Genomic DNA, 115343 nt, shown 5'->3' with positions numbered 1-115343 from the left:
CTACTCGGAGGAAGAGCTCTTCCAACGCTGGAGTGCCGCTCGCGCGGCGCGCTGAGCTTCCTCGGAGTCATCCTCGTCGTACGCGGTCTCCGACTGCGCCCCGGAAATGCCATGCCTGTCCCCGGCATCGGTGCTGCGGCTGCCGGCGAAGATGCTCCGAGCCTCGGAGAGGTCCTCGGTCTCGAGATCGAGCATCCCGGCGCGGTGGGAGCTGTCGTCCCGCTCCTGTCCCTGGCCGTCGGCACCGCTGCGAAGAGGTTCGACGACATCGGTGGAAGTCGCGTCGGTCGCGCCCTCCTCCGATTCGGCCGGAACGTCGATCCACAGCTCCTCGGGGTTGTAGGCGTCGGTCTGCATCGACGTGTCGACCTCGGTCACGGCGTCTCGGGGCACGCGGTCGAGTGCGTCCATGGCAGAGTCGACTCCGGCGCTGCGGGCATCGATCACGCTCAGGTCATCGGTACGCAGACCCTCGGCGAGAGCCTCGAGCAGCGCGGCCGCGTCGTCGACGATATCCGGTCGATGCATGGCGTCGCCGTGCACGAGCCACCGTGCGAACTCGAGCTCGGCGAGCAGACGAGCACGCACTTCGAGGCCGGCGTCCGGTGCGCGGTCGAGTGCGCCGGAGTACGCGGCGTGGACATCGTCGGACGCCTCGGGTGCCGCGGAGAGCCACGACAGATCGACCGCAGGATCACCGATCGACAGTCCATGCCAGCCCAGGAGCCCGATGACTTCGGGGCCGCGTTCGGGGTCGTCCTCGAACAGGAAGGACGTCGACTGCAAGCCGCCGAGCACGACGGTGGACTCGAAGCGCCACAGGTCGTCGTCGGCGACGGCGTCGCGCCATCGCACGGTGAGACGCGCGGGAACCCTCCCCGTCGATGCGGCCGTGTCGATCAGGCGATCCAGCTCGGCGCGGCTTTCCTCGGCCGTGCGTGTGGCCAGTCCCGCCCCGCGGACCACCGAGGTGGGCATGCTGTGCACCGCGGCGATCGCTGACCCCATCGACGAGGCAGCGCCGCGCCCCGCCGGCACGTGGGCCGCGTCGATCTGGAACCCGGGCAGCAGCTCGGTGACGAGCGCGCGTCCCTCGCCGAGTCGGGTCTCCCCGATGTAGGCCGGCACCCGGAACGGCAGCATCGCTCGAGCGCCGTCGGTGAGAGCACGAAGCGCGATCGCCTCGGCGGCGAGTTCGCGCGCCGTCTCGTCGTCGTCTGCGACGCGGATCGCGAGCTCACGGCCATCGGCCAGGGTGGCGATGGCCGAGTCGAACCGGCCCTCGCCGTCCGCGCTCAGACCACGGGCACCCGTGACCTCCGCCCCGGGCAGTGCGGCGGTCACTGCCGCGGCTAGAGTGAAAGGAGAGCGTCCCATGCCCCCAGGTTAGGTCGGCTCAGGGGCGGTCCCGCCTCCGCCACGCCCGTGAAAGAGGGAGTCGATGACCATTCAGCGCCCGTCCCTCGACCGTGCGGCCGAACTCCGCGAAGAACCGGATGTGCTCGCCCGTCTCCGCGACGACCCGGCGACGCGCGTCATCGTGGTCCGTGAAGGTCGTGTCAGAGTCGTCGACTCCGCACTCGTGCGCGTCGCACCCGATGCCGTCGTGGAGGCGAGCTGGGCGCTTCTGGGGCGCGATCTCGACGGCACCCTGCTGCTCCTCGCGGCCGCCCCGCCGGAGAACGATGCTCTCGACACGGCGCCGGACGAGATCTGGCTGGGACTGCGCGATCTGGGTGGTCGCATCGACGGCCAGGAATCCGAGCTGCTCATCAGCGCGATCGCGCTTGCCGGCTGGCTTCAGGACGCGGCGTTCTGCCCCACGTGCGGAGGGGAGACCGAGCTCCGACAGGCGGGCTGGTCCCGGCGCTGTCTCGTCTGCGGACGGCAGCACTTCCCCCGCACCGACCCCGCCGTGATCGTCGCCGTCGAGAGCAGGGACGGCCAGCGCCTGCTGCTGGGCGCCAACGCGAACTGGGGCGGGCGGATGTTCTCCTGTTTCGCGGGGTTCACGGAAGCGGGGGAGTCCCTCGAATCCACCGCCTACCGTGAGATCGAGGAGGAGTCGGGTGTGCGTCTGTCCGCCCTCCGATACGTCTCCTCGCAGCCCTGGCCGTTCCCGCGGTCGCTCATGGTCGGCTTCCGCGCCGTCGTCGACGACGAGACGACCGCGCGCGCCGACGGCGAGGAGATCATCGAGGTCCGCTGGTTCACACGTGCGGAGATCGGATCCGCGCTCGTCGGAGACGGACCGGTCGGGCTTCCAGGACCTGCATCGATCGCTCGGGCGCTGATCGTCGACTGGTACGAGGACAAGGCGTGAGCGCACTCGATGCCCTCGATGAGCGGCAGCGGGCGGCGGCATCCGTGCTGCGAGGTCCCGTCGTCGTGCTCGCGGGAGCCGGAACAGGCAAGACCAGGGTGATCACCCACCGCATCGCCCACGGTGTCGACACGGGGGCCTACTCGCCGTCGCGTGTGATGGCCGTGACCTTCACGGCGAAGGCTGCGGGGGAGCTCCGCGGACGGCTGCGCGCGCTCGGCGTCGAGGGCGTCGCCGCTCGCACCTTCCACGCGACGGCACTCGCGCAGCTGAACTTCTTCTGGCCCACTCTGGCCGGCTCGCCCGCGCCGTCGATCATCGACAACAAGGTGCGGATGCTCGGGCAGGCTGCCGATGCGATCCGCCTCCGGCCCAGCACCGCGACGCTGCGGGACATCGCCTCGGAGATCGAGTGGCGCAAGGTCTCGATGCTCTCGATCGACCAGTACGCCGCGCTGGGTCGGCCGGTCTCCGGGGTCGACGCGACGCAGCTGGTCGAGCTGATGCGCGGGTACGAGGCGCTCAAGGACGACCGCCGTCAGCTCGACTTCGAAGACGTGCTCCTGGCCTGTGCCGGCATGCTCGAGGCCGAGCCGCGCGTGGCCGCGTCCGTCCATGAGCAGTACCGTCACTTCACGGTCGACGAGTTCCAGGACGTGTCTCCGTTGCAGAACCGTCTGCTCGAGCTGTGGCTCGGGGACCGGCACGACATCTGCGTCGTGGGTGACGCCAGCCAGACGATCTACTCGTTCGCCGGGGCCGAGCAGCGGTTCCTCCTCGAGTTCGAGCGCCGTCACCCCGACGCCACGGTGGTGCGACTGGAGACCAACTACCGCTCGCAGCCGCCGATCCTCACCGCGGCGAATGCGCTGATGCGGGGTCGTCCCGGCGCGCTCGAACTCGTACCGGCGCGCGAGCAGTTCACTGCGGACGCGCCCACGATCACCGCGTACGACACCGAGGGCGAGGAGGCTGCGGGGATCGCCGCCGGCATCTCCGCCCGTATCGAAGCCGGCACCTCTCCCGACGAGATCGCAGTGCTCTATCGCGCTCATGCCCAGTCCGCCGTGCTGCAGCAGGCGCTCGCCGCCGAGGGCATCGCGACCACGGTCCTCGGGGGGACGAGGTTCTTCTCGATGCCGGAGGTCCGCCAGGCGATCCTCGCCCTTCGCGCTGCGGCCGTCGCCCCGACCGAGCAGGGTTTCCTCGCCGGAGTGGAGCGCGTGCTCCGCGAGCTCGGACTCACGGAACAGCCGCCCGCTGCCGGAGGAGCGCAACGGGACGGGTGGGAGGCCCGGCGAGCGATTCTGCGGCTCGCGGAAGAAGCCGGGCCCGACTCGGACCTGCGCAGTTTCAGCGACGCCCTGATGGCGCGGGCGAAGGATCAGCACGAGCCGACGATGCGCACGGTCACCCTGTCGACTCTGCACGCGGCCAAGGGCCTGGAGTGGCCGCACGTCTACCTGGCCGGGTGGGCGGAGGGGTCGCTGCCCATCTCCTACGCGACGACGTTCGAGGCGGTCGACGAGGAGCGCCGCCTGGCGTACGTCGGTGTCACGCGCGCCGCGCGGACGCTGGCGCTGTCATGGTCGAGATCGGCGGGTCGGGGAGAGCGCGCACCGTCTCGGTTCCTCGCCGAGATGGGAACCACGGGCCGCGGCACCGGCATTCTTCGTGAAACGTCACCGAACGCCACGCGAGCGAGCCGTCAGCGCTGACCCGCACCGTGCGTCCGATGGCCGTGGCGTCGTCGGCGAGAAGCACAGCCGCGAGTCGCCCGGCCTCGGCGACCTGCGCAGCCCTGATCGGACCGGAGTCTCGGCCGATCATCTGTGCGTGCAGCAGCGGCCAGGCCGGCTCGAGGTCTCGGGCATGGGCGTCGCGACATGCGAGGCACGCCGATGCGCCGGGAACCACGAGCGGCCCGACGGTGACCCTGCCCGGCTCGAACGACACGGGCAGGTGCGCGGTGTCCTCGCGCAGAAAGCGGGCGAACTGCAGCGCGGCGGTCGCTCCGTTCACGAGCACGACACCGACACCGGGTCGCCGACCGATCTCGACCAGGGTGATTCCTTCGTCCGTCAGCGCTTCCCGCATGCGATACTCGCCGCGGCCGTCCGAGAGGCCGATGCTCTCCACCCAGGCCGATCGGGCGGGCGCGGGGTCGTCGACCAGGAGCGCGTCGAGTCGAGCGAGAAGCATCCGTGCCGCCTCCCGCGGTGCGCCGGCCGCATGGGCGATCACGTCGAAGGAGCCGCGGCGGAACCCGGAGCGCAGCCGGCTGAGCAACCGCTCCACCCAGGGCTCCGCGGCGTCGAAGCGGGGACCGTCATCGTCGCCGAGCTGGAGCGTGCGCTCATCTCGCCAGAGCAGCGGAGAGCCCGGGTCCAGGCGGGTGAGGAGCGGAGGAGTCAACGGCATCTCTCCGATTGTGGAGAGGAACCGGGCGGTGCGGGGCCGTCTGCGGGCATCGGTGGAGAACTCCTCCGTATCCGCCAGACGGGGGAGGACGGGTGCGGTCGAGGGAGCTCCCTCGGCCGCACCCGTCGTGCTCAGACCGGTCGGTCGCCCTCCGGCGCTGCGTCGTCGTCTCCGTCCGAATCCGCGGAGTTCTGGTCCGCGGGCCTGTCCTGCGAGAAGTCGTCGCCGTCGAGCAGGCGGGCCAGTGCTTCATCGAACTCGTCGGCGACGGGCTGCTCGCCGCGCTCTGCGGCCTGGAGGCGAGCCACGAGCCCGCTCGGGTCGTCGATGTCTTCGGCGGTCGGCATGAGGTCCGGGTAGTCCCACAGCGAGTCGCGGCCGCTGATGCCGACAGCATCCGTCACCGCCTGCCACATCTCGGATGCCTCGCGCATCCGACGGGGGCGGAGCTTGAGCCCGACCAGCGCGCCGAGCGCGTCCTCGGCCGGTCCGCCCACGGCACGACGGCGTCGAGCGGCCTCCGCGATACGGGCGCCGTCCGGCAGACGGGAGGTCGCCTCGGCGGTCACCACGTCCACCCAGCCGTCGATCGTCGCGATGAGGTTCTCGAGACGGGTCAGGGCTTCGCGCTGCGCCTCGCTCTGCACGGGGAGGAGCGCGCCGCCCTCGATGGCCGCGCGAAGCTCTTCGGGATCGGAGGGGTCGAGGCGACTGGCCACGTCTTCCAGAGCGTCGACGTCCACGGTGACTCCCCGTGCGAAGTCGGTGATCTGCGCCATCACGTGCAGGTGCAGCCACTTCGCGTGCCGGTAGAGCCGCGCGTAGGCGAGTTCGCGGGTGGCGAGGTACAGCGCGATCTGGTCTTCCGGGATCTCGAGCCCCTCCCCGAACGCCGTGAGGTTCTGCGGGATGATGGCCGCGGTCCCCGCAGGGAGCACGGGGATTCCCACGTCGCCACCGGAGACGACCTCGAGCGAGAGGTTTCCCAGAACCTGCCCGAACTGCGCGGCGAACACCGAGCCGCCCAGGCCCCGCATGAGCTTCCCCGCTCCCTGCACGACGCCGCGCATGTCCTCGGGCACCTGCGTGTCCAACGCCGAGGTCAGGGCGTCGGCGATGCTCGTCGACACCGGGTCGGCGATCTCCTTCCACACCGGGAGCGTCTTCTCGACCCACTCGCCCCTGGTCATCGCCGTCGGAGCCTCGGAGAGCTCGGAGATCGTCGTCGCCTCGCCGAGCCACAGGTTCGCGAGCGCGAAGGAATCGGCGAGCGAGGTGCGGGAACCGTCGGTCACTCCCTGCCCGTCGCGATTGGCGATGAACAGGGCCTGGCGCAGGGCGTTCTCCCACGGATCACCGCCGAAGGCGCCCTGGAGCTGCGACATGATGGTCTGCATCATCGCCGGGTCGAGGGTGAATCCGTCCATCCCCTCGAACGCGCCCCTGAGCGCTTCGGGGTCGATGTCCCCGCCGCCCTGGTTCGAGAGCATCTTCCGCAGGAACTCCTGGAAGTCCTCGGGTGTCGGGTCGTTGTCTGCCATGTCACTCGCCCTCTCAGCAGTTCTGTTGCCGTGGCATCTACGCTAGTCACAGGTTTCTGCGCGCGAACCCGATGCGGGCAGATCGGTGTACGCCGCTCGCGAACGACGGAGGAATGCAGTGGATCGAACGCGGTCTGGGAAGCTCGGACTCGGAGTCTGGGCGCTGATCGTCGCGCTCCTCGCGCTGGTCCTGCTCACCTTCCTTCCGTCGCCCTATGTGATCCAGCGGCCGGGGCCGGTGTACGACACGCTCGGCACCGCGAAGGGCGCGGACGGCGAGCAGGTGCCGCTCATCAGCGTCGAAGGCGCGGAGACGTTCGAGACCGCCGGCACCCTCGATCTGACCACGGTGCAGGTCGTCGGCAACCGTGAGCGGACTCCGAGCTGGTTCGAGCTCGCTCTGGCCTGGATGGACTCGTCGAAGGCGGTCGTCCCGCTCGATTCCGTGTTCCCCCAGGGCGTGACCACCGAACAGCGCGATGAGCGCAACGCCACACTGATGGTCGACTCCCAGCACGAGGCGACGGCGGCAGCGCTGAACGAGCTCGGCTATGACACCGGCGCGCAGGTCGTGGTGGTCGATGCCGTCGCGGACTCGCCGGCCGACGGCGTCCTGGAAGCCGACGACGTGATCACCGCGATCGACGGCACGGCCCTCACCTCGGCCACCCAGCTGAGAGAGGCGATCCAGGCGGCGGGAGGAGCCCCGGTGCAGCTCACCGTGGTGCGCGACGGCGCCGAGCAGACCGTCGAGGTCACCCCGGAGGAGCACACCGAGGGGGACAAGACCGCCTGGCTCATCGGCATCACCCTCCGCACCGACTACGACTTCGAGATCGACGTGACGATCCAGCTCGACAACGTCGGCGGGCCGAGCGCCGGGATGATGTTCGCACTCGGCATCATCGACACGCTCACCGAGGGCGAGCTCAACGGCGGCAAGGACATCGCCGGTACCGGAACGATCGACGCGGCCGGCACCGTCGGCCCGATCGGCGGCATCCGGCAGAAGCTCTACGGCGCCAGAGATGCCGGAGCGGAGTACTTCCTCGCGCCGGCCGACAACTGCGACGAGGTCGTGGGTCATGTGCCCGACGGGCTTCAGGTGATCCGCACGGCGACCCTCGACGAGTCGCTGGCCGCCCTGCAGGTGATCGCCGACGACGGAGACGTCGCTGCGCTCCCGACGTGCGACGTCGCCGGCCGGTGAGCGCGGAAGCTGCTGCGACCACGCCGTGACCGCCCCGTGACCGGGATGACAGCCTGCGCACAGTGAGCGATGCCTAGGATGGAGGGGTGACCTCCTCGCCCTCAGCTCCGAATCCGGCCACGCCTCGAACGTCCCGACGTATCCTCGGCATCTCACTGGTGATCATCGCCGCACTGATCGCGGTGTTCTTCGTGTTCGCCTCCCTCTACACGGAATTCCTCTGGTTCGACCAGGTGGGCTTCACCGGCGTCCTCACGACGCAGTGGATCGCCACGGCGGTGATGTTCGTGGTCGGCTTCCTCGGGATGGCCGTGCCGCTGTTCGTCGTCATCCAGCTCGCCTACCGGCTCCGTCCCGTGTACGTCCGGCTCAGTTCGCAGCTGGACCGCTACCAGGAGGTCATCGAACCGCTCCGTCGCCTGGCGATGTGGGGCATGCCGATCTTCTTCGGTCTCTTCGCCGGTTTCGCTGCCGCCGGGCAGTGGAAGACGGTCTGGCTCTGGGCCAACGGTGTGGCGACGTCCGACGTCGACCCCCAGTTCGGCATCGACACCGGCTTCTACATGTTCGCGATGCCGTTCTACTCGATCCTGCTCGCGTTCGTCTCCGCGGTGCTCCTGCTCTCGCTGCTGGTGACCGCGCTGGTGTCGTACCTGTACGGCTCTGTGCGCATCGGCCAGGGCGAGCTGCGCATCTCGAAGCCCGCCCGCATCCAGCTCGCGGTGATCGCCGGCCTCTACCTGCTCGTGCAGGCCGCCAGCCTCTGGCTCGACCAGTACAAGACCCTCGTCGAGCCCGACGACCGCATCACCGGTGCGGCCTACACGGGCGTCAACGCGACGATCCCCGGTCTCGCGATCCTCGCCATCATCGCCGCCGTCGTGGCGATACTCTTCTTCGTCACCGCCGTCATCGGGCGCTGGCGCTTCCCGCTGGCGGCGACCGCCCTGCTGATCGTGGCATCGCTCGTCGTGGGCATCGGTTACCCCTGGGTCGTCACCACGTTCCAGGTGAAGCCGAACCAGAACGCCTACCAGGCCGAGTACTACCAGCGGAACATCGACGGCACCAAGGAGGCGTACGGGGTGGCAGACCTCGAGACCACGCCGTTCGCCGCCAAGACGGACGCCGAGGCCGGCCAGCTGCGCGCAGACGCCGAGACCACCGCTTCGACGCGCATCATGGACCCGAAGGTGATCCCGCCGACGGTGCGTCAGCTCGAGCAGTACCGCGGCTATTACCAGTTCCAGACCACGATGGACGTGGACCGCTACGAGATCGACGGCAAGATGCAGGACACCGTGGTGTCTGTGCGCGACCTCGACATGTCGGGCCTCGGCGACGGCGACAACTGGAACAACCGTGTCGCGGTGTACACGCACGGCTACGGTCTCGTGGCCGCCGCGGGCAACCAGCGCACCACCGACGGCGAGCCCGTGTTCCTCGAGCGCGGCATCCCGACCTCGGGCTTCCTGTCCGACCGCGAGAACTTCGAACCGCGTGTGTACTTCGGCGAGAACTCGCCCGAGTACTCGATCGTCGGCGCCCCCAAGGACTCCGAGCCCGCGGAGATCGACTACCCGCGCGGCAAGGACGGCTCGAGTGAGACGAAGACCACGTTCGAGGGCGACGGCGGTCCGAAGATCGGCGACACGTTCACGAAGCTGCTCTACGCGCTGAAGTTCCAGTCAGAGCAGATCCTGTTCTCGAACCTCGTCAACGAGGACTCGCAGATCCTCTACGACCGCGACCCCAAGACGCGCGTCCAGAAGGTCGCGCCGTACCTCGAGCTCGACAGCGACCCGTACCCGAGCGTGGTGGACGGCCGTATCGTCTGGATCGTCGACGGCTACACGACCAGCCAGACCTACCCGTACTCGACGAGCGTGAGCCTGTCGGACGCGATCGCCGACTCCAACATCCCGTCGCCGACGCTCGCCATCGACGACATCAACTACATCCGCAACTCGGTCAAGGCGACCGTGGACGCGTATGACGGTTCGGTGACGCTGTACGCGTGGGACGACGAGGACCCGGTGCTGAAGACCTGGCAGAAGGTCTACCCGTCGACGCTGAAGCCGATCAGCGAGATGTCCGGTGAGCTCATGAGTCACGTGCGCTACCCGACCGACCTGTTCAAGGTGCAGCGCGACATCCTCGGCGTCTACCACGTCGACAAGGCCGGATCGTTCGCTCAGCAGGACAACCGCTGGCAGACGCCGAACGATCCGCGCAGCGAGTCGATGTTGCAGCCGCCGTACTACCTGACCATGCAGATGCCGGGTCAGGACGCCCCGAGATTCTCGATGTTCTCCACGTTCATCCCGAACTCGCAGGGCGCGGGAGGAAGCCGTGACGTGCTCATGGGCTACCTCGCGGTGGATTCCGATGCGGGGTCGGAGAAGGGCGTGAAGGCGGACGGCTACGGCCAGCTGCGCATGCTCGAGATCGACACCGACACCACGGTCCCCGGTCCCGGCCAGGTGCAGAACACGTACAACTCCGACACGTCGGTGGTCCCCCAGCTCAACCTGCTCCAGCAGGGGGAGTCCGAGGTCATCTACGGAAACCTGTTGACGCTGCCCGTCGGTGGCGGTCTGCTCTACGTGCAGCCCGTCTACGTACAGTCGTCCGAGGGAACCCAGCTGCCGCGACTGCAGAAGGTGCTCGTGGCGTTCGGTGATCGCGTCGCGTTCGAGAACACGCTCACGGAAGCGCTCGACACGCTGTTCGGCGGTGATTCCGGTGCGACCGGCGGTGACGACACGGTGGAGCCGGATCCGAACGCCGAGGTCCCGGACACCGGAGAGGTCCCCACGGAGCCCTCGCAGCCCACGGACGCCCAAGCGGACGCACTGGCGGCCGCTCAGGCGGCCCTGGTCGACCGCGAGACCGCGCTCAAGGCGGGTGACCTCGCGAAGTTCGCCGAGGCCGACGAGCGCCTCACTGCCGCGGTCCAGAAGCTGATCGAGCTGGACTCCGCGGGCAACTGACCTGCGGCAACGATTCGAATGGGCGTCCCTCGGGGCGCCCATTCGTGTCTCGACCCCCGCCGGGTCCATACCGGCCGATCAGATCAATCCGATCGCGGTGGACGCCATGGCCGAGCTCGGTATCGACATCGCGGCGGAGGCGCCGAAGGTGCTCACCACCGAAGCCGTCCAGGCGTCGGACGTCGTGATCACGATGGGATGCGGAGATGCCTGCCCCCTCTTCCCAGGGAAGCGCTACGAGGACTGGAAGCTCGATGACCCCGCAGGGCAGGGCATCGAAGCGGTCCGTCCCATCCGCGACGACATCCGCACCCGGATCGAGCGCCTGGTGGCCGAACTCCTCTGACTCGCTGCCCGCTGCCCGCTGCCCGCTGCGGCTGATGCGGTTCAGGATGAACAGAGAAAGCGAAAGGCTCTCTGAACTGGATTTCTCCGAGTCGGAGGGGCTGTCGTTTGTTGCGGGGCCAGGATTTGAACCTGCGACCTCCGGGAGCCAGGCGCCCCTACTACAAAGCTTGTGCTGGTTTGCGCGATCTTTGGCTGACCGGGTCTTTCCGTGGGGTCATCCAATCAGCGCAAATCACCGCGAATCAGGCATTGCGTCCGATTTCTGTCGAGCGAATGTGTCGAGCTTTCGCCCTCGCGCGTCAGCGGCGTCCCCTGGGCCCTCTGCCGGCACTCGCGCCTCGATCACGGAGAACTGCGGGCTATCGAGCAGCCGCCACCCATCAGACACCTCGCCCCAGACATGGCGCTCAGCGTTGGTGATGTCGACAGGTTCCGCATCCGTCGATCTTCTCAGACGCGCGGAACGCGCTTGGCTAGGACCTAACTCATACTGGCGCACGATTCGACTGGAGCTGAACATATCTTCAGTTGTCCGGTGTTCCGGGGATGGCTGGAGCGCACGCACGGCCTGATATCGATACTTCGCCATTCAAAACCTCCCCGGGAGCGCGAGGCCGCTGTTGTCGATGGCGTCGATGATGTGGTCTACGCGCCGATGGCAGTCCGCGTCTGGATGAGCGGGCAGGTGAAGACGTCGCGTTCTCCTAGTCCGACACGGTTGATGTAGCGGACCACGATTCTGTAGGACGTGAGCAGTCCGACCTGAGCGTACGGCACCCCGTTGTCGTGACAGTACGCGGCGACGAGGGGGGCCGCGCGACGCAGATGCGGGCGCGGCATCGAGGGAAAGAGGTGGTGTTCGATCTGATAGTTCAGGCCCCCCATGAGCACGTCTAGGGCACGGCTTCCGTGAACGTTGCGGCTCATCATCACTTGGCGGCGGAGGAAGTCCAGTTTCATGTCGCGCGGCACGATGGGCATCCCCTTGTGGTTCGGCGCGAACGAGATGCCCATGTAGAACCCGAACAACCCCAGCTGGACAGCAAGGAACACGAACGCTATCCCTGGGGAGAGCACCACGAACACCAGCAGCAAGTACCCTCCGATCCGGACTGTCAGGAAGAGGATCTCCGCCCACCGCCGCGGAAGCTTGCCAGCCGAGAGAACGCGCCGAACGCCCGACGCATGCAACGACAGCCCCTCAAACAGCAGGATCGGAAAGAAGAGCAGGCCTTGATGCCCGCGCAACCATCGCAACAGGGGACTGCGGTGCCTCGCCGTAGTCTCCGGCGTGACGGCGATCACGGGCAGTTCGATATCCGGATCAGCATCGAGCTTGTTCGGGTTGGCGTGGTGGCGAGTGTGTTTGTGCTGCCACCACCCGTAGCTCATGCCCACGAGCAGGTCCCCGAGGACGATGCTCACCCAATCGTTCCACTTCCCTGAAGAGAAGATCTGCCGGTGCGCGGCATCATGCCCCAAGAACGCGATCTGAGTGAACACGACCGCCAGTGCCGCCGCGGTGACCAGCTGCCACCACGACTCACCGATCCACACAAACGCTGCGAGGCACGCCGCGACGACCACCGGAGCTGCGATCAGCTTCGTCCAGTAGTACCCATAGCGGCGTCGTAGGAGACCTCGGTCCCGGACTTGCTGTGCGAGATCTGTAAACGGGCTCGCGACCCGTTGTCCCGCGTCCGAACGGTCGCGGGGATATGTGCTGCGGACGGTAGTCATGATGACCTCCAGGCGGATGTGTCCGCTAGCTGCGGGCGGCGCCGCCCTCGCTGATCCAATCATCTGCACGCGCTGAGGTATCGACATCCGCGTTCGGGGTGCTGGAGGAGAAAGTGACCGACTCCGCCAACGCCGCAACGGCGGCAGCGCGTGCCTGCTCCCGCTCGGATGCATCGTTGAGCCTCGCGGACGCGACCTCGCGCTCGGCGCGAATCGTTGCAGTCATCTCCGACAGGTGTTCGGCGATGACCTGTGCGAGGCCGTCACGGAGCTCTTCCAGGTTCGTGTTGTAAATCTCGAGGCGTCGATCCGAGACGTGCAACTCGACGGTGGGATACCCCTTCGTCGACAAGTAATCGCGGGTGGTGCCGTCATGGATCGCGGTGACTTCGTCGCGATCTGCCTGGCGGGTGAACACCGCTTCCACGGTGTAACGGTCGGGCGCTTCGTCGGTCATCAGCTTCGCCGGCAGAGATCCGACGAGCACCGTCCCCAGCCCGAGTGGGGAATCGTTCTTCAGTTGTGTACTCATTTGCCGACGGTACGCTCTCAAGCTGTACGCGCTCACAGGTACGTTTCTCCGGCCACCCCGAGGTGCCACCTCGAAGGGTCTCGCACCGCAGGCACACGCTACGGTGCCACCCAAGTCCCCTGCAGTAGTTGGAAGGCGTTGATCACGGGGGGTGTAGCGGGGGTATCGCGGGTGTACGGTTCGGACTAGAGCGCGGCCCGAACTTCTGGGGAGTTTGGAGGCGTCGTTCTGGTCGGCGGGGCTCTTACTAGCAGTGCGATGGAGCTCTCCTCGTGAGGGCCCTTCCGCTGTTCGCAAACCCTGTTCTCGCAAGGTGCGTCCGCCGCTCAGGGGACCCCAGACCCGCGACGGGCGCACCGCCTGAGGTCGGCCAGCAGCTATACAACGTTCCGTCGAGTCGCCGTGTCGCGCGTTCACGGAAGCATGTGACTATCCCAGCCAGAATCGTTTGAAGATGACTCTCGCCCTGCACGATGCGTTGGATCGGGAACATCACGGAGTGGAGGAGCCTGCTGATCTCGCTGTGCTGCACTTCGCTGCTGTCCACCCGGACCGTGAGCCGATGGCTGCATATTCTCGACCGAATCTGTCGAGTCGTGCGCGATTAAAAAGGTGAAGGCCCCGAGATCGTAGTGATCTCGGGGCCTATCTTGTTGCGGGGACAGGATTTGAACCTGCGACCTCCGGGTTATGAGCCCGGCGAGCTACCGAACTGCTCCACCCCGCGGCACAAGAAGAAACTTATCACGGATTCCGAGGTCGGTCTAATCGAGGGGCCCTCCGGACGGGGCCCCGGGCGTGTCGATGCGCGAGGATGGAGACATGTCCGAGACCGCAGCCGTCCCCGTCGCCGTGTGCCAGTTCGCGCCGACCGCATCCCGAGCCGACAATCGTGAACGGATAGCCGAGCTGACATCAGCTGCGGCTGCGCGCGGCGCGAAGCTGATCGTGTTCCCGGAGTACTCCAGCTACTTCGTGGACCCGATGGACGAGAGCCTGGTGGCGAACGCGGAAGAACTCGACGGGGAGTTCGTCTCGACGCTGACGGCGCTGGCGGGGGAGTACGCGGTCGTGATCGTCGCCGGCCTCGCCGAACGGGCATCCGACGAGCGGCGGGTCCGGAACACGGTCGTGGCGGTGCGAGGCGACGGCGTGCTCGCGGTGTACCGCAAGCAGCACCTCTACGACGCGTTCGGGCAGACCGAGTCCGATTGGGTCGAGCCCGGCGAGGTGGGAGTCGCGGCCACCTTCGACCTGGGCGGTCTGCGGTTCGGGCTCATGACCTGCTACGACCTCCGATTCCCGGAGGTCGCCCGCTCTCTCGTCGACGCGGAGGCCGACGTCCTGGTCGTGCCGGCGGAGTGGGTGAGAGGTCCGCTCAAGGAGCACCACTGGACGACACTGCTCGCCGCGCGCGCGATCGAGAACACCGTGTACGTGCTCGCGGCCGACCATCCGACGCCTATCGGTGTCGGGCACTCGCAGATCGTCGACCCCCAGGGCGTCGTGCTCGCCGGAGTGGGCACCGGCCCGGGGATCGCGGTCGCCGCCGTGGAGCGGGACATGATCGAGCGCGTCCGCGTGACCAACCCCTCGCTGCGGGCACGACGGTATGTCGTCGAGCCCGTGCGGGCCTAGCGGCCGGACAGAGCGGCGAGGCGGGTCGCCGCCTCCTCGAGCACCTCGACGCGCTTGCAGGCGGCGAATCGCACCAGACCCGAGTACTCGCTCCTGTGTGCAGCGGAGACGAACGCCGTGAGCGGGATCGCCACGACACCGGCGCGCTCCGGCAGGGCCCGGCAGAATGCAGCGGCGTCTCCTCCACCCAGGCCGGTCGCGTCGGCGACGGTGAAGTAGCCGCCCTGCGGGGCGTGCACGGTGAAGCCCGCCGCGCGCAGACCATCGCCGAGGATCCCGTGTTTGCGTGCAAGCAACGCTGCGGAGTCGGCGAAGTACGCGTCGTCCATCCGCAACCCCACCGCGACGGCGGGCTGGAAGGGCGAGCCGTTCACATACGTCAGATACTGCTTCACGGTCAGGACTGCGGTGATCAGGGCGGAAGGCCCATGCACCCACCCGATCTTCCATCCCGTCGCGGAGAAGGTCTTCCCGGCGGACGAGATCGTGAGCGTGCGGTCGGCGGCTCCGGGAAGGGTGGCGATCGGCGTGTGCGGGGCATGGAACGCCAGATGCTCGTACACCTCGTCTGTGACGATGATCGCATCGTGCTTCTCCGCCAGGCGCACCACCTCCTCGAGCACATCGCGCCCGAAGACCGCGCCCGTCGGGTTGTGCGGGTCGTTGACGAGGATGATCCTGGTGCGGTCGTTCACGGTCGCGGCGAGGCGCTCGAGGTCGGGCTGGAAGTCCGGAGCCCGCAACGGCACCGTGCGAAGGGCTGCCCCTGCGAGGGCCACGGCGGCCGCGTACGAGTCGTAGTAGGGCTCGAACACGACCACCTCGTCCTCGGGGCCGTCGATGAGCGCCAGGAGGGTCGCGGTGAGAGCCTCGGTCGCCCCTGCGGTCACGATCACCTCGGTGGCCGGATCGACCGAGAGCCCGTAGAAGCGCTGCTGATGCGCGCTGATGGCTTCGAGGAGATCGGGGATGCCGCGACCGGGCGGATACTGATTCGCTCCGCTCGCGATGGCCGCTCGTGCGGCCTCCAGAACCTCGGCGGGACCGTCCTCGTCGGGGAAGCCCTGCCCGAGGTTGATGGCACCGGTTCTGGCCGCTGCCGCCGACATCTCTGCGAAGATGGTGGGCGCGACGGTTCCGTCCGCAGCGAGCAGACCTGCACCCGCTGCCGTGCGCCGCCATGCGCCGGGAATGACACTCATGAAGAACAGGCTAAGGCCATAGCTGAAACTCATCCTCGACATAAGGAACGCACAGATACAGGCGTCATTCTGAAATGGTCGTCGAAGGAGCACACACCATGAACGAAGACAACCCCCAGGACCAGTCGGTACCCGCGTCGAACGACGCCGTGCCGTCCACCGAGGCCGCAGAGGTCGCCGCACAGCCGGCGACGAACGCCGCCGCTGACTCGACCGCGCCCTCCGTCGCGACGTCATCCGTGCCGTCGGCGCCTGTCGCTCCGGCCGCTGCCGCGCCGACACAGGGCCACGAGATGCCGTCGTCCTTCACTTCGCAGGCCCCGGCCGCGCCCGTGATCGCCCCGGTTCCGCACGGCTACGCGGCACCGGCCGCCGGCGCACCGGGAACGGCCACTGCGCAGGGAGCCGCGTTCGGCATCCCCACCGCGACCGCGCACACGCAGCCCACCCAGCCTCTCGGCGACGGCGCTCCGTACGGCGCCCACGGCGACGGGACGAAGACCAAGGAGCAGAAGCCTCGTGGCGGCGCGAAGTTCGCCGCCTTCATCGTGGCCGCAGCCCTGGTCGGCGGAGTCGCCGGATTCGGCGGAGGGGCGCTGCTCAACGGCATCCAGGACCGCCCGTCGTCGGGCACAGCCACAGGGCCGCAGACCGTGACGGTGAACAACCCCGGATCCGTCAACGAGACGACCGCCGTCGCCACGGCAGCCCTTCCCTCCGTCGTGACCATCGAGGTCGCCGGCTCCGACCAGGCGGGCAGCGGGTCCGGCGTCATCATCAGCGACGACGGATACGTGCTCACCAACACGCACGTCGTGACGCTGGGCGGCGCGGTCGCCGATCCGACGATCCGCGTGACGACGTCGGACGGGCGCATCTTCGAGGCGACCGTGGTCGGCACCGACCCGATCTACGACCTCGCCGTGATCAAGCTGAAGGATGCCAAGGGGCTCACCCCGATGGAGTTCGCCGACTCCTCGAAGCTCAACGTCGGAGACACGGCCGTCGCGCTGGGCGCGCCGCTGGGACTGGCGAACTCCGTCACGACCGGCATCGTGAGCGCCCTGAACCGGAGCATCCAGATCGCCTCCTCCGCGCTGCCCGACTCCTCGTCGCAGGATGCGCCGGATCAGCAGCAGACGCCCGATCAGGGGCAGGGACAGGGACCGTTCCAGTTCGACATCCCGGGCAGCGGCACGCCGCAGACCTCCGACTCCATCTCGATCGCGGTGATCCAGACGGACGCGGCGATCAACCACGGCAACTCCGGTGGTGCTCTGGTGAACAGCAAGGGCGAGCTGATCGGCATCAACGTGGCGATCGCGAGTTCGGGAAGCTCCGAGGAGTCGGGCTCGATCGGCATCGGCTTCGCCATCCCGTCGAACATCGCCAAGCGCGTCTCGGACGAGATCATCGCCGACGGGGTCGCGACGCACGGTCTGCTGGGCGCCTCCGTGCAGGACGCCTCGAGCGTGCAGGGAGCGACCGTCTCCGGGGCCTACATCGCCAAGGCGAACGAGGGCGGCGCAGCGGCGGCCGCCGGCATCAAGGAGGGTGACGTGGTCACCGAGTTCAACGGTGTCCCCATCACCAGTGCGAGCGATCTCACCGCCCAGGTCCGTGCGGCTGCGGCCGGCAGCGATGCCAAGGTCACGTACGTGCGCGGAGGCAAGGACTACGACGTCGACGTGACGCTCGGCGAACTCGCCGGCTGAGTACGCCTCACACACAGAGAAGGACGCCACCCCGCGATAGGCTCGCGGAGTGGCGTCCTTCTCTTTCGGCACCGGCAATGCGGCCAAGCTGCTCCGGATCCCGCTGTATGCCGTCGGACGCATCGGCACGCTCGTGCTGCCGCGTGGACGGCGCTGGGTCTTCGGCTGTGGAGCCGGGGTCGGTGACGGCGCTCTCGCGCTGCAGCGCCACGCAGCGCGGCTCGGCCACGACACGGTATGGCTCACGTCGTCGGAGCGCGAGGACCACGACGCTGCCGCACTCGGCATCCGCTTCGTCCGCAAGAGCGGGTTGCGAGGCTGGTGGGCGACAGCGCGGGCGGGCGTGCTCGTCGTGACCCACGGACTGGGCGACGTGAACCGCTACGCGAACGGGGGCGGGTTCGTCGTCCAGCTCTGGCACGGGATCCCGTTGAAGCGGATCGGGCTGGACTCCCGGGCGACGACGGAGGTCCCCGCCGTCCCCGGAGCGGCGCTGCTGAGTCGCGCGGTCGGTGTCCTGTACCGTGCGGCCGCCCAGCGCATCCGCGTGCTCCCTGCGGCCTCGCATCGCGCGAGAGGGCGCCTGGAGTCGGCGTTCGGCCTCGGCGACGAGCGCGTCGTCGTCACGGGGGAGCCTCGCGTCGACGTGCTCTCCTCCGGACCGGCGGATGAGGTGAGATCGCGCGCGTCCGCCCTGCTCCGTCGAGTCGCGGGCGACGTCTCCGAGACCTCGCGCACCATCCTGTACGCGCCGACCTGGCGCGACGGCGCCGCCGACCCCGCGGTCCCCACCGGCGAGGAGTGGATCCGCATCCTGCGTGTGCTCGAGCAACACGACGCCGTGTTGTTCGTGCGCTCCCATCCGCTGGGCGAGGGCGGGTATGCGCCGCCGCTTCCGAGCAGGCGGGTGCGCGCGCTCGGCTCCTCTCTGCTGGCGGACGTGACCCCCGTGCTTCCCGCGGTCGACGTGCTCATCACCGACTACTCCTCGCTCGCGTACGACGTCGGTCTGCTGCGGATGCCCGTGCTCTTCCTGGCTCCTGATGCGGAGGAGTACGGCCGCACCCGCGGGTTCTACGGCCGGTTCGAGGACGTCGCGGGGCCCGATGCGGCCTCCGACTGGACGCAGTTGCTGATGCAGCTCGACGCGCTCCTCGGCGATGATGCCGTGCGTGACGCGGCGTCCGAGCGTTCCGCTACGCTCAGCGCGGAGATGCATGCATATCGGGACGGACGGAACACCGAGCGTGTGTACCAGGTCATCCGCGCGCGGGGGATACCCGCGCCGAAGGGAGCAGTATGACAACGGCCCGCATCGATGACGCGGCGGAGGCCCTGATCATCGAAGGGACCGGTCAGCGACCGGAAGCGGCAGAGCTGGTGGGTCCGCGAGCGCAGGTCGATGCCCGCCTCACCGGCGGAGGGAGAACCTGGAAGGCGACCTTCCCTCTGCAGGCGTCGCGGTGGGGTGGCCCGTCCCTCCCGCTGCCGACCGGAGCATACGAGCTGCGCATCCCCGGCGTCGATCTGGATGAGCTGCAGCTGCCGTCCACGGTGCTCACCGGGGTCCGCGTCGCCGTGAACGCAGGCACCGTCCGCATCGCCGCTCCGATCGACCCGGTCTACGAGACCGCGGAAGGCCGCTCGACCCTGGAGGAGCGTTACGTCGCGCAGGCGGGCGGAACCGAGAACGCGGTGTTCTTCGAGAGCTTCTACGGCCGCAGCGTCGGCTGCAACCCGCGGGCCATCGATCGCGAACTCGCGGCGCGTGCTCCCGAGGTGCGGCGATACTGGAGCGTCGTCGACCTCTCCGTCGAGGTCCCGGAAGGAGCGATCGCCGTCGTCGAGGGCAGTCCGCAGTGGTGGCACGCTCGCGGGGCGGCCCGGCTGCTCGTGGTGAACGACTGGCTGCGCCGACGTTTCGCACGCAAGCCGGGACAGAAGGTGCTCCAGACATGGCACGGCACGCCGCTCAAGCGACTGGCCCTGCACCGCCCCGGCTTCGACCCGCGGCGCATGGCCGCCGTCGTGAAGGAGTCACGGCGTTGGGACGTCCTGCTGGCGCAGAACACCTATTCCGAACGCATCCTCCGCAAGGCCTACGCCTTCTTCGGACGCCCGATCTGGGTGGAGGGCTACCCGCGGAACGACGCGCTCACCACGGGGGATCCCGTCGCGGTCCGCGCATCGTTGGGTATCGAGGCGGATGAGCGCGTGCTCCTCTACGCGCCGACGTGGCGGGACGACCGCGCGGAGATGGTGGACTTCATCGACGCTGAGCTGCTGGCACGCGAGGCCGACGCCGTTGTCCTCGTCCGCGGGCACTCGCGCACCCTGGAGCAGGGGCGGGACCGCGCAGGTGCGCGTGTCATCGACGTGACCGGGTACCCGGAGACCGCGCGGCTGCTCCTCGCCGCCGACGCACTGATCACCGACTACTCCTCTGTCATGTTCGACTTCAGCGTGACCGGCAAGCCCATGTACTTCCTGGTTCCCGATATCGATCACTACCGCGGACAGCTGCGGGGCTTCTACTTCGATCTCGCCGAGAGGGCACCAGGGCCGCTCGTGCGCACGCAGGAGGAGCTCACCGCCGCTCTCGCCGATTCAGGGCACGAGGCCGTCTACGCGGCGCGGTACGCCGCCTGGCGGAGGCAGTTCAACTCGCGCGACGACGGTCACGCCGCCGAGCGCGTGGTCGACCGGATCCTCGATCTGGGGTTCGTCACGCGCTGATAGCGCCGGTGGTGTGGGCTGGTGTCTGCCGCCGGCTCAGGGAAGAGGCGTGTTGCGGGTGCCGAGACGCGAGGCATCCACGGTGTCGCGGGCGCCGCGCAGGACCCCGCCGAGGAAGCCCAGTCCCCACGAGACGTGCATGGTCGGGAGCACCAGGATCGTCCAGAGTCGTTGGCGGAAGCCGCCGCCGCCTGGTGCGAGAGCGACCCCGAGGACGAGAAGAAGGTACAGCGCGAGCGGTCCGTAGACGAGGATCGACGCGACGAGGGAGGCTGCTCCGGCGAGCACCCCCGTCACCTGCAGCACAGCGAGGACGACCGCGAGAGCGATGACCACGACCAGCGCCGGGGGAGCGAAGTAGCGGATTCCGTTGCTCCTGCCGAATCGGCGTACGAGCTCACCCCTCCAGGCGCCTGTCGCCCGGAACTGTCGAGCCAGGCGCAGCCAGCTCTCCCGCGGCCAGTAGGTCACAGAGAGGGCGGGGTCGAACCACACGCGGTGTCCGGCCTGACGGATCCTCAGGTTGAGTTCCCAGTCCTCGCCTCGTCGGATCGAGTCGTCGAACAGGCCGACCTCGTCGAGCACCTCGCGTCGCATCACACCGAGGTAGGCCGACTGCGCCTCACCTTCGTGCGCGCTCCCGTGGTAGGCGCCGCCGCCGAGTCCGACCGGGGAGTTGTAGAGCCGCGCGACCGCCTTCTGGAACGGGGTGCGCCCTTCGGCGTGCATCACCCCGCCGACATTCGCCGACCCGGTCCGCTCCAGGGTCTCCATCGCGCGGGCGGCGTAGCCGGGGGAGAGCTCGGAGTGCGCGTCGACGCGCACGATCGTGTCATAGCGACTCGCGCGGATGGCGGCGTTCAGGCCCACCGGGATGTGCGCGGCGGGGTTTTCGACCAACCGGATCCGGTCATCTGCTTCGGCGAGTCGGCGTGCGAGCTCGGTGGTGCCGTCCGTCGACGGTCCCAGCGCGAGCACCAGCTCCGTCGGCGCATCGACGTCCTGCGCGAGCACCGAGGCGATCGCATGCTCGAGGTAGGCGCGCTCGTTGAGCACCGGCATCACGAAGGACACCCCGGAAGGGGGAGCGGGGAATTCGGATGCGGACACATGACGATCATGGCACGGCGCCGACGGACGTTCCCTGAGGGGCGCGGGAACGGCGTTCCTCGGTCAGCCGGACGCGGCGACCTACGCCGGTGGGCACGATCAGGACGAACTATCCTGGAGGGATGGGTGCACTGTCTGACGCGAAGAAGGCATACCGTCTGCTGAAGCGGGCGCTCGCGTCACGCTCGGCGGTGCAGCGCGTGCGGCGGCACCTCGCGGAGCAGGAACCGCTTCCCGCCGGTCACTTCAAGGTCGCGGTCTACTTCGCCGACGGCGCCGTGAACATGTACCAGATGCGCCAGTGGTACCGCCCGCTCATCGAGCTCTCGAAGCGCTGGCCCGTCGTGGTGCTCTCCCGGCAGGCGACCGGGGCCGAGAAGCTGCTCGAGGAGGTCTCGCCACCGGTGGCGTTCGTGCCGACGGTGCGTGATCTGGAGCGCTTCATCGCGACGCAGGACATCCGTGTCGTGCTCTACGTGAACCAGAACACCCGCAACTTCCAGATGTTCCGCTACGGACGGCGCTGGCACGTCTTCATCAATCACGGCGAGTCCGACAAGATGTACATGACGACGAACCAGTACAAGGCGTACGACTATGCCTTCGTCGCCGGTCAGGCTGCGCGGGATCGGCTCTCACGCACACTGTGGGATTACGACGTCGACCGCCGCACGATCGAGATCGGCCGTCCGCAGGCGGATCACTACTCCGGGACCCTTCCCTACACGCCGGACGAGCGCACCGTCGTGCTGTACGCCCCCACGTGGGAGGGCGATCGTCCCAGTGCCCACTACGGCTCCATCGCCTCGCACGGCGAGAGCCTCGTGAACCGACTGCTGGCGACCGGCGCGCACCGCGTGATCTACCGTCCCCACCCGCGCAGCGGGGTGGTCGACGAGGAGTACGGTGCGGCGCATCGGCGCATCGTGGCGGCCATCGAGGCTGCGAACGCCGCCGACGCTACCGCTCATCACGTCTATGACGCCGCCCCCGAACTCGGCTGGCAGCTCACGGCCGCCGATGTCGCGATCGTCGACATCTCCGCCATGGTCTACGACAGGCTCGCGGCGGGGAAGCCCCTCATGATCACCCGGCCGGCCGACGAGCAGGCGTCGATCGACACGCAGGGCTACCTGTCGGACTGCGAGTGGCTCACCGTCGAGGGTGCCGACGATATCGTGGCGGAGGTCGAGAGGGTCCGGGCCGACGAGGCGGCGATCGCCCGACTCCGGATGTGGGTGCAGCACTACTTCGGCGACACCACGCAGGGGGTGGCGACGGCGAAGTTCCATGCCGCTGTCGAACGCCTGATGCAGGAGTGGGAGCACTGGCATTCCCGCGAGGTCGGGAGCGTCCGTGACGACGAGGACGATGACGACGAAGAAGCCGAAGACGAGGACGCCTGAGCATGCGGTTCCCGCAGTCGAGCGCGATCGTGCCCCGCTTCGTGCAGGTGGATCACACCGGTTCCACGAACGCCGACCTGCGGGCGCACGCTGCTGAGGTCGAGGGGTGGCCGCACCTGGCGACTCTGGTGACCCGCGATCAGCGTGCCGGACGTGGCCGTCTCGACCGCACCTGGGTCGCTCCAGCCGGCTCGGCGCTCGCCGTCTCGGTGCTGTTGCGGACACTGCCGGCGGAGCCCACGGCACGCGGGTGGATTCCACTCGCCGCCGGCGCCGCGATGGTGAAGGCGATCGGCGCGCAGCTTCCCGGTCACGACGTCTCCATGAAGTGGCCGAACGATGTGCTCGTCGACGCGCACAAGATCTGCGGCATCCTCGCGGAGGCGACCGCGGACGCGGTGGTGGTGGGTGCCGGGGTCAACACGGAGATGACACGCGAGCAGCTTCCTCTGCCCACCGCGACGTCGTTCGCCGCGCTGGGCGCTGCCGTGGACGAGGACCTGCTGCTGTCGGTATACCTGGAGACGCTCGACCGCCATCTGGCCGCGCTCACCGCTTCGGAGGACGCGGTCGCGAGCGGTCTGCACGGTGTCGTCTCGGCGCTGTGCGCGACCATCGGACAGGCGGTGCGGGTGTCGATGCCTGCCGGAGCGGTACTGGAGGGCGTGGCGTCGTCGATCGACGCGGAAGGCCGTCTTCTCGTCGTGTCGGACGGCCGGGAACATGCTGTCTCGGCCGGTGACGTCGTGCACGTGCGGCCTGCCGGAAGCTGACACGCCGTCGCACAGACGGCTTTGTCGCAGATCACAGGCACAATGGTGGGGTGACCCAGCCTGTGACGCTCGGTGGACGGCCTCTGATGCCGCCGCCCGGAACGCCTTCGGAGGAGTTGCTGATCGCGCGCTTCCGGAGCCACGCGCGGCGTCTGTTCTGGTCTGCCGTCGTGCTCATCGCGGCGTTCGGGGCCACGGGCTACTTCTTCGGCAACCTGCCGGAGGGGTTCGAGGACTGGATGCTCCTCGCCGCCGCCGGGGCGTTGGTGCTCTTCGCCGTCGTGCTGCCGTTCATCATCTGGTACTCCCGGACCACCACGGTCACCACCAGACGGGTCATCGCTCGTCAGGGGCTCGGAGCCCGGAGTCGTCATGAGATGTCCCATGCGCGCGGCTACACCATCGCCGTGCGTCGCGGTCCGCTGCAGCGCCTGTGGGGCTCGGGAACCATCATCCTCTCGAACGGTGTCGATGCTCCCCTCCGACTGCCCAACGTCCCCAACGTGACCCTCGTGCACGAGACGCTCGCAGACCAGATCGAGGTCGGGCAGATCCTCGCCCATCGCGACGCACAGGCCGTCGGCGACTGAACCGCGAGTCGACCGCGGCGGGTGCACGGTACAGGTGCACGGTAGAGCTGCACCATCGCGCCGCCATATCCGCAACCTGTCGTGCGCGCCATGATCGGTGAGCGAGAATGGGAAGGACGAATGGAGGCGGCACATGGCGCTGCGTGTGGGCGTGATCGGCGGAGGACAGCTGGCACGGATGATGATCGCTCCGGCGGTCGAGCTCGGACTCGATCTGCGAGTGCTCGCCGAGGATGAGGGGATGTCCGCCGGGCTCGCGGCCACGGCCGTCGGCGACTATCGCGATCTGGAGACCGTGCGCGCATTCGCGGCCGATGTCGACGTCGTCACCTTCGACCACGAGCACGTTCCGCAGGATGTCCTTCGTCAGCTGGTCGACGGCGGTGTGGTCGTCCACCCCGGACCGGACGCGCTGCAGTACGCCCAGGACAAGATCGTGATGCGCAGGCGCCTCGCGGAACTCGGAGTGCCTCAGCCCGAATGGGCTGTGGTGCGCACGGAGCCCGAACTCCAAGCCTTCCTGGACGAGCACGGAGGCGCCGGTGTGGTGAAGACGCCACGCGGCGGGTACGACGGCAAGGGTGTGCGCGTCGTGCGTGCGGCCGCGGAGGCGCAGGACTGGCTGGTGGCGCTCGCCGAAGGTGACGCGCTCCTCGTCGAGGAACTCGTCCCGTTCGTGCGTGAGCTCGCGCAGCAGGTCGCGCGTCGCGCCGGTGGCGAGATGGTCGCGTATCCGGTGGTCGAGACGGTGCAGCGTGATGGCGTGTGCGCCGAGGTCATCGCTCCCGCTCCCGCTGCGACGGAACGACTCGCGGAGGTCGCCGAGGGGATCGGCCGCGCCATCGCCGAGGGGCTGGGGGTGACCGGGATGCTCGCGGTCGAACTGTTCGAGACCGACGACGAGCGAATCCTCGTGAACGAGCTCGCGATGCGTCCGCACAACAGCGGGCACTGGAGCCAGGACGGTGCCGTCACCGGCCAGTTCGAACAGCACCTGCGCGCAGTCGCCGACCTTCCGCTCGGCAGCACTGCACTGCGGGCGCCCTGGTCCGTCATGGTGAACATCCTCGGGGGACCGGCTGAGGGCACCATCGAGGAGCGGTTCGGTGCGGCGATGGCTGAGCACCCGCAGGCGAAGATCCACACGTACGGGAAGGCTCCGAGGCCCGGCCGCAAGGTCGGTCACGTGAACGTCGCTGATGCGGACCTCGACGATGCGGTCTACGTCGCGCGAGCCGTCGCCGCCCACTTCGACTGATCAGCGACCGGCAGGGCCGACTCCCGGAAACATGCGGGATCAGAGGTGTGCCGTTCGGGGAATCTCACAGCACCAGACCGTACCCTGATCTGGTGACTGAGCCACTGCACTCCTCCGCCGCACCTCTCGTCGGCGTCGTGATGGGATCCGACTCCGACTGGCGCGTGATGAGCGACGCATCTCAGGCCCTCACGGACTTCGGAGTCCCGCACGAGGTAGAGGTGGTGTCGGCGCACCGGACCCCCGACAAGCTCATGTCGTACGCGCGCGACGCACGCTCCCGCGGCATCCGCGTCATCATCGCCGGTGCCGGGGGAGCTGCTCACCTTCCCGGGATGCTCGCTTCGATGACGCCGCTGCCCGTGGTGGGAGTGCCGGTGCCGCTCGCCTTCCTCGACGGCATGGACTCGCTCCTGTCCATCGTGCAGATGCCCGCAGGCATCCCGGTGGCGACGGTCTCCATCGGCGGAGCCCGCAACGCCGGTCTGCTCGCCGCACGCATCCTCGGGACCTCGGATGTCGCGCTCGCGGATCGCGTCGAGCAGTATGCCCGCGACCTCGAGGCGCAGGTCGAGGAGAAGAACGAACGGTTGAAGGGCTCGCTGTGACCCTTGCGCCTCCGCGCGCATCACAGCGCCCGCTCATCGAGACCCGGCCGCTACGGCACCCGGACTCCGCCGACCCCGGCGTGATGACCAAGCGCGGCTGGTGGCTGCTCGTGATGAACCTCCTGGTGCCGGGCTCGGCGCAGGTCGTCGCGGGCAATCGGCGACTCGGTCGATTCGGGCTCGGCGCCACCCTGCTCGCCTGGTTCCTCGCGATCGTCACGGTGGCGCTCGCCGTGTTCGCCCGTCCCGTCCTGCTGTGGCTCACGATCGGTGGGGGATTCTTCTCCACCGTGGTCCTGACACTCGTGCAGGCGCTGCTCGTCGGCTACGTCGTGCTCTGGGCGGTGCTGACGTTCGACACGTTGCGCATGGTGAGGCTCGTCAAGCTGCCCACCCTGTCCCGGCTCGCCATCCCGGTCGTCGCGCTGGTCCTCCTGGGACTCGTGGGCGGCGGGGCAGCTTATGCGGCCACGGCCGTGGGGTCCGTCCGCAACACCATCGGATCGATCTTCGGTCAGAGCGGCCCCAGCGTCGCGCCCAGCGACGGCTATTACAACATCCTCCTCCTCGGAGCGGACAGCGGCGACGGCCGTGACTCGATGCGCTTCGACAGCATCTCTGTGGTCTCGGTGAATGCCGACACCGGTGCCGTGACGATCACCGGCATCCCGCGAGAACTCCCGAACGCACCGTTCAGCGACGGCAGCCCGATGCAGGAGCTGTATCCCGACGGTTTCGAGGGGCATGGCTCCTCGACCTGCGGTTGGAACGGGTGGATGAACCACGTACGCAACGCCGCTGAGGTCTGCCGGGAGGACGGCGGCAAGGGGCTCTACCCCGACGCCGTCGCCAAAGGCTCGGAACCGGGCATCGAGGCCACCAAGGACGCCGCAGAGGGAGTCCTCGGGATCGAGATCCCGTACTACGTGTTCGTCGACATGCACGGGTTCGCTGAGCTCGTCGACGCGCTGGGTGGGGTCGAGATCAACGTCACGGAGCGCCTGCCCAAGGGCGGTCCGCCCGAGGGGTGGACGGGCAGCGATGTGAACGAGTGGGCCATCGGGTGGATCGAGCCCGGCAAGCAGCGCATGGATGGCGACACGGCGCAGTGGTACGCCCGCTCGCGGTACACCACCAGCGACTGGGATCGGATGAAGCGTCAGCGGGAACTGCAGGCGGCCATTCTCGCGCAGTTCACCCCGCAGACGGTGCTCACACGTTTCAACGAAGTGGCAGCGGCGGGTACGGCGTTGATCAGCACCGACCTTCCCTCCGACAAGCTGCCCGAGTTCTTCGACCTGATGCTGAAGGCGAAGGAGCAGCCGGTCACCACGATCGAGCTCACGCCCGATTCGGGCGTCGACGAGCACCAGCCGGACTACGCGTTCATCCGCGACATGATCCAGCAGAAGCTGCACCCCCCGACGGCGACGCCGACGCCCGAGCCCTGATCGAGAGTCCCGGGCGAGGCGTGCTGGACTTCCCACGACGGCCAGGGCGAAGCCGTGTACCCGGGCACCGTCGGCACCGGCGCTCCTGAGCGCACGCGCGACAAAGCCCACGACCGCCTCCCGGAGGAGGACAGCCGTGGGCTTCCGGCGATTTTCCGCCGGATGCACCAGACGACGGTGATCGGAGGGGGAGGGATCACCGTCGTCCAGTCGACCACCGCACGAGGCGGCAGCCGGACCTAGGCGCGCTTGCGGCGCGAGGCTCCCACTGCGACGAGGGCTCCGCCGGCCACCAGAGCTGCTGCTCCGCCGCCGAGGATCCACGGCGACACGTCTCCACCGGTCAGGGCCAGCTCGATGCCGCCCCCGGTGAGGGGAAGCTCGGAGCCCGCAGCCGCGACGCCGGGATCGTGGTCGCAGCTGGCCGCGGCATCGTGTCCGTGCGACACGGTGATGGTCGCGGTGTACGAGCGCGAGCCGTTGAAGGCGACCGCGTAGGAGCCTTCGCCGTCGGACGGCGGGCGGAACGTGAGCGTCATGCTCCCGTCAGCGGCAGCGGTGTTGCCCGAGATCGCCGCCTTCGCGGCGTTGTAGCCGGACACCGCCACGTTGACGTTCTCGGACGGAACGAAGTAGCCGGGACCGAACACGATCGTCGACGCTTCGCAGATGTCGATGATGGGGTCGCCGACCTTGGCGCCGGGAGGCGTCGGATAGGAATCGGACGACGCGACAGGTGCAGTCGGCGCAGCGGTGGCCACGGTTGGCGCGACGAAAACGAGCGCGCCGGCGGCAAGGCTGATGGCAGCCAGTTTCTTCAGCATGATTTCTCCCCAGAATTTCACGCGGAATCGCCTTTGGACACACCCCTGCATCCAACTGCGTGGCGTCTTCCTGCCCCCACGGCAGGATGACAGACGCCAGATATTCCCCAGTGAGTCGACGATACCCTATCGGGTGGCGAAAGTCACGAAGCGCATCGCAGCGGTTCCCGTGTCGTCTCGGGGGTGTCGATGAGGGGGGTGTGCAGCACCTCGGTGAGTCTCTGCCCTGCACCCGTGCCCTGGAACTCGACGGTGATCGTCGTCGACTCGCCAGGCGCGAGCGACACCTCGTGCTGAACCGCCGAGCGGTCGCCGATCATCGCGGTCTGAACGCCCTCTTCCGCCCCGTCGCGATCGATGTGCGAAGGCGTCGCCCCTTCCGGGCCGTACACGGCGATCAGGGTCCGCACGGTGCCGGCGGGCACCCCGTAGAAGCCGTCGGCCGTGACGTAGGTGGGCAGCGAGGTGGCGGCGTCGGCGGGCGCGGTGTTGGTCCACGTCACGCGCACCTGGGTCGTCGGCTGGCCCTGGCAGGTGCCGACCGACGTCGAGAGGGACGCCCTGGTGTAGTAGTCCATCTTCCCGCCGGTGGTGTCGTTCATCAGCACGCCGACGTAGGTCGCATCGCCGGTGTCCGCGGGGATCGTGCCGCCGAGGTCGGAGTCGGCGAGCACGGCCTCCTCATCTTCGTGAGCACTCCAGATGCGGATGCGTCCTTCCGCCGCGGAGTCCGCGAGTGCTCCCAGCAGAGCTCGTGGCTCTGCGCCGGAGAGCGCAGCGCCGAACAACGCCCCTGCGGCCTGCGCGAAGATCTCGTCCTGCACCGCGGGGTCGGGGACTGCGGCGTAGATCTGCGAGAGAAGGATGTCGGTGACGTTGTCGGAGCTCGCCGTGAAAGGTCCGAACGTGAGGTCGCCGGTGGCAGCGAGCAGGTGCTTCGCCACGACCGCGTCGACGGCGACGACACCGTCGACGGTTCCGCCGAATCGGCCCTGCCACCGTGTGGCGATCGCGGCACCTGCTTCGCGGAAGTCCGGGATGCTCGTGATGTTCTGCAGATAGCGACCTGGACGGTCCTCGAACAGGGCGGTCGTCGAGTCGCTGAGCGGCAGGGCCGTGTCGAGCGGGGGGAAGTCGCGAGTCGATGCCTGAGTCTGGAGGGTGATCCTTCCGTTCTCGGCGTGCAGCAGCGCGATCGCCCCGATGATTCCCCCCGAGGAGCGCAGTTCCGCATTGTTCTGCATCGCGAGCACGTAGGTACGGGGGCCTTCGCCGCCGAGCATGGTCGGCAGCAGCACGGCAGCACCGTGCAGCGAGCCGACCAACGTCGCGGCTTCGGTGACGGAGGAACGCATCGTGCGGATGGCATCGGCGAGCGGGGGGAGCGTCGCATCGGCGTCTATGCGACGTGCCTGCTGCTGCGCGGCCGTGAGCGCGGTCTCGGCGGTTCCCAGAGGGCCTGCGATCTCTGCGAACGGTGCGAGGTCGATGGAGCCACCGGTGAAGCCGAGGCTCGCCAGATCGAAGTCCGCCGCCACGTCGAGGAGCGGCGTCAGCGCGTCGGATGACACGTCGTCGGCGATCTCGGCGATGTCGCTGACGGCACTGAAGTTGGGGCCGACCCATGGCAGTGCTCCGAACGCGTGCCAGACCGGGTCGGAGGTGAGGTCGTGCGCGGAGTCCGCATTGTGCGCGATGCTCCTGGCGAGGGGCTTGGCTGCGTCGAGGTCACCGGCCGCGATCGCCGCCTTCAGCTGCGCGCTGCCTTTGGCCACCTGCTGAAGATCGCTCACCGCGCCGAACCCTCGGATGGCGACCCAGCCGATCGCGACGACCAGAAGGGACAGAAGAACGCCGACGGTCCACCCGATCCATCGGCGTCGGACGGGAAGTCGACCATCGCTCACTCGAGCATTCAAGCACGAACCTCTGCTGCCGTGGTGGGCGGAAACTGTGCGAACGCTGACATTCGCGCGTCTCCGGCGGTGTGCTCCGCGGGGGAGAGGTATGGCGAGGATAGCCTGGGGCCATGGGTGCTCGGCTACGCGTTGTTCTGGATCAGCTCGCGAGCGTCGTCGATCCCGACCACGCCGAGGCAGCGGTCGGGCTGGTCGGCGGTCTGGTCGCCACGGCGCCGTCGGGATGCGCGGTCGATGCGATCGTCCCCGCAGGTGCTTCCGTGCCGGTGGCGGGGATCGCCGACGTGCGCACGCTCGCCATGGGCCGGCGTGAGCTCGCCGCGGCCTGGCAGCTCGGCATCGCCCCCGGTGTCGGCGGAGGGCTCATCCACTCGCCGACCCTGATGGCACCGCTCGTCCGACACGACCGGCTTCATGACAACGATCAGACGACCGTCACGGTGTGGGATCTGCGTGCCTGGGACGCTCCGGAGCAGTTGTCCAAGGGGACCGTCGCGTGGCAGCGCGGCATGCTCAGACGTGCCGTGAGACACTCCGACGCCGTGGTGGTGCCCTCTCATGCCGTCGCCGAGAGACTCGCCGAGCTCGCGAAGCTCGGCGACCGCATCCGCGTGATCGCAGGTGCACCGCCGCAGGGTTTCGGCGGTGCCGGCGAGGGAGCCGCTCCCCGCGGTGCACTGTCGCCTACCGGCGGGTACCTGGTGCTCACAGGGTCTGTCGCCGAAGCGGCGGAAGGCTTCCGCGGAGCGGTGGCGGCCGGTCTCGATGCCATCGTCATCGATGCACCGGAGGGATCCGAGCCCCGCTACGTGGAGGCGGCCTCCGCGTCGGGACTCCCGGAGCGCCGCGTGCATGTGCGAGGCGCCCTCTCGGCCGAAGACCGTGCTGGTGTCCTCGAGGGTGCCTCTGCGTATGTGGCCGCCGACGCCACGGCAGGGTGGCCCTGGCGTGCCGTGGAGGCGATGACGCTGGGACTGCCGGTCGTCGCCGTCGACAGCGGTTCGCATCGTGATGTCATCTCTGACGGCGGGCGGATCGTCCCCGTCGATGCGATCGCGGAGGCGGTCGAGGATGCGGCAGGCGGATCCGCCGAACGCCTCAAGGTGCTCGCGTCCGATCGGTCGCGAGCCTTCTCCTGGGCGAGTTCAGCCGAACGCCTCTGGGGACTGCACGCGGACCTCTGAATCAGGCTCGCATCAGTTCGACGGCGTCCTTGCTCGGACCGTCGAAGTGCACCTTCCCGCCCTTGAGCAGGATGCCGCGCTCGCAGAGATTCGACACCATGTTGAGGTCGTGGCTCACGACGACGAGGGTCTTCCCCTGCGCGTGCAGCTCTCGGACGCGGGCGAGGCACTTCTTCTGGAAAGGCTCGTCGCCCACCGAGAGGATCTCGTCGATGAGGAGCACATCCATCTCGGTGTGGATCGCCACGGAGAAGGCCAGGCGCAGGAACATCCCGGAGGAGTAGTGCTTGACCTCGGTGTCGATGAACTTCTCGATCTCGCTGAAGGCGACGATCTCGTCGTAGCGAGCCTCGGTCTCCTTCTTGCTCATGCCGAGAATTGCGGCATTCAGGAAGATGTTCTCCCTGCCGGATAGATCGGGGTGGAAGCCGGCGCCGACCTCGATGAGTCCGGCTACTCGACCACGCGTGAGGGCGGTGCCGGTGTCGGGCTCGAGCACTCCGGAGATCAGCTTGAGCATGGTGGATTTGCCGGAGCCGTTGAATCCGAGGAGCGCGACCGACTCGCCCTCGCCGATCTCGAACGACACTCCGTCGAGGGCGTGAAAGTTCGTCGTGAGCGGCTTACGGCGGATGGCAGCGAGGGCTGTCTCCTTGATCGAATGCGTGTGACGAAGCTTGAAGGTCTTGTGCACGTCGTCGATCACGACGCGGGGCAGTGTCTGCGTCAGGGGCTCAGAGATCTTGGGCAAAACGGCCCTCCAGTCGGCGGAAGACGAGCTGGCCGATGACCAGCGCGGCGAGAGACGTCACGAGGGCGATCAGCCCGTACATCCAGAGGTCGGGGAGAGGGGAGGCGTTGTCGGGGCCGAGGGGGAACCAGATGCCGTAGTGGAACAGCTCGACGGCCGCCGTGATCGGGTTCAGTCGGTAGAGAACGAAGAGCCACTCCGGTGCGACACGGGCCACCTGCGTCCACTCGTACATGACGGGCGACGCCCAGATCGCGACCATGACGATGATCTCGACGAAGCTCTGCGCGTCGCGGAACGTGACGTTGATCGCGCCGAAGAACAGCCCGAGACCACTCGCCAGCACGGCGATGATCACCAGCGAGAGCACGATCGCGGCCACCGACGCCAGGGAAGGCGCCCACCCGAAGAAGAGGGAGATCCCCACGACGACGATGATCTGCGGAACCGTGTTGACGGCGGCGATCATCATGCTCGCGATGGGGAACATCTCACGGGGCAGATAGATCTTCTTGATGAGCGCCGCATTGTCGACGAGGGAGCGCGTGCCGTTCGAGAAGGCCTCGTTGAAGAAGGTGACGACCGTGATCCCCGACAGCAGATAGATCGGGAAGAACTCGACTCGATCGTTCAGACCGAGGAAGACGCCGATGGCGACGAAGAAGACGACGAACTGGACGAGCGGCTTCACGTACGACCAGAGCCAGCCGAAGATGGAGCCCCGGTACCTGATCTGCACTTCCTTCCGCACGATGAGCGAGAGGAGATAGCGCTGTCGGAAGACTTCGAGAAGTCCTCGATTCGCGCCGGGGGTCGTCAACCTCTGCGCCTCGAGCGTGCGAGCCTGTTGCACCGCGGATCCACCTTCCGTATGCGCCGACCGTCTCGCGCGCACCGGAGACAATCATACGAGTGACTCTGGGCGCTACCTGGCAACCAGGAGGGACCGGATGCCCGCCGTGGTGGCACAGCCGAGACCCAGGGTGACGCCTGGTGTCGCTGATAGGCTCGCCGAGGTCTGTGCGTCCGTCGATCCGAAAGCAACAGGTACTCGTGACACTTCTCCAAGCTCTCGATCAACCCGCCCTCTTTCGCTTCTCGGACGAGCGGACGGGAACGGAATTCTCCTTGCGGGAGCGTCGTCTGCTGGTGGGGGCGCTGAACTTCCACGCCCTGATGGCGCCGGAGCGGGAACTCCGCGTGCATCTCTACGACGGCACGCGTGAGACGCCGCCGCGGCTCACGGATGACAGCACCTTCGACGGCATGTCGCGGTTCAACAGGCATCGTCTGACGACTTTCGATGTCGTCAGCACGGTCGCACCGGAGAACCGCACGATTCTCCCTTCCGAGGCCGTGTCCGCCGCACTCACGGCTTCGCACACACGGCACCTGCACGTCTCGGCCGACGTGGTGCTGGAGTCCGATCCCTATCAGATGCCGCGCCAGGACCTTATCGGCCGTGTCGCACGGCAGGTGAAGGCCCGGGCGCCCCTCTTCTACGACGACCTCCGCGATCTGTCGCTTCTCCGGTTCCGTCGCCAGCTGCACACGCCGGTGCAGCGCCGTCAGTACGCATCGGAGTTCCGTCCGGGCGAACTCCATGAGGACGACGTCATCGTCCCTGCCGCGCAGACGCCCGCCGGCGCGCAGAAGGCCGTGATCATCGGTCTGCACTGGTTCCAGCTCGGAGGGGCAGAGCTCTGGGCCTTCGAAACCGTCCGACTCGTGCGCGAGGCCGGCTTCCTGCCCATCGTCCTGACGAACCGTGACTCCCATCAGCCGTGGATCACGAGGCCGGAACTCGACGGCGCGCTGCTCATCCCGTTCTCCGAGCCCACGGTCGAATCGCAGACTCCCGGTATCGAGCCGCTGCTGCGAGCTCTGCTGCGCACGTTCGACGTGCGCGGCGTCGTGATCCACCACAACCAGTGGCTGTATGACCGCATCGCGTGGATCGCCGCCTCCCGGCCGGGCATCCCGATCATCGACAGCACTCACATCGTCGAGTACCGAGGGGGCGGATATCCGCTCAGCAGCGCGATCGCGGCCGAGTCCCTGACGAAGCACCATGTCATATCTCCCAGCCTCGCGCGCTGGATGACCGAGGTGCAGGGCATCCCCTCCGAGAAGGTCGTGATGGCTCCGCTGGGCGGACTCACGGTCAAGCCGAAGGATGCCGTCTTCCGGTCCAGGGATGAGGGGGAGACCTTCACCATCGCTTTCGTCGGCCGGCTGGCAAGACAGAAGGCACCGGAGGTCTTCGTCGCGATGGCCGCTCGCCTCAAGCGCCAGGGCTATTCGGTGCGGTACATCCTTCACGGCGACGGCGAGCTCGCCGGGTGGGTGGACGACATCATCGCCGCAGCGGACATGACCGATGACATCGTCCGTCGCACCTCTCTGACGCCGGTCTCCGAGACGCTCGACGAAGCGCACGTCCTCGTGGTCTCGTCCCACAACGAGGGGCTCACGCTGACGACGCTGGAGGCGATCGCGCACGGTGTGCCCGTCGTCTCGACAGATGTCGGCGCTCAGCGCGACATCATCCCCGCTCCCGCTCTCGTGCCACGTTTCGCACACCGTGCGGCACGGCGACTCGCAGATGCCGTCGCGCCGCTCATCGGCGACGAGAAGGCCAGGGAGTCGCTCTGGCGCAAGGAGCGCAAGGCGGAGAAGAAGCTGCTGTCGCAGCCGTCCGCGAGTTCATGGTTCAAGGAAGAGGTGAGCTCGTGGTGAGCGTCGCAGCGGTGGTCGTCACATTCAATCGGCTGGAGAAGCTCAAGACGGTCCTCGCCTCCATCGCCGCGCAGACGCACCCGGTGGAGACGCTGTTCGTGATCGACAACGCCTCGACCGACGGTACCGCTGAGTACCTGGCGGGCCTCGAGCTCCCGGTGCCCGTCGAGGTCGTCACCATGGCGACCAACTCGGGAGGAGCCGGTGGATTCACCGAGGGTATGCGCCGGGGGTACGCTTCCGGTGCCGATCACGTCTGGATCATGGACGACGACTGCTACCCGAAGCCGGATGCGCTCGCCGCATTGATCGCAGGATTCGATGGTGCCGTGTCGGAGCTCGGCCCCGACGTGCCGTTCGCCTGCTCGGTCGTGGAGTTCACGGACGGCAGCATCTGCGAGATGAACAATCCCGTTCCGACGTGGGACTGGGGACGGCTCCTGGTCAAGGGCCAGCAGAACGTGATGGTCACCGCGTGCTCGTTCGTCTCCGTGCTGATCCCGCGGTGGGCGATCGCCGAATACGGCTTCCCTTACGCGGAGTACTTCATCTGGTTCGACGACCGTGAGTACACGTTGCGTCTGACCGCCCGCTGCCCCGGAGTGCAGGTGCTCGACAGCTCGGTGATCCATGACATGGGCGACAACCGCGGCGTGAACTTCGCGATGGTCGACCGGAAGAGCCTGTGGAAGTTCGCCTACGGCGTGCGCAACGAAGCGTCGTGGCAGCTGCACCACCGCGGACTCCTGCATTTCCTCGAGTTCGGCGCCCGGCTGTTCGTCAGCCTGCACCGCGGAAAGGTCTCCCTCGACCTTCGCGCTCGCCTCCTCGGCAAGTGGCTGCAGGGGATCACCTTCAACCCCAAGGTGCGGTATCCCGAGGCGGAAGACGCGTGAGCTGGCTGGGGGCGGCGCCTGTCATCCTCATCTCGGTAGCCCTTCTCTTCCTCCCCGGATACCTCGTCGCCAGGGCTCTCTCGCTGCGAGGGCTCTGGGCGTGGGGCGTCGCCGCTCCGGCGTCGGTGAGCGTCATCGTGCTCGCGTCGCTGGGGTCAGGCCTGCTCGGTATCCCGTGGTCGGTGCTCCCGGTGCTCGTCACCGCACTCGGCCTGGCGATCGTCGCGTACCTCGTCGCCCGATTCACCCGCGCCCGTGGGTCGGTGGGCAAGGTCTCGCGCCGCACGGCCATGATCGCGGCGTCGTTCGTGGTCGCGGCGATCCTGTTCGGACTTCAGATCGCGCTCGTGGTGGGCGCACCGGAGAACATCTCCCAGACGTTCGACAACGTCTTCCACCTGAATGCCGTCCGGTACATCCTCGACACTGAGAACGCCTCTCCGATGAGCGTGGGCGGCATGACGAGTGCACCAGGAGCGTCGGCGTTCTATCCGGCAGCCTGGCACTCGATCGTCGCGCTCGTCGTCCAGCTCACCGGCACGACCATCATGGTCGCCACGAACGCGGTGACGATCGCGACCGCCGCCGTGGTGTGGCCCGCCACGGTCGCGCTCCTCACGGTGGTGCTCTTCGGGAGGCGACTGACGATCGTCGTCGGCGCAGTCCTGCTGAGCGGGCTCCTCCCGGCGTTCCCGCTGCTGATGCTCGATTACGGTGTGCTCTATCCCTACCTGCTCGGCGTGAGTCTCGTGCCGGCGGCGCTCGCTGCCGTCATCCAGCTCGTGCGGCTCCACGGCGATGATGATCGGATTCCGGACGCCGTACTCGTCCTGCTCGTGCTCGGACTGATCCCCGGTATCGCCGTCGCGCACCCTGGGGCGCTCGTCGCGCTGATCATCCTCTCCATGATCGCGGTCTCCCTCGCGTTCCTCGGATTCCTCCGCACCCGTCCGGAGCGTCGCCGCGTGATCATCACCTCGATCGGGTTCGGCGTGCTCGCTCTCGTGAGCTTCATCGCGTGGCGTGTGCTGCGTCCGCCGCTCGAAGCGCGCGGCTGGCCGACAGAGCAGACCATCAGCCAGGCGCTCGGTCAGGCACTCACCCTCTCCCCGCGCTACCAGCTGATCCCTCTGCTGATGGCGGTGCTGTTCGTCGTCGGCGTGGTCGTCGTCGCGAAGCGTCGGCAACGCGCGGACGTCGTCGCCCTCGCCCTCATGCTCGCCGTCACCGTGCTCTTCGTGGTCGCCAGCGCGATGCCGTTCCAGCCGTTGCGCGACCTCATGACGGCGGCCTGGTACAACAACGCTCCGCGCCTGGCGGCGCTTCTGCCCATCATGGCGGTACCGCTCGCGGCGGTCGGGGCTGCATGGGTGCTGGCCTGGGTGCGTCTGAAAGTGGGAGCCCCGTCTGTGCGGCGGTCCGTCGTCGTCGGGATGTCCGTGGGGGCCGTGGTGCTCCTCGCCGGCCAGGCGCTGGCGATGGCGCAGGCGATGACCGCCGCTGCCGTGGCATACCGATACACCGAGACATCGCCTCTCATCTCGACGGATGAGCGCGCTCTGCTGGAGCGGCTTCCCGATGAGGTGCCCGACGACGCGCTCATCATCGGCTCCCCGTGGACAGGGACCGGGATGGCTTACGCCTATGCCGACCGCGAGGTCGTCATGCCGCACATCCTGATGGGGATGAGCCCCGACGAGCAGGAGATCATGGACGAGCTCTCCCGGCGCGGATCGGAAGCGCAGGTCTGCGACGCGGTCGAGCGGTCAGGGGTCGACTATGTGCTCGACTTCGGCTCGCAGGAGATCCACGGCGACGAGCATCGTTATCGTGGTCTCGAGCGACTCGGGCGATCCGATCTGGTCACCGAGATCGACGCCGAAGGTGACGCCGTCCTCTACCAGATCACCGGCTGCGACTGACGTCCCCCTGCGGCTGAGCGTCCAGAAGCGCGGCGTAGACACCTCTGAGCCTGTCGCGGAACGCGTCGAGACCGTACACGGACACGGCCCAGGCCCTGGCCGCGATCGCCGTGTCCTCGCCGGCTCCCCGCAGCGCACTGATCACGGCGTCTGCGAAGGCGTCGGGATCGTCGACGACCGCGTGGAGGAGGTCTGCCCCCTCGATTCCTTCCGCACCGACGGAAGTCGTCACAGCCGGGATGCCCCACATCATCGCGTCGATCGTCTTGAACTTCACTCCGGCGCCGTTGAGCAGCGGCACGACGCAGACATCGGCATCGGAATACACGTCGTCGAAGGAATCGACGGCTCCGGTCACCTCGACTCCATCGGAGCGGGACGCTGCCGCGCGAAGCGCCGCGCTCGGATTCGCCCCGACGATCCGGAAGCGGGCATCGGGTAGCGTCTCGGATACACGCGGCCAGACGGCGGACAGGAACCAGCGCGCAGCTTCGTCGTTGTCCGGCCTGTTCATCGCGCCGGTGAAGACGACCGTCGTGTTCCGGCGACCCCGCTGACGAGCGGGAGGCACGGGGAAGCCGGGATGGACCACCACCGGCGCGGACGAGGGCGAGAGCTCGCGGACCAGGGCGGCGTCCTTCTCGCTGAACGTGATCACGGCATCCACGTCGTCGAACGAGCGACGCTCACGGCGCCTGCTCGCCCGAGCGGCGGCCGAGAACGCCATCTTCTTCAGCGGGTTCGTCGCCTGCTCGGCTGCGCGGTCCCAGCGCTGCGTGATGACATCGTGAGCGATGATGACGGTCTTCGCTCCGGGAGCCAGACGGCGCACGGTGCGGGTGAGGCTCGACATCTCCGACCACTGGTACTCGACGATGTCTGCTGCGGACAGGACCACACGCGAAGGCGCGTCGTTCGCCAGCGCACGGCGGAACCACGGGTGCGCGCTGCTTCCCGTGACGACGGACTGAAGATCGGCGAGGGGCTTGCCGGCGTCCGTCGACAGGGGGCTCCTGCTCTGCAGCAGCCGGTAGTCCAGGTCGGGCTCGGTCGCGGACGCATCGCGGTTCAGGCGTGTCGATGGGGCGACGACGTGGATCGTGAACATGTCGCGGAGCGCTCGATAGTGCTGCAGTGCGTATTGGCCTCCCGCATGACGGATACCCTCGAAGGGCAGGTACTTCGAGACGCTGACCAGGGATGGGCGAGCGGGCGGATCGGACGGTCTGGACATGTTAGCTAGCCTAGGCGTCGTTGCCTTCAGGCGACTGAAGGAGGAATCACGCCAATGAGCGACTATGCCGCGCTGGTCATCGGATATCGACGCCCTGACCTGGTCAGGGACGTGCTCGCGCGCTTGGACTCTCAGGAGGCGCCGTGCGCTCAGGTCATCATCGTGGACAACGGCGGCGATCTGCCTGATGACGTGCTGACGGATGTGAACGGGAGACCACCTGTGATGATCCGACGGGGTGACAACCCCGGGTACGGGGCAGCCGTCAACCTGGCTCTCGACGTGTGTGAGCAGCGAGGGATCGAGAATCTGCTCGTGCTGACGCATGATGCCTGGTTCGAGGAGGACCTCAGCGCGCGCCTGCTCGATGCCTTCGATCGTCTTCCGGACGTGGGCGCGGTCGCGCCGACCCTGTACTGGGTGTCCAGGCCCGATGTCGTGTTCTCCGCGGGTGGAGTCCTCACCAAGGGCGGGCGTGCCTATCACCATGTGACCGCCCCCGCCTCCGGATCCCGCGATGTCGACTGGGTCGACGGTGCGGTCGTGATGTACCGCACCCGTGCGCTCCGCGAGATCGGCGGCATGGAGGAGATGTACTTCCTGTACTTCGAGGATGTCGATACGGGGTGGGCGCTCAGAAGGCACGGCTGGCGGACCGTGGTGCTCGATGTGCGCGCCGCGCAGGAGCCCGGAGCCCATCCGCTGCGACTCGGGGTCCGGAACATGGCGCTGTTCGCGCGCAAGGCCGGGCTCGGCAGGGTGCGCAGCTCGCTCGCGCTCGGTCGTCGGGCGGCGGAGGAGCTCATCGTCGGATGGCGCAGGACAGGACGGGTGCCGGTGGGGGATGCCTTGGCCGGTTGGCGAGATGCCAGGGCCGGCCGCACCGGGAAGATCGATGACTGAGCCCGGCCGTGTGACGATCGACGTCATGCTGCCCTACTACAGTCACCCGGATTCGGCATGGGAGGCGATCCGCTCGGTCCTCGAGCAGACGAGCGACTCCTGGCGGCTCGTCTGCGTCGACGACGCGTACCCCGGTGATCCGATCCGAGAGCGACTCGAAGCGCTCGGCGACCCGCGCGTGGTGTACGTCCGAAACGAGCAGAACCTCGGGCTGGCGAAGAACTTCAATCGCTGTCTCGATCTGGTCGAAGCACCCTACTTCGTGATGATGGGGGATGACGACCGGATGCATCCGGACTACATCGGCGTCCTGTCACGGCTCATCGCCGACAATCCCGGGGTGGACGTGTTCCAGCCGGGAGTGAGCGTCATCGATGAGTCGGGCCGACACGTTCTGCCCCTTGCGGATCGCGTGAAGCGCTGGGTACGGCCGCGGGTGGGGGAGGGCGGCCGGATCCTCGACGCTCGGCACATGGCGGAGAGCCTGATCCGAGCGGACTGGGCGTACTTCCCGTCGATCGTCTGGAAGAGCGAGGTGGCGCGCGCCCACGGTTTCGATGATCACTGGGCGGTCGCGCTCGATCTCGGGCTTCTCCTGGACATCGCACTGGACGGCGGGTCGATGCTGGTGACCGACGACGTGGTCTTCGACTATCGCAGGCACATGAGCTCCGTGTCGTCGGTCACGGCCGCGTCGGGCAGCCGCTTCGAGCAGGAAGCCGCGTTCTTCGACGAGTACGCCGCGCGGATGAAGGCCAACGGCTGGGCGCGGGCGGCCAGGATCGGTCGGCGACGGTGCATCTCCCGACTCAACGCCGCGAGCGAGATGGTCGCTGCGCTCGCAGATGGAGACCTCGCTCGGGCTCGACGCCTGTTCCTGGCCGCGGTCAGGCCCAGCGGCGCAGTGAGGCGCTGACGGTCAGCTTCGCGGACCGCCGTCGAGCTCCTCCAGTCGAGCTTCGAGCGCGCTCAACCGATGCTGGACCTCGATGATGTGCGTCTCGGCGAGACCCGCCTCCTCGGCGAGGACTCTGATCTCCTCCTCCGATGTCGACAGCTCCCACGAGAGATGGAGAGCGACACCGAGCAGGAGCAGGATGGCGAGCAGGAAGAAGAGGTTCGCAGGCAGCTCGACTCCGAGCACCCCCGTGAGCCAGAAGAGCAACTGCGGGAACACCGATGCGACGAGGGCGGCGACGCCGATCAGGAGCCACAGCACCGCGTACTTCTCGCGGAGGCGCCGTGTCAACAGCATCCAGAGGATGAACGACAGCAGAGCGATGGACAGCACGAGTGCGCCGAGAACAACCATGGGGTGCCTTCCTACGCTGACACGACGGGGGACGGGGCGGAGGAGCGTCGGATCGGACGTCGGACGATGGCCAAGGTCAGGGCGAAGACCGATCGCAGCAGGTAGACGGATGCCGAGAGCGGCCCCTGGCTGGGCTTTCCGTGCAGGCGCGGACGCATCGCGACCGGAACCTGGGTGACCGTCAGCCCTGCGTGCACTGCTGCGACGAGGGAGTCGAGCGTGTCGCCGAGGTACTCCGCGGGGTAGTAGGTGATGTACTGGGCGATCGCCCGGCGGTTGGCCGCGCGGAAGCCGCTCGTCACGTCGGTCAGCGTGGCGCCGGAGACGCGGGACACCGTCCGTGCGAGCACGCGCATCGCCCACCGGCGAGGACCCCGGGCGACGTAGTCGCCGACCTCGGCGAATCGCGCGCCGATGGAGATGTCGGCGTGCTCGAGCCCTGCGAGCACGCGATCGATGTCCTGCGGGTTGTGCTGGCCGTCGGCATCGACCTGGATGACGCGGCTGTAGCCGTGACGCGCGGCGTACAGGAACCCCGCACGCATCGCGCCGCCGACGCCCAGGTTGAACGGCAGCCGCACCACGCGTGCACCCGCGGCATCGGCGACCGCGCCCGTCGCGTCGGTGGACCCGTCATCGATGACCAGCACGTCGTACGTGGGGCATGCAGCGGTGATCTCGCGGACCGTCGTCGGGATGTTCTGCGCTTCGTTCCAGGCGGGGACGATGATCAGCGTGGTTTCTGGCATGATGTCTGAGCCTACCAAGCCGACCCTGACGGCGACCCTAGGCGGTCGGAGCGCCGACAGGCATCACCGGCGCGAGTCTGGCCGGGATGGTCGCGATCGTCGGCGCCTTTCCGCCGCCGATCCTCAGCAGGGCCTCGTAGGTCGTGATGTGCGAGAGCTGCGAGCCGTTCCACCGGAAGACCCTGCCGTCGCCGGCGAACTGCACGACGGTTCCCGAGGGGATCATCGGCTTGGTGACGCCGAGCACGCCCACTGTGGCGTCCTTCCACGCGACCAGGCGGATGGTGCCACCCGAGAGGGTGACCAGGTCCGAGTAGGACGAGATGTACTGCAGTTGGCCGTCGAGCAGACGGTAGACCTCGCCCCGTTCGTCGGTGCGGATGAAGAACGGCTGGGCGGTCGGTGTGTTGTTCGGGGTGAACGCTGCGCAGTCCGCGGCCGTGAGGGCCGTGGTGGTGAACCGTGTCGCCGGGATGTTGCCGGAGATCCGCTGCAGGCCGGCGCTCGAGATCACATACGGCGCCGCGTCGCACGTGACGAACGGAGACAGCGTCGTGGCGGCGGGGGTGTATCCCGTGAGCGCTCCGGACGGGAGCACCGTGACCGCGGTCGACGTGCCGAACGCCGCGCCGAGTTCGAGGCTGGGGGTGTGGATGAGCGTCGTGCCCGCTGTCGCGAGGTACACGGCCGGCTTGTCGACCTCGCGCACCATCGACCGCGGGATGAGGACCACGCGTCCCTGCGGGAACTTCGCCGCCGCGCTCGGATCCATCGAGGCCACATAGCCGAGCTTGCCGCCCGAGAGGTATCGCCAGGTCTCGACGCTGGGGACATATCTCTTCTGTCCGTTGTCGAGCGAGTAGATCTGGGTGTCGACGCCGACGTGGAAGAGGCTCCCGACATCCTCGCCGCGCGGGAACGCGTCGATGAGCGCGGGCGCGAGATTCACGTAGGAATTGAAGGCGTAGCCGAAATCGAGGATCTGCTTCTCGCTGCCGAACCGGTGGCGGGTGCCATCGGGATCGATCAGATAGAGGATCCCCTCACGGGCGTCGTGCACGTAGCGGGAGATCTGCGAACCCAGGGGGATGGTCTTGAGGTAGGAGGCCGGTACCTGGCTCACGGCACCGAGCTTCGCGGAGAACGCTCGCAGGTCCTCAGCCGTCTTGATGTGGAAGCGGTATCCGCCGGACAGCAGATACACCTCGGGGCCGTCGCCGCGCACGATCACGGAGGTGATGCGCTGCGTGCTGCCGAACCAGTCGGTGAAGTACTGGTAGAAGTTCCGGTTGCCGTAGGCAGAGCATATGTCTCCCGTTCCGTAACCGGCATTGAGTGCAGCGCGGTTCGGCTGGTACGGCGTGTAGTAGTACAGCGCTGCCGTCGCGGTGTTCTCGATGTACACCGGTGCGGACCCGCAGTTGTACTTCGGCTCCGGGTTGAACAGGATGTTCCAGGTGCGACCGGGAGCGTAGTACGTGAACCAGCGGCCCTCGGCGTAGATCTTCATCTGCCGAGCCGCGTAATACACCTGGTAGAAGAACCCGCTGTACGCAGGGTCGCACTTCGCGCCGTCGGGGCATCCCTGACCCATCGCGATGTTGTAGCGGCCCGGGGACGGGTTGGGGTAGGTGACCAGGCTCTGCTCCTTCTGGAGCATCACGATGAGCACCTGGGGGTTGATGCCGCACGACTTCGACACCTTGTCGATGATGGTCGCCGACGATTCGTTTCCGGCACCGGCGTAGCCGTTGCAGTAGGCGTCGGCGGAACGATTCGGCGTGTTCTGTCGGTAGTCCTTGAGGCAGACGAAGCCCGCCCGGCAGGTGGGGCCCTTGCTCCGCAGGAACGAGTCGATCTGCCCGGCATTCATCGTCGCGGCGTTGAAGAACACCGCGTCGGCGATGATGTTGCCCGGCCGGAACAGCGACAGGTCCGCGGTCTTGACGATGTCGGTCGCTTCGGGGGCGGATCGCGTGGGTGCCGCGGCGGCACTGGCAGGATCACCCCCTCCGGCAGCGGTCGCAGGGCTCGCGAGAAGCAGGGAGGCAGCAAAGACGACTGCGGCTGTACTCGCGATGAGGGCGCGCAGGCGTGGGGAAACTGAGCTGGTCACTTGCCTAGTGTGACGGAAAGATACAGATGATGCCACTGTGATTGAAGTGGCGCAAGCGAATCCTCCCACCGCGCTCTCCGCCGGGATGTGGCACGATATGGGGGTGAAAGGCATTATTCTCGCTGGCGGCTCCGGAACTCGACTGCACCCGATCACGATCGGAATCTCGAAGCAGCTGATCCCGGTGTACGACAAGCCGATGGTCTACTACCCGCTGTCCACGCTGATGCTCGCGGGTATCAAGGACATCCTGATCATCACGACACCGCACGATGCGGAGCAGTTCGAGCGTCTCCTCGGGGACGGCTCGCAGTTCGGGGTCAACCTGACATTCGCGCAGCAGCCCTCTCCGGACGGGCTGGCGCAGGCTTTCGTGATCGGTGCCGACTTCATCGGCGATGACAAGGTCGCTCTGGTCCTCGGAGACAATCTCCTCTACGGTCCTGGTCTCGGCACGCAGCTCAAGCGGTACACCGATGTCGAGGGCGGCGCGGTGTTCGCGTACTGGGTGGCGGAGCCGAACGCCTATGGCGTCGTGGAGTTCGATGCCGACGGTCGTGCGGTCTCCCTGGAAGAGAAGCCGGCGCAGCCGAAGAGCAACTACGCCGTACCCGGCCTGTACTTCTACGACAACGACGTCGTCGAGATCGCCCGCTCGCTCGAACCCAGCCCACGCGGGGAGTACGAGATCACCGACGTCAACCGTGCCTACCTCGAGCGCGGCGCGCTCCAGGTCGAGGTCCTGCCCCGCGGTACCGCATGGTTGGACACCGGCACGTTCGACCAGATGTCCGACGCCGGCGACTACGTGCGCACCATGGAACGTCGCACCGGGCTCCGCATCGGTGTGCCGGAGGAGGTCGCGTGGCGTCAGGGCTTCCTCGACGACGACGAACTCCGCGAGCGCGCCGAGAAGCTCGTCAAGTCCGGTTACGGCACTTACCTCCTCGAGACCCTGGAAAGAGGTCGTTGATGTCGAACATCCTCGTCACCGGCGGTGCCGGTTTCATCGGCTCCAACTTCGTGCACTACGCCGTCGAGAACACCGACCACACGGTCACGGTGCTCGACGCGCTCACCTACGCGGGCAACCGCGCCTCGCTCGAGGGTCTGCCCGAGGACCGTGTGCGTTTCGTGCACGGCGACATCACCGACGCCGAGCTGGTGGACACGCTCACCGCCGACGCCGATGCCGTGGTGCATTACGCCGCGGAGTCCCACAACGACAACTCGCTGCACAGCCCGCGTCCGTTCCTGGACACCAACATCATCGGCACGTACACGCTCCTGGAAGCCGCGCGCCGGCACGAGACGCGCTTCCACCACATCTCGACCGACGAGGTGTACGGCGACCTCGAGCTCGACGATCCGGAGCGATTCACAGAGCAGACGCCGTACAACCCGTCTTCGCCGTATTCGTCGACGAAGGCCGGGAGCGACCTGCTGGTCCGGGCGTGGGTCCGCTCCTTCGGCGTCCAGGCGACGATCTCGAACTGCTCGAACAACTACGGCCCGTACCAGCACGTCGAGAAGTTCATCCCGCGACAGATCACGAACGTGATCCGCGGCATCCGTCCCAAGCTCTACGGCGCCGGCGAGAACGTGCGCGACTGGATCCACGCGAACGACCATTCGTCTGCGGTGCTCACCATCCTCGAGAAGGGGCGGATCGGCGAGACGTACCTCATCGGGGCCGACGGCGAGCGCAACAACAAGGAGGTCGTCGAGCTCATCCTCGAGGAGATGGGTCAGCCGCGCGACGCCTACGACCACGTCACCGACCGTGCCGGCCACGACCTGCGGTACGCGATCGACTCGACGAAGCTGCGCACCGAGCTGGGCTGGTCTCCGGAGTATGCCGACTTCGAATCCGGTCTCGCGGCGACCATCCAGTGGTACCGCGACAACGAGGCATGGTGGGCGCCGTCGAAGGACTCCACCGAGGCCTTCTACGCGACGAAGGGACAGTAGACGTCGTGAGCGACATCGAGTTCGGCAAGAAGCTCGGTCGGGCGGAGACCGGGATCCCCGGGCTGGTGATCTTCGACCTGCCAGTGCACGGTGATTCGCGCGGGTGGTTCAAGGAGAACTGGCAGCGCGAGAAGATGACAGCGCTCGGCCTGCCCGATTTCGGGCCGGTGCAGAACAACGTGTCCTTCAACGATGCCGTGGGCACCACGCGGGGCATCCACGCCGAGCCGTGGGACAAGTGGGTCTCGGTCGCCACGGGGCGGATCTTCGGCGCGTGGGTCGACCTGCGCGAGGGGCCGACTTTCGGTGCGGTCTTCACGGCCGAGCTCGACCCGTCCAGGGCGATCTTCGTTCCGCGCGGCGTCGGGAACTCGTACCAGACACTCGAGCCCGACACGGCGTACACCTACCTGGTGAACGATCACTGGTCGCCCGACGCGTCATACTCCTTCCTCAATCTCGCCGACGAGACCGCCGCGATCGCGTGGCCGATCCCGCTCTCGGAGGCCGAGGTCTCGGAGAAGGACCTCGCACACCCCCGCCTGGCGGACGTGTCGCCCATCGCTCCGCGTCGCACGCTCGTGATCGGCGCATCCGGTCAGCTCGGCTCGGCGCTGCGCGAGGAGTTCGACGGTGTGGAGAACGTCGAGTGGACGACTCGCGCCGAGATCGACCTCGGCGCGGCCGACCTGGGATCAGCGCGCCGGTGGCGCGACTACGACACCATCATCAACGCCGCCGCGTACACCGCGGTCGACCGTGCCGAGACCACGGAAGGACGCCGGGACGCGTGGGCGGTCAACGCCGCGGGACCCGCGGCGTTGGCTCGCATCGCCGCGGAGTACGGCATCACGCTCGTGCATGTCTCGAGCGACTACGTCTTCGACGGGTGGGGGGAGCGCCCGTACCGTGAAGACGATGCCGTCTGCCCGCTCGGCGTCTACGGACAGTCGAAGGCAGCGGGTGACATCGCCGTGGCCACGGCTCCGCTGCACTACATCATCCGGACATCCTGGGTGATCGGTGCAGGCAACAACTTCGTGAGGACGATGGCCTCGCTCGCCGAGAAGGGCATCGATCCGACCGTCGTCGACGACCAGCACGGTCGGCTGACCTTCGCCTCGCAGATCGCCGAGCTGATCCGCCACCTGCTCGCCGTGCGCCCCGCGCCCGGCGTGTACAACCTGACGTCGGCAGGCGACGCGGTGACCTGGGCGGACGTCGCGCGGCGTGTGTACCAGCTGACGGGCCACGACCCGTCCCGCGTCACGGGTGTCTCCACGGAGCAGTACTTCGCTTCGGCATCCGGTCCGATCGCTCCTCGGCCGCGCAACAGCGAACTCGATCTGACGCGTGTGCGTGCGGCCGGCTTCGACCCTCGCACGGGCGACGATCTGCTGCAGGAGTATCTCGGTTCGTGAGCGCTCCGCTGCCCACGGCGGCACCGCCGTCGGCCGCCCCTCGTGAGCGTGTGTTCCGCACCGACATCCAGGCTCTGCGTGCAGTCGCCATCGGGCTCGTCGTCCTGAACCACCTCTGGCCGACGCGCATCACCGGCGGCTATGTCGGCGTCGATGTCTTCTTCGTGATCTCGGGGTTCCTCATCACCGGGCACCTCGTGGGGGAGATGACACGGACCGGCGGGGTGCGGCTCGGCGCCTTCTACGCTCGCCGCATCCGCCGCCTGCTCCCGGCGGCGTTCGTCGTGCTCGCCGTCTCCCTCGTGCTGCTGATCGCGTTCCTCCCCTATCCTCGGTGGGCGCGCAACGCCTGGGAGATCGCCGCGAGCGCCGGTTACGTCGAGAACTGGTATCTCGCGGCGATGTCGGTGAACTACTCGGCACTCAACGACGCGGCGAGCATGGTGCAGCATTATTGGTCGCTCTCGGTCGAGGAGCAGTTCTACATCGTGTGGCCCCTGCTGCTGCTCGCGGCCCTGGCCGCCTCGGCGCGCCTCGGCCGAAGGTCTTCTCGGCCAGGGGGTGGCGAGCGGAGCGCCTCGAGAGCGCTGCTGCTCGTCGTCGCGACTGTCGGCGTGCTTTCGCTGGGCGCGAGCATCGTTTACACGATCCTCGCCCCGTCCCAGGCATACTTCGCGACCTTCACCCGGGGCTGGGAGTTCGCGGTCGGCGGCGCCGTCGCGCTGCTCGGTGCACGACTGCGGCTCCCGCGTATCGTCGCCCAGATCGTGAGCATCCTCGGCTTCGTGCTGATCGCCTTCTCGGCGTTCGCGTACGACCACACGACGTCCTTCCCCGGGTACGCGGCCCTGGTTCCCGTGCTGGGCACCGCTGCCGTCATCGTCGCGGGCACGTCGTACTCGCGGCTCTGGCACGCGAGAGTGACGGCGTTGCCACCCGTCCAGTGGGTCGGAGGGATCTCGTACTCGCTCTACCTCTGGCACTGGCCGCTGATCGTCGCCGCTCCGTTCGTGATCGGCGCGGAAGCCAGCACGCTCTCCAAAGTGGGCGTCCTCGCGATCTCGATTGTCCTCGCGGCCCTCACGAAGACCTTCGTCGAGGACAGGGGGCAGAAGTGGCGCTACTGGCGCACGTCGACCCGCAGAGCAGTCGGTCTCATGCTGGTCGGCATGGTCGTGATCGGCGCCCTCGTCGCCGGCGTGCTCGCCTGGTACCAGACGCGCGTGGATGCCGACCGACCTCCGGTCGAGGTCGTCGCATCGTCGTGCGAGGGTCCGCTGGCGATGGCCCCTGGGGCGGACTGCGCTGACGCGTTCGGTCCGGCGGAGTACTCGGTGATGACCTCGAAGAACGAGTACTTCTTCACGCCGCCGGAATGTGGGACGTTCCTGCCGATCCTCACATACGGAGAGAAGCAGACGACGTTGGAGTGCGACTTCTCGGGAGGCGCTTCCGACCCGAAGCAGGTCTGGCTGGTCGGCGACTCGCACGCACAGCAGTGGCAGGGGGCCATCTTCGACATCGCCAGGGAGAACAACTGGATCGTCACGACGAGCTATCTCGGCGGGTGTCCGGTGGCCGATGTCGACTTCCTCGGGTTCCGCGGTCCGTGGGGGCAGGCGGAAGCCGATCGATGCAACACCTGGTCGGACGACCTCGCCGCGACGATCCGCACGGCGAAGCCTGATCTGGTGGTCACCGCGATGGCGGCACGACAGGATCTGGTGGACGACGGCAGCGGAGCGTCCGCTTTCGAGCAGATGAGTGCGGGCCTGATCGACTATTGGACGGCGTGGGCCGACGAGGGGATCGACGTCCTGGCGATCGCGGATCCGCCGTACAACGGGGAGGTGCGCGGCGTGGACTGCGTGCTGCTGAACTCCACGGACCCTGTGGCCTGCGCGCGTCCCCGGGCGGACGCGCAGCCGGCAGACCCCGTCCTGATGGCCGGCGCCGCTGAGCGCTCGGACTCGATCACGGTGCTGGATCTGACGGATCGCTTCTGCGATGCGGAGCGATGCTATGCCGTGATCGGCGGTGTCCCCGTCTACTACGACGCCGATCACCTGAACCTGGAATACGTGCGGATGCTCGCTCCCGAGATCTCGGCGACGATCGGGAAGATCCTGTCCGATGGATGAGGACCCGGACTCGACAGGGGGATGAGGCCCCCGCTGGGCGAGCCGTCCAGCCGACCTCGGTAGGATCGTCTGGCCCGTTGCCGGCGGATGTCTCCGCTGGTCCGGTTCACCCGCCACCCCTACAGGAGCACTTGATGCCGCATCGCATAGTCGCCGTGATCCCGGTGTTCCGTGCACCCGAGAGTCTGCCGAGCACGATCGAGTCGATCCTGCGGCAGGTCGATTCCGTCGTGGTCGTCGATGACGGCTCCCGATCCGTCGACACCATCACGTTCCCGGAGCGGACCGAGGTCATCTCCGCCGAGGAGAACCGCGGTATCGCGACCGCTTTGAACACGGCGATCAGCCGGGCGCGCGAGATCGGGGCGACGCACATCCTCACGCTCGACCAGGACTCCGCTCTGGCCGACGGGCATGTCGAGCGTCTGTTGACCCGCATCGACGCAGCAGAGGCGCAGGGCGTGAACGTCGCGGCCGCCGTGCCTGGCGTCGTCGGAGGAGCGCCGGTGCTGAACGACCCGACCGGTGGCCCGTTCGATCCGATCCAATCCGGGCAACTGCTCCCGGTCGGTGCGTTCGAGGCGATCGGCGAGTTCCGCACGGACCTGTTCATCGACGCGGTCGACTCCGAGTTCACCGTGCGCGCACGCGAGGCCGGTTACCGGTTCCTCGTCGATGAGGGACTCGCGATGGAGCACGCTCTGGGGGAGGCTGTGCCGCTCTCGGTGTTCGGACGGCCGCTGGTCATCCTCGGAAAGCAGCGGCACGTGCTGTACCACGCTCCGTGGCGGACCTACTACATGGTGCGCAACAGCGTGTGGCTGTCGCGGCAGTACGGCGCGGACCACCGGGGGTGGATGAGGCGTCGCAATCGCAAGATGGCGGAGATGGTGCTGTGGGGGAGCGTCCTCGCCCCGGACCGGGTCGCGCAGCTGCGCGCCGTCCGTGCCGGCTGGCGTGATGGCAGGCGCGGCACGCTCGGTCGCATCCGGCCCGACGTGCTCGGTCGGCTCGGTCGGCGAGCGTGAGCCGGCTGGGAGCGCTGCTTCGACACGACCTGCTGCGCCGGAGCGCGCTGTTCTCGGTCTCGATCGTCGCGTCCACGGTGGTGGGCATCGTCTCGATCCCGCTGCTGATCAGCACGATCGGCACCGACGAGTGGGCGCGTCTGTTCGTGCTCCAGATCATCGGCCAGTTCGCATCGATCTTCGTCGCGTTCGGGTGGGGTGCGACGGGCCCCAGCACCGTTTCCGCGCTCCCCGCGAGCAGCCGACGGCAGTTCCTCGCCGATTCGGTCGTCGCCCGAGTGCTCCTGTTCCTCATCGTCGGTCCGCTCGCCGTGATCCTGGGCATCGTGCTCGGCGCGGATCCGCTCGCGGCCGTGCTCGCCACGATCGCCTATGCCATCCCCGGAATCGGGGCCGCGTGGTACTTCATCGGGACCAACAGGCCCGTGGCGATGCTCGTGTTCGACGCGCTGCCTGCCGTCCTGGGACAGGTCGCCGCGCTGGTCGCCGTGGTGATCGCGCCGACGTTGACCTCCTACCTCTACTGCGTCGCGTTCGCGACCGTCGCAGGCGTCGTCGGCGGTCTTCTCTTCGCACTGCGCAAGCGCGACGGAGTGCGCCTCCATCGCACGAGGGTGAAGGAGCTCGGATCGACGATGCGCGCACAGATCCCCGGGCTCGCGACGGTGCTCTTCGGCAACCTCTCGACCATGCTCCCGGTGCTCCTCGTCGACGTCTACATGAAACCCGTCCTGCCGATCTTCGCCGCCGTCGACAAGCTGTACCGGTACGGCGTGCTCGTACTCGCCCCCATCCTCCAGGCCGTGCAGGGGTGGGTGCCGGAAGCAGGACCGGAGCAGACCCGTCTGCGCGCAAGGGGCTCGCTGTGGGTGGGTCTGGCCGTGGGGCTGTTCGGCGGCGCCTGCTTCGCGTTCCTGGCAACCCCGATCTCCATCCCCTTGACCGTGGGGAAGGCCGTCATCCCGTTCGAGATCGCGCTCATCGCGGGGATCGGCTTCGCGGGGGAGTGCGTCGCGCAGATCGTGGGTCTCGCCGGGCTCGTCGCCCTCCACCGGGAGAGAGAGCTCGCGAAGTCATCGGTCGTCGCCGCCGTCATCAGCCTCCCGCTCATGATTCCTGCCGTGCTGCTGTGGGGTCTCATCGGGATCGTCGGTGTGATCGCGGCATCCGCCGTGCTCGTCGCGACCTATCGCACGACCGTGCTGCTGCGCGCGAGCAGCGCCCGCCACCTCGCCTCGGAGACACCGCCGACCGATCATTGAGGACGTCGCGACCACTCCCCGTCGTCGCGACGTTAGGCTGGGTGCGGCTACGGTCTCCCCGAACAGACCGCGGCGCCCGTTCGCCGGCATGGCCGCTCCGCTATGAAACAGACGTTGCTCGCGCCGTACCCGGGTGCTCCTCACGCCTCTGGGGGAGTGTCCTCGCACCGCGCCGACATCGACGGCCTCCGCGCCCTGGCGATCCTGCTCGTCGTCGTCTATCACGTGTGGCTCGGACGGGTCTCCGGCGGCGTCGACGTCTTCCTCATGGTCTCCGCGTTCTTCCTCACCGGGTCGTTCGCTCGGAGGATGCAAGAGGGGCGACCGCTGCAGCTCGGGTCGTTCTGGATCCGACGGTTCCTGCGCTTGGTCCCCGCCGCCGCTGTCACGATCGCGGGAGTGCTCGCCGTGGCCTTCCTCGCGTTCCCGCGGACCGAGTGGCCACGGGTATGGAGCGAGGCGTGGTCGAGCCTGTTCTACGTCGAGAACTGGACCCTCGCCTTCTCCGAGGTCGATTACTACGCGCGTGCGTCGCAGACCCCGAGCGTGTTCCAGCACTTCTGGTCGCTGTCGGTGCAGGGGCAGGTCTTCGTCCTGTGGCCGTTGCTCCTCGCCGGAGTATGGCTGACGCTCAGAACGCGTCGCCACCTGATCGTTCCCGCGTTGTTCGCCGTGTTCGGCATCATCTTCGTCGTGTCCCTGGTGTTCTCCGTCCTGGAGACGAACAGTGCGCAGGACTTCGCCTACTTCGACACCCGCACCCGGCTGTGGGAGTTCGCCGCCGGCTCTCTGGTCGCGTTGGCGCTGCCCGCTCTACGCGGTCCGATCCGCGGTGCAGCAACGCTCGGCTGGATCGGTGTGCTCGGGATCGTCGTCTGCGGCATCGTCATCGACGTGCAGGGAGGGTTCCCCGGCTATCTCGCGCTGTGGCCGATCCTCTGCGCAGCGCTCGTGATCATCGCCGGTCGGGACGGGGCTCGCGGCGGACCGACGGCGTTCCTCGCATCGCGTCCTCTCCGGTACGTGTCGCGCGACGCCTACGCGCTCTACCTGGTCCACTGGCCCGTTCTGGTCATCTGGATGGTCTTCTCCGGTCGATCCGAACCGGGGATGCTGGCGGGCCTCGGCATCATCGGACTCTCCTTGGTCCTCGCGAGGCTGCTCTCCCGTTTCGTCGAGCAGCCTGTCCGGGAGGCGAAGGCGCTCAAAGGGTCGAAGAAGCTCGGGATCGGGGTGCTCGTCGCGGCCGTGCTGGTCGTCGCGGTACCGCTCGGCGCGTGGCAGGGCACCATCGTGCAGCGCACCGACGCGATCCAGGCGAGTGCCTCCCAGGGGTACCCGGGCGCGGCCCAGATCGATTCGCCCATCGATCTCGCGGGCATCGACCTGCCGTTGATCCCCGACCCCACGGCCCTTGATGCGGAGTGGGTCTATCTCGGGCAGGAGTGCACCGGCGACCTCGTCGCCCTCGAACCGGCCCTGGAAGACTCGTGCACGCAGACCGTGCGAGCCGCCGACCCAGGGACTCGGCGGGTCCTCGTGATGGGAGACTCGCATGCCCAGCAGCTGATGTCGCCGCTGCGGGTCTCCGCGGAGGGTCAGGACTGGGAGCTGATCGCTCTGCTCAGGGGCGGATGCTCGATCGCGATCGGCGCACCCTCCACCTCCACCGACACGGCTCCTTCCTCGGAGACCGCCTCTGATGCCGCGTCCTGCGAGGAATGGAGATCAGCGGCGATCGACTACGCCCTTCGCGTGCAGCCCGAGGCGGTCTACCTCGTCGTCACACGTGCCAGCCCGGCATCACCGGAGGTCTTGGTGGACGGGATCGAGGACATCGTGTCGCTGTTGCTCGACCGCGGTATCCAGGTGATCGCCGTACGTGACAATCCGCGGTTCGACTTCGACATGTACGGCTGCGTCTACGCGGCCGACGAGATGTGCGATGTTCCGGAGATCGGGTTCGAGGAGGGGGTCTCCCTGGATGCGCTCGCTGAGCGCGAGGGGATCACCGCCGTCGATTTCCGACCGTGGATGTGCCCGGACTCCATCTGCCTCGGCGTGATCGGGAACGTCGCCGTGTACATCGACGACAACCACGTCTCCGACACGTACGGGCGCACACTCGCCCCGATGCTGCAGGCGATGCTGGATGAGGGCGAGGTGCTTCCGCCGACGGGTGGCTGACAGGGTTCCCCTGGTGAGCCCCGGTAGAGTGGAGAACCTGTGTGGCGCGCGTTCTCGTGCGCATCGGAGCCTCATCGGGCAGAAAGCAGCAACATGGATCTCCTCGTCGTCGGATCGGGCTTCTTCGGCCTCACCATCGCAGAGCGCGCCGCAAACGCCGGCCGCAAGGTCACGGTCATCGACCGTCGTCACCACATCGGCGGCAACGCCTACAGCGAGGCCGAGCCGCAGACCGGTATCGAGGTGCACCGCTACGGCGCCCACCTCTTCCACACGTCGAACGCCACGGTGTGGGAGTACGTCAACCGATTCACGAGCTTCACCAACTACGTCCACCGCGTCTACACCGCGCACAAGGGCGTGGTCTTCCCGATGCCGGTGAACCTGGGCACGATCAACCAGTTCTTCCAGGCGGCGTACACGCCGGACCAGGCTCGGGCTCTCGTCAGGGAGCAGGCGGGGGAGTTCGACGTGAAGTCGGCGACGAACTTCGAGGAGAAGGGCATCGCTCTCGTCGGGCGTCCGCTGTTCGAGGCGTTCTTCCGCGACTACACCGCCAAGCAGTGGCAGACGGATCCGCACAAGCTCTCCGGCGACATCATCAGCCGTCTGCCCGTGCGCTACACCTACGACAACCGCTACTTCAACGACACCTGGGAAGGTCTCCCCACCGACGGCTACACCGCCTGGATCGAGCGGATGGCCGACCACCCGAACATCGAGGTCAAGCTGGGCGTCGACTACTTCGACGACTCGCAGCCGCTGAACAAGAAGGCCACGGTCGGTCAGCTGCCGGTCGTGTACACCGGGCCGGTCGACCGCTACTTCGACTACGCGGAGGGTGCGCTCAGCTGGCGCACGCTCGACTTCGAGCAGGAAGTGCTCAGCGTCGGGGACTTCCAGGGCACCAGCGTCATGAACTACCCGGACATGGATGTGCCCTACACGCGCATCCACGAGTTCAAGCACTTCCACCCCGAGCGCAAGGACGTCTACGCGCAGGACAAGACGGTCATCATGCGGGAGTTCTCGCGATTCGCCGAGCGCGACGATGAGCCGTACTACCCGGTGAACACCCCGACCGACCGTGACGGCCTGCTGGCCTACCGCGAGTTGACCAAGGGCGAGACCGACGTGCACTTCGGCGGCCGTCTCGGCACGTACCAGTACCTCGACATGCACATGGCCATCGGCTCTGCGCTGTCGATGTGGAACAACGAGCTCGCCTAGACTCGGCACTGTGAGTCACGCTGCTGTCGGGGCGCCGGGGACGCCGCGGCGATACCTTCACTCGCTGTGGCTGCTCTCGGCCCGAGACCTGAAGGTCCGCTATTCGACGAGCATCCTCGGCTACCTGTGGTCCGTGCTCGATCCGCTCGTCATGAGTGTGATCTACTGGTTCGTCTTCACGCAGGTGTTCAAGCGGGACGTCGGGGAAGAGCCGTACATCATCTTCCTCATCAGCGCGCTGCTGCCCTGGGTGTGGTTCAACAGTTCGGTCTCCGACTTCACGAAGGCCTTCAAGAAGGACTCGCGGTTGGTGCGTTCGACGGCCATCCCTCGATCGATCTGGGTGAACCGGATCGTGCTGAGCAAGGGCATCGAGTTCCTCTTCTCGCTGCCGGTCCTCGTGCTGTTCATCGTCGTGAACCTTCTGGTCGAAGCCGATCCGAACCGGACGGTGCAGATCGGGTGGGGCGTCCTCTGGCTTCCTCTGGCCGTCGTGCTGCAGACCATCCTCCTCATCGGGCTCGGCCTGCTGGTGGCGCCCCTGTGCGTGCTCTTCGTCGACCTGGAGCGCACGACGGCGCTGATCCTGCGGGCGATGTTCTACGCGACGCCGATCATCTACAACGTGACCGATCTGCCGGGGATCTTCCAGACCCTCGGAGCCTTCAACCCGCTGGCCGGCATCTTCATGCTCTACCGGATGCCGTTCTTCCCCGACCAGTGGAACACGTTCACGCTGACGATCAGCATCGCGATGAGCCTGCTGATCCTCGCGCTGGGGATCTGGGCCTTCCGCAAGCTCGAGCGACCCGTGCTGAAGGAGCTGTGATGGCGACCGCGATCGAAGTCAGCAGCCTCGGAGTGCGTTTCCGTCGCAACCGACGCGGGTCCCGCAGTTTCAAGGATCTGTTCGGCGGCGCCTCCCGTCGCTCCCGACCCGGAGAGTTCTGGGCGCTTCGGGACGTGTCCTTCTCGGTCCGATCCGGAGAATCGATCGGTGTGGTGGGCCGGAACGGTCAGGGGAAATCGACGCTCCTCCGGCTCGTGGCGAAGGTGCTCCTTCCGGACGAGGGGATGGTGACCGTCAACGGCGGAGTCGCACCGCTCATCGAGATCACCGGTGGATTCGTCGGGGATCTCACGGTGCGGGAGAACGTCCGACTCACCGCTGGTCTGCACGGGATGTCCCGCGAGGAGGTGTCGCGGCGCTACGACGGCATCATCGAGTTCGCAGAGCTCGCCGGCTTCGAGGACACTCCCTACAAGCACCTGTCGAACGGCATGAAGGTGCGGCTGGCCTTCGCGGTCGTGTCGCAGCTCGACGAGCCGATCCTCCTCGTCGACGAGGTGCTCGCGGTGGGGGACAAGGCGTTCCGCGAGAAGTGCTATCGACGCATCGACGAGCTGCTCGCCGATGGGCGCACGCTCTTCTTCGTCAGCCACAACGAACGCGACCTGCGCCGTTTCTGCACGCGTGGCCTCTACCTCGACAAGGGCGCTCTGGTCCTCGACGCGCCGATCGCCGAGGTCCTCGACCGCTACAACGAGGACTACAACGCGCGCTGACGCACGTCGGCTCGGGAAGTCACTCCCCGAGCTTCTTCTGCTCCACGTCCGCGTTCAGGGCCACCAGCTCGGGGTGGGCTTCGAGGACCTCGATGATCTCGTCGGCGCTGAGGTCAGCCGCGCTGTAGGTCTCGACGAGGGCGCGGATGACCGCGAGGTCCTCCGGGGTGTCGACGGTGACGCGGAAGCGCGACGCGTCGCGCGTGCCGGTGATGGCGTGCAGGCTCGTATCGGCTCCCCGGCCGCTGTACAGGAATGGGGTGACGTGCTCGCGATCGGCGGGAAGGGATGCCCGTGCGTCCGCTTCGAGAAGCGCAACGGCGGAGAACACCTCGAAATCGAAGCCACGGGGATAGGTCCGCTCGAGCACGTTGGACACGTGTGCGGTGGGGTCCGCGAGTTCGGCGAACCGCTCGATGCCCCGCCTGACGAGCGCGGGGTCGATGAGGGGGCAGTCCGACGTGACGCGCACGACCACGTCGAGCCCGGCATCGCGCGCGGCGCCTGCGAACCGTCCCAGCACGTCGGTCTCGCTGCCACGGAAGACGCGCGCTCCTCGGGACACCGCGAGCGCCGCGATCGGATCGTCGCTCGCATTCGTCGTCGTGGCGACGACCAGTGGCAGGTCGAGTTTCTGCAGCCTGTCGATGTGATGGTCGAGCAGGGTGCGTCCGCCCGCGGCGAGCAGGACCTTGCCGGGGAGCCGGGTGCTGGTCATCCGCGCCTGCGTGATGATCCCGACTCGTGTCACCGCAGCGCCTCCGCGAGGGCGTCGACGACCTGGTCGACCTGCGAATCGGTCAGCTCAGGGTGGATCGGAAGCGACAGCTCCTCGCGGTAGAAGGCCTCCGCGTTCGGGCACATCCCTCGCCGGTAGCCCGCGTCGGCGTACACCGGATGCCAGTAGACGGGCATGTAGTTGACCTGGACACCGACGCCGAGTTCCCGCATCCGATCGAAGACCTCACGACGTCGCCCGTCGAGGATGCGCACGGGGTAGAGGTGACGCATCGCGTCGACGTTCTCGCGCTGGACCGGGCGGCGCACGCCGTCGAGATCGGCCAGTGCGTCGTCGTAGCGCCGCGTGATCTCCGCGCGCCGACGTTTGAACGCGTCGAGTCTGGAGAGCTGGGACAGGCCGAGCGCGCAGGCGATGTCGGTGAGTCGGTAGTTCACGCCGAACTCGTGCACCTCCTGATGCCAGGCACCCTCGCCGGGCACCTGGAAGCGCGAGGCATCCCGCACGAGACCGATGTTGTGGAACTCGTGCGCACGCTGTGCCAGCTCGGGATCCTTGGCGACGAGCGCTCCGCCCTCGCCGGTGGTGAGGTTCTTCGTCGGGAAGAACGACAGCGTCGTGACGTCGGCGAGATCGCCCACCGGCCGGCCGTTGTAGGTGCTGCCGATGGAGTGCGCGGCATCGTCGAGGACGAGGGCTCCGTAGCGCGCCGCCGTCGCCGTGAGCCGGTCGTAGTCAGCGGGGTGACCGGCGTAGTCGACGGCGGCGATGATCCGGGTGCGGTCGTCGATGAGGGCATCCACCGCGGCCGGGTCGATGAGGGCGGTGTCCTCCTCCACATCGGCGAAGACGATCCGTGCACCGCGCATGGACGCGGTCGACGTCGTCGCGATGAAGGTCATGGGCGTGGAGATGACGACGTCGCCCTCGGAGATCTCTGCTGCCGCATACGCCATGTGCAGCGCCGCCGTGCCTGAGGTGGCCGTCACCGCGCGATGTCCGCCGGTGAGCTCGCTGATCTTCGACTCGAAGGCGGAGACGAGGGGTCCGGTGGTGAGCCAGTCGCCGCGGAGGACGTCGACGACGGCCTGGATGTCATCTTCGGAGATGGACTGTCTCCCGTACGGCAGCATCCTCAGATACCCGCTTCGATGATGGCCGCGATCTCGGCCTGCGAGTACCACCGGTCGTTGCTGTCGGATCGGTAGGCGAAGCCTTCGGGCACCGGAACGGCATCCTTCGGGACGCGATAGCCCCACGATGCGAGGTCGGGCTGGATGATGAAGTACTTGCCGTCGGCGACCACCACGGCACGACGGCCTTCCTCGGGGCTGATCATCTCCTCGTGCAGCTTCTCGCCGGGGCGCAGGCCCACGTCGACGAGGTCTGCACCGGGCACGACGGCGTGCGCGAGGTCGGTCACCTTCATCGACGGGATTCGGGGGACCAGCAGCTCACCGCCCTGCATGAGCTCGAAGGTGTCGACGACCATCTCGACGGCCTGCGGCAGCGTGATGAAGAATCGCGTGCAGCGCAGGTCGGTGATCGGCAGCGGCTTGCCTTCGGCTCCGAGCCTCTCGAAGAACGGGATGACCGAGCCGCGCGAGCCCATGACGTTCCCATACCGCACGACGGCGAAGCGCGTGTCGTAGGCGGCCGCGTAGTGGTTCCCGGTGATGAAGAGCTTGTCGGCTGTGAGCTTGGTGGCGCCGTACAGGTTGATGGGGCTGGAGGCCTTGTCCGTCGACAGAGCGACGACCCGCTTCACGCCCGCATCGATCGATGCCTCGATCACGTTCTGGCTGCCCAGCACGTTGGTCTTGACGAACTCGAACGGGTTGTACTCCGCGGTGTCCACCTGCTTGAGCGCGGCTGCGTGCACCACGTAGTCGACTCCGTGCAGGGCGCGGACGAGGCGCCGCTCGTCGCGGATGTCGCCGATGAACCAGCGCAGCCGCGGGTCGTCGCCGAACTGCTGCCGCACCTCGTACTGCTTCAGCTCGTCACGGGAGAAGACGACGAGACGTCGCGGATCGAGGTGCGTCAGCGCATGGCGGATGAACGCCTTGCCGAACGATCCTGTGCCGCCTGTGATGAGGATGCTCGAGCCCTCGAGAACCGACACTCTGTCTCCCTCAGCGTCGTGGAATGGTGCGGATTCCCGGGTTGAATCACGCCCGGCCTATCCTATCGGGTGGGTACGGGCGTGCCCGCGGACGGTGATGAAGGGCGAACGATGAGTCGACGAGGGGCCCTCCTCCATTGCAATGCCGGGGTCGAGTACGGCATGGGGCACCTCATGCGCACGCTCGCGATCGCCGCCGTCGCCAGGAAACGCGGATGGTCGGTGTCGCTCATCGGCGACATCGACGAGGCCGGGTCGGCCGCCGCGCACCGCATCGAGCCCGACCTGCCCGTCCGGTCCATCCGCGCGGCAGAGTCTCCCGAAGCGCTGGTCGCAGCGGCAGGAGAGGCGGACGTCCTGCACCTCGACGCGTACACGGACGTGCCCGACGTTCGCGGCTTCGGGGCTCTGGTGAGCAACATGCAGGACGGCCCCTACGGCGTGAGGGCGGCCGATCTCTCGATCGACGCGAACCTCGGAGCAGAGGCGACGTTCGCCCGTCCTGACCTCACCCGCCACCCTTTGGCCGGTCTCGATGTCGCGGTGGTACGCGAGCAGGTGCTCCGTCAGCGCGCCGCATCGCACCGGCCAGGCGCAGTGCCCCGCGTGCTCGTCGTCATGGGCGGCTCCGACCCCCGGGGACTCACGGCCCGCATCGTGCGGGCGCTCGACGGTGTGCCCGCGCCGCTTCGCGTCACGGTGGTCGATCCGCGCGGCCGGGAGGAGGTGCGGGAGGCTGCCACCGCATCTGTCCATGACATGCAGGTGCGCGGATTCGTCGATGATCTGCCTGCCCTGGCGCGCGAGCATGATCTCGCGGTGACGGCGGCCGGGACGTCCGTGTGGGACTTCGCGTGCATGGGCGTTCCGATGGCCGTCCTGTGCGCTGTCGACAATCAGCGTCCGGGCTACGCGAACGTCGTGAGGCGGGGGCTCGCGGTGGGGCTCGGTGTTCCGCCCCATGCCGATCTGGGGGCACGGGTCGTCGAGCTGGGTGCTCTTCTGCATGACGGCGACGCGCTGGCGGCGCAGTCAGCCGCGCTTCGGGACACGGTCGACGGGCTCGGGACATGGCGGATCGTCGCATCCTGGGAGCAACTCGTCGATGCAGGGCCCGACAAGCCCCGTCCCTCGCCTCCGATCAGCGTGCGCCCGGCGACGCGGTACGACGCCAGGGTGCTCTACGACTGGCGCAACGACGAAGCCACTCGAGCGCACTCCCGGTCGAGCGAAGCTCTCGAATGGGATTCGCACGTCTCGTGGCTCGACCGCACCCTCGCCGATCCGGACCGCCGGCTCCTGGTCATCGAGTCGGAAGGACGACCGGTGGCCTCGACGCGGTGGGACCGGCGTTCCCCGACGGACTGGGAGGCGTCGATCACGATGGCCCCGGAACAGCGCGGACGTGGTCTCGCCGGTGCTGTGCTCGCCGCCTCGGAACAAGCCCTGATCGTGGATGCGCCGAGTCGCCTCCTCGCGACCGTCCACACCACGAACACGGCCTCTTCGAAGCTGTTCCAGCGGGCAGGATACCTGCCGCACCTTCCCGCCGACGCCGGCGGCTTCGCCACGTTCGCGAAGTGGCGTCTCTCGCCGGCTGGCTGACTAGAGCAGATCCCAGGACAGCGGGGTGCCGCGGTCCGCATCACGAGTGAAACGGCGACCTTCGACCAGCCCGTAGGCCTCCGGTGCCAGACCGCCGGCGGGGCGGATCGAGCGGACGTTCGCCGCGCTGATGACGTCGCCGGCGCGGACATCCGCTGTCACATACAGGGACCGACGGAGTGCGAGGACGGTCTGCTCCTGCGGGGTGGGACCGAAGGCGGTTCCGCTTCCTGCGGCGATCCGGGCCTGCTCCGACGCGCTGACCAGCGAGGCGAACTCGGCTGGGCTCAGGGAGAAGTCGGCGTCCACGCCTCCGTCCCCCCGGTAGAGGGTGACATGCTTCTCGATCGCCACGGCCCCGAGAGCCGCCGCCGCCACGGCGACCCCGATGCCGAGGGTGTGGTCGGAGAGGCCGATGGGCACGTCGAAGGCGTCGCGCAGCGTCCGGATGTTGCCCAGTCGCGCCTCTTCAGGGATGGCCGGGTAGGCCGCGGTGCAGGCGAGCAGCACCAGCTGAGTGTTGCCGGAGTCGCGGATGGCCGTGACCGCGGCGTCGATCTCGGAGAGGGTGGCCATACCCGTCGATACGATCATGGGCTTGCCTGTGCGAGCGACCTCGCGGAGCAGGGGAAGGTCGACGATCTCTGCGGACGCCGTCTTATAGAGCTCGACGCCGAGACCTTCGAGGAACTCGACGGAAGTCGGATCGAACGGTGTGGAGAAGGGGATGAGGCCGTGCGCCGCTGCGCGCTCGAAGATCGGCGCGTGCCACTCCCACGGCGTGTGCGCCTCCTGGTACAGGGAGTACAGATTGCGTCCACCCCAGAGATCGTGGTCGCCCTTCACGCGGAACTCGGGGCGGTCGGAGTCGATCGTGAGGGTGTCGGCGGTGTAGGTCTGGATCTTGAGGGCGTTCGCCCCGGTCGAGGCCACGGCATCCACGATCGCGAGCGCTCGTTCGAGATCTCCGTTGTGGTTGCCCGACATCTCGGCGATCGTGAACACGGGGGAACCGGTGCCGATCTTCGCCGAGGAGAGATCGATGGTCTGCGCAGAAGTCACGCCGACAACTCTAGACGGGGGAGTTCCTCGAAGACGCGACCAGCCTTGCGCGGGGAGGTGCGCTCCGGCCCGCGGACTGCAGAACCGTAATTCCGGATGAGCCGGAATATTGCCCTAAGCTGTGGGTCTATGGGGCGTGTGACGGAGCTCGTCGGGGACGAGCGTGCGACGACTGGCGAGGAAGCCTTCTACGACCGGCTTCGACCGCTGGTGGAGTCGTTCGGCCGCCCCGAGGGGATCCGCCGAGTCGCGGTGGTGGGAAATCAGCCTCTGGACGAGTCTCCGGAACGTGCGGAGCGGATCGACTCCGCAGACCTCGTCATCCGCGTCAACGGCTTCCGCATGGATGACATCGACGGGCCGGCCACCGTCGGGAGGCGCGTCGACGTCGTGGTCTTCAACCGTGGGGTGCGACCGACCCCGTGGTTCTTCTCGGACTACACCGACCGTCTCTACCTCATGATCGAACCGGGGCGTCTGCTGTGGGAGAACCCGAAGACCCCCGACTTCTGGCCGCCGGACCTGGGCATCGTGACGATGCCGAACCGTGAGGTGATCCTCCCGCTCGGCGAGGCGATGGGAGTGGACCCGCACGAGGGTGGCCAATGGGCGACCACGGGCACGGTGATGCTCTGGATCGCGACCAGGCTGTTCCCTGATGTCCAGATGGACGTCACCGGTTTCTCCTTCGTGGATGCGCCGGATCAGACCGCCTGGAACCACGCTTACGGAGACCCGTCAGCTGTCGGCGCCGAACACCGCATCGACCTCGAATCCATGCTCTTGCGCGAGTGGATCGACTCCGGGCGTATCTCCTATCACCGCTGATCTCCAGACCCGACCATCACCAATCACCCGAATGATTGAGGACTGAATGCTGAACCGAATCCGTCGACGGATCGACGCTGCCGTCGTGCGCCGCGTTGATGCCAGAGTGGACGCACGCCTCGAAGAGGCCTTCGCGAACCTCGAGGGCGCCCGCGCCGACTACGAGGCTCGCTTGGCCGGCAACCAAGCAGACTTCTCCTACATCCGCTCCGAGTTCGATCGCATCGCCCCGCAGGTCGCTGCGTTGGAGCAGCGCTTCGAGTGGCTGCGTCATCAGCTCGACCTCACGAACGAGGATCCGGAGAGCGACCTCGTGCGGGCGAGAGCCGAACACGAGAGGGCACGTATCCGGCTCGAGCTCGCTTCGCACTATGAGGAGCGTCTCCGCCGTCTCGAGTCGCCCGCTCGATAGCCGCAGGCGACTCGGACGCTAGAGGCCGGCGAGACTGCGCAGCTGGTCGACGCTGACGCGTGCGGCGTCGACGGGCTGACCGACGTTCGATCCGGAGGACACGGCGGAGCGCAGCGCGTTCAGTCGGCTCGAGTACTCGCTCGTCGTCGTGCTCCAGTCCTCGGCGATCGACGACGGCGGCAGCGATTCTGCCAGGCGCTGCGCGTCCTCCTGCATCGCATTCAGGACGGGCTCGAGGTCGCCCTCGCCTTCGGAGACGATGTCCAGCCCGACCGACGCGGCTTCCAGCCACACGCCGACGCGGTCGCGGAACGCGGGAAGCGACGGGTCCTCCACGGGTGGGGGAGTGTCGACCGGAGCCGTGGGAACGGGGGAGGCGGACGGAACCGCGGACGGCGTCGGCGTCGGGGTCGTCGTCGCCGTCGGAGACGCCGAAGCACCCGGCACCGGTGACCCGCCTCTCGGGAGGAGGAAGAACAGCAGCGCGGCGACGACGAGCAGGGCGAGGACGGAGAGTCCGACGATCAACCAGACTCGTCCGCGGTTGCGGGGCTTGGGTTCGATGGGAGCCCAACGGAGCTCGGGCTGCGGTTCGTCGGTCATGCCCTCATCCTTCCAGCGGAGCCATCGGCTGCCAGGACCGATCACGGGCGAGTCTGCCGCCTTCTCTCAGGCCTCGGAACAGGTTGCTGGTGCCGCGGACCGTTCTCTCCACGAACACCAGTCGGATGAGCTCCTTCGCGAAGGTCATCGCCGTCCCCAGACCGAACAGCACCGGGTTGTAGACGCCGTGCACGCGGTAGTAGTTCTTGATGTAGGCGCGATTGCGCATGATGTAGAAGCGGTAGGCGTTGCTCGACGCGTTCATGTGCCGGATGCCCATGTCCCACTGCTTGATCTCGCGGGTGCGGCGCAGCACGAACTCGTCGACGATCACCGCGGTCGTCTTGCGAGACGCGAGCCAGCCGTACATCTGGTCGTCCCAGTAGATGAAGAAGCGAGGGTCGGGCAGGCCGATCTGCGCGACGACGGAACGGTGGATGAACATGCCCTCGAAGCAGCCGCTGTTCATCTCCTTGTAGCCGGAAGTGTCGAAACCCGACGGTGCGAACGGGATCGGGATGCCCATGCGCTCGGCGATGCGGTACTGCCAGTAGAACTCGCTGCCGTCGTAGTCGTACCGGCGCCCCTGGATGCTCTTGAAACGCGGAGTCCAGAAGCCCATCCTGGCCAGGCCGTCCGGAAGGACTTCGACGTCGTCGTCCATCATCCAGATCCATTCGGCGCCGAGGTCGTATGCGGTGCGCATCCCCTCGCTGAAGCCGCCTGATCCGCCCGTGTTGGTGTCGAGACGGCGGTACACGATCTCGGTCCCGATGCCGTCGCGGAACGACTCGACCACGTCCGTGGTGTCGTCCACCGAGGCGTTGTCGATGATCACGATACGACCAGGCTTCGGGTCCATCGCGGTGATGCTCGTGAGCAGTCCGGTGAGAAGGTGCGAGCGGTTGTAGGTGACGATGACGATCGTCGCCGTGGTCGGGTCGAATGCAGCGGGTGCCGCGGTCATGCCTTCTCCTTGAGGATCTGCTGCCAGGACGTGGGGGAGACGAGCTCGGGGAGCGCGTCACGATAGTGCTTCTGCAGTTCGGGCCAACGGCGGCGCAGCTCGGCGTGCAGCCGGAGGGAGTCGCGGAGCATCCGGCGGTGCGTGCGCCTGTCACGGACATAGTGGAGCTTTCCGGCGGAATCCGCGGTCTCGACGAGCGCACTGTCGACGCTTCCCAGCCGCCACCAGACGGCGTCCTTCTTCCGGAACTCCGTCTCGGGCGCCGCGACGTTCTCCGGAGCGGGTCGGTGAAACCAGTTCGAGACCAGCGTGGAGAGGGTCAGCCACCGCAGCTTCATCCCCTCCGGACTCATCGGTTCCTGCAGGTACCGGCGTCGTCCCGTCCGCGGGCGCCCGAGGTTCGACGTGTCGTGGTGCACGACCGTCTCCGGGAAATCGGACGCGATCGCCCGGGCTGCGGGCATCGCTGTCGCGAGGCTCTCCCGCAGATGACGCGGCCCGGCCAGGACGTCCCGAAGTGCCTTCGCGCGAAGGGCCACGGGGTAGTACTGCATCATCATGAGGTGTTTGAGGTCGACGCGACGGCTGTGTACCAGGAGTCGTCCGCTGCGGGGCGCGTTCGAGTGCAGGAGCGCGGCGACGATCCGATTTCGGGCATGGAAGTACGCCTGCCAGTCGATCATGTCGTCCTTGTGCACCCACGACACGTGCCACAGGGCGACGCCGGGAAGGGACACGGTGCGGAAACCGGCTTCGCCCGCGCGCAGACAGAACTCGGCGTCGTCCCACTTGATGAACGCCGGTAGGGCGAGTCCGACTTCGCGGATCACCTCGAGCGGGATGAGACACATCCACCACCCGTTGTAATCGGCCTCCGTGCGCGCGTGCAGGAAGGGGGAATCGCGCAGGCTCGCCGTCGCGAAGTCGTGGGGCATCCGCTCCGGGTTGGTGTCGCCCCAGGCGAAGGCCGGCTCGTCGACGACCTCAGCCCAGCCGTGCAGGGTGCAGCGTGCCATCAGGTCGAACATGTGGCCACCGACGATGGTGGGCTCGGTCGTGAAGCGGGCGAACACGATCGAGCGACGGAGGGCCTCAGGCTCGAGCCGGACATCATCGTCGAGCAGCTGCACGAACTCGCTCTCCGGACGCAGGAGCGATTCCTGCATGGCCCGAGCGAATCCACCGGATCCGCCGAGGTTGTCCTGCCGGATCACGCGAAGCGTGTCGCCGAGGAGGGCGGAGACGGCTTCGTATCCATCCTCCTCGGCGACCAAGCGGGTGCCTTGGTCGACGAGGAAGATGCGGTCGACCAGCGACAGCACATCGGGGGACGATGCCAGCGTCCGCAGCGTTTCGATGCAGTAATCCGGCTTGTCGAACGTCGTGATGCCGAGTGAGGCCTTCCCGGTTCGGACCGGCTCGTGCTCCGTCTCCCAGCGCGCACCGTTCAGGACGACGGGCTCCTCATCCGCGACGACATCGAACCAGATCCAGCCGCCGTCGTCGTGGGGGCCGAGATCGAGATCGAAGGTCGTCGTGGCGTCTCCCACGACGGAGCGCGCCTCGATCCGGCGGGACTCGCCCTGCGCATCCGAACGATGCAGCAGCACGGTGCCCGATCCGGTGGAGCGCACGGTGAGACGCACGTCCCGCACGCCCGTCCAGTGGCGCCAGTATGCGGCGGGGAAGGCGTTGAAATAGGTGCTGAAAGACCACGTGCTCTTCGCCGGGACCCGCGCACTGGAGCGGTCGAGGATGCCCTCGACCGGTGTGATCGCCGCACGCGCCGCGCGTTCGTCCTCGGTGTCAGGTCGATGCTCGGCGTCCACGTAGAGGGGGAACACATCGGGGTCGTCGCCACCGGGGAAGACGACGTTCTGCAGGACGTATGCCACGGGTTGGTTTCTCCGATGTTGGTGTCACAGGCGGTTGTCGTGGGGACAGCGGCCGGACTCGACGAGCAGAGAGTAGCCTACCGTCCGCTCCCTTCGGATCAGCGGAGAGGCTCACCTCGGTGGCGAAGGGGCGACGGTTAGACTGGCTGCGATGAAGGTACTGATCACCGGCGGCGCCGGATACATCGGATCCACGGTCGCCACCGCGTGCATCGAGGCGGGCATCGACGTGGTCATCCTCGACGACCTCTCCAAGGGGCTCCGAGCCTTCTGCGAGGGTCGCGCGTTCTACGAGGGCGACATCGCCGACCAGGTGGTCCTGGAACGTCTGCTCGCCGAGCACCCCGACATCGATGCGGTCATCCACTGCGCTGCACGTATCGTCGTGCCCGAGTCGGTCACGGATCCCCTCGGCTACTACGAGACCAACGTGGGAAAGACGATCGTGCTGCTCCAGCATCTGCGTGACGCGGGGATCCCACGCATCGTGTTCAGCTCTTCCGCTGCCGTCTACGAGGGGGAGAGCGGTGCGGGGGTCGATGAGGACGCTCCGCTGGCTCCCTCGAGTCCCTATGCCACGACGAAGGCGATGGTCGAGCAGATCCTCGAGGATGCGGCCTCCAACGGCGACTTCCGTGCGATCGCCCTCCGCTACTTCAACCCCATCGGCGCCGATCCGCAGATGCGCACCGGGCTGCAGAACCCTCTGCCTTCGCATGCTCTCGGGAAGATCATGCAGTCCCATGCCGCCGCCGAGGCCTTCTCGATCACCGGAACCGACTGGCCGACCAGGGACGGATCCGGGCTGCGAGACTACATCCACGTCTGGGACCTCGCGCTCGCGCACGTGGCGGCCGTCGAGCGATTCGACGAGGTCGCGACGGCGGACGACCCCTATCGGGTGATCAACATCGGCACCGGGGAGGGCGTGACCGTCCGCGAGCTGGTGGCGGCCTTCGAGCGGGTCACGGGTGAGGCTCTCGCCGTCGTCGAGACCGCGCGGCGTCCCGGCGATCAGGCCGGCGCGTTCGCGATCGTCGATCGTGCGGCCGAGGTGCTGGACTGGCGTGCCGAGCGCTCGGTGGACGACGGGGTCCGCGACGCGATCACCTGGGCGGAGAAGCTGCCCTCCATCCGCTGACGGCGCCCCTCGGCTACTCCTGAGGGCGGAGCGTCGGTATGGCTCCCGTGTGTGCTGCATCGATGTTCTCGCGCCAGGAACGCGACTGGCCTGCACGCAGGGCGCACAGCACGAGCATGAACCATCCGGCGCCGACGAGCGTGAAGCTCTCGAACATGGAGTCGACCGCCAGCGTCACCAGCATGATCGGCGTCCAGGCGTACACGACGGAGCGGCGCGTGCTCGCCACGAGCCAGGAGCGGATGAGAGCGACGCCACCCAGCAGGAGGAAGAGCACCAACCCCGCGGCGCCGAGCTGGAGCAGCACGTCGAAGAAGGCGTTCAGCGCGCTCTGATGGCGGTCGTCGAGTTGGAAGTTGATGTAGGTGAACGGGTACTCGCCCCGTGCCCAGTCGCCGAACCATCCCCATCCCTGGACCGGTTTCACGGCCACGAAATCGAGGATCGTGTTCCAGAGCGAGCCGCGGATCGAGAAGTCGGAGCCCGCATCGAGCACGGCGATGATCTGATGGCGCAGCGCGAACGCCGCCGCAAGGGCGAGGGTGACGACGACGCCGAGCGTCCACTGCACGATCGTGCGCCGGTCGGCCGGGGTGTGGCGGACGATCGTGAGGGCGATCGTGACGACGCCGACGGCACCGGCGAGCACGAGGACCGTCGGGGAGGAGGACAGCACCGCCAGGAAGCTCGCGAGAGCGATCGACGCCACGGCGAGCGGGGCTTTCACGGACTGCGTGCGCCACTCGATCACGAAGGTGATCAGCGCGATCACCGCGATGAATCCGAGCATGTTGCGGCTGCCGAAGAGGCCCTGGATCGGGCCGCCGACGGCGAGATTCCCCTGGATCCCGAGGAAGGTGAAAGGCAGATCGAGCAGCACGCCGGACAGGATCTCCACTGCGAGGGACGCGGCCAGGAGCACCCGGAGCGTGTCGCCGATCGCGCGCACCGTCTGGAGCGTGTCGCGGACGTGGCCGATCGTGATGGCGAGGAACGCGAAGCCGAAGAGCGACATCCACCCGAAGATCGTGTCGGACTTGTCCGTGGTCCAGAAGACGCTCACCAGCGCCCAGGCGAGGAAGGCGAGCAATGACGACGGCGCGATGCGCAGCAGCGACAGCTCGTCGCGACGTATCCAGAGGATGGCCGCGCCCAGCAGGCAGAGCGCGGCGATGATCGTCGCCAGCGTTGTCGCCGACGTCATCTGCTGGATGGCATAGGAACCGAACACGGCAGCCAGCGCTGCGAGCGTGAAGGCGCGTGCCAGCTCCACGGAGCCGAGCAGCCGCACGATCGGGCGTGCCGGCGTCACGGCACCCGCCGCTGCCGAGTGCCGCGTTCGAACAGTAGGTCGCGCTCGCCGACGCCGACCAGGGGCACCGACTTGAGCTTGAACGACAGCAGCACGAGCAGCATCCAGCCCCACAGCATGATGGGCGTCGACTCGGTCAAGCCCTGCACGAGCAGGACCACCGTGAACAGACTGGGCAGCAGGGTCAACGGCGAGAACGGACGTGCGTCATCGAGGTCCCAGCGGGGACGATCGACCGCGAAGAACCAGGAGCGCCACAGCAGCGTGCCGTAGGCGACCGCCATCAGCACCACTCCCACCACACCGAGCTGGAGCAGGACGTCGAGCCACATGTTGTGCGCGTGGAACACGGTGATCCCGTGATCGGTGATCCACCGGTCGAAGGCGGGATCATCGGGGATCCACGGGCTCGAGAACCCGTTGCCGACGATCGGGTGCTCGGCCGCCCGCTCCAGCACCTTGGTCCAGATCTTCTCGGATCGTCCGGTGAGGTCGCTGCTGCGACCGAGAAGCCCCAGCAGTGGCTCGCGCAGCAGCCAGATCCCCAGCGCGGCGACCGCCGCGCCGCCGATCGAGACCACGTAGATGCGGGTGCGCGCTCCCGGAGTGCGGGCCCGCCGCATCAGCAGCGCGACAGCGAGCACGACGGCGACCGCCGCCGCGCACACGAGGGCTGTCGCCGATGCGGTCCGGAACAGGAAGTACGCGGCGAGAAGCATCCACAGGGCCAACGTGGTGCGCCAGCGCGCCTTGGCTGCGAACAGCACTCCGAAGGTGATGATCGCGAAGAGCGAGATGATCGCGAGCAGATTCGCGTTCCCGACGATGCCCTGGATCCTGCCGCCGTCGAACAGGTTGTCGCGGACCCAGTACCACTGCGGATCGATCTTGCCGTCCGGGAGGGTGAGGAAGTTGGGCAGCAGCGGCCCGTGCAGCACCAGCGAAACCCAGAGCTCGATCGCCAGCGAGAGGCCGAGGATCCATTTGAATGCCGACGAGAGGGCACGGACGATCTCGTGCCAGGTGAGCACGTGGGCCAGGAAGAGCGCGTTCACCGTGACGGCGGCGAGAAGGATCCAGGTGACGACTGTGGGACCGCGCCACTGCGACCAGGCGACGGAGACGAGCGCGAAGGCGGTGTAGCCGAGGGCTGTCCAGGGCAGGCGCCGCCAGCGGAACGGCTGGGGGCGATTGCGGGCGAGCATCGGAATGCCGATGCCGAGAGTCGTGAGCGTGAAGACGGCGAGCGTCACGGCGGCTCCGTCCCGCCCGAGCAGGTTGTAGACCGCGGAGTGGGCGAAGGTCACGAAGAGCACGAGGATCGCATACCCGCGCAGCAGCAGATGCCCCGTCGACTCGCGCTCCGGCGCGGTGGGCGGGGCAGACACCGGATGCTTCGTGTACTGGGCCATCGCGTTCAGGCTACCGCGCCGTGCTCCGGGCGTCGCTGAACGCCGCAGCACCGCTCTACGCTGGGGTGCATGCTGCTGCGCCTCTCGAACACGCCCCGTGACTACGCCTGGGGATCGGACTCGCTTCTCGCCGGACTCGAGGGGCGTACGCCCACCGGTGCGCCGGAGGCCGAGGTGTGGTTCGGGGACCATCCCGGCGACCCCGCCGATGTCGCGGGCGGCGGCACACTCGACCAGATCACCGGGGGCACGCTCCCGTACCTGCTCAAGCTGCTCGCCGCGGGGAGCCCGCTCTCGATCCAGGTGCACCCGACGATCGATCAGGCCAAGGCAGGATGGGAGCGCGAGAGCGATCTCGCCGCGGACGACCCTCGGCGCAACTATCGCGACGCCAACCACAAGCCGGAACTCCTCGTCGCACTCAGCGAGCGCTTCGAGTCCCTGAGTGGACTGCGTCCCGTTCCCCGGACGCTCGCGTTGCTCGGCGCTCTCGAGGACAGCCACGGCGTCCGGGAGCTCCGGACGCGCCTGAGCGCGGAAGGCGACGTCCTGCGCGACGTGATCGCCTGGCTGCTCGGTGGCGGTGCACGCGCTGAGGTCGACGACATCATCGCCGCGGTCGTCGCTGCCTCCACCCGCGAAGACGCAGGGGAGTGGAGCACGACTCTGCAGGCGATAGCGAGCGTGGCGCAGACGTACCCTGGCGACCCCGGCGTCGTGGTGGCGCTGCTCATGAACCACGTCGTCCTCGAGCGGGGCGAGGGGATCTTCCTCCGTGCCGGCCTCCTCCATGCCTACCTCTCCGGTCTCGGCGTGGAGATCATGGCGGCGAGCGACAACGTGCTCCGCGGCGGACTCACTCCCAAGCGCATCGACGTCCCCGAGCTTCTCGCGATCCTCGACACCTCCCCCGGAGAAGTGCCGGTGCTGCGGGCGCGGGCTGAGGGTCCCGTCACGCCGTATCCCGTTCCGGTGCCCGACTTCGCCCTCGAACGGGTCGTCGTCGACGGCGACCCGCTCACGATCGGGCTCTCCGGGCCCACGATGGTCCTCGCGACGGCCGGTGAGGTGACGGTGACCTCTTCACAGGGCGAGGCGCTCACACTCGCGGTCGGGACCGTCGCCTTCGCGGACTCCGCCGAGGAGGGGATCACCCTCACGGGTGCTGGTGAGGCGTTCGTTGCCGGACCCGGACGCTGACACGGGCTCATCGGACGCGATCCGACACGCCGGTGACAGGTCAAGAACCTTAAAGAGCTCCTTGAGGGTTTACGATCCGCGACTTGACCGGAGCGAATGACACGGGTGTAATTAGTCATGCGCACGGCCCGCCGGGGGGCGGAGACAGGGTTGGAGATCGAGATGACGGGATACCGTTCAGACGTACCGGAGAACTGGTTCGTCGATCCGATCAACCTCGGTGTTCCCGGGGTTCGACGCGCGGACACTGCAGAGGACGACAATGCCCTCGCCTGGCAGAGCGACGCGCTCTGCTCGCAGACGGACCCCGAGGCGTTCTTCCCTGAGAAGGGCGGCTCGACCAGGGACGCCAAGCGGATCTGCACCTCGTGCGACGTCCGTGGCGAATGCCTCGAATACGCTCTCAACAACGACGAGCGATTCGGCATCTGGGGCGGGCTCTCCGAGCGCGAGCGTCGCAAGCTCAAGCGCCGCGCCAGCTGAGTCGTCCATCGCTCCCGGAGCGAGAACCGCAGGGATGCATGGCTTCGCGGGCGCGCCGCGTCCAGTACGCAGACGTCGGGGGTCGCGCGCATAGGCTGACGACGTCATGCCAGCCCGAGTTCACGCCATCATCGTCGCGCGCACTGGATCGTCCTCCCGAGCGCAACTGCTCCGCACTCTCGACGCCCTCCGCGCTCAGACCACTCCCGCCGCCGCTGTAACGCTCGTCGTGTGCGGCGACGCATCGTCAGTGCGCGAGAGCGAGGCCGTCGCGAGCACCGTCGAGGGGATCATCGAGGCGCGCGCCACCACCTCCTTCGCCGAGGCCGTCGAGCTCGCGAGGCCCCGAGTCGCGGAAGGCTCGGCGATCTGGCTGCTCGCTCAGGACACCACGCCACACCCGCGGGCACTCGAGCGCCTGAGCGGGATGCTGGAGCGCTCGCCCTCCGCCGCGATCATCGCTCCCAAGCTCGTGGCCTCGGACAACGACCGCGAGATCGTATCGCTCGGCGTCAGCATGACCGCTCTCGGACGCTCGGTCGAACTCGCGGCCGGTGAACTCGACCAGGGACAGCACGACCGCTCGGACGACGCACTCGGTGCGGACGTGCGAGGTCTCCTCATCCGTGGCGAGGTCCGCGATGCCCTGCGGCCGGATCCCGCGCTCGCCGGCGCAGACGAGGGCCTCGACCTCGGAGTCCGCGCGCGCTTGGGCGGAGGGCGCGTCGTGCTCGCTCCAGGCGCGCGCGTCTCCGTATCCCCCGATGGTCCTGCCGCGCTGCCGTCCGGCCGATTCCGGCGCGCCTTCGTCACCCGACTGGCCCAGCTCCATCGGCGCCTGGCTTATGCGCCTGCCGCAGCCGTACCTCTGCACTGGCTCAGCCTGCTGCCCCTCGCGCTGTGGCGCTCGATCACCGATCTCGTCGCGAAGCGCCCGGAAGCCGTGCTTCCCGAATGGGGTGCCGCGCTCACGGCGATGTCTCGGTTCGGCGCCGTCGTGCGCTCGCGCGCAGCGATTCGTGCGTTCCGCACCTCCAGCTGGGCCAGCATCGCGCCGCTGCGAGTGACGTCTTCGGAGTTGCGGCGACGGCTGGACGACGGCCACGGGAGCGAGGGCGGTGCGGTCAGCGAACTGCGCTTCTTCTCGGGGGGCGGCGCCTGGGCCGTGCTCGCAGCGCTGGTGGTCAGCATCGCCTCCTTCACGAGCCTGCTGGCATGGCCGACGCTGGGGGGAGGGGCACTGCTGCCCCTCCGACAGACCGTGGGTGCGCTGTGGAGCGACGCCGCGTGGGGGATGCGGGACGTCGCCCTCGACCTGGTCGGCCCTGCCGACCCCTTCGCGTCGGTCGTGGCGGTGCTGGGCTCGCTCTGGCCGGCCGGCCCATCGTTCTCGGTGGTTCTGCTGTGGATCCTCGCGCTCCCGCTCGCCGTGCTCGGCGGCTGGTTCGCCGCGACGCGGGTGACCGACCGTGAGGGCCTGCGCATCTTCGCGGGAGTCGCGTGGGCTCTCGCCCCGACCTTCCTCACCGCGCTCGTCGACGGGCGCCCGACTGCGGTCCTGGTACACCTCCTGCTCCCGTGGCTCTTCCACAGCGCGGTGGTCGCGCATCGCTCCTGGGGTGCCGCGGGAAGCGCCTCGCTGCTCCTCGCCGCGGTCGTCGCCTGCGCTCCCTCGCTCGCCCCCGCCCTCGCACTGCTGTGGGTCGTCGCACTCGGCATCGTGCTGGGAACCGCGCAGTTCCGCGGCGCGGGCCGGTTGCTGTGGCTGCCGGTGCCCACGATCGTCCTCTTCGCGCCGCTCGTGTTCTGGCAGATCGCACACGGCACGCCGTTGGCACTGCTGGCCGATCCCGGATTCATCTGGGCGGGCCCGCAGGTCGCCGCCGACGCCGCAGGGCGTCTCGCGCTCGCCGGCGGCTTCCCGACGCCGGCGCTGGCCGGATGGATGGAGATCGTCCCGCCGTCGATCGCCGTATGGGCTCCGTTGCTCTGCGCCCCCATCGCCGTGCTCGCGCTCGGAGCAGCGGTCGCGCCGCGCTGGCGTGCGGGGATCACACTGCTCGTCGTCGCTGCATCCGGCCTCGCGACGGCCTTCCTCGCTGTCGGCGTCACCGTGAGCTTTGCGCAGGGAACTCCGGTCGCGATCTGGCCGGGGGCAGGGCTCAGCCTGGCTTGGATCGGCGTGGTCGGTGCCGCGGTCGTCACCCTGGACACCGCTCTCACCATGCCGCGGCTGCGGGTCTCCGCCGCGGTGGTCGCAGCGGCGGCACTGGCGGCATGCGCGGTGCCCGCGCTCAGTGCGCAGCACACCGACCGTTCGGTCCTGACCAACGGGCCGGATTCGACGCTGCCGGCATACGTGGCAGCACAGGCGGCCGGTGATCGCTCGATCGCCACTCTCGTGCTGACCCCCCAGAACGACGGCGGCCTCGCCGCTGAGGTGACGTGGGGCGCGAGCGAGACCCTCGGTTCGCAGTCGACCTTGACCTCCACCGCCGTCGAGCCACAGGGCGCCGACATCTCGACGCTGGCCGTGGACCTCCTCTCCGCGCGCGACTTCGACGCGCCGGGTGCCCTCGCGGAGACGGGGATCAGCTACGTGCTCGTCGCCCAGGTCCAGGGAGAGGGCGACAAAGCGAGGGCTCTGCGCACCGAGGCCGTCGCAGCGATCGACCAGCGTGCCGGCCTGGTGCACGCGGGGACCACCGACCGTGGAGTGCTCTGGCGGCTGGAGGCCGAACCTGCCGAGCAGCCCTCCCTCACCTCCGCCCAGCAGGGCACGGCACGACTCGTGATCACCCTGCAGCTGCTGGCGGTGTTCGCCGCCCTCCTGCTGTCGATCCCGACGAGGGCATCGCGCCGCGCCGCACGCTCCCGCTCCCGGATCGTCGGTCGTGTGCCGGACGAGCCGATCGTCCTGCCGAGGCACAGGGAGGACGCTGACCTCATCGACGAAGCTCCGGTGGGGACGATCGAGGACCCGCAGGACGAGCCCGCACTGAACGAGGATGCCCTCGCGCCGATCGCCCAGCCGACCAGCGACGAGCCGTCTTCGTCTGGCGCAGAAGCGTCGACGGACCGCGGTGAACGACGCCCGACCTCTACCGAGGAGGACCGATGAGCAGTGGCAACCGCGCATTCCGAGTCGCCGCGACCGGTGCCAGGGTCATCACGGGCGTGGCGGTCATCGCCGCGTGCGTGATCGGTGTCGCGACGGCGGTGCACGCCCCGTGGCCTGTCGTCGCGCACGATCCGGCACAGGTCGAGGTCACACCGGTCCCCGGTGACAGCATCCTCGTCTGCAACGGTGACCTCCGTGCACTCGGGCGCGACGCCGCGGCCCCGCTGGACATGCTCCCCGCAGCCTCCCCGTCCCTGACGACAGGAGGTACCGCGGGAGCTCCGGAAGCGGATCGGCTCGCGGTGACGGATCTGCCGGAGGCCGAGGGACCGGAACGGCTCACAGGGCGGGTCGACGGGCGCACGGCACCGCTGATCGCCGGAGCGGAGTCGATCACGATCGCGGCCGACGACCTCGCGGGATACGCCGCCCTGCCGTGTGGTCAGCCGCGATTGGAGTCGTGGCTCGTCGGAGGAAGCATCGACACCGGGACGGAGGACATCGTGACGCTGACGAATGCGGCCGATGTCCCGTCCACGGTCACGCTGTCGGTGTACGGACCCGCGCGGAGCACGCGGACGGTGATCGTCCCCGCGCGCTCGCAGACGGCCCTTCCCCTCACCTCATTCACCACCGGCAACGACGTGCCCGTGGTGAAGGTGAGCGCGGTGGGAGCGCCGGTGCGCGCAGCCCTCCAGTCATCGCTGGTGCGGGTTCTCGATCCCGCGGGCATCGACCTGCAGGACTCGGTCCCCGGGGCGCAGCAGAGGCTCGTGTTCACCGGGGTGGAGGCGTTCCCGGCCAGCGGCGACGACTCCGAGATGACTGTTCTTCGCGTTCTGTCGCCGGGCGTCGGCGCTCGCGTCCAGGTCAAGGTCCACGCCGAGGGGGAGGCGGGTCTGGCCGATGAGTTCACCGTCCCGCTCGAAGCCGATCTCCCGTCCCAGGTGTCCCTGTCCGGTCTCGAGCCGGGTCGGTACACGGTCGAGGTGGAAGCGGACGTGCCGCTCATCGCCGCCGTCCGACAGCAGGACGGATTCGGGCTCGACTCGGACTTCGCCTGGGTGATGCCGGCTCCTGAGGTCGATGTCGATGTGGTGTTCGCCGTGCCGTCCGGTCCGGCGGCCAGACTGCAGCTCGCCAACACATCCGACGCTGACGCCACCGTCACACTCGAACCCGTGGACGGGGGGCAAGCGCAGGAGATCGTCGTCCCGGCAGGCGAGACCGCCGGGGTCGCCGTCGCGGGGCGTACGACCTATCGGATGCAGACGACGGCGCCCGTGCACGCTGCGGTGGCGCTCACGGCTCCCGGCGCCATCGCGGTGATGCCCATCCAGACGAGCGCCGGCGGAGAGAAGCCGATCACGGTCTATCCCTGAGCGGCGCACCGCGTTCGGGCCGACATGCCGGCAACGACTGTCGTGGCGTCAGTCGTGGTGTCAGTGGTCGTGGCCGAGGTCCCACGGCTCGCGGCCGACGTACTCGGCCGCTGCCCGGAAGACCGCGCTCTCGATGGCCATGCGCCGGTGCGCGGCATCGTCGTGCCCAGGGGGCAGGAGCCGTTCGATGGGGAGTCGGAACAGCACGATGCGCCGGTTCTCGCGGTCGAGATACCACCGGGGCACTTCGTCGGTCGCGTCGAACCCCGGGATCGCGCCGATCTCGAACCGGACGTCCTGCAGTTCGGGCCAGGTACCGCGGAGGAACTCGACGGCCGTGCCGACCGTGAGGTCGAACCGGTCGATGCGTCCGTCGAGAGGAGCCAACGGCGGACGCACGACCTCGCTGCGGCCCAGGCGACCATGTCGCCCATGCCGCGCACCGCGCCGAGGAGCGGCGGTGGCGGGGGTGGCGCGTCGACGAGGCATGACGAAAGTCTAGGCGGTGGCGGCTCGCCCGGCGCGGCATCCGTCGCCGCGTCGGAGTGCGCCGTACGCTGGCGGAGATGGACGGACGACTGTGCTCGAAGGTCGGCTGCGCGCGAGAGGCCGTGGCCACCCTCACCTACGACTACGGCGATCAGATGGCGGCCCTCGGCCCGCTCGGCGCTGCGAACGATCCTCAGGCGCATGATCTGTGCTCGCCCCACGCCGACCGGCTCTCGGTGCCCGCCGGGTGGCTCGTCGTCCGTCACGAAGCACTGCGCGCCTGACACCGGTGGATCGACACGCGGTCACAGCCGAGCGCTGAATTCCGAAGTCTGGATACGCTGACCGCAGGCGTGCCAGGGCGGCGCGGCCGGAAAGGCACTCGTGATCGTCTGGCGTCGCTGGATCTTCCCCCTGCTTCTCGTCGTGGTCTTCGGCGCGTGCGCCGCGGCTCTCGTCAAGATCGCGTTCTTCCCCGACCGCGCGGAGAGCGTCGTCAGTCCGGAGGCCGGGATCACGGATCCCGTCGTGGCTGTCGAGCGCGGTTCGGTCGTGAACGCGCTGAGCCTGAGCGGGAACGTGGCGCGCGACGACGACTTCGCCGTCCGGGGTGAGCTCAACGGCACCGTCCTCGCCGTGCACGTGGGGGAGGGGGCGACCGTGACCGCGGGGCAGAAGCTGTACACCGTGCGTCAGGAGGAGCCGCGCAAGGACATCGACGTTCTCGCGCCCGAAGCCGGCGACGTGTCGGAGTTCGCCGTCGTCAAGGGCCAGGCAACCACGGTCGGCACCGAGACGTACAAGCTCACGCCAGCGCGCTACCACCTGCTCGCCACCGTCGACCCCGTGCAGCTGTACCGGCTCGTCAATGCTCCCACCGAGGCCACGGTCACCATCACGGGCGGCCCTGCCCCGTTCGCGTGCACCGGTGTGGGAGTCCAGGTGACGGCGGAGGGCACCGCGAATGTGCGCTGCGCGATCCCGGTCGACCAGACGGTCTTCGCAGGTCTCCCCGCGAAGATCGACCTCGCTCTCGGCCAGGTGGATGACGCGCTGGTGATCCCGGTCACCGCCGTCCAGGGCGGTGCGGGGTCGGGGAAGGTCTGGGTCGACGCCGGTGACGGCTCCGACCCCGAGGAGCGGGCGGTGACTCTCGGCGTCAACGACGGCGTCATGGTCGAGGTGACGGAGGGTCTGGCGGAGGGCGACAGCATCCGTCAGTTCGTGCCCGGCTTCGTCGCGCCGGTCGAGGAGTTCTGCTACGAGGTCTCCCCGGGAGTGGAGCAGTGCGACACCGGGACCAGCTGGTGAGCCTGGTCGCGCTCGACGACGTCTCCAAGAGCGTCCTGCTCGCCGACGACTCGCGCCTGGAGATCCTTCGGGGCGTCACCCTCGAGGTCGGAGCGGGGGACCACGTCTCCATCGTGGGCCGCTCGGGGTCGGGGAAATCGACGCTGCTCAACATCCTGGGGATGTTGGATGCGCCCACCTCCGGCTCCGTCGCGTTCGAAGGTCGGGAGGTGCGCCGGATGCGCTCCGGTCGCCTCGACCGCCTTCGCGGCGACAACGTCGGCTTCGTGTTCCAGCAGTTCAACCTTCTGCCGGGGCGTACGGCGATCGACAACGTGATGATGCCGCTCGGCCACGCGAAGGGGCGGATGTTCTGGAACCGTCGCCAGATCGCGGCCGACATGCTCGAGCGCGTCGGGCTGGGGCATCGCGTCGACCAGATCGCCGACAAGCTCTCCGGCGGTGAGCAGCAGCGTGTCGCCATCGCGCGGGCTCTCGTCCGCAGACCGGTCCTGATCCTCGCGGACGAGCCCACCGGAGCCCTCGATATCGACACCGGGGCATCGGTCATGTCGCTGCTCGACGAAGTGGCGACGGAGACCGACGCGGCACTGGTCACCATCACGCACGATCTCCATGTCGCTGCGCGGGCGCGTCGCCACTACCGACTCGACGCCGGACGCCTGGAGATCGCCGACCTCAGCCGCGCCTTCGAGGCGTCGACCCTCGCCGCCCCCGTGCCCTCCGCCGCACCGGAGGTGGTCGCATGACCGGTTTCCTCGGCGCCCTCTCCGACGCCTGGGCCGAGATCCGTGTGCACAAACTGCGCGTGCTGCTCAGCCTCATCGGGATCGCCGTGTCCGTGGGCGCGCTCACCGCGGTCGTCGCGATCTCCGAGTACCAGCGACAGTTCCAAGCCGAGCAGTCCGACCGGTGGGGCGGACGAGCGGCCACCGTCGTCGTCGCGGTCAACAGCGACGACGGCACGCCCGTCGACGCCGACGAGTTCGATGCCCGCTTCGACCGCGTGTCCGAGCGCTTCGGGTTCAGCCACACGGCGCGCATCTCCCAGGGCGTGATGCTCGACGTCCAGCTCCCCGACGGGATCGTGCAGGTTCCGGCCCGCGTCATGGATCCCGCGTTCTCGCAGATCCATCGCGAGCGCCTCCTGGAAGGGCGGTGGTTCCTCGAATCCGACAGCGAGGCGATGGCCCCGCCCGTCGTCATCACGGAGCCCCTGTGGGACCGGCTGGGGCGTGTGCCGTTGTCGCAGCACCCGACCGTGACGCTCGGCGGCCCGGCCGGCGGGACGTACCAGGTGATCGGCATCACTCCGCGCCAGGGCATGGGCGACGAGGAGATGCGCGTCGATGTGCTGTACGACTCCTACCGTGCCCGCGTGGATGCGCTCCCGACCGATGCGTGGACGCAGTACGAGATCTGGATGGGGACCGGCCAGGTGGATCGGATCGCCCCGGTGCTCGCGATGGACCTGAGGGCGGGGCTGCCCGAGGGCCAGACGGTGTCGGTGAGCAGGTCCGACTGGGCTGCGCAGCCGGGGGCTCTGGATGCGCAGGCGACGTTCGAGATGGTCACCGGTGGTATCGCGGCCCTGATCCTCGCCCTCGGGGCGCTCAGCCTGATCAACATCCAGCTCGTGGCGATGCGTCAACGCGTTCGGGAGATCGGGGTCAGGCGCGCTTTCGGTGCCAGCTCGGGGCGGGTCTTCTTCGCGGTGTTCCTGGAGAGCCTCGTGGCCACCACGGTCGCGGGAGTGATCGGGATCGCGATCGTCGTCGCGGTGCTGCGCTCGGAGTGGATCATCACGTCGATGTTCTACGGGATCCAGGACATCCCGCCCTTCCCGATGCGCGCGGCGCTCATCGGCCTCCTCGCGTCGGTCATCGTCGGTGCGGTGTCCGGGTTCATCCCCGCGCTGGTCGCTCTCCGTGTCAAGGTGATCGACGCGATCCGCTTCTGACGCACGCGTGAAGGTGCGGAGGACGCCGCGGTGACCGGCGCCGTTCAGACGCCGACGCGCCGCCCGGTGAGCCGTTCGGCGCGACGGTCGGAGTTCTCCAGTGCCCGGCGTTCGCGTTCCCGGCGCAGGACGGTGATACCGATCAGCGCCTGCTCCGGCGGAGCCGGAGGCAGCGGCGAGACGAAGGGGGTCGCCTCGGTCAGCAGATCGAGCGCGACACGTGCCCGTGCCGCAGGAATCATGCGGGGGGCGCTCTGCAGGAACTGGGAGATGCGCCGCGCGAGCCGGTCGGGGAGCCGAGCGACGTCGGCGATCTGGGCCCAGCCGCCCAACGACGGAGGAAGCACGGGTACGTGCGCGACGAGAGCGGGGGTGCGCACGCGCTGACTGTAGGTGCCGGCGACCAGGTCGCCCAGGCGCTGCGACCGCGCGTTGAACGCGCCGGTGAGCACCGCCACACCGCCGAAGGTCATGTAGATCTCCAGCACGCCGAGGAGGGCGCGGATGAAGGCGTGTCGGAACCCCGCGGCGCCTCCGTCCACGCGCACGATGCGCCCGCCGACCGCGAGCTTGCCGAGGCTGCGTCCCTTCAGGGCGACCTCCATCGTGATCGGCAGCACCACGAAGCTCACCACGAAGGCCGAGACCACGGCGATCCGATCCGTCGTCTCGTCGAGCACGCCGGCGTCGAGCAGCCAGATGCGCAGGAAGATCCACAGGAGGAACACGGCGTATCCGAGGAGCATGTCGATCGCGGCGCCGAGCGCTCGGAGCAGGAAGCCGATGGGCTGCACGTCGATCGCCACGGCCTCGCCGGAGAGCACCTCGTTTGCAGCATCGATCGGGGTGGACATGAGTACAGTAAATCAGGTGGATGCCGATGCGCTGACAGATGCACGCCGCGCCGAATGGGAGCGGCTGGACCAACTCAGTCGCGCCCGTCTCGACGGGGACGGGGTCGACGAGCTCATCGTCCGATACCGCGCCGCCTCCGCCGACCTGGCTGAGCTCAAGACCTCAGTCGGCGATTCGCCGCAGGGTGCCTACCTGTCGACCATCCTGGTCCGTGCACGCCTGCGTCTGACCGGTGCATCGGACAGCATCCTCACGCAGACCGGACGCTTCTTCCGTCTGCAGCTTCCCGCTGCGCTGTATCGCCTGCGTTGGACGACCCTGGTCATCGCGATCTCCTTCATCGCGGTCGCCGTCGGCACCGCGGCCTGGATCGCGAGCGATCCCGCGCTCGTGGCGACTCTGGGCTCGCCGTCGGCACTCGAGCAGTATGCGGACGAGAGCTTCACGGGCTACTACACCGAGAACCCCGCTGCCGTGTTCATGGGCATGGTCTGGACGAACAACGCCTGGATCGCGATGCAGTGCGTGCTCTTCGGCGTCACGGGGATCTGGCCGGTCTACATGCTCGTGCAGAACGCGATGGGTCTCGGGACCACCGGCGCGGTGATGGCCGTCCACGACAAGGCCGACCTGATGGTGCTGTACATCCTTCCGCACGGGATGCTCGAGATGACCTGTATCTTCGTGGCGGCCGCCGCAGGTCTGCACGTGTTCTGGGCCTGGGTGGCGCCGGGGCGACGCACGCGAGGTGAAGCGCTCGCCGAGCAGGGCCGAGCGCTCGCGACCGTGGCGATCGGTCTGGTCTTCGCCCTGTTCCTCGCGGGGCTCGTCGAAGGTTTCGTCACCGGTTGGGCACTGCCGTGGCCGGTCAAGATCGGTATCGGAGGCGCGGCACTCGCCGTGTTCCTGATCTACATGCTCGTCATCGGCGGGCGCGCGCACCGCCAGGGTGAGACGGGAGACCTCGTCGAGTACGAAGCGGGTACGCCGCGTCTGGTGGCGGGCTGACAGACGGTGAGCCGCCACATCTCATCGTGGGCGGGGGTTCAGAGCCGACCAGCCGCTTTCAGCTCCAGATAGCGGTCGGCGATCCGGGGAGGAAGCTCCTCCGGATCGGCGGCGATCGCCTCTCCGCCCGCCCTGCGGATCGCATCGGCGACGTTCTCCGCATCGCGGAGGGTCCTCTCGGCCGCTGCTGCGAGGTACACGTCCTCCCGGGAGTCGCGTCGGCGCGCGAGCGCGGAGATGCCGTCATCGGTCACGGAGCCGACCAGCACGGTGGTCGCGCGTGACGCGTTCGGGAAGGCGCCGAGGAATCCGCGCGCCGACTCGGCGGCATCCTGCGCGGTCAGAGCCACGATGAGCGAGGGGCGTGTGGTGAGCGTGCGGACGGCGGTGAACGCGCCGTGCCAGTCCGTGTCGACCAGCCGAGCGTGCACCGGAGCCATGGCGTCGGTGAGTGCCGGCAGCAGCGCGGCGCCGTCGACGCCCGTTACCCGCGCGCGGACCACCCTGTCGTACATCAGGAGGTGCACATGATCGCCCGCGCGGGAGGCGAGTGCCGCCAGCAGCAGCGCGGCCTCCAGTGAGGCATCAACACGGGTGCCGTCCCCGACACGTGCGGCAGCCGTGCGTCCCGTGTCGATGATGATGACGACGTGGCGATCCCGCTCCGGGCGCCAGGTCCGCAGCATGGTGGTCCCGGCGCGAGCCGTCGCCCTCCAATCGATCGAACGCACGTCGTCTCCGCGCACGTACTCCCGCAAGGAGTCGAACTCGGTGCCCTGACCGCGCACCTGGATGCTCGTGTTGCCGTCCAGCTCGCGCAGCCGGGCGAGTCGCGACGGAAGATGCTTGCGGGAGGAGAACGCCGGGAGCACTCTGATCGCCCCGCGGACGACGTGCCGGGCCTGTCGACCGGCGATGCCGAGGGGCCCGCGCGAACGCAGCATCACGAACTCGCTCACGAGTTCTCCGCGGCGGCGGGGGAGGAGCGGAATGGCGACCCGGCCGCGTTCGCCAGGAGCGATGTGCAGACGCTGCCGGTCGAGCGGAGCGCCCGCTGTCGGCTGCCATGCGTCGCGGAGCGTCGCGTTCAGTGCCCTGCTGCCGTGGTTGTGCACCGCGACGCTCACCGGGACCGGCTCGCCGAGCCGCGCGCGTGCGGGCAGCCGGCGGCTCACGGTGACGGAGCGAGGACTCGCGGCGAGGGCGACGTCGACGGCGACGAGCAGCAGGCACAGAGCGATCCAGGCACCGAGCACCGCGTACGCCGGATAGCCCGCGAGCCCGGCGATGACGAGCGGGACGATACCGACGGCGATGGCGACGGCGAGGCGACCGGTGATGAACACCTAGATCGGCACCCTGGTCTGCTGCACCACCGAGGTCAGCACCGCATCGGCGGATACGCCTTCCATCTGCGCATCGGGGCGCAGCTGGAGACGATGGCGCCACACCGGGACCAGCATCGTCTGCACATGATCGGGCGTGACCGCCGAAGACGCGTTGAGCCAGGCCCAGGCCTTCGCTGCGGCGAGCAGTCCGGTGGAGGCGCGGGGGCTGGCACCGAGCTCGACCGAGGGCGACTGGCGGGTCGCTCGGGCGAGATCGACGACGTAGCCGAGGACGTCGTCGGTCACCTCGACCGCGGCAGCAGCGTGCTGCGCCGCTCGGATCTCCTCGGCGGTGACCACCGCCTCCACTCCGGTGAGCTCTCTGGGGGAGAAGCCCGAGGCGTGCCGACGCAGCACCGAGACCTCCGCGTCGCGCTCCGGCATCCCGACGACGAGCTTCATCAGGAAGCGATCCAGCTGTGCTTCCGGCAGCGAGTAGGTGCCCTCGTGCTCGATCGGGTTCTGGGTCGCTGCGACGAGGAACGGGTCGGGGAGGGGGCGACTGACCCCGTCCGCCGACACCTGGCGCTCCTCCATGGCTTCGAGGAGTGCAGCCTGGGTCTTCGGCGGCGTGCGGTTGATCTCGTCCGCCAGCAGGATGTTGGTGAACACGGGACCGGCTCGGAAGTCGAACTCGCCGGTACGTGCGTCGTAGACGAGGGAGCCGGTCACGTCGCCGGGCATCAGGTCCGGAGTGAACTGCACGCGCTTGGTGTCGAGGCCGAGTGCCCGCGCGAAGGAGCGCACGACCAGCGTCTTCGCGACACCGGGCACACCCTCGAGCAGCACATGTCCGCGAGCGAGCAAGGAGACGAGCAAACCGGTGACGGTGCCGGCCTGGCCGACCACGGCCTTGTCGACTTCCGTGCGCACCCGGTGCATGGCCTGACGCAGCGTGGCGTCATCGGTGGGATGGTTCTCAGCGGTCACGTGTTTCCCTCTGCTTCTCGGGGATGGGCGGTCGTGTCGGTGCGGGCGGTCTCGTCCACCGCCGTCTCGAGCTGGTCGAGGCGTCTGGCGAGTTCGATCAGGGCGGCGTCGTCCTCGGGCGGGGGCCCGGCCAGCAGTACCTGGAGCGTGCCGCGCGGGACCCGCAGCCGATCCGATGCCGCGTCGGCGACCTCATCCGCGTCGGCGTGGACGGCGAGTCCGAGCCGACGGGCGAGACGTCGCCGAGTGCCGTCGCGGAGCGCCTGCGCGGCGTGTGCGGAGTCCGCGGCTCTGGCCGTGAGACGTGCGCGTCCCTGCATCGTCTCCGAGGCTCGCACGGTGACCGGCAGCGTCTCGGCGACGAGGGGACCGAACCGCTGGCCGCGCCAGATCGCCGTCGCGACCCCCACCGCGATCAGCAGCAGGATGGCGGGCGTCACCCACGGGGGCGTGAGGCTGCCCAGCGTGTCGACCGGCTCGGCTTCGATGTCGGAGTCCGCGAAGCTGGGGACATACCAGACGACGCGGTCGGTCTGACCGAGCAGGGCGAGTCCGAGGGCCGCATTCCCGTTCTCGGCGAGGTAGGCGTTGCCGAAGAGCCTCGATCCCTCCACCACGGTGCGCTGAGGACTGGTGCGACGATCGACGAGGACGGCTGCGCCCTCGGAATCCCCGAAGCAGGCCTGCACGCCGTCAGCGGCGGCGAAGAGACGGTCGGCGCGGATCGTGCCGACCTTCGCGAACTCCGCGACATCGCACTCCGCGCTCACGGCCGACGATGTGCCCGGCGCGTTGTCGCCGATGCGGAGCTCGTTCAGCAGATGCGTGCTCGTGGACAGGAACACCACGCGCTCCGCGGGTTCGGTGAGCGTCGCGAGTGCTTCGTCGGTGAGCGTGTAGGGGTTGGCCATGACCAGTGTGGTGTCGGCGTCGATCGCCGCGCGGGCCTCGACTCGTGACCGATGGACGTCGACCTCGACGCCCTGATCGCGCAGGATGTTCGCGAGCGCGAGTGCGCCGGCATCGTCGCGGGCCTCGGGGTCGAGGGCGCCGCGCGCACCGGGTGCCGTCGCGGCTACGCGAAGACCCACCACCGTGACGATCAGCACGAGCGCCGCGACGATGGCCCAGCCGATGATGGACTTCGCGCGACTCGGGCGGCGTTCGGCGGTGGAGAGCGGTTCGGCGTCGGAGGCGGCGGGGAGCAGGGGCGTGCGCTCGCTGTCTGTGATGCTCACGCCGGCACCACTTCCAGGCGGCGTCCGCGGATCCGATCGTCGGTGTCGACGAGATCCCGATACGCCTCCGCCGTCGCGTGATGTCCGAGATAGCGGACATCGTCGAAGGTGAGGGCGGCGCGTCGCATCGCCTCGGCCTCGTCCGAGAACACCGTGCTGGCCTCGCGGGCGATCCCCTGCGCGGTCGCGCCGGGTGCCGGATCGATCAGATCGCGTTCCCGCAGGCTGCGGGCGATGGCGCGATAGCGCAGGACGGTCGCGGAGTCCCAGTCGCCTTCGCGTGCGGCGCGCTCGGCATCCGATCTCAGCTGTGCTGCGGTGCGGTCGTCCGCCGCACCGAGGAGGTCTCCGTGCGCCCGCCTGATCGACCTCGAACTGCGCGGCCGTCCCCAGATGATGAGGGCGGCGATCAGAGCAGCCGCGATGATGACGCTGACGATGATGAGGGCGGACGGACCGACGTTCGCGCCGTTGTCCGAGCTGAACAGATCGGCGAGGAAGCGGCCGATGTCGCGGGCCACCAGATCGAACCAGGTGGGCTTCGCGTCCGCGTAGCGCGGGTTGGAGAGCTCTTCCTCCGCCCAGCGTCGAGCCTCGTCGCCATCGGGCACGAAGAGATCGTCGAAGCGTCGGATCATGCGGCGCCGTCGGAGCCGGGTGCTGTCCAGCCGCTGTCGGCCGGAGCGTCTCCGGGGGCGGGCACCGCGGGTGGCGGCGGCGGGAATGCTCCTGCCGCCGGCTGCATCGGCTGCGTCGGGTGTGCCGGCTGCGTCGGGTATCCCTGCGTCGGGTACGGAGGCGTCGGATAGGGCGTCGCCGGAGACGGAGGGTATGCGTATCCCTGGGACATCATCACGTGTTCCGGAACCTGGCGGGGCGGAGGAGCCGATGTCACCGCGCGTGAGGGATCGACGCGGAACGGATCCTCCTGCTGCTCATCGGTCCATCCGAGGTCGCGGCGCTCCACATAGGCGATCAACGTCTGATCCAGGCCCTCGTAGCGCATCCGGCAGTCCAGGTAGACGAGCGCGGCTCCGGTGCTCTGCACCACGAGCGTGATCGCCTGGATGACCAGGAGCAGGATCTGGGGAGCGATCAGGGTCACGACGAATGCCACGACAGCGCTCGGATCCGCTGCGCCGGTGGGGGCGACGACGGAGCCGAGGAGCGATCCCAGCAACGTCGCCGGCACGCTCACCACCTGCGCCGCGATGCCCATGATCGCGCTGATCAGGAATGTCACGCCGAACGCGACCCAGAACCGCCCGCGGGTGAGCCGCCAGGAGCGGACGAAGGCGTCACGGAAACGGGCACGCTCCAGGACCAGGATCGACGGCACGAGCAGCAGCTTCGTGGTGAGCCACACCGCGAGGGGGATGCAGGCGAGCACGATCAGGATCACCACGAGCACGACGACGCCGACCATCTCCATGCTCCCCCCGAGGCCTCCGGCGACGAAGCCCGCGATGATGACGGCGGCGATGATGAAGAGACCGAACACGGCGGCGACCGAGAGAGAGGCGAAACCGGCGAGTCTCCAGAAGGCGGGCGCCATCCGCCGCCACAGCATCCGCAGCGTGGCCTTCACACCGATCGCGGCGTACCCGATCTCCGCGGCGACGACCCCCTGCATCATGGCCGTGAAGGCGATCGAGGCGACACCGACGGCCAGTCCGGCGATGACGTTCACCGCGATGGTGCCCGCCATCACCGCCTCGAAGTCCGGAGAAGAGGGGGAGACGGTCTCCAGGCGGCTGAACGTGGTGAAGAGGACCACGCCCATCACCACAGCGGTGACGACGACCACGATGAGCTGGATGACGACGGCGAACCCGAAGAGCACCTTGGGGTTGTGTCGCAGTGCCGCGAAGGCCTTCCCCAGCAGCATCCCGAACGACAGCGGGTGAAGAGGGATGATGCCCTTCTTCGGGGCAGGCGTCCACGTCTGTCCGGTCACAGGCACTCCCTCTCCATCGTGCGCCTCCATCGTGTCATATCCCCTGCACGGAGCGCAGACCTGGGATCGCTGGGACTCGGTGCCATAAGGTAACTCTTATGACCTCACGTATTCTCGTGGTCGACGACGACACAGCGCTCGCCGAGATGATCGGGATCGTGCTTCGGACCGAAGGCTTCGAGCCGGTTTTCTGCGCCGACGGCGCGCGCGCCGTCGATGAGTGGCGAGCCCAGCGGCCCGATCTCGTGCTGCTCGATCTGATGCTTCCCGGCATGGACGGGATCGAGATCTGCACGCGCATCCGTGCGGAGTCCGGCGTGCCGATCATCATGCTCACCGCTCGCAGCGACACGGCCGACGTCGTCCGAGGACTGGAGGTCGGTGCGGACGACTACATGGTCAAGCCGTTCAACCCGAAGGAACTCGTCGCGCGCATCCGCACCCGTCTCCGTCCGACGCCGCAGACCACCAGCGAGCAGCTTCGCGTCGGTGATCTCACCGTCGACGTCGATGCGCACGAGGTCCGTCGCGGCTCCGAGCCGATCGCGCTCACACCGCTGGAGTTCCAGCTTCTCGTCGCGCTCGCTTCCAAGCCGCAGCAGGTGTTCTCCCGGGAGATGCTCCTGGAGCAGGTGTGGGGGTACCACTACAAGGCCGACACCCGGCTGGTGAACGTCCATGTCCAGCGCCTGCGCGCCAAGGTCGAGCTCGACCCCGACAACCCGAAGATCGTCATGACGGTGCGTGGAGTGGGCTATCGCGCCGGGAGCGTCGGCTAGGCGCACGATGGCCGCGACGACAGCGACCACCACGACGGTCGCTGTCCTGCGCGACTGGCGCGGTTGGCCGACGATGCTCGGAGTCCTGTGGCGCCGCTCGCTGCGTTTCCGTACGCTGTCGATCACACTGCTGGCGACCTCGCTCGCGATCTTCATCACGTGCGTCACGATGGCGCTCGTGATCCAGAATGATCTCTTCATCTCGCGCAAGGACGTCGCACTCGAGGATTCCCGCCGCGCGGTCGACCAGGCCCAGGGGATCCTGGATGTGGCGGAGGTGGGCGACGACTCCGCGGCTCTCACCGAACTGTGGAACAGTGTGCAGTCGAATCTCACCCGCACGTCGAGCACGGATCAGCTCGCCGGTTTCAAGGTCGACGATGCCAAGGGCGTGCGGCTGAACGGGTTCGAGGCCGGACTGAGCCGGAGTCTGCTGAGCCCCGAGCTCCAGGCGCGTGTCATCGAGTTCGACGACCGTCAGGCCTGGCAGTCGGTGGCTCTGCCGGCCGCCGACGGTGGCGAAGTGCCGGGCATCATCGTCGGGCAGCAGCTGCAGGTCCCGGAGGCAGGGGCTTTCGCGATCTACTTCGCCTACGACCTCGGCGATGCCGACCAGACCCTCGTCTTCGTGCAGCGGACGCTGTGGATCGCGGGAATCGGCTTGGTGGCGATCGTCGCCGCCATCTCCTGGATCGTCCTCCGTGCCGTGTCGACCCCGATCGTGCAGGCGGCCGAGACGAGTGCGCGGTTGGCGGCAGGTGATCTCGGTGTGCGTCTCGAGGTACACGGGGAGGACGAGCTCGCCACGCTCGGGCGCTCGTTCAACGCGATGGCCGACAGCATCGAATCCCAGATCAAGGAGCTCGGCGAACTCTCGATGGTGCAGCAGCGATTCGTGTCCGATGTCTCTCATGAGCTGCGCACGCCGCTCACCACTATCCGTCTCGCCGCCGACATGCTCAATGATCAGCGCGAGGAGTTCGACCCCACCACCGCCCGCACGGCCGAACTGCTGCACGCCCAGGTGCAGCGCTTCGAGACGCTGCTGTCCGACCTTCTCGAGATCAGTCGGTACGACGCGGGATCGGTGCAGCTGGAACTGGAGGCGACGAGCCTCACCCACCTCGCCGAGGACATCATCGAGCAGATGCGTCCTCTCGCCGAGGGGCACGGCACCGAGCTGAGGCTCGTGGCGCCTGGGGGATACTCCCCGGTGGACATGGACCCGCGGCGCGTGCGGCGTGTCCTGCGCAACCTGATCGGAAACGCGATCGAGCACGGAGAAGGTCGTCCGGTGGTCGTCACCATCGACAGCAATCAGCACGCGGTGGCCGCCGGAGTGCGGGATTTCGGGCTCGGGATGGATCCGGCGGATGCGGAGCGGGTGTTCGACCGGTTCTGGCGTGCCGACCCCTCACGCCAGCGGACGATCGGAGGCACGGGGCTGGGGCTCTCCATCGCCCTGGGAGATGCGACGCTGCACGGCGGCACGCTCGATGTGTGGTCGGAGCTGGGCGTCGGCACCAACTTCGTCCTGACGATTCCTCGACACGAGGGGGTCCTGGACGGTCCGAGCCCTATCCCCGTGGAGCCGCAGGAGCCGTTCGCGGAGATCGGGGACGCGACCCAGCCGATCTCGCTGACCGATGCGCCGGCCGGCATGTTCGATGAGGAGGATCGGCCGTGACCGAGCACCGAGGTAAGCGAAGGCTGCGGGGACTCGCGCTGGTGCTCGTCGCCCTGCTGCTTCCCGCCTGCGCCGGGTTGCCGACCAGCGGCGACGTCGCCGTCGGCCTCAAGCTCGGCGAATCCCCACAGGACATCGACATCCTTCCCGTGGCCTCCGGGCCGATCACGGGCGCAGGGCCGGAGGAGATCGTCGACGGCTTCCTCGAAGCCGGCATCACGACCACCGACAACTGGGACACCGCGCGCGACTTCCTCGCGCCATCGCTGCAGCGGAGCTGGAGCCCCTCCGCCGGCGTGTCGATCGACATCGGCCCCGACACCAGGACCGTCACGTCCTCGGTCCCGGATGACGAGGTCGAGGACGCGGACACGGCGGAGGTCCAGGTGACGCTGGACCTCGTCGCGAGTGTCGACGACTCCGGCGGATACGCCGAGGCCGTCGGCTCGTCCGCGGTGGCGTTCACCGTGCAGCGCATGGAGAACGGCGAATGGCGCATCACGCAGGCGCCCGACGGCGTCGTGATCGACGAGACGCGATTCACGAAGGTCTTCGAGGGGTATCCGCTGCAGTATTTCGACCTCGGCTGGTCGCGCCTGGTGCCCGACATGCGCTGGTTCCCGCGGCGGCAGAGCCCCGCGACGACGGTGACACGGGCGCTCATCGGCGGTGCCCCCAGCGAATGGCTCGACCCGGCAGTGCAGAACGCCTTCCCCGCCGACGTGCAGCTGGCGCAGGATGCGGTGCCGATCGTCGGACAGGTGGCTGACGTCGCACTCACGCGCCCGGCCAGCGGACTGGATGCCACGACGCTGTCGCGCATGCGCACGCAGCTCCAGGCTACCCTCAGGGCCTCCGGCGTCGCCGTCACGCAGGTGCGATTCACGGTGGACGGGAGAGACCTGGACGCGGGGCAGGCCGAGGTCAAGGAGCCCTCCACCGAGATCGGCACACTCGTGCTGCAGAACGGCGCGTTCGGGCGCATCGTCGGGGACGAGATCTCGCCGCTCGACGGGATCAGCGCGGAGATCACATCGATCCCGCAGCCGATCGTCTCGATCGATGTGGCCGCCGACGACACCCACGCCGCCACCAGACTCGCCGACCAGCACGTCTACCTCGTCGGCGCGGGGAGCCTCGACGAGCTCGACGCCCGCCCCGGGCTCATCAATCCCTCGCTCGATCCCTACGGCTACACCTGGTCGGTGCCCACGGGTTCCCCCGCGTCCCTGCAGGCGTCGGGAAGCGACGCCGTAGCCCATCCGATCGCGAAGGCGTGGCCGAGCGCGTCGGGGATCTCGCATCTGAGGGTCTCGGCGGATGGCGCGAGGGTGGCAGCCGTCGTGACCGTCGGCAAGCAGATGTGGGTCGTCGTCGCGGCGGTCGTCCGGGACTCGGCCGGTGTTCCGATCGAACTCGGAGAGGTCAAGCAGCTGACGCAGCTCGCCGACCCGGCGACAGGCCTGGTGTGGCTCGGACTCGACCGGGTGGGGGTGCTCGCCGATCCGAGCAGCCCGCGACTGATCACCCAGATGGTCGGGGGGCCGGGGGCGACGGAGGCCGCACCGAACAATGCCGTCTCGATCGCCGGGGCGCGCACGGCGTCCGGTGTGCGCATCCTCGGGGCGAACGGTGAGCTGTTCGCCCACGCGGGGTCGGCATGGCGGGAAGTCGCCTCCGGCGTCGCGGTGCTCGCCACGCGCGTCGGGGAGTGACTCTCCCTGCACGCGAGAGCGATGTGCTGCTCTTCGCCCGCACATCCTGAGATCCTGGGAGGGGCAGACCGCCAGACCGCAGAATCGTCGGATGTGGACGAAGACTCACCTCCTGGATCTGGGCACCGAGATCGCAGCCTTCCTCCTCGCCGCGACCTGCGCGGGGTGCGACGAGCCCGGCACCCTGTTGTGCGGCCGATGCCGGCAGGCGCTGCAACCGGACCCGCAGCGGCTCGCGACGCCGCAGGGGCTTCCCGTGACGGCCGCGCTCTCCTTCGAAGGGGTGGCGGCGCAGTGCATCCGTCGTCTGAAGGGGAAGGGCGAGACGCTCCTGGCGCGCCCACTCGGCGCGGCGCTGGCGTCCGTGCTCAACTCGACGGAGAGTGCGAGCAGGTGGATCGTGCCGGTGCCGACGTCGCGAAGCGCCTTCCGGCGCCGGGGATACCGTGTCCCCGACCTCCTGATCCGGAGGGCGAACGCCGAACCGCAGAGGCTCCTCAGCGTCGTGGGCGGCACCTCGGACCAGCGCGGGCTGGGCGCGCGGGCGCGTGCGACGAACGTGAGCGGCGCGATGCGCGTGCGTCGGGCAGGCGAAGGCACCGAGGTCGTGATCGTGGACGACGTCGTCACGACAGGGGCGACCTTCGACGAGGCGACACGGGCGCTGACCGCGGCGGGTTTCCACGTCTCGGCAGCGGTCGCGCTGGCCGCCACGCCGCGCCGTGACGGATTCGGATGAACCTCATCGGGAACGCATCGGCGACACAGGGGGAAGACCCCGTGACATCCGCCGACGGGCGGACTACGGTGGGGGGACACAAGGCGACCACGGTCCGCCCTTGGCCGGGAGGACCGGGACAAGGAGGCAGCAATGGAAACAAGCATCGTTGGCGTCGGAGTGGGTATCACCGATCGCTTCCGAACCGTTGTCGAAGAGAAGATCGCCAAGATCCAGATGCTCGCGTCCCGTGCGCAGCGACTGGATGTGAAGGTCACCCACCGTGTGTATCGCAACGGTCGCATCCCCGACGAGACCGTCGAGCTCACGCTGATCGGAAAGGGCCCCGTCGTCCGCGCAGAGGCGACGGACGGCGACAAGTTCGTGGCGCTCGACCTCGCCGTGGACAAGATGTCCGAGCAGCTGCGTCGCGCGAAGGAGAAGCGGGTCGACGGACGACAGCACCCGCGCGGCGCCCACTTCGAGAAGGGGAGCGGGGTGCTGGAGGGCATCGACGTCCAGCCGGCATCCGCTGACGTCCTCCGTGCGGTCGCGACCGGCAGCGTGCCGGTGCAGCAGGCGGAGGAGGACGAGTACTCGCCCGTCGTCATCCGCACGAAGAGCTTCGATGCCGAGTGGATGACCGTCGAGGAAGCCGTCGACAGGATGGAACTGGTCGGACACGACTTCTTCCTGTTCGTCGATGTCCGCACCGACCACCCGAGTGTCGTCTATCGACGCAAGGGCTGGGACTACGGAGTGATCGCGTTGAGCACCCAGGCTCCGCCGTCCGAGGCGCTCGCTTCCTGATCCGGAATCGCAGAATCGCAGAACGGCCCGGTCCCGCAGGGGACCGGGCCGTTCTGGTGTGCGAAAGCCGAGAAGGGCGCGTCAGTCGAAGATGCCGTCGAGCAGGCTGCCGATCACGAGCCCGCCGAGGATGCCGGAGGCGAGGTCCCCGCCTCCGCCTCCTCGTCGTCCGCCGCCGCCCCAGCCGCCACCGCCGCCCCAGTCCTGATCCTGCGGACGGGAGGAGTCGATGTCGCGCTGCGCGAGCTGCAGTGCTTCGGAAGCCAGATGAGCCACGCGGCGCGCCTGGACGAGCGCGGCTTCGCGGGTGTCCTCTGCGGGCAGCAGGTCCGAGAGGTCGACCCGCAGCCGCTCCGCCTCCGCGAGTCGGGTTCGGGCATCCGCGCCGATCCACCCCCGATGGCCGGAGATGAGGCCTCGCGCGACGCCCAGCTGGCGGTCGGCGTCGTCGATGGCATGCTGCACCTGAGCGAGGCTCGGCAGCGGGTTCTCCGCCCTGTGACGGGCCTTGGCGATCGCCTCGTCGAGCGCGGAGTTGGCGTCACGCAGCTGGGACAGCTCGGCGAAGGGGTCGTTCGGCTGCCCAGAGGGTGTGAGCGCGGCCAACGCTCTCTGGAGGGCGGCGACGGCGTCGGCGACGGCCGGGACGTTCGGTGCTGTTCGCGCCGCGATGAGATCGCCGCGCGAGTCGGCGACGACCTCGGCGAGGGTGGATTCCGCGCGAAGTGCCTCGATCTCGAAGTCCTCCACGGCGTCGAGCAGGGCGGAGGCACGGCGGGTGGCCTCGGTCGCCGTCTCGAGCGCCACGTTGGCTTCCTCGTTCTGCTTCGCGGCCCGACGGCGCTCCGACACGTCGGCGCTGTGGGTCGCGAAGCTGATGAGCTGCTCCGCTTCGGCGGCACTCGCGGTGATCTGATGCATGGCGGAGTCCGCATACCGCGACGAGAGGCGGGAGATGGCTTCGCTGGTCTGCGGGATGCGAGCACTCAGCGCCGCCGCGTCTGCCCGCACCTGGGCGATGATCTCGGGTGCGCGGCGTACCTTGGCGACCGACTCGGCGAGCACGGAGGTCTTCTCGTCGAGAAGGTCCTGCGCCCAGTCGCAGAGCTGGAGGATGCGCGCGTTGCGTGTGCGCAGCTCTTCGTCGGTGTCGGGGATCTCGTCGTGGTTCAGCTGGTGGAGCTGGAACGCTTCCCGCAGATGGGTGCGTACAGCCGCGAGCGCCCTGCGCAGATCGGCTGTGAGCGACTCGCCGAGTTCCGCCTCCGCGAAGGCGAGCTCATCGGAGGTCGTGCGGATCCGCTCGTCTGCGCTGACCAGGGCCTGCTCAGCACGGCGTGCGAGATCGGCGTCCTGAGCGGCGAGTTCTTCCTGTTCGCGTTTGCGTCTGCCCCAAAATCCAGCCATGACCCGATCCTAGTTTCCCGGGGGCCAGCGGTGGCTGAGCATCCGCTCGGGGCGAACGCGGAACCGGTCCGCGTGAGCGAGCCGGGCGACATCGGGCCGGGTCAGGACGCCGCGATCGCGTCGGCCGTCGCCGTCTCGGCCTTCGTCGGGCGTCCCCGCTTCGGGCGATCGGCGGTGAGCTCGAGTGTCATCGCGTGGCGAGGGTGGGCACCCAGACGCTGTGCGGCATGGTCCAGCCATCGGATCTCGGCCTCGGCGGCGAAGATCATCGAGTCGGCGACGAGCGACCACGCGAGTCCCTCAGGGGCGTCGACGTCCCGATGTGCGCGTCGCTGCCTCTGCAGCGCCTCCAGCTGTCGGAGCGATGCGGATCGCTGGGACTGGATCGCGGCTGCGGGGTCGACGCCGGGCAACGTGGCGGCGACCGCGACCTTGATGGCGAGTTCGTCTCTGGTGCCCTGGGGGCGCATGACGGGGGAGGAGAGCCAGCGGTCGACCTCCGTCCGTCCGGCGTCGGTGATCTGCCAGTACACATGGCCCCGGTCGTCTGCCTCTCCGCGCGAGACCAGGCCGTCGCGTTCGAGACGTTCGAGCGTGTTGTAGATCTGCCCGACGTTCAGCGGCCAGATGGAACCGGTCCGGCGATCGAACTCATGACGGAGCTGATAGCCGTAGCACGGCCCCTGCGCGAGGATCGCGAGCAGACTCTGGCGTACTGACATCGTTCGTCTCCTGTGGCCGTCCGGGAATGCGATACCGAGTATATGGTCGGCGCGCGAACGTCCGATTCGACGCGCGGGACGGCTATGCAGGCGACGTGCAGGTCACAGCCCGGTAACATGGCGAAGTATGCCTGGCGTCGGGTTCACCGACGACCGGCGGTTCACCCACCGACAGGGAGATGACATCCGTGGCCAATCCTCTTGAGAAGCTCCTGCGTGCGGGCGAAGGGCGGGTCATCCGCCGCCTGAATCAGGTCGTCAAGGCAGTGGGTGCACTGGAAGAGGACATCTCCAAGCTCACCGACGACGAGCTGCGCAACGAGACCACCGAGCTGCGCGCGCGCTTCGAGAAGGGCGAGACGCTCGACCAGTTGATGCCGGAGGCCTTCGCCGCCGTGCGCGAGGCCGCCAAGCGCACCCTCGGCATGCGCGCATACGACGTGCAGATCATGGGTGGGGCCGCCCTTCATCTCGGGAACATCGCCGAGATGAAGACCGGTGAGGGCAAAACCCTCGTCGCGACGCTGCCCGCGTACCTGAATGCGATCGCCGGCAAGGGCGTTCACGTCATCACGGTCAACGACTTCCTCGCCAGCTACCAGGCCGAGCTCATGGGGCGCGTGTTCCGCGCGCTCGGCATGACCACCGGCATCATCGTCTCCGGTCAGACTCCGGCAGTGCGCCGCGAGCAGTATGCCGCCGACATCACCTACGGCACGAACAACGAGTTCGGCTTCGACTACCTGCGCGACAACATGGCCTGGCGCAAGGAGGATCTCGTCCAGCGCGAGCACTTCTTCGCGATCGTCGACGAGGTCGACTCGATCCTCATCGACGAGGCGCGCACCCCGCTCATCATCTCCGGCCCGTCATCGGGCGAGGCGAACCGGTGGTTCGCCGAGTTCGCGAAGATCGCCCGCACCCTCGAGGTCGGCGAGGACTACGAGGTCGACGAGAAGAAGCGCACGGTCGGCGTCCTCGAGCCCGGCATCGAGAAGGTCGAGGACTACCTCGGCATCGACAACCTCTACGAGTCCGCGAACACGCCGTTGATCTCGTTCCTGAACAACTCGATCAAGGCGCTGGCGCTCTTCAAGAAGGACACCGACTACGTCGTCATGAACGACGAGGTCATGATCGTCGACGAGCACACCGGCCGCATCCTGGTCGGTCGCCGCTACAACGAGGGCATCCACCAGGCGATCGAGGCGAAGGAGGGGGTTCCGGTCAAGGCCGAGAACCAGACCCTCGCGACCGTCACACTGCAGAACTACTTCCGTCTCTACGACAAGCTCGCCGGCATGACCGGTACGGCCGAGACAGAGGCCGCCGAGTTCATGTCGACTTACAAGCTCGGCGTCATCCCGATCCCGACCAACAAGCCGATGATCCGCAAGGATCAGTCCGACCTCGTCTACAAGAACGAGACAGCGAAGTTCGCGCAGGTGGTGGAGGACATCGCCGAACGGCACGCCGAAGGCCAGCCGGTGCTGGTCGGAACGGTGAGCGTCGAGAAGAGCGAGTACCTTTCGCGTCTGCTCGCCAAGAAGGGCATCAAGCACGAGGTCCTCAACGCGAAGAACCACGCGCGCGAGGCCGAGATCGTCGCGCGCGCCGGTCGCCTCGGTGCCGTCACGGTCGCCACGAACATGGCAGGACGAGGAACCGACATCATGCTCGGTGGAAACGCCGAGTTCCTCGCGGTCCAGGAGCTCAAGGGCAAGGGGCTCGACCCCGTGGAGACGCCCGAGGAGTACGAGGTCGCCTGGGACGAGACGTACGAAGCGATGAAGGCCGTCGTCGCCGAGGAGGCCGAGAAGGTCATCGAGGCCGGTGGCCTCTACGTGCTCGGCACGGAGCGCCACGAGTCCCGCCGTATCGACAACCAGCTCCGCGGTCGCTCCGGACGTCAGGGCGACCCGGGCGAGAGCCGCTTCTACCTGAGCCTCACCGACGACCTGATGCGTCTGTTCCAGTCGGGCGCTGCCGAGGCGATCCTCGCCAGGACCAACTTCCCCGACGACGTGCCGATCGAGTCCGGTCTCGTGTCGCGTGCGATCCGCAGCGCTCAGTCGCAGGTCGAGTCCCGCAACGCGGAGATGCGCAAGAACGTCCTCAAGTACGACGACGTCCTGAACCGTCAGCGCGAGGCCATCTACGCCGACCGCCGTCAGATCCTCCAGGGCGACGACATCGCCGACCGGGTGCAGCACTTCATCGAGGACGCCATCAGCGGTGTCGTCCGCGACCACACCGGCGAGGGCCACAACGAGAGCTGGGACTTCGACGCGCTCTGGACCGAGCTCAAGACCCTCTACCCCGTGGGGGTGACGATCGATGAGGTCGTCGCCGAGGCTGCCGACCGCAAGGGCGGTATCGACGCCGACGGCCTGACCCGCGAGCTGCTCTCCGATGCCAAGATCGCGTACGAAGCGCGCGAAGAGGCCCTCGGTGAAGCGGCGACGCGTGAGCTGGAGCGTCGCGTCGTGTTGCAGGTGCTCGATCGCCGCTGGCGCGACCACCTCTACGAGATGGACTACCTCAAGGACGGCATCGGTCTGCGGGCCATGGCCCAGCGCGATCCGCTCATCGAGTACCAGCGCGAGGGCTACGCCATGTTCCAGTCGATGATGGGACAGATCAAGGAGGAGTCGGTCGGCTACCTCTACAACCTCGAAGTCGAGGTGCGTCGTGCCGGCGACTCCCAGACGGCGGAGGTCGAAGCCAAGGGGCTCGCCACCGATGGGGGAGAGCAGCGTCTCGAGTACTCGGCGGCCAACGATGCGGGCGAGGTCGAGGTCCGCAACGACCGCGGCCAGGTCCAGCAGGCGGCGACGGATCGCGTACGCCAGGCCGCTGCCCGCGCTCAGGCTCCGCAGAGCGAGCCGGAGGAGGCGCCGAGAGGAGCCTTCGGCCAGCGCACCGATGCAGCGGCTCCGGCCGCAGGCAACCGCGAGCAGCGTCGGGCCCAGGGCAAGAAGAAGAAGTAGGGCGTGCGCAGAGGAGGGCCAGTCCGCGTGGATTGGCCCTCCTTTCGTCGCTGTAGGCTTGGCCGATGACCCCAACGCGCAACTTCGACCAGTCGTCGAAGCTCAAGAACGTCCTGTACGAGATTCGCGGAAACGCCCTCGTCGAGGCGGCGCGGCTGGAGGCGGAGGGCCACAAGATCCTCAAGCTCAACACCGGCAACCCGGCGATCTTCGGCTTCGACGCCCCGCACCAGATCGTGCGCGACATGCTGGCGGCGCTGCCGACCGCACACGGATACAGCGACAGCAAGGGCATCATCTCGGCCCGACGTGCCGTGGTGAGCCGGTACGAGGAGATCGAGGGCTTCCCCCGGTTCGACCCCGATGACGTGTACCTCGGAAACGGTGTGTCCGAGCTCATCACCATGACGATGCAGGCGTTGCTGGACGAAGGCGATGAGGTCCTCATCCCGGCGCCGGACTACCCCCTCTGGACGGCGATGACCAGTCTCGCTGGCGGCACACCGGTGCATTACCTCTGCGACGAGGAAGATGAGTGGCAGCCCGACCTCGAGGACATCCGCTCGAAGATCACACCGCGGACCAAGGCTCTCGTCATCATCAACCCGAACAACCCCACCGGCGTCGTGTATTCGCGCCAGATCCTGGAGGGGCTGGTGCAGATCGCCAGGGAGCACCAGCTGCTGCTGCTCTCCGACGAGATCTACGACCGGATCCTGTTCGACGGAGCGGTGCACATCCCCACGGCCACGCTCGCTCCCGACCTGCTGTGCCTGACCTTCAACGGCCTCTCCAAGACCTATCGGGTCGCGGGATACCGGTCGGGCTGGATGGTCATCACAGGGCCGCAGGATCACGCGAAGGGCTTCCTGGAGGGCATCACGCTGCTCGCGTCCACGCGACTCTGCCCCAATGTGCCGGCGCAGCACGCCGTGCAGGCGGCGCTCTCCGGAGTGCAGTCGATCGAGGCGCTCATCGCGCCGACGGGGCGTCTTCATGAACAGCGGGACATCGCGTGGGAGGGGCTCGAGTCGATCCCCGGAGTGTCGTGCGTCAAGCCCCAGGGTGCGCTGTACGCGTTCCCTCGACTCGACCCGAACGTGCACGAGATCAGGGACGACGCCCGTCTGGTGTACGACCTGCTGGTCTCGGAGCACATCCTGCTGGTCCAGGGCACCGGATTCAACTGGGCGACCCCCGACCACCTCCGACTGGTCACGCTCCCCGAACCCCGAGTGCTGAGCGAAGCCGTCGAACGATTGGGGAACTTCCTCTCGAGCTACCGGCAGTAGCCGTCGCCGGCGGGGAGAGGGATGCCGCCAGTCTCCGCACAGCGGCGGCGAACGGCGAGCGGGGCGCGACATCGGTCATCGGCCGGGCGTGCAGCAGAGCCGCATCCGCCGCGCGCAGGTCGAAGGGGAGGAAGAAGACGTCGGTGATGCCGGCGAACCTCTCCAGGGTGCGTCGCACCTGCCCGCGCGCATCGATCCCGAGGGGGCCGGGGCGCACCTGATTCACCACGACGATGACGGGCGTGGGGGAGGTGAGACGGCGAAGCTCGGCATGATCGCGGATGAACCTGCTGATACCGAGAGGGTCGGCCGATGCGATCGCCACGATCAGATCCGCCTCCTGCAGCGCAGCCGTGGTCGCCGCGTGACGTCGTGGTCCGGCAAGGTCGTACGTGACTTCGTCGTCGGCGTCGAACGCACCGGCGACGTCCACCACTGTCTCGTCGATCCACCCGCGACAGGTGCCGAGCGCGGCGACGAGGCGCGCGGATGACAGCTCTGGCCAACGGCTGGGGCGGTTGATCCCCGGCAGCACTTCGATCTCACCCGCGCTCGTCGTCACCGTCGTCGCCAGTCGCGTCAGCTCCGCCGGATCGAGCGCGCCGCGCTCGGCCCTCCGGCAGGCGGCGGCGATGCCGGGAGCGTCGTCGCCGAGACCGAGAAGCATCGCGAGCGAAGGAGCGACGGTATCCGCGTCGACCAGGGCCGTGCGGCGTCCGGTGCGGGAGAGCTCCACGGCCAGCTGGATCGACAGGGTCGACCGCCCCGGCGCCCCATGTGGTCCCCAGACGGCGACGATACGAGGGGGGAGCTGGGCCTCTGGTGGCGGTGGCGTGTCCGTCTCGGCCAGCAGCGCGGCTGCGATCTCCCACCCCGCCGCGTCAGGTCGCAGCGCTGTGGAGAGGCCGAGACGGCCCAGCAGTCGGCTGTCCTCGGCGCCGAGAGCCAGGATGCGGACTCCGGCACGGTCGCACAGTGCGATCAGGTCCGCATTCAGGATCGATCGAGTGGCGGGGACGATGATCGCTTCCACCCCGTCCGGGATCTCTGCGAGTGGGGCGGCGGGGACGGTCGCGATGACATCGACGCCTTCGAGGGCGAGTTCCGCTGCCAGCTCATCCGCCCGTGGCTGCGGGATGGCCACGACGACGCCCGTCACGATCCCGCCCCGACCGGCACCACCGAGAGCGCGGAGCCTCCCGTGATCGCCGCGAGCACGTCGGCGACATCGGCGCGGTCGATCACGACCTCGAGCCGGGTTCCGGCCTCGGCGAGCACCCCCTCGGGTTCGAGCACGTCGCGGACGATCACGTCTGCGACCAGGATGCGCGGGACATCGTACGAGCGCCCTTCATCCACCGGCGGTGCCTGCCAGATCTCGACGACTGTTCCCGCGGCGACGCCTTCCGGGATTCCCGTCGTGCTCTGGATGACCACCGTCGTCGATCGGCTGTCCTCCGCATCGGTCAGCGCCGAGACGGGGACGAGTTCGCCGCCGTCGAGGGTGCGGGTCGCCACGCTGTCCGCAAGGAGGTCGTCGGGCCCGAGGTATCCCTCACCGGCAGCGCCGAGTCGCACGTCGACGACCTGGAAATCCGCGGCGGTCACGGGCTGGCCCTGCGTGATCGTCCGGGTGGTCTGGAGAACGGGTACCGCATCGTCGGCGGCGGAGACGATGAGCCAGACCCCGCCGATCGACAGGGCGACCAGGGCGATGCCGATCAGGAATCGCACGTCGCCCCAGAAGGCGCGACGGGGAGGAGAGAGGGAAGCCATGGCGATATCGTCACAGAATCGGCTTCGGCGCTTCGCGAGTTATCCACAGCGAAGGATCCGGCGGCACCTGCGGGAGCGCCTGGGAGAGAATGGGCACATGGCTGCCACCCCCGTTCGCGCACCGCGTTATCTCGCGCCGGCGCAGGTGGCGGAGCTGCTGAGCATCGGCGTCGACGAGGTGGTCACCCTCGTGCAGGAGGGGAGGCTGAGGGGCGCTCGGCTCGGTTCACCGCCTCGGTGGCGAGTGGAGGAGTCCAGCCTCGACGGCTATCTGTCCGAGGAATCGGAGATCGCCCGCCGGATGGCGCTGTGGCGACAGTCTCAGACGGCGAGTTTCCCCGAGGTCTGGGGAACGTCCGCCGCTCAGGGCATCTGACCGCTCGAAGCCCGCAGCGCGACGAGTGAAGAGAACGGGACGACGCGGAACGCCTGCACCGCCGCGGCCGATCGCGCTTCGCCGGGATCGTGCACGGCCAGATCCAGATGGTCGGCGGCCGCACGATCGATGGTTCCGTGGAGGTCGTCACCGACGAGTGTGGTGATGCGCACCGGCACACGACGCCGGGCGAGATCGCGCAGCACGAAGCCGAGCGTCATCCGTTCCCGCAGTGGCACGTCTGCGGCCGTGGGCTCATCGAGACTCGCGAGGATCATCCCGTGATCCAGCGTGATCCCCGCGACCGCGAGGAGGGGAAGGATCGATGTGCCGGAAGCGGGGCTGCCGCCGCCGGTTCCTCTCGTCCTCACGGCTATCCAGTCCGCTCCGAGGGTCCGCAGCGAGACGGGGATCCGTCGCCCGCTCATGAGGTCGATGGTGGCCTCGGCGCCGCCGCCGCACAGTGCGCGCAGGCGATGGCGCAGATCCAGCCGCGCGATCCGCAGCCGCTCCGACTCGGCATCGAGCACCGCACGCTCCGCCTCCCATTCCGAGGCGAGCTGGCCCTCGAGGTCTTCGAACAGTCGGTCCCAGTGCATTCGACAGAGCGTAGGCGACCGGGATACGGGGCATACGAGTTATCCACATTCTTCGTCGATCCCGGCCCTGTCGAGATGCACGCGCTGCTGTACTGGCTCACTCGCAGACCGTCCCGATCGAGAGTCCGTCATGATGCCGCACGAGTACTTCGCACCCCAGCCGACGTCGACCAGCGAGCTTCCCGATCCTGTACCGCTTCTGCGCAGCCTCACACACGGCGTCCTCGAGGTCCTCGCCGGGGTCAGGGAGGTCGACCAGCTCGCCCGATGGCTCAGCGAAGACGCGTTCCGGAGCCTGGTGACGCGCGCGAACCTGTCCGCCAGGGCACGCAGCGCGCGCGGGGTGGTGCCCGCGCGGCCGACGTTCGAGATCAGGGCGCTGAGGGTCACAGAACCTCTCGACGGGGTGATCGAGGCCGTCGTCGTGGTGGCGGGGCCCGGCCGCACCCGGGCGGTCGCCGTCCGGCTGGAGGGAATCGATCGTCGGTGGCGCGCGACTTCGCTGGCGATTCTCTGAGGCATCTGACCGTAGGCTGGTCAGGTGTCAACCCTCAGTGATCTCGCCCATGCCCAGGGGCGCCTGAACGACAGCGATGTCGAATGGCTCCATCGACTCGCCGGCGACGGTCAGCTTCTCGCAGACCTCGCCTCTGCCGACATCGTGATCTGGATCCAGACCGAGGACGGGTCGTTCATCGCCGTCGCGCATGCCCGGCCCAGCGGTGCGGCCACGCTCTTCTATCGCGACATCGTGGGAGAGCGGGTGCGGCCCCAGTGGCGCACCCAGGTGCAGGGGGCATTCGAGTCCGCCGAGATCGTCGATTCCTCCTCGCCCGATTGGTTCGAGGAGACACCGACGAGGGTGCGAGCGGTGCCGATCGTCACCGTGAAGCGCGGAGCTGACGCCCAGTCCACTGTGATCGGGGTCGTCACCCGCCACACGAACCTCGGCGAGGTGCGCACGCCCTCGCGACAGCAGATCACGTTCGACGAGTGCGCGAACGATCTGTTCCGCATGATCGCCGACGGCAGCTTCCCTGACCTGACGGCCCCCACCTCGCCCCGCCGAGGAGCCCCTCGCGCCTCCGACGGCCTCATCCGCATCGATGTCGACGGGATCACGACCTTCGCCAGCCCGAACGCGCTCTCCGCATTCAACCGGATGGGCTTCGACGATGAGCTCGAGGGGGAATCGCTGGCCGAGGTCACCACCCGACTCGTCCCGCCCTCCCGCCAGGTCGACGAGTCGCTGCCCGTGGTCGTCACGGGGCGCGCTCCGTGGCGCACGGACATCGAGGCCCGCGGCGTGACGGTATCCCTGCGCGCCATCCCCCTCAAGGACCATGGCACGCGCATCGGCGCCATCGTGCTGTGCCGTGATGTGTCGGAGCTCCGCCATCAGGAGCAGGAGCTCATCACGAAGGACGCCACGATTCGCGAGATCCATCACCGGGTCAAGAACAATCTGCAGACCGTGGCCTCGCTCCTGCGCATCCAGGCTCGCCGCACGCACTCCGACGAGGCACGCGACGCCTTGACGCAGGCCATGCGCCGCGTGGACGCGATCGCCGTGGTGCACGACACCCTCGCTCAGGGCCTCACCCAGAAGGTCGATTTCGACGAGGTCTTCCACCGTGTGCTCAAGCTCGTCGCCGAGGTCGCCTCCGCGCCGAACACCCGGGCACGGACCCAGTCGACCGGGCGGTTCGGAGTCCTGCCGAGCGAGTACGCGACCCCGCTCGCGCTCGCACTGACGGAGGTCGTCACGAACGCGGTCGAGCATGGGCTCGCCGGCCAGGAGGGTGTCGTGACGATCGACGCGAAGCGCACAGAGGACAACCTCCGTGTCACGGTGCGCGACACCGGCCTCGGTCTGCCGGAAGGGCGGATCGGTCAGGGGCTCGGCACGCAGATCATCCGCACCCTGATCCAGGGCGAGCTCGGCGGCACCATCGAGTGGCACGGGAGCGACGGCGACGGCACCGAGGTGGTCATCGACATCCCGCTGCGCTGGCTGGAACGCTGAGCGCAGCAGGGTCCGGACAGACGGAAGCGGCCTGAGAGTCGATCTCAGGCCGCTTCCGGAAGTTCAGGAGGCGCGGCGTGCGCGGGCGGCGCGACGCTTGAGAGCGCGGCGCTCGTCCTCGGAGAGGCCGCCCCAGACGCCGGAGTCCTGGCTGGTCTCCAGGGCGTACTGCAAGCAGATCTCGGTGACCGTGCAGGTGGCGCAGACGGTCTTCGCCTTCTCGATCTGATCGACGGCCGGGCCGGTGTTCCCCACGGGGAAGAAAAGCTCGGGGTCGACAGTCAGGCAGGCGGCCTTATCGCGCCAGTCCATGGGGGCTCCTCGGTGTGGATTTCATGAGATGTCGCGATGCGACCTCTCGGATTCGGGTAGTAGTTCGGGTTCCGCTACCCTGTTGAGATGCGGACGGAATGCCCGCGAATTGTGATGCGAGCGTGAACGCTCGCCCCACGCCGCTGTGGGAGCACATGACTTTCTCTATTCTGTTACATGAAAACCGTGAAATCAAGGGTTTTCTCCTCATTCGATCCATGGGAGACACCGTGCGCGCACCCGGAATCGCCCTCGCGGCAGCAGCCGTCCTCGCTCTCGAGGCAGTGGCGCTCCTGGTCTTCGCGGTGATCGAACTCGCCGGCCTCGGTGCGGGTGACGCGGCCTCTCTCCCGACCGCCCTCGCGCTCATCGTGCTCACGCTGATCGGTGCCGCAGCCCTCGTCGCCTTCGCGGTGGGCACGCGCTCCGGGAAGTCCTGGGCGCGCTCAGGGGGAGTGGTCTTCCAGGTGCTCGCCGTGGCGCTCGCGCTGGCTTCTCTCACGCTGCAGCCGATCTCCTGGCCGTTCACGCTCGGAGTCGGGCTCCCCGGCCTGGCCGGCTTCGCGCTGCTGATCACGAGCGCCCGTCGCGAAGGGCCGCAGCGCGCGGCGGAGTGACCTCCGGAGCTCGGATCTCCGAGGCTCGGGAGGTGCCTACGGGGCAGGTCAGGCGTCGATGCCGAGCTGTTTGCGCAGACGCGCGACGTGGCCGGTGGCCTTGACGTTGTACTGCGCGAGCACGATCGTGCCGTCCTCGTCGAGGACGAAGGTCGAGCGGATGACGCCTTCGACGAGCTTGCCGTAGTTCATCTTCTCTCCCCACGCACCGTACGCGGAGTGGACCGCGTGATCGGGGTCGCTGAGGAGCGGGAAGGTGAGGGCGTCGCGCTCGCGGAACTTCGTCAGCGTCGCGGGGTCGTCACGCGAGATGCCGACCACGCGGTAGCCGGCGCCCTGGAGGGACGAGATGCTGTCGCGGAAGTCGCAGGCCTCGGTGGTGCATCCGGGGGTCATCGCCGCCGGGTAGAAGTACAGCACGGTCTTCTGGCCGCGCAGATCCTCGAGGCGGACGGTGTTCCCGTCCTGGTCGAGGAGTGAGAAGTCGGGGGCGGCGGTTCCTGGTTCGAGGCGCTGGGTCACGCCTCCAGCCTAACGCCCGGGCGTCTGCTCCGCCTTGTCTGCGAACGTCTGCAGCAGCCGCTGCAGAGAGTCGAGTCGCGCACGACCGGTCTCTCCCAGCTCGCCTCGTTCCGCCGCCTCGATGAGCGCGCAGTCGGGGGCATCGGCCAGATGGGTGCAGCCGCGGGGGCAGTCCTCGGCGATCGTCGCGAGCTCGGTGAAGGCCGCGAGGATGTTGGCCGGATCGACATGGCCGAGTCCGAACGAGCGCACCCCAGGGGTGTCGATCACCCAGCCGGTGCCACCCGCTCCCTGGTAACGCAGGGACACGGTCGACGACGACGTGTGGCGTCCGCGTCCTGTCACCTGATTCACGTGTCCCGTGGCGCGCAGCGCTGTGGGGACGAGTGCATTGACGAGTGTCGACTTGCCGACTCCGGAGTGTCCGACGAACACCGTGGAGTGACCGATGAGAGCCTCGCCGATCTCCTCGACGGGCATCTCGTCCTGGGAACTCGTGAACACCCGAAGGTCCAGCCCCTCGAAATGCGTGAGGAACTCGGTCGGGTCGGCGATGTCGGTCTTCGTGACGACGAGAAGGGGGCGGATGCCGGCGTCGAGTGCTGCCACGAGATAGCGATCGACCAGGCGCGCACGGGGTTCGGGGTCGGCGGCCGCGACGACGATGAGCATCTGGTCCGCGTTGGCGACGATCACCCGCTCGACCTGGTCCGTGTCGTCCGCGCTGCGTCGGAGAAGCGAGGTCCGGTCCACGATGCCGACGATACGGGCGAGGGTGCCATCGTCTCCCGAGGTGTCGCCGACCACTCGGGCCTGGTCGCCCGTGACGATGGGTGTTCGGCGCAGCTCGCGCGCACGTGTGGTGGTGATCGTGCGCTCCTCCGCCGTGTCCTCCCCGAGCAGGACGGAGTAGCGACCCCGATCCACACCGAGCACTCGCCCCACCTGCGCGTCCTCGTGCGCGGGACGGCGCTTCGTGCGCGGCCGGTTGGCTTTGGGGTTCGGGCGGGTGCGGATGCTGCTCTCGTCGAAGTCCTCGAAGTCGTCTTCGAGGTCGTCGGCGTTGTCGAGCCAGCTCACCGTCAGCCCCGCAGCATCCGCTCCCAGAGCATCGTGAACTCCGGGAGGGTCTTCGCAGTGGTGCCGATGTCGTCGATCTCCACATCGGGGACACGGAGACCGATGAGCGCGCCGGTCGTTGCCATGCGGTGGTCGTGGTGCGCAGCCCAGCGTCCGCCGTGCAGCGGGCGCGGGATGATGCGGAGTCCGTCCGGCAGTTCCTCGGCCTCGCCGCCGAGGGCACGCAGGTTCCCGATCAGCGCGGCGATTCGATCGGTCTCGTGCAGGCGGATGTGCCCGATGCCGCGGATCGTCGTCGGGGAGTCCGCGAAGGCGGCGAGGCCGACCAGTGTCGGGGTGAGCTCGCTCGCCGCCGAGAGATCGAGGTCGAGACCGCGGATGCCGGAGCCCGCGCGCACAGTCAGCGTTCCGCCGTGCCGCCCGACGTGAGCTCCGGTCGCCTGGAGGATCTCCGGCAGGAGGGCGCCCGGTTGGGTGGAGTGCGGAGGCCAGCCCGTGATCGACACGGATCCACCGGTGACGAGCGCGGCGGCGAGGAACGGTGCGGCGTTCGAGAGATCGGGTTCGATCGCGATCTCCTTGGCGCGGGGGACGCCCGCCTCGACAAGCCATTCGCCGACGGCTGGGCGCTCGATGCGGATGCCTCGGCGGCTGAGTGCCTCGATGGTCATGTCGATGTGCGGAAGGCTCGGCAGGTGCTCGCCGGTGTGGACGAGGTGCAGTCCCACATCGAAACGCGGAGCGGCGAGGAGGAGCCCGGAGACGAACTGGCTCGATGCGGAGGCATCGATCTCGACGCGACCCCCGCGGATGCGCCCGTGGCCGCGGATCGTGAACGGAAGAGCCCAGGTGCCCTCGTCGTCGATGTCGACTCCGAGGTCGCGCAGCGCGCTGATGAGGCCCCCCATCGGCCGATGGAGGGCGGTCTCGTGCGCGGTGAGATGCACGTCGTTCTCGGCGAGTCCGGCCAGCGGAGCGATGAAGCGCATGACGGTGCCGGCCTGCCCGCAGTCGATCGTGGTGCCGCCGTCGAGTCTCGCAGGGGTGACGACGAGGTCAGGCCCGAACTCATGACCGGCATCCACCTCGTCGATGCCCACCCCGAGGGCACGCAGCGCGTCGACCATGCGCGCGGAGTCGTCGGAGTGCAGAGGGGCGATCAGGCGGCCTGGACCGTCGGCGATCGCGGCGATGATCAACTCGCGGTTCGTCAGCGACTTCGAACCGGGGATCGTGAGCTCGGCGTGCACGGGCACGTCGGTCGAGGGCGCGGTGTAGGCGCCCTGCACGCGGGAGGGGGAATACCTGTTGGCGCTCATCGGTTCTCACCTTAGTAAACGCAGGGAGCTTCGTCGCGAACGACAGGCTCCCACCCCACCGAAGGAGCGAGTATGACGGCGACGTTGGAGCGCGAGGTGATCGACCTCAGCGGCCTAGACTGGCCGGTGATGGATGACACCGCAACCGCAGACACCGTCGGCGACCCTCGGCGCGAGTTCGAAGAGCAGGCGCTCCCGTTCATGGACCAGCTCTACGCCGCCGCGATGCGTATGACGCGCAATCCCGCCGACGCCGCAGACCTCGTGCAGGAGACCTTCGTCAAGGCCTATGGGTCCTGGGCGACGTTCTCGCAGGGTACGAACCTCAAGGCGTGGCTCTACCGGATCCTCACGAACACCTACATCAACATCTACCGCAAGCGTCAGCGGGAGCCGTTCCAGGGCACGATCGACGAGCTCGAAGACTGGCAGCTGGGCGGAGCGGAGTCGACGACGGCGTCGCACAGCCGGTCGGCCGAGGCGGAGGCCATCGACCGGATGCCCGCCTCCGTCGTCAAGGACGCGCTGCAGGCCGTGCCGGAGGACTTCCGTCTCGCGGTCTATCTCGCGGATGTCGAGGGTTTCGCGTATCAGGAGATCGCCGACATCATGAAGACCCCCATCGGCACCGTCATGAGCCGTCTGCACCGTGGCAGGCGGATGCTGCGGGAGCTGCTGGCAGATTACGCCGCTGAGCGGGGCATCGCCGCGGCCGAGACGAGGAGCAAGAAATGAGTGACTGCGGCTGCGACAAAGCCCGTCAGGATCTGGAGGAGTACCTCCGCAACGAGGTGTGCAAGACCGAGCACACCGAGATCCGCGAGCATCTGGAGAACTGCCCGTCCTGTCGGGATGAGGCTCTCGTCGCCACCACCCTCACCGATGTGATCGCGCGGGCCTGCAAGGAGACCGCACCCGAGGAGCTGCGCGACCAGGTGTTCGCCCGGCTGCGGGCAGTGCAGGCAGCCCAGCACTGACTCCGGGTCGGAGGGCGTCGGTAGTGTGGGTGGATGACCTCCATCGATGCGAGAGACGTACCCGCTGACACCACCTCGAGGGAACGACTGGCCGGAGCCGGTCTCGACTATCGCGTCGTCGATCTGAGCGACGACCCGAAGGCATCGGCATTCGAGCGCGCGGTCGACCGCGGGTTCCTCGGGCCTGAGCCGAGCACCGAGATGATCGCCCAGGTGCGCAAGACCTTCGCCGAACGGCGGAACGTCGGGGTGTACGAGCAGGGCGCCGTCGATGCCGACCTTCCCGTCGCGACCATCAACGGCTGGGTGACGCCGCTCACCGTTCCCGGTGGGCGTGAGATCGACATGTGGGCCATCAGCGTGGTGACGGTGTCGGCGACGCATCGCCGCCGCGGGATAGCCAGGGCGCTTCTCGAAGGAGAGCTTCGCGCTGCGGCAGCCTCCGGTGTGCCCATCGCGGGCCTCACGGTGTCGGAGGCGACGATCTATGGTCGCTACGGCTTCGGCTCCGCGATCCCCGTCGCGCGTCACACGGTCGACACCCGCCGCGCCGGCTGGAGCGGCCCGACCCCGCTCGGCACCCTCGAGTACGTCGACCGGGAGACCCTCGCTGCAGACCTCGGCACGGTCCACGAACGTGCACGGGGGAGGGCCGCGGGGCAGATCCCGGGCTGGCAAGGTCGATGGGAGGGGTACGCAGGCGTGTCCCCCACCCCGGACCGCGACCAGGCACGTGGGGTGCGCTATCGCGACGAGGACGGCGTGCTGCGTGGCGTCATGGCCTACACCGTCGGTGAGGCCGCCGGCACCTTCCGGTTCCGGATGGACGTGCGCCTGCTGGTCGCCGAGACGACGGACGCGCGCACGGCGCTCTGGCGCTTCGCTCTGCAGCACGATCTCGTCGACGAGGTGGTCGCCGACCTCCGCCCGGTCGACGACCCGCTGCCATGGCTCGTGCACGACACCCGCGGCGTGAAGCAGGAGGTGCACGACCACGGCTGGCTGCGCGTGCTCGACATCCCTGCCGCGCTGACCGCCCGTCGCTACTCGGCGCCGATCGACACCGTCATCCGCGTGGAAGACTCCCTCGGCTTCGCGAACGGCGACTGGCGCCTGCACGTGGACGACTCCTGCGTCGCCACCGTCGATCCGGTGACCGACTCCGCGACAGACGTCGATGTCACGCTCGATGTCTCCGCGCTCTCCGCCCTGTATGCGGGAGGGGTCCGCGCTGCGACGCTGCACGGTGCCGGCCGCATCGCCGCCGATGCCGCTGCGGTCGAGGCCCTCGACCGAGCCTTCATCACCTTCCCCGCGCCGTCTCTCGACATCTGGTATTGAGTCCGCCCGTCCGCGGCTGATTGCTGCGGGGGAGCACCGAATGGCCTCGCGCTCCTGCGCGAGGCCATTCTCGTGCGGAAGGAATAACTAGAAAGGGCTTTACCAGAAAGGGCCTTTACTATAACCTCGCCTCAGAGCGGATGCCCGTCCGCCCTGCTCGACTTCCGCAATGAAGCTCTTGAGACGAGGTTTCCATGCACGACAACCGCTGGAGGAAGTCCCTTCCTCTCGTCGCCGGCGCCGCAGCGCTGGTATTCGCATTGGCCGGCTGCACATCCGATGGCGGCTCGTCGGGAGGTGATCGCCCGCTCCGCATGTGGTCGGGGTCGATGACGCCCATCACCAACAACTTCAACCCGTTCGCCGTCGACACCGCGACGCACATGACGTTCGGTGCCATCTACGAGCCGCTCTTCTTCTTCAACCAGCTCTCGGACGATGCGCCTGTCGGCCTGTTGGGCGACTCATATGAGTTCAACGAGGACGGGACGGTCCTCACGATCGCCATCAAGCCCGACCTCAAGTGGAGCGATGGCGAAGATCTGACGGCCGAGGACGTCGCCTTCAGCCTCGGATACGGCTCCAACCTCGACCCCGACATGGTGTCGGTCGATGCCACCGATGACACCACAGTGGTCGTGACGTACTCGTCTCCGAAGTTCACGGCGACCTCGCTGATCCTCGGCTCCACCTGGATCATCCCGAAGCACATCTGGTCCGAGATCGACGACTACATGACGGAGACGAACCCGAAGCCGGTGGGCTCGGGACCGTACACGCTCAAGTCGTTCACGGACGCCGCTTACACGCTCGAGGCGAACCCGCTCTTCCGCGACGGCGCACCGGCGATCAAGGAAGTGCAGGACATCGGGATCGACTCGAACCAGTCGTCGGAGGACCTGCTGAAGACGGGAAAGCTCGACTGGGTCGGCCAGTTCATCGCGAATCCCGACGGGGTGACCTCCAACGGGCGCATCAGCACGATGAACCAGCAGCAGGACCCCACCGTGATCATGACCTGCGCGGACGCGTCGATGGGCTGCACGGGTGCGCAGACCGATCCCGCCGTGCGTCAGGCACTGAACGTCGCGATCGACCGCGGTGCGATCAGCGGCAAGGCGTTCGCCGGTCTCTCCGGCGAGGCGTCGCCGAGCTTCGCCCTGCTCCCTCGCGACGAGAAGTGGCTGAGTGATCCATCGTTGGCGGTCAGCCCTCAGGAGCCGGATGCCGCCAGCGCCGAGGGGATCCTCGAAGCGGCCGGCTACACGAAGGGGAGTGACGGGTTCTACGGCAAGGACGGCATGCCCATCGAGCTCGACCTCTTCTCACCCGACGGGTGGACGGACTACAACGATGCGGCCAAGCTCATCAGCTCGCAGGCGGCCAAGGCCGGCATACGGGTGAACGCACGGACGGTCTCGGAGGCCGAGTACTGGACGCCGATCTCGACCGGCGAGTTCCAGCTCGCGCTCTACGGCATCACGCAGTCGCTGGTGGCCGATCCGTTCTCCAACTATGACCGTTACTTCACGACGACCGCGACGGCGAAGGTCGGCGAGGAGCCGACCAAGGGGCAGAACTATGCCCGCTACACGAATCCCGCAGTGGATGAAGCGGTCAAGCGAGCGGGAGCGACCCAGGACGAGGTGATCAAGAAGGACGCGTACGCGATGGTGCAGACGGAGATCGCCCGTGATCTGCCCTACATCCCGGTCGTGCTCAACGCGTCGCAGTCGTTCTTCAACACGGCGGATTTCACCGGGTGGCCGAGCGATGACGACCTGTATGCGGCACCTCTGCCGTACCTGTCGACGGCGTCGGCAGTGATCCTGACCCACCTCCGCCCCGTCGAGAAGTAGGACCATCACCCATGGCTCGATCCACAGAGAGGAGAGGCTCGTGAAGTTCTGGATGCGCCGCATCGCGTTCTACATCATCACGCTGTGGGCCGCGATCTCCCTCAACTTCCTGCTGCCGCGACTGCTCCCCGGCGACCCTGCCGCGATCATGCTGGGCAAGCTCCGGCGCGCGAACGGGGGGAGGCCGCTGTCCGAGGAGACGATCAAAGCGATCACCTCGATCCTCGGGGCGGAGAAGGGATCGACGCTGTGGGATCAATACCTCGCCTACTGGGGTCGGCTGCTGCACGGTGATCTCGGGGTGTCGTCGACCCGATACCCGGCCCCGGTAGGCGAGCTCATCGCTGCGGCATTGCCGTGGACGGTGACGCTCGTCGGAGCAGCCACCATCATCTCGTTCGTCCTCGGAATCATCGCCGGTGCGTGGGTCGGCTGGTTCCGGGGCACGTGGGTCGACCAGCTCGTGCCGATCACCACTTTTCTGCAGTCGATCCCGTACTTCTGGCTCGCGCTCGTACTGGTCGCAGTCTTCTCGGTGCAGTTGGGGTTGTTGCCGATCATCGGCGGGTACGACGTGTTCGAGTTCCCCGCCGGCCCTGAGTGGTCACCGGCCTTCTTCGCCAGCGCGTTCGTTCACGCTCTGCTCCCCGCTGCGACGATCGTGATCTCGTCGGTCGGAGGGTGGCTGCTGGGGATGCGGAACATGATGGTGCAGACGATGTCGGAGGACTACGTCCTCACCGCGGAGGCCAAAGGACTGCGACCCTCACGCATCCGCACCGCATATGCGGCGCGCAACGCCTCCATCCCGAGCCTCGCCGGCTTCGGGATCGCGCTCGGATTCGTGGTGGCCGGCTCGATCGTCACCGAACAGGTCTTCAGCTATCCGGGGCTCGGCAAGTTGATGATCCAGTCCGTTCAGGGCCTCGACTATGCCCTGATGCAGGGAGTGTTCCTCGTCATCACCCTGACGGTGCTGGCGGCGAACTTCCTCATCGACCTCCTCTATGGCTTCATCGACCCGAGAGTGCGCCGCGATGGCTGACCTGATCGTTTCCCCGTCCGAGTCCACACACGCCGTCGCCGTCGCGCGGTCGGCACGTCTGCGGAACGGACTACCTCGGCTCTCCGGCAAGCTTCTCGTCGGTGTGGTCCTCCTCGGAGTGATCGTGCTGTTCGGGCTCATCGGGCCGCTGCTTCTCGGCGATCCGCGCGACGCGAGCTTCGACCCGCTGCTCCCGCCGAGTCCCGAGCACCCGCTCGGCACGACCAAGCTCGGCTTCGATGTGCTCGCTCAAGTGGCGACAGGCACTCAGGGATCGCTCTTCGTCGGCGCGGTCGCGGGGGCGGTGGCGCTCTTCCTCGCCCTGGTGTTCGGTGTACTGGCCGGCTACTTCGGTGGAGCTCTCGATGAGACCCTGATGCTGGCCACGAACATCATGCTCGTGATCCCCGGCCTGCCTCTAGTCATGGTGATCGCGGCATATGTCCAGCACACCGAGGGGCTTGGCGACCTCGCGCGTAGCTCGCTGTTGGTGGCTCTCGTGCTCGGTATCACCGGCTGGGCAGGGTCAGCCGTGGTTCTCCGTGGCACCGCACGTTCCCTGCGCACGCGGAACTATGTCGCGGCGTCGGTCGTCGCGGGCGAGCGTCCACTTCGGGTCATCTTCGTCGAGATCCTCCCGAATCTCGTCCCGCTGCTCGCGGCCCAGCTCATCTTCGGTGTGATCTTCGCTGTCCTCGGCGAAGCGGGCCTGTCGTACCTCGGCCTCGGACCGACCGGTTCGATCACCCTGGGAACGGTGTTGAACGACGCCCAGACCGGGCAGGCCGTGGGCAGCGGTGCCTGGTGGTGGTTCGTGCCACCCGGTCTGATCATCGCCCTCATCGGGACCGCATTGTCTCTGATCAACTTCGCGATCGACGAGATCGTGAATCCGAAGCTGCGCCTGGTTCCGGTGGCTGCGCGACGCCAGCGTCTGGCGCGTCGTGCCGGTCGTGGTGTCGGTGGGGAAGGAGCGGTCGCATGACCGGGAACACGGCGGT

101 protein-coding genes and 1 tRNA gene (1 of these 102 running past the window's edge) are annotated in these 115343 nt (G+C 68.1%); 62 read left to right on the top strand and 40 right to left on the bottom strand.

Annotated elements, in window-relative coordinates; genetic code table 11:
- On the top strand, positions 1 to 55 hold the end of the coding sequence (locus tag MOX01_RS18345; RefSeq protein ID WP_230977839.1) for an ATP-dependent helicase. The gene continues 3470 nt to the left of window position 1, outside the view; the window shows 55 of its 3525 coding nt (coding positions 3471-3525); the start codon falls outside the window, past its left edge; it ends in the stop codon at positions 53 to 55.
- Here the strand turns inward: MOX01_RS18345 and MOX01_RS18340 are convergent.
- Positions 1 to 1377, bottom strand: coding sequence for a phosphotransferase (locus MOX01_RS18340; RefSeq protein WP_230977840.1), 1377 nt, complete (start codon positions 1375 to 1377; stop codon positions 1 to 3). The two genes, MOX01_RS18345 and MOX01_RS18340, sit on opposite strands and share 55 nt — an antisense overlap.
- Positions 1378 to 1441: 64 nt before the next feature.
- On the opposite strand from MOX01_RS18340, the gene nudC reads away from it, so the two are divergent.
- The gene (gene nudC, locus MOX01_RS18335; RefSeq protein WP_058631838.1) at positions 1442 to 2323 is read left to right on the top strand and encodes an NAD(+) diphosphatase; all 882 of its coding nucleotides are present in this window, start codon (positions 1442 to 1444) and stop codon (positions 2321 to 2323) included.
- Positions 2320 to 4041 (top strand): ATP-dependent helicase, encoded by a 1722-nt coding sequence (locus MOX01_RS18330; RefSeq protein ID WP_046749546.1) that lies wholly within the window; start codon positions 2320 to 2322, stop codon positions 4039 to 4041. Before nudC ends, MOX01_RS18330 begins: the two co-directional genes overlap by 4 nt.
- 834 nt (positions 4042 to 4875) lie before the next feature.
- Here MOX01_RS18330 and MOX01_RS18325 read toward each other — a convergent pair.
- Positions 4876 to 6285, bottom strand: a complete 1410-nt coding sequence (locus tag MOX01_RS18325; protein WP_141370990.1) for a zinc-dependent metalloprotease — start codon at positions 6283 to 6285, stop codon at positions 4876 to 4878.
- A 118-nt stretch (positions 6286 to 6403) separates the two neighbouring features.
- On the opposite strand from MOX01_RS18325, the gene MOX01_RS18320 reads away from it, so the two are divergent.
- The 3 genes from MOX01_RS18320 (at position 6404) to MOX01_RS18310 (ending at position 10834) form a co-directional block, all read left to right on the top strand.
- On the top strand, positions 6404 to 7495 hold the full coding sequence (locus MOX01_RS18320; RefSeq protein ID WP_141370988.1) for a YlbL family protein: 1092 nt from the start codon (positions 6404 to 6406) through the stop codon (positions 7493 to 7495).
- Between the two features lie 86 nt (positions 7496 to 7581).
- Complete coding sequence (locus MOX01_RS18315; RefSeq protein WP_058631840.1) at positions 7582 to 10488, top strand: UPF0182 family membrane protein; 2907 nt, start codon at positions 7582 to 7584, stop codon at positions 10486 to 10488.
- 1 nt (position 10489) lies between these two features.
- A complete protein-coding gene (locus MOX01_RS18310; protein WP_113681868.1) occupies positions 10490 to 10834 on the top strand; it encodes an arsenate reductase/protein-tyrosine-phosphatase family protein in 345 nt (114 codons plus the stop codon).
- 647 nt (positions 10835 to 11481) lie between these two features.
- Here MOX01_RS18310 and MOX01_RS18305 read toward each other — a convergent pair.
- The 3 genes from MOX01_RS18305 to MOX01_RS18295 form a co-directional block, all read right to left on the bottom strand.
- Positions 11482 to 12576, bottom strand: a complete 1095-nt coding sequence (locus tag MOX01_RS18305; protein WP_141370986.1) for a fatty acid desaturase family protein — start codon at positions 12574 to 12576, stop codon at positions 11482 to 11484.
- Between the two features lie 25 nt (positions 12577 to 12601).
- Positions 12602 to 13033, bottom strand: a complete 432-nt coding sequence (locus MOX01_RS18300; protein WP_230979373.1) for a hypothetical protein — start codon at positions 13031 to 13033, stop codon at positions 12602 to 12604.
- A gap of 728 nt (positions 13034 to 13761) precedes the next feature.
- Positions 13762 to 13835 (bottom strand) — tRNA-Met (locus MOX01_RS18295).
- Between the two features lie 95 nt (positions 13836 to 13930).
- Between MOX01_RS18295 and MOX01_RS18290 the strand changes: the two genes are divergently transcribed.
- The gene (locus MOX01_RS18290) at positions 13931 to 14746 is read left to right on the top strand and encodes a carbon-nitrogen hydrolase family protein (protein WP_046749834.1); all 816 of its coding nucleotides are present in this window, start codon (positions 13931 to 13933) and stop codon (positions 14744 to 14746) included.
- On the opposite strand, the gene MOX01_RS18285 is transcribed toward MOX01_RS18290, so the two are convergent.
- Positions 14743 to 15948, bottom strand: coding sequence for an aminotransferase class I/II-fold pyridoxal phosphate-dependent enzyme (locus tag MOX01_RS18285; RefSeq protein WP_061015801.1), 1206 nt, complete (start codon positions 15946 to 15948; stop codon positions 14743 to 14745). The two genes, MOX01_RS18290 and MOX01_RS18285, sit on opposite strands and share 4 nt — an antisense overlap.
- A gap of 98 nt (positions 15949 to 16046) precedes the next feature.
- Between MOX01_RS18285 and MOX01_RS18280 the strand changes: the two genes are divergently transcribed.
- The 3 genes from MOX01_RS18280 to MOX01_RS18270 are packed head-to-tail and all read left to right on the top strand — an operon-like array spanning position 16047 to position 20399.
- Positions 16047 to 17663 (top strand): S1C family serine protease, encoded by a 1617-nt coding sequence (locus MOX01_RS18280; RefSeq protein ID WP_230977843.1) that lies wholly within the window; start codon positions 16047 to 16049, stop codon positions 17661 to 17663.
- A gap of 49 nt (positions 17664 to 17712) precedes the next feature.
- A complete protein-coding gene (locus tag MOX01_RS18275; protein WP_141370982.1) occupies positions 17713 to 18966 on the top strand; it encodes a CDP-glycerol glycerophosphotransferase family protein in 1254 nt (417 codons plus the stop codon).
- Positions 18963 to 20399 carry a CDP-glycerol glycerophosphotransferase family protein gene (locus MOX01_RS18270; RefSeq protein WP_141370980.1) on the top strand — a complete coding sequence of 479 codons (1437 nt, stop codon included), beginning with the start codon at positions 18963 to 18965 and terminating at the stop codon, positions 20397 to 20399. Before MOX01_RS18275 ends, MOX01_RS18270 begins: the two co-directional genes overlap by 4 nt.
- A gap of 36 nt (positions 20400 to 20435) precedes the next feature.
- Here MOX01_RS18270 and MOX01_RS18265 read toward each other — a convergent pair whose 3' ends face one another.
- Positions 20436 to 21509: a glycosyltransferase family 2 protein gene (locus MOX01_RS18265; RefSeq protein ID WP_269140016.1), complete on the bottom strand. Its 1074-nt coding sequence runs from the start codon at positions 21507 to 21509 to the stop codon at positions 20436 to 20438.
- Positions 21510 to 21631: 122 nt separating this feature from the next.
- On the opposite strand from MOX01_RS18265, the gene MOX01_RS18260 reads away from it, so the two are divergent.
- The 6 genes from MOX01_RS18260 (at position 21632) to MOX01_RS18235 (ending at position 27595) form a co-directional block, all read left to right on the top strand.
- Positions 21632 to 22915 (top strand): CDP-glycerol glycerophosphotransferase family protein, encoded by a 1284-nt coding sequence (locus tag MOX01_RS18260; RefSeq protein WP_141370978.1) that lies wholly within the window; start codon positions 21632 to 21634, stop codon positions 22913 to 22915.
- A gap of 2 nt (positions 22916 to 22917) precedes the next feature.
- Positions 22918 to 23688 (top strand): biotin--[acetyl-CoA-carboxylase] ligase, encoded by a 771-nt coding sequence (locus tag MOX01_RS18255; RefSeq protein ID WP_141370976.1) that lies wholly within the window; start codon positions 22918 to 22920, stop codon positions 23686 to 23688.
- An 86-nt stretch (positions 23689 to 23774) separates the two neighbouring features.
- The gene (locus tag MOX01_RS18250) at positions 23775 to 24278 is read left to right on the top strand and encodes a PH domain-containing protein (RefSeq protein WP_046749535.1); all 504 of its coding nucleotides are present in this window, start codon (positions 23775 to 23777) and stop codon (positions 24276 to 24278) included.
- Positions 24279 to 24411: 133 nt separating this feature from the next.
- A complete protein-coding gene (locus MOX01_RS18245; RefSeq protein WP_141370974.1) occupies positions 24412 to 25536 on the top strand; it encodes a 5-(carboxyamino)imidazole ribonucleotide synthase in 1125 nt (374 codons plus the stop codon).
- 140 nt (positions 25537 to 25676) lie between these two features.
- Complete coding sequence (gene purE, locus MOX01_RS18240) at positions 25677 to 26144, top strand: 5-(carboxyamino)imidazole ribonucleotide mutase (RefSeq protein WP_046749831.1); 468 nt, start codon at positions 25677 to 25679, stop codon at positions 26142 to 26144.
- The gene (locus MOX01_RS18235; protein WP_141370972.1) at positions 26141 to 27595 is read left to right on the top strand and encodes an LCP family protein; all 1455 of its coding nucleotides are present in this window, start codon (positions 26141 to 26143) and stop codon (positions 27593 to 27595) included. The genes purE and MOX01_RS18235 overlap by 4 nt, the downstream gene beginning before the upstream one ends.
- Positions 27596 to 27834: 239 nt before the next feature.
- On the opposite strand, the gene MOX01_RS18230 is transcribed toward MOX01_RS18235, so the two are convergent.
- Together MOX01_RS18230 and MOX01_RS18225 are read right to left on the bottom strand one after the other, a co-directional pair.
- Positions 27835 to 28419, bottom strand: a complete 585-nt coding sequence (locus tag MOX01_RS18230) for an LAVTG motif-containing sortase-dependent surface protein (RefSeq protein ID WP_046749531.1) — start codon at positions 28417 to 28419, stop codon at positions 27835 to 27837.
- 143 nt (positions 28420 to 28562) lie between these two features.
- Positions 28563 to 30326 (bottom strand): DUF4012 domain-containing protein, encoded by a 1764-nt coding sequence (locus MOX01_RS18225; protein WP_141370970.1) that lies wholly within the window; start codon positions 30324 to 30326, stop codon positions 28563 to 28565.
- A gap of 122 nt (positions 30327 to 30448) precedes the next feature.
- Here MOX01_RS18225 and MOX01_RS18220 point away from each other — a divergent pair, with 122 nt between their 5' ends.
- Positions 30449 to 31522, top strand: coding sequence for a glycosyltransferase (locus MOX01_RS18220; RefSeq protein WP_141370968.1), 1074 nt, complete (start codon positions 30449 to 30451; stop codon positions 31520 to 31522).
- A gap of 1 nt (position 31523) precedes the next feature.
- Here MOX01_RS18220 and MOX01_RS18215 read toward each other — a convergent pair whose 3' ends face one another.
- Both MOX01_RS18215 and MOX01_RS18210 read right to left on the bottom strand, forming a co-directional pair.
- Entirely contained in the window at positions 31524 to 32264 is a 741-nt protein-coding gene (locus MOX01_RS18215; RefSeq protein WP_371861874.1) for an ABC transporter ATP-binding protein, read from the bottom strand.
- Entirely contained in the window at positions 32257 to 33126 is an 870-nt protein-coding gene (locus MOX01_RS18210; protein ID WP_113680200.1) for an ABC transporter permease, read from the bottom strand. Before MOX01_RS18210 ends, MOX01_RS18215 begins: the two co-directional genes overlap by 8 nt.
- Before the next feature lie 275 nt (positions 33127 to 33401).
- Between MOX01_RS18210 and MOX01_RS18205 the strand changes: the two genes are divergently transcribed.
- Genes MOX01_RS18205 through MOX01_RS18195 form a run of 3 tightly spaced genes read left to right on the top strand, consistent with a single transcriptional unit; the run spans position 33402 to position 37830 of the window.
- Positions 33402 to 35012 (top strand): glycosyltransferase, encoded by a 1611-nt coding sequence (locus MOX01_RS18205; protein WP_141370966.1) that lies wholly within the window; start codon positions 33402 to 33404, stop codon positions 35010 to 35012.
- Positions 35009 to 35908, top strand: a complete 900-nt coding sequence (locus MOX01_RS18200; protein ID WP_230977845.1) for a glycosyltransferase family 2 protein — start codon at positions 35009 to 35011, stop codon at positions 35906 to 35908. The genes MOX01_RS18205 and MOX01_RS18200 overlap by 4 nt, the downstream gene beginning before the upstream one ends.
- On the top strand, positions 35905 to 37830 hold the full coding sequence (locus tag MOX01_RS18195; protein WP_141370963.1) for a DUF6541 family protein: 1926 nt from the start codon (positions 35905 to 35907) through the stop codon (positions 37828 to 37830). The genes MOX01_RS18200 and MOX01_RS18195 overlap by 4 nt, the downstream gene beginning before the upstream one ends.
- Here the strand turns inward: MOX01_RS18195 and MOX01_RS18190 are convergent.
- Positions 37814 to 39064 carry a glycosyltransferase gene (locus MOX01_RS18190; RefSeq protein WP_141370962.1) on the bottom strand — a complete coding sequence of 417 codons (1251 nt, stop codon included), beginning with the start codon at positions 39062 to 39064 and terminating at the stop codon, positions 37814 to 37816. The genes MOX01_RS18195 and MOX01_RS18190 overlap by 17 nt on opposite strands.
- Before the next feature lie 54 nt (positions 39065 to 39118).
- Between MOX01_RS18190 and MOX01_RS18185 the strand changes: the two genes are divergently transcribed.
- On the top strand, positions 39119 to 39967 hold the full coding sequence (locus tag MOX01_RS18185; protein WP_061015324.1) for a glycosyltransferase: 849 nt from the start codon (positions 39119 to 39121) through the stop codon (positions 39965 to 39967).
- Positions 39960 to 40883 carry a glycosyltransferase family 2 protein gene (locus MOX01_RS18180; protein WP_230977847.1) on the top strand — a complete coding sequence of 308 codons (924 nt, stop codon included), beginning with the start codon at positions 39960 to 39962 and terminating at the stop codon, positions 40881 to 40883. Before MOX01_RS18185 ends, MOX01_RS18180 begins: the two co-directional genes overlap by 8 nt.
- Positions 40884 to 40886: 3 nt before the next feature.
- Here MOX01_RS18180 and MOX01_RS18175 read toward each other — a convergent pair whose 3' ends face one another.
- The 3 genes from MOX01_RS18175 to MOX01_RS18165 are packed head-to-tail and all read right to left on the bottom strand — an operon-like array spanning position 40887 to position 44144.
- Positions 40887 to 41279 carry a DUF2304 domain-containing protein gene (locus MOX01_RS18175; protein WP_061015322.1) on the bottom strand — a complete coding sequence of 131 codons (393 nt, stop codon included), beginning with the start codon at positions 41277 to 41279 and terminating at the stop codon, positions 40887 to 40889.
- A gap of 11 nt (positions 41280 to 41290) precedes the next feature.
- Complete coding sequence (locus tag MOX01_RS18170) at positions 41291 to 42028, bottom strand: glycosyltransferase family 2 protein (RefSeq protein ID WP_058632609.1); 738 nt, start codon at positions 42026 to 42028, stop codon at positions 41291 to 41293.
- A 37-nt stretch (positions 42029 to 42065) separates the two neighbouring features.
- Entirely contained in the window at positions 42066 to 44144 is a 2079-nt protein-coding gene (locus MOX01_RS18165) for a hypothetical protein (RefSeq protein ID WP_141370960.1), read from the bottom strand.
- 103 nt (positions 44145 to 44247) lie between these two features.
- On the opposite strand from MOX01_RS18165, the gene rfbA reads away from it, so the two are divergent.
- The 10 genes from rfbA to MOX01_RS18115 all read left to right on the top strand — a co-directional run bounded on the left by rfbA (position 44248) and on the right by MOX01_RS18115 (position 56950).
- Positions 44248 to 45117: a glucose-1-phosphate thymidylyltransferase RfbA gene (gene rfbA, locus MOX01_RS18160; protein ID WP_058632643.1), complete on the top strand. Its 870-nt coding sequence runs from the start codon at positions 44248 to 44250 to the stop codon at positions 45115 to 45117.
- Complete coding sequence (gene rfbB, locus MOX01_RS18155; RefSeq protein WP_141370958.1) at positions 45117 to 46115, top strand: dTDP-glucose 4,6-dehydratase; 999 nt, start codon at positions 45117 to 45119, stop codon at positions 46113 to 46115. Before rfbA ends, rfbB begins: the two co-directional genes overlap by 1 nt.
- Before the next feature lie 5 nt (positions 46116 to 46120).
- The gene (locus tag MOX01_RS18150; RefSeq protein ID WP_230977849.1) at positions 46121 to 47536 is read left to right on the top strand and encodes a sugar nucleotide-binding protein; all 1416 of its coding nucleotides are present in this window, start codon (positions 46121 to 46123) and stop codon (positions 47534 to 47536) included.
- Positions 47533 to 49677 (top strand): acyltransferase family protein, encoded by a 2145-nt coding sequence (locus MOX01_RS18145; RefSeq protein ID WP_170224317.1) that lies wholly within the window; start codon positions 47533 to 47535, stop codon positions 49675 to 49677. The genes MOX01_RS18150 and MOX01_RS18145 overlap by 4 nt, the downstream gene beginning before the upstream one ends.
- A gap of 134 nt (positions 49678 to 49811) precedes the next feature.
- Positions 49812 to 50705: a glycosyltransferase gene (locus tag MOX01_RS18140; protein ID WP_170224315.1), complete on the top strand. Its 894-nt coding sequence runs from the start codon at positions 49812 to 49814 to the stop codon at positions 50703 to 50705.
- Positions 50702 to 51967 (top strand): lipopolysaccharide biosynthesis protein, encoded by a 1266-nt coding sequence (locus MOX01_RS18135; RefSeq protein WP_061015317.1) that lies wholly within the window; start codon positions 50702 to 50704, stop codon positions 51965 to 51967. Before MOX01_RS18140 ends, MOX01_RS18135 begins: the two co-directional genes overlap by 4 nt.
- Before the next feature lie 156 nt (positions 51968 to 52123).
- Positions 52124 to 54154, top strand: a complete 2031-nt coding sequence (locus MOX01_RS18130; protein WP_170224313.1) for an acyltransferase family protein — start codon at positions 52124 to 52126, stop codon at positions 54152 to 54154.
- 93 nt (positions 54155 to 54247) lie between these two features.
- A complete protein-coding gene (gene glf / locus MOX01_RS18125; RefSeq protein WP_141370948.1) occupies positions 54248 to 55384 on the top strand; it encodes a UDP-galactopyranose mutase in 1137 nt (378 codons plus the stop codon).
- A gap of 10 nt (positions 55385 to 55394) precedes the next feature.
- Complete coding sequence (locus MOX01_RS18120) at positions 55395 to 56213, top strand: ABC transporter permease (RefSeq protein ID WP_046749515.1); 819 nt, start codon at positions 55395 to 55397, stop codon at positions 56211 to 56213.
- Positions 56213 to 56950: an ABC transporter ATP-binding protein gene (locus MOX01_RS18115; protein ID WP_141370946.1), complete on the top strand. Its 738-nt coding sequence runs from the start codon at positions 56213 to 56215 to the stop codon at positions 56948 to 56950. Before MOX01_RS18120 ends, MOX01_RS18115 begins: the two co-directional genes overlap by 1 nt.
- A gap of 19 nt (positions 56951 to 56969) precedes the next feature.
- On the opposite strand, the gene MOX01_RS18110 is transcribed toward MOX01_RS18115, so the two are convergent.
- The 3 genes from MOX01_RS18110 to pseB are packed head-to-tail and all read right to left on the bottom strand — an operon-like array spanning position 56970 to position 59814.
- Positions 56970 to 57701: a cytidylyltransferase domain-containing protein gene (locus MOX01_RS18110; protein WP_141370944.1), complete on the bottom strand. Its 732-nt coding sequence runs from the start codon at positions 57699 to 57701 to the stop codon at positions 56970 to 56972.
- Positions 57698 to 58822: a DegT/DnrJ/EryC1/StrS family aminotransferase gene (locus tag MOX01_RS18105; RefSeq protein WP_141370942.1), complete on the bottom strand. Its 1125-nt coding sequence runs from the start codon at positions 58820 to 58822 to the stop codon at positions 57698 to 57700. The genes MOX01_RS18110 and MOX01_RS18105 overlap by 4 nt, the downstream gene beginning before the upstream one ends.
- 2 nt (positions 58823 to 58824) lie before the next feature.
- Complete coding sequence (gene pseB / locus MOX01_RS18100) at positions 58825 to 59814, bottom strand: UDP-N-acetylglucosamine 4,6-dehydratase (inverting) (protein ID WP_058632621.1); 990 nt, start codon at positions 59812 to 59814, stop codon at positions 58825 to 58827.
- Between the two features lie 111 nt (positions 59815 to 59925).
- On the opposite strand from pseB, the gene MOX01_RS18095 reads away from it, so the two are divergent.
- On the top strand, positions 59926 to 61419 hold the full coding sequence (locus MOX01_RS18095; protein ID WP_141370940.1) for a bifunctional UDP-2,4-diacetamido-2,4,6-trideoxy-beta-L-altropyranose hydrolase/GNAT family N-acetyltransferase: 1494 nt from the start codon (positions 59926 to 59928) through the stop codon (positions 61417 to 61419).
- Here the strand turns inward: MOX01_RS18095 and pseI are convergent, their stop codons facing one another.
- Entirely contained in the window at positions 61420 to 62481 is a 1062-nt protein-coding gene (gene pseI / locus MOX01_RS18090; RefSeq protein ID WP_230977851.1) for a pseudaminic acid synthase, read from the bottom strand.
- Positions 62482 to 62610: 129 nt separating this feature from the next.
- On the opposite strand from pseI, the gene MOX01_RS18085 reads away from it, so the two are divergent.
- Positions 62611 to 63309, top strand: a complete 699-nt coding sequence (locus MOX01_RS18085) for a glycosyltransferase family 29 protein (RefSeq protein ID WP_211368715.1) — start codon at positions 62611 to 62613, stop codon at positions 63307 to 63309.
- A 46-nt stretch (positions 63310 to 63355) separates the two neighbouring features.
- Positions 63356 to 63721 carry a hypothetical protein gene (locus tag MOX01_RS18080; RefSeq protein WP_058632624.1) on the top strand — a complete coding sequence of 122 codons (366 nt, stop codon included), beginning with the start codon at positions 63356 to 63358 and terminating at the stop codon, positions 63719 to 63721.
- An 18-nt stretch (positions 63722 to 63739) separates the two neighbouring features.
- On the opposite strand, the gene MOX01_RS18075 is transcribed toward MOX01_RS18080, so the two are convergent.
- The 3 genes from MOX01_RS18075 to MOX01_RS18065 are packed head-to-tail and all read right to left on the bottom strand — an operon-like array spanning position 63740 to position 67186.
- Positions 63740 to 64324, bottom strand: a complete 585-nt coding sequence (locus tag MOX01_RS18075; RefSeq protein ID WP_141370938.1) for a hypothetical protein — start codon at positions 64322 to 64324, stop codon at positions 63740 to 63742.
- Between the two features lie 4 nt (positions 64325 to 64328).
- Positions 64329 to 65291, bottom strand: a complete 963-nt coding sequence (locus tag MOX01_RS18070; protein ID WP_141370936.1) for a glycosyltransferase — start codon at positions 65289 to 65291, stop codon at positions 64329 to 64331.
- Entirely contained in the window at positions 65288 to 67186 is a 1899-nt protein-coding gene (locus tag MOX01_RS18065; protein WP_141370934.1) for a glycosyltransferase, read from the bottom strand. The genes MOX01_RS18070 and MOX01_RS18065 overlap by 4 nt, the downstream gene beginning before the upstream one ends.
- A 151-nt stretch (positions 67187 to 67337) precedes the next feature.
- Here MOX01_RS18065 and galE point away from each other — a divergent pair, with 151 nt between their 5' ends.
- Positions 67338 to 68327: a UDP-glucose 4-epimerase GalE gene (gene galE / locus MOX01_RS18060; protein WP_141370932.1), complete on the top strand. Its 990-nt coding sequence runs from the start codon at positions 67338 to 67340 to the stop codon at positions 68325 to 68327.
- 13 nt (positions 68328 to 68340) lie between these two features.
- On the opposite strand, the gene MOX01_RS18055 is transcribed toward galE, so the two are convergent.
- Complete coding sequence (locus MOX01_RS18055) at positions 68341 to 69639, bottom strand: O-antigen ligase family protein (protein ID WP_061015095.1); 1299 nt, start codon at positions 69637 to 69639, stop codon at positions 68341 to 68343.
- Positions 69636 to 71051, bottom strand: a complete 1416-nt coding sequence (locus tag MOX01_RS18050; RefSeq protein ID WP_141370930.1) for an O-antigen ligase family protein — start codon at positions 71049 to 71051, stop codon at positions 69636 to 69638. Before MOX01_RS18050 ends, MOX01_RS18055 begins: the two co-directional genes overlap by 4 nt.
- Before the next feature lie 69 nt (positions 71052 to 71120).
- Here MOX01_RS18050 and manA point away from each other — a divergent pair, with 69 nt between their 5' ends.
- The 4 genes from manA to MOX01_RS18030 all read left to right on the top strand — a co-directional run bounded on the left by manA (position 71121) and on the right by MOX01_RS18030 (position 77237).
- On the top strand, positions 71121 to 72251 hold the full coding sequence (gene manA / locus MOX01_RS18045) for a mannose-6-phosphate isomerase, class I (RefSeq protein ID WP_141370928.1): 1131 nt from the start codon (positions 71121 to 71123) through the stop codon (positions 72249 to 72251).
- Between the two features lie 162 nt (positions 72252 to 72413).
- Entirely contained in the window at positions 72414 to 72734 is a 321-nt protein-coding gene (locus MOX01_RS18040; RefSeq protein WP_082682698.1) for a WhiB family transcriptional regulator, read from the top strand.
- 106 nt (positions 72735 to 72840) lie between these two features.
- Positions 72841 to 75855 (top strand): glycosyltransferase, encoded by a 3015-nt coding sequence (locus tag MOX01_RS18035; RefSeq protein WP_141370926.1) that lies wholly within the window; start codon positions 72841 to 72843, stop codon positions 75853 to 75855.
- Positions 75852 to 77237, top strand: a complete 1386-nt coding sequence (locus tag MOX01_RS18030) for a DUF5719 family protein (protein WP_061017860.1) — start codon at positions 75852 to 75854, stop codon at positions 77235 to 77237. The genes MOX01_RS18035 and MOX01_RS18030 overlap by 4 nt, the downstream gene beginning before the upstream one ends.
- Before the next feature lie 60 nt (positions 77238 to 77297).
- Here the strand turns inward: MOX01_RS18030 and MOX01_RS18025 are convergent, their stop codons facing one another.
- Positions 77298 to 77726: a hypothetical protein gene (locus tag MOX01_RS18025; RefSeq protein ID WP_227750927.1), complete on the bottom strand. Its 429-nt coding sequence runs from the start codon at positions 77724 to 77726 to the stop codon at positions 77298 to 77300.
- Between the two features lie 77 nt (positions 77727 to 77803).
- Here MOX01_RS18025 and MOX01_RS18020 point away from each other — a divergent pair, with 77 nt between their 5' ends.
- The 4 genes from MOX01_RS18020 (at position 77804) to MOX01_RS18005 (ending at position 80997) form a co-directional block, all read left to right on the top strand.
- Positions 77804 to 78010: a DUF3499 family protein gene (locus MOX01_RS18020; protein WP_021199833.1), complete on the top strand. Its 207-nt coding sequence runs from the start codon at positions 77804 to 77806 to the stop codon at positions 78008 to 78010.
- A gap of 100 nt (positions 78011 to 78110) precedes the next feature.
- A complete protein-coding gene (locus tag MOX01_RS18015) occupies positions 78111 to 79037 on the top strand; it encodes an efflux RND transporter periplasmic adaptor subunit (RefSeq protein ID WP_061017858.1) in 927 nt (308 codons plus the stop codon).
- Positions 79013 to 79786 (top strand): ABC transporter ATP-binding protein, encoded by a 774-nt coding sequence (locus MOX01_RS18010; protein ID WP_197077719.1) that lies wholly within the window; start codon positions 79013 to 79015, stop codon positions 79784 to 79786. Before MOX01_RS18015 ends, MOX01_RS18010 begins: the two co-directional genes overlap by 25 nt.
- Positions 79783 to 80997, top strand: a complete 1215-nt coding sequence (locus tag MOX01_RS18005; RefSeq protein WP_141370924.1) for an ABC transporter permease — start codon at positions 79783 to 79785, stop codon at positions 80995 to 80997. The genes MOX01_RS18010 and MOX01_RS18005 overlap by 4 nt, the downstream gene beginning before the upstream one ends.
- A 44-nt stretch (positions 80998 to 81041) precedes the next feature.
- On the opposite strand, the gene MOX01_RS18000 is transcribed toward MOX01_RS18005, so the two are convergent.
- Positions 81042 to 81851: an RDD family protein gene (locus MOX01_RS18000; protein WP_141370922.1), complete on the bottom strand. Its 810-nt coding sequence runs from the start codon at positions 81849 to 81851 to the stop codon at positions 81042 to 81044.
- Positions 81852 to 81867: 16 nt separating this feature from the next.
- On the opposite strand from MOX01_RS18000, the gene MOX01_RS17995 reads away from it, so the two are divergent.
- The gene (locus MOX01_RS17995; protein WP_046749496.1) at positions 81868 to 82860 is read left to right on the top strand and encodes a stage II sporulation protein M; all 993 of its coding nucleotides are present in this window, start codon (positions 81868 to 81870) and stop codon (positions 82858 to 82860) included.
- 38 nt (positions 82861 to 82898) lie between these two features.
- Here the strand turns inward: MOX01_RS17995 and MOX01_RS17990 are convergent, their stop codons facing one another.
- Genes MOX01_RS17990 through MOX01_RS17970 form a run of 5 tightly spaced genes read right to left on the bottom strand, consistent with a single transcriptional unit; the run spans position 82899 to position 88373 of the window.
- On the bottom strand, positions 82899 to 84206 hold the full coding sequence (locus MOX01_RS17990) for a DUF58 domain-containing protein (RefSeq protein WP_141370920.1): 1308 nt from the start codon (positions 84204 to 84206) through the stop codon (positions 82899 to 82901).
- Positions 84207 to 85130: an AAA family ATPase gene (locus tag MOX01_RS17985; protein WP_218867656.1), complete on the bottom strand. Its 924-nt coding sequence runs from the start codon at positions 85128 to 85130 to the stop codon at positions 84207 to 84209. It abuts the gene before it with no gap.
- A gap of 44 nt (positions 85131 to 85174) precedes the next feature.
- On the bottom strand, positions 85175 to 86416 hold the full coding sequence (locus MOX01_RS17980) for a DUF4350 domain-containing protein (protein WP_141370918.1): 1242 nt from the start codon (positions 86414 to 86416) through the stop codon (positions 85175 to 85177).
- Positions 86413 to 87054: a DUF4129 domain-containing protein gene (locus MOX01_RS17975; RefSeq protein WP_058632639.1), complete on the bottom strand. Its 642-nt coding sequence runs from the start codon at positions 87052 to 87054 to the stop codon at positions 86413 to 86415. The genes MOX01_RS17980 and MOX01_RS17975 overlap by 4 nt, the downstream gene beginning before the upstream one ends.
- Positions 87051 to 88373 (bottom strand): glycerophosphoryl diester phosphodiesterase membrane domain-containing protein, encoded by a 1323-nt coding sequence (locus MOX01_RS17970; protein WP_141370916.1) that lies wholly within the window; start codon positions 88371 to 88373, stop codon positions 87051 to 87053. The genes MOX01_RS17975 and MOX01_RS17970 overlap by 4 nt, the downstream gene beginning before the upstream one ends.
- A gap of 98 nt (positions 88374 to 88471) precedes the next feature.
- Between MOX01_RS17970 and mtrA the strand changes: the two genes are divergently transcribed.
- The 5 genes from mtrA (at position 88472) to hpf (ending at position 94082) form a co-directional block, all read left to right on the top strand.
- A complete protein-coding gene (gene mtrA / locus MOX01_RS17965; RefSeq protein WP_046749491.1) occupies positions 88472 to 89152 on the top strand; it encodes an MtrAB system response regulator MtrA in 681 nt (226 codons plus the stop codon).
- 7 nt (positions 89153 to 89159) lie between these two features.
- Positions 89160 to 90839 (top strand): MtrAB system histidine kinase MtrB, encoded by a 1680-nt coding sequence (gene mtrB / locus MOX01_RS17960; RefSeq protein WP_058632640.1) that lies wholly within the window; start codon positions 89160 to 89162, stop codon positions 90837 to 90839.
- A complete protein-coding gene (locus MOX01_RS17955; protein WP_230977853.1) occupies positions 90836 to 92554 on the top strand; it encodes an LpqB family beta-propeller domain-containing protein in 1719 nt (572 codons plus the stop codon). Before mtrB ends, MOX01_RS17955 begins: the two co-directional genes overlap by 4 nt.
- A gap of 91 nt (positions 92555 to 92645) precedes the next feature.
- Positions 92646 to 93293, top strand: a complete 648-nt coding sequence (locus MOX01_RS17950) for a ComF family protein (protein ID WP_058632642.1) — start codon at positions 92646 to 92648, stop codon at positions 93291 to 93293.
- Positions 93294 to 93425: 132 nt separating this feature from the next.
- Positions 93426 to 94082 carry a ribosome hibernation-promoting factor, HPF/YfiA family gene (gene hpf / locus MOX01_RS17945; RefSeq protein WP_046749488.1) on the top strand — a complete coding sequence of 219 codons (657 nt, stop codon included), beginning with the start codon at positions 93426 to 93428 and terminating at the stop codon, positions 94080 to 94082.
- 81 nt (positions 94083 to 94163) lie between these two features.
- On the opposite strand, the gene MOX01_RS17940 is transcribed toward hpf, so the two are convergent.
- Both MOX01_RS17940 and MOX01_RS17935 read right to left on the bottom strand, forming a co-directional pair.
- Entirely contained in the window at positions 94164 to 95489 is a 1326-nt protein-coding gene (locus tag MOX01_RS17940; RefSeq protein ID WP_141370914.1) for a coiled-coil domain-containing protein, read from the bottom strand.
- Between the two features lie 101 nt (positions 95490 to 95590).
- Positions 95591 to 96211 (bottom strand): PadR family transcriptional regulator, encoded by a 621-nt coding sequence (locus MOX01_RS17935; protein WP_058633164.1) that lies wholly within the window; start codon positions 96209 to 96211, stop codon positions 95591 to 95593.
- A gap of 188 nt (positions 96212 to 96399) precedes the next feature.
- Between MOX01_RS17935 and secA the strand changes: the two genes are divergently transcribed.
- Both secA and MOX01_RS17925 read left to right on the top strand, forming a co-directional pair.
- Complete coding sequence (secA, locus tag MOX01_RS17930; RefSeq protein WP_113680691.1) at positions 96400 to 99201, top strand: preprotein translocase subunit SecA; 2802 nt, start codon at positions 96400 to 96402, stop codon at positions 99199 to 99201.
- A 65-nt stretch (positions 99202 to 99266) separates the two neighbouring features.
- On the top strand, positions 99267 to 100493 hold the full coding sequence (locus MOX01_RS17925; RefSeq protein WP_058633163.1) for a pyridoxal phosphate-dependent aminotransferase: 1227 nt from the start codon (positions 99267 to 99269) through the stop codon (positions 100491 to 100493).
- Here MOX01_RS17925 and MOX01_RS17920 read toward each other — a convergent pair.
- Positions 100417 to 101652, bottom strand: a complete 1236-nt coding sequence (locus MOX01_RS17920; protein WP_061015950.1) for a CpaE/TadZ family protein — start codon at positions 101650 to 101652, stop codon at positions 100417 to 100419. The genes MOX01_RS17925 and MOX01_RS17920 overlap by 77 nt on opposite strands.
- Positions 101649 to 102269 (bottom strand): CpaB family protein, encoded by a 621-nt coding sequence (locus MOX01_RS17915; RefSeq protein ID WP_127012345.1) that lies wholly within the window; start codon positions 102267 to 102269, stop codon positions 101649 to 101651. Before MOX01_RS17915 ends, MOX01_RS17920 begins: the two co-directional genes overlap by 4 nt.
- A gap of 97 nt (positions 102270 to 102366) precedes the next feature.
- Here MOX01_RS17915 and MOX01_RS17910 point away from each other — a divergent pair, with 97 nt between their 5' ends.
- Entirely contained in the window at positions 102367 to 102645 is a 279-nt protein-coding gene (locus MOX01_RS17910; RefSeq protein WP_046749818.1) for a helix-turn-helix domain-containing protein, read from the top strand.
- On the opposite strand, the gene MOX01_RS17905 is transcribed toward MOX01_RS17910, so the two are convergent.
- Complete coding sequence (locus MOX01_RS17905) at positions 102633 to 103244, bottom strand: hypothetical protein (RefSeq protein ID WP_141370910.1); 612 nt, start codon at positions 103242 to 103244, stop codon at positions 102633 to 102635. The genes MOX01_RS17910 and MOX01_RS17905 overlap by 13 nt on opposite strands.
- A 130-nt stretch (positions 103245 to 103374) precedes the next feature.
- Between MOX01_RS17905 and MOX01_RS19590 the strand changes: the two genes are divergently transcribed.
- Entirely contained in the window at positions 103375 to 103761 is a 387-nt protein-coding gene (locus MOX01_RS19590; protein WP_045262053.1) for an Rv3235 family protein, read from the top strand.
- 24 nt (positions 103762 to 103785) lie between these two features.
- Positions 103786 to 105270, top strand: coding sequence for a sensor histidine kinase (locus MOX01_RS17895; protein ID WP_046749481.1), 1485 nt, complete (start codon positions 103786 to 103788; stop codon positions 105268 to 105270).
- A gap of 63 nt (positions 105271 to 105333) precedes the next feature.
- Here the strand turns inward: MOX01_RS17895 and MOX01_RS17890 are convergent, their stop codons facing one another.
- Complete coding sequence (locus MOX01_RS17890; RefSeq protein ID WP_017203224.1) at positions 105334 to 105582, bottom strand: WhiB family transcriptional regulator; 249 nt, start codon at positions 105580 to 105582, stop codon at positions 105334 to 105336.
- 230 nt (positions 105583 to 105812) lie between these two features.
- Here MOX01_RS17890 and MOX01_RS17885 point away from each other — a divergent pair, with 230 nt between their 5' ends.
- The gene (locus MOX01_RS17885; RefSeq protein ID WP_230979372.1) at positions 105813 to 106199 is read left to right on the top strand and encodes a hypothetical protein; all 387 of its coding nucleotides are present in this window, start codon (positions 105813 to 105815) and stop codon (positions 106197 to 106199) included.
- Between the two features lie 48 nt (positions 106200 to 106247).
- Here the strand turns inward: MOX01_RS17885 and bcp are convergent, their stop codons facing one another.
- Genes bcp through aroA form a run of 3 tightly spaced genes read right to left on the bottom strand, consistent with a single transcriptional unit; the run spans position 106248 to position 109120 of the window.
- The gene (bcp, locus tag MOX01_RS17880; protein ID WP_058633158.1) at positions 106248 to 106721 is read right to left on the bottom strand and encodes a thioredoxin-dependent thiol peroxidase; all 474 of its coding nucleotides are present in this window, start codon (positions 106719 to 106721) and stop codon (positions 106248 to 106250) included.
- Between the two features lie 9 nt (positions 106722 to 106730).
- Positions 106731 to 107801, bottom strand: coding sequence for a ribosome small subunit-dependent GTPase A (gene rsgA / locus MOX01_RS17875; RefSeq protein ID WP_141370906.1), 1071 nt, complete (start codon positions 107799 to 107801; stop codon positions 106731 to 106733).
- Positions 107802 to 107803: 2 nt separating this feature from the next.
- Positions 107804 to 109120: a 3-phosphoshikimate 1-carboxyvinyltransferase gene (gene aroA, locus MOX01_RS17870; protein ID WP_141370904.1), complete on the bottom strand. Its 1317-nt coding sequence runs from the start codon at positions 109118 to 109120 to the stop codon at positions 107804 to 107806.
- Positions 109121 to 109192: 72 nt separating this feature from the next.
- Here aroA and MOX01_RS17865 point away from each other — a divergent pair, with 72 nt between their 5' ends.
- The 6 genes from MOX01_RS17865 (at position 109193) to MOX01_RS17840 (ending at position 115327) form a co-directional block, all read left to right on the top strand.
- Positions 109193 to 109855 (top strand): sigma-70 family RNA polymerase sigma factor, encoded by a 663-nt coding sequence (locus MOX01_RS17865; protein WP_046749476.1) that lies wholly within the window; start codon positions 109193 to 109195, stop codon positions 109853 to 109855.
- Complete coding sequence (locus MOX01_RS17860; protein WP_046749475.1) at positions 109852 to 110097, top strand: zf-HC2 domain-containing protein; 246 nt, start codon at positions 109852 to 109854, stop codon at positions 110095 to 110097. The genes MOX01_RS17865 and MOX01_RS17860 overlap by 4 nt, the downstream gene beginning before the upstream one ends.
- 33 nt (positions 110098 to 110130) lie before the next feature.
- Positions 110131 to 111438: a GNAT family N-acetyltransferase gene (locus MOX01_RS17855; protein ID WP_141370902.1), complete on the top strand. Its 1308-nt coding sequence runs from the start codon at positions 110131 to 110133 to the stop codon at positions 111436 to 111438.
- Positions 111439 to 111632: 194 nt separating this feature from the next.
- The gene (locus MOX01_RS17850) at positions 111633 to 113297 is read left to right on the top strand and encodes an ABC transporter substrate-binding protein (RefSeq protein ID WP_141370900.1); all 1665 of its coding nucleotides are present in this window, start codon (positions 111633 to 111635) and stop codon (positions 113295 to 113297) included.
- Positions 113298 to 113337: 40 nt separating this feature from the next.
- Positions 113338 to 114342 (top strand): ABC transporter permease, encoded by a 1005-nt coding sequence (locus MOX01_RS17845; RefSeq protein WP_141370897.1) that lies wholly within the window; start codon positions 113338 to 113340, stop codon positions 114340 to 114342.
- Positions 114335 to 115327, top strand: coding sequence for an ABC transporter permease (locus tag MOX01_RS17840; RefSeq protein WP_230977855.1), 993 nt, complete (start codon positions 114335 to 114337; stop codon positions 115325 to 115327). Before MOX01_RS17845 ends, MOX01_RS17840 begins: the two co-directional genes overlap by 8 nt.
- Positions 115328 to 115343: the final 16 nt, after the last annotated feature.

This window comes from Microbacterium oxydans, assembly GCF_006540085.1.
Lineage (GTDB): Bacteria > Actinomycetota > Actinomycetes > Actinomycetales > Microbacteriaceae > Microbacterium > Microbacterium oxydans.
The sequence above is the reverse complement of the archived record's forward strand: the minus strand, read 5'-3'. Positions and strand labels throughout refer to the sequence as shown.

Coding starts and splice junctions, on each gene's coding strand:
- MOX01_RS18340 (WP_230977840.1), bottom strand. CDS start 1,377: ATGGGACGCTCTCCTTTCACTCTAGCCGCGGCAGTGACCGCCGCACTG.
- nudC (WP_058631838.1), top strand. CDS start 1,442: ATGACCATTCAGCGCCCGTCCCTCGACCGTGCGGCCGAACTCCGCGAA.
- MOX01_RS18325 (WP_141370990.1), bottom strand. CDS start 6,285: ATGGCAGACAACGACCCGACACCCGAGGACTTCCAGGAGTTCCTGCGG.
- MOX01_RS18305 (WP_141370986.1), bottom strand. CDS start 12,576: ATGACTACCGTCCGCAGCACATATCCCCGCGACCGTTCGGACGCGGGA.
- MOX01_RS18300 (WP_230979373.1), bottom strand. CDS start 13,033: ATGACCGACGAAGCGCCCGACCGTTACACCGTGGAAGCGGTGTTCACC.
- MOX01_RS18290 (WP_046749834.1), top strand. CDS start 13,931: ATGTCCGAGACCGCAGCCGTCCCCGTCGCCGTGTGCCAGTTCGCGCCG.
- MOX01_RS18285 (WP_061015801.1), bottom strand. CDS start 15,948: ATGAGTGTCATTCCCGGCGCATGGCGGCGCACGGCAGCGGGTGCAGGT.
- MOX01_RS18280 (WP_230977843.1), top strand. CDS start 16,047: ATGAACGAAGACAACCCCCAGGACCAGTCGGTACCCGCGTCGAACGAC.
- MOX01_RS18270 (WP_141370980.1), top strand. CDS start 18,963: ATGACAACGGCCCGCATCGATGACGCGGCGGAGGCCCTGATCATCGAA.
- MOX01_RS18260 (WP_141370978.1), top strand. CDS start 21,632: ATGGGTGCACTGTCTGACGCGAAGAAGGCATACCGTCTGCTGAAGCGG.
- MOX01_RS18255 (WP_141370976.1), top strand. CDS start 22,918: ATGCGGTTCCCGCAGTCGAGCGCGATCGTGCCCCGCTTCGTGCAGGTG.
- MOX01_RS18250 (WP_046749535.1), top strand. CDS start 23,775: ATGCCGCCGCCCGGAACGCCTTCGGAGGAGTTGCTGATCGCGCGCTTC.
- MOX01_RS18245 (WP_141370974.1), top strand. CDS start 24,412: ATGGCGCTGCGTGTGGGCGTGATCGGCGGAGGACAGCTGGCACGGATG.
- purE (WP_046749831.1), top strand. CDS start 25,677: ATGGGATCCGACTCCGACTGGCGCGTGATGAGCGACGCATCTCAGGCC.
- MOX01_RS18230 (WP_046749531.1), bottom strand. CDS start 28,419: ATGCTGAAGAAACTGGCTGCCATCAGCCTTGCCGCCGGCGCGCTCGTT.
- MOX01_RS18220 (WP_141370968.1), top strand. CDS start 30,449: ATGGGTGCTCGGCTACGCGTTGTTCTGGATCAGCTCGCGAGCGTCGTC.
- MOX01_RS18190 (WP_141370962.1), bottom strand. CDS start 39,064: ATGTCCAGACCGTCCGATCCGCCCGCTCGCCCATCCCTGGTCAGCGTC.
- MOX01_RS18185 (WP_061015324.1), top strand. CDS start 39,119: ATGAGCGACTATGCCGCGCTGGTCATCGGATATCGACGCCCTGACCTG.
- MOX01_RS18180 (WP_230977847.1), top strand. CDS start 39,960: ATGACTGAGCCCGGCCGTGTGACGATCGACGTCATGCTGCCCTACTAC.
- MOX01_RS18175 (WP_061015322.1), bottom strand. CDS start 41,279: ATGGTTGTTCTCGGCGCACTCGTGCTGTCCATCGCTCTGCTGTCGTTC.
- MOX01_RS18170 (WP_058632609.1), bottom strand. CDS start 42,028: ATGCCAGAAACCACGCTGATCATCGTCCCCGCCTGGAACGAAGCGCAG.
- rfbB (WP_141370958.1), top strand. CDS start 45,117: ATGTCGAACATCCTCGTCACCGGCGGTGCCGGTTTCATCGGCTCCAAC.
- MOX01_RS18140 (WP_170224315.1), top strand. CDS start 49,812: ATGCCGCATCGCATAGTCGCCGTGATCCCGGTGTTCCGTGCACCCGAG.
- glf (WP_141370948.1), top strand. CDS start 54,248: ATGGATCTCCTCGTCGTCGGATCGGGCTTCTTCGGCCTCACCATCGCA.
- MOX01_RS18115 (WP_141370946.1), top strand. CDS start 56,213: ATGGCGACCGCGATCGAAGTCAGCAGCCTCGGAGTGCGTTTCCGTCGC.
- MOX01_RS18105 (WP_141370942.1), bottom strand. CDS start 58,822: ATGCTGCCGTACGGGAGACAGTCCATCTCCGAAGATGACATCCAGGCC.
- MOX01_RS18095 (WP_141370940.1), top strand. CDS start 59,926: ATGAGTCGACGAGGGGCCCTCCTCCATTGCAATGCCGGGGTCGAGTAC.
- MOX01_RS18085 (WP_211368715.1), top strand. CDS start 62,611: ATGGGGCGTGTGACGGAGCTCGTCGGGGACGAGCGTGCGACGACTGGC.
- MOX01_RS18080 (WP_058632624.1), top strand. CDS start 63,356: ATGCTGAACCGAATCCGTCGACGGATCGACGCTGCCGTCGTGCGCCGC.
- MOX01_RS18075 (WP_141370938.1), bottom strand. CDS start 64,324: ATGACCGACGAACCGCAGCCCGAGCTCCGTTGGGCTCCCATCGAACCC.
- MOX01_RS18070 (WP_141370936.1), bottom strand. CDS start 65,291: ATGACCGCGGCACCCGCTGCATTCGACCCGACCACGGCGACGATCGTC.
- galE (WP_141370932.1), top strand. CDS start 67,338: ATGAAGGTACTGATCACCGGCGGCGCCGGATACATCGGATCCACGGTC.
- MOX01_RS18050 (WP_141370930.1), bottom strand. CDS start 71,051: ATGGCCCAGTACACGAAGCATCCGGTGTCTGCCCCGCCCACCGCGCCG.
- manA (WP_141370928.1), top strand. CDS start 71,121: ATGCTGCTGCGCCTCTCGAACACGCCCCGTGACTACGCCTGGGGATCG.
- MOX01_RS18040 (WP_082682698.1), top strand. CDS start 72,414: ATGACGGGATACCGTTCAGACGTACCGGAGAACTGGTTCGTCGATCCG.
- MOX01_RS18035 (WP_141370926.1), top strand. CDS start 72,841: ATGCCAGCCCGAGTTCACGCCATCATCGTCGCGCGCACTGGATCGTCC.
- MOX01_RS18030 (WP_061017860.1), top strand. CDS start 75,852: ATGAGCAGTGGCAACCGCGCATTCCGAGTCGCCGCGACCGGTGCCAGG.
- MOX01_RS18025 (WP_227750927.1), bottom strand. CDS start 77,726: ATGCCTCGTCGACGCGCCACCCCCGCCACCGCCGCTCCTCGGCGCGGT.
- MOX01_RS18020 (WP_021199833.1), top strand. CDS start 77,804: ATGGACGGACGACTGTGCTCGAAGGTCGGCTGCGCGCGAGAGGCCGTG.
- MOX01_RS18005 (WP_141370924.1), top strand. CDS start 79,783: ATGACCGGTTTCCTCGGCGCCCTCTCCGACGCCTGGGCCGAGATCCGT.
- MOX01_RS18000 (WP_141370922.1), bottom strand. CDS start 81,851: ATGTCCACCCCGATCGATGCTGCAAACGAGGTGCTCTCCGGCGAGGCC.
- MOX01_RS17985 (WP_218867656.1), bottom strand. CDS start 85,130: ATGCACCGGGTGCGCACGGAAGTCGACAAGGCCGTGGTCGGCCAGGCC.
- MOX01_RS17975 (WP_058632639.1), bottom strand. CDS start 87,054: ATGATCCGACGCTTCGACGATCTCTTCGTGCCCGATGGCGACGAGGCT.
- mtrA (WP_046749491.1), top strand. CDS start 88,472: ATGACCTCACGTATTCTCGTGGTCGACGACGACACAGCGCTCGCCGAG.
- mtrB (WP_058632640.1), top strand. CDS start 89,160: ATGGCCGCGACGACAGCGACCACCACGACGGTCGCTGTCCTGCGCGAC.
- MOX01_RS17950 (WP_058632642.1), top strand. CDS start 92,646: ATGTGGACGAAGACTCACCTCCTGGATCTGGGCACCGAGATCGCAGCC.
- hpf (WP_046749488.1), top strand. CDS start 93,426: ATGGAAACAAGCATCGTTGGCGTCGGAGTGGGTATCACCGATCGCTTC.
- MOX01_RS17940 (WP_141370914.1), bottom strand. CDS start 95,489: ATGGCTGGATTTTGGGGCAGACGCAAACGCGAACAGGAAGAACTCGCC.
- MOX01_RS17935 (WP_058633164.1), bottom strand. CDS start 96,211: ATGTCAGTACGCCAGAGTCTGCTCGCGATCCTCGCGCAGGGGCCGTGC.
- MOX01_RS17925 (WP_058633163.1), top strand. CDS start 99,267: ATGACCCCAACGCGCAACTTCGACCAGTCGTCGAAGCTCAAGAACGTC.
- MOX01_RS17915 (WP_127012345.1), bottom strand. CDS start 102,269: ATGGCTTCCCTCTCTCCTCCCCGTCGCGCCTTCTGGGGCGACGTGCGA.
- MOX01_RS17910 (WP_046749818.1), top strand. CDS start 102,367: ATGGCTGCCACCCCCGTTCGCGCACCGCGTTATCTCGCGCCGGCGCAG.
- MOX01_RS17905 (WP_141370910.1), bottom strand. CDS start 103,244: ATGCACTGGGACCGACTGTTCGAAGACCTCGAGGGCCAGCTCGCCTCG.
- MOX01_RS19590 (WP_045262053.1), top strand. CDS start 103,375: ATGATGCCGCACGAGTACTTCGCACCCCAGCCGACGTCGACCAGCGAG.
- MOX01_RS17890 (WP_017203224.1), bottom strand. CDS start 105,582: ATGGACTGGCGCGATAAGGCCGCCTGCCTGACTGTCGACCCCGAGCTT.
- aroA (WP_141370904.1), bottom strand. CDS start 109,120: ATGAGCGCCAACAGGTATTCCCCCTCCCGCGTGCAGGGCGCCTACACC.
- MOX01_RS17865 (WP_046749476.1), top strand. CDS start 109,193: ATGACGGCGACGTTGGAGCGCGAGGTGATCGACCTCAGCGGCCTAGAC.
- MOX01_RS17860 (WP_046749475.1), top strand. CDS start 109,852: ATGAGTGACTGCGGCTGCGACAAAGCCCGTCAGGATCTGGAGGAGTAC.
- MOX01_RS17855 (WP_141370902.1), top strand. CDS start 110,131: ATGACCTCCATCGATGCGAGAGACGTACCCGCTGACACCACCTCGAGG.
- MOX01_RS17850 (WP_141370900.1), top strand. CDS start 111,633: ATGCACGACAACCGCTGGAGGAAGTCCCTTCCTCTCGTCGCCGGCGCC.
- MOX01_RS17840 (WP_230977855.1), top strand. CDS start 114,335: ATGGCTGACCTGATCGTTTCCCCGTCCGAGTCCACACACGCCGTCGCC.